Here is a 115,343-nt window from a genome sequence, read left to right as displayed (position 1 = left end):
TGGTAGCTGAATTATAATAAACGCCCGTGGGAGATTTGGCATTCAGGGCAGCCAGTTCAGCCGCCGAAGAGATGACGCCATCTATCTGGTAACCGTAGAAGGAAGCAATGGGATCACCTACCCGCGACATGGTAACGGCGCCAAGAGGCGTATACTCACCATGCCAGTAGCTACCGGCACGGATGATCTGGTCCTGCGCGCCTTTGCCCAGGCTGATCCTTTTCACTTCGTTCTTGTTGAAGCTACCGTTTACACTCACATTGAAAGAGACGTTCTTCGAAATATTGGTGCGGTAACCGATCATCGCTTCCAGACCGGTATTCAATACATCACCCGCGTTGTACAGCATGTCGGCCTGGGCACCGTTGCCCGTAATGCCACTGTTGGGGAACAATACGGTGGTGAGCAGTCCTTTGCTGAACTTTCTGTACCAGTCGACGGTAACGGTCAGTTTATTCTCGAGGAAGGCGAGGTCGAGGCCGATATCGGTTTGGTCGGTTGTTTCCCAGACCACCGGACCTACGATATTCCTGATCGTAGCGGCAGAGCCGTTGTTGGGATCTTCGGTATTGCCAAAAGGATAGCTCAGGCTGCCGGTAGGGTTGGCGCCGTTCCAGACGGTCACGATGCCGGTCGTTTGCGGTACGGCGTTGTTACCGGTACGGCCCCAACTGGCTTTCACGCGGCCATCGGAGAGGAATGTAAAGCGTTTCAGGAAATTCTCTTCCGAAAAACGCCAGGCCACCTGGGCAGCCGGGAAATTGGCCCAGCGGCGACGGGGATCGAGGTTGGAGGCACCGTCTCTTCTCAAGCTGGCGCTCACAATGTACTTTTCATCATACACATAGTTCACCCGGCCAAAATAAGAGATCAGCGCAGCGCCGATCACGTAAGTAGAAGCGTCGACCGTTTTGGTAGGCGCTACATAGGCGTTGGTGATGTTGTCATTGAGGTAACCGGTACCCCGCACGTTCTCGGAAGTACCACGTCCCTGGTTGATATAGGAGTTACCGGCCGTGAGCGAGAGGCTGTGTACGCCGGCAATGGTCTTGTTGTAGCTGAAATAATTCTCGATGGTGTATTTACCGCCTTCCGATACTGAGGCGCCGCCTTCACGGGCTACATCGATGTTGTTGCCATTCTTATAGGGCTTCTGGAAGTATTCGCTTTTGGCGTAAATGAGCTGTGCATTGAACTGTGAGCGGAAGCGCAGGCCCGGTAATAATCTTACTTCGGCATAGAGCTGGGGCAACAATACAAGGCTTCTGGAGCTGGCAGAGCGCAGTTCCAGGGCAGCAAGGGGATTGCCCACGCTGGTGTAGTCGGCAGCACTGCTCAGGGCCGAATAACCGCCGGGAATAGCGGCATCTTTGATCGGCTGGTAATTGGGATAATAGAGGTACTCACGCAGCGGAACGGTTAAACCTGATCCCCAATCCTGGCGGGCGAGGATGCTCTCACCAAAGGAGAAGCGCCCGGCCGTTTGGGTGAGCACGATGCGGTTGGTCCATCTTTTCAGGCGGCTGCTACCGGTTATTGCTTCCTGGTCTACATAGCCACTGAAGAAGTGGTAGGTCGATTTATCGTTGCCACCGCTGATCGATACGTTGGCATCGTAGATATTGCCTTTGTGGAAGATCAGGTCGTTCCACACGGTATTGTCGAGTTTGGATTTATCGGCATCCGGACCGGTAAAGCGGGTAGGCAGTACATTGCTTTTTGCAGAGGCGGCAAAATCGGTCAGCAGATCGAAATACTGCGACGCGTTCATCATGTCCATTTCCTTCCAGGCGTTGGCGATGCCATACTGTGCGTTCAAAGTTATTTTGGGGGTTCCGCTGCGGCCTTTCTTGGTGGTGATGATCACGACACCATTGGCGCCATTGGAACCATAGATGGCCGTGCTACCGGCGTCTTTGAGGATGGTGATGTCTTCGATGTCCTGCGGGGGGATCGCTGCGAACATATCGCGGGTAGACTGGATACCATCAATAACGTAAAGGGGATCAACGCGGGTAAAGGAACCTGTACCACGAATGATGATCTGCGGGGTGGAACCGGGTGAACCGTTGCCTTGCAATACCTGTACACCGGCTGCTTTACCGATGATGAGGGCAGCAGGGTTGATGGCGGTGTTGGCACCGGCCGTGGTAGGGTTGACGGAAACGACGGCGCCGGCGACTTCTTTTCGCTTGGCCGTACCATAACCGATCACCACTACATCATTGAGGTCGGTGGCGACCTGTGACATCGACACTTCAATCACCGACTGGTTGCCGACGGGGTATTCGCGGGCTGCATAACCGGCATACGTGATGACGAGCACCTGGTTGTTGTTGTCGACAGTGATGGTGAATTTACCGGCTTCGTCGGTGGTGGTGCCGCGGGTGAGGCCTTTGACCGATACGCTGGCGTTGTGAAGGGGTTCTCCCTTCGTACCGGTTACGGTACCGGTAACCGTTTTCGTTTGGGCATAGAGATTGGATGACAAGCTGAGCGTTAGCCAGCAGAGAATCCAATGGAGAGCGCTGGATCTTTTCATAAACAGTTTTTAATAATTAGAGGGAAAAACCACAGACCATCCCTCGCCCGGGATGGTCTATGGTTGGAAAACGAATCGTTATTGTTTCACAATCTTTAAAGTTTTGGTGGTACCGTTTTGTTGTACGGTCAATTGATAGATACCTGCTGTCAGTTTTTCACCAAGAGTATAGGATTTCCCGGCATATACCGAGGCCGTATGAACGCGGCGACCTGTAATATCGGTCACAGTGAGCAATACCGGTGTGGCAGACGAGGAAGAAATCTTTATATTGAAACCGCTCACACTCGGATTGGGGAACACATCGGCCTTTAGTTGCAACACCGCCCTTTCGGTAGTGCCTGCCACAGTGGTCGTACTGGTGGATCCTCCAGCGAGCAGACTTTCTTCCGGAATGGTGCGCACTTCGAGCGCAGACAGCGTAGCGCTGTACGGATCGTAGGTGCCCGTCTTGGGATAGAAGAAAACCGTGATCAGTCCATTGGCGTCCGACGTAGCCCGGATGGTGCGGATCACCACCTTATTGAGCACATTACCGGCTGCCTGGTAAGGGTTGAAGTTGACCAGGCTATCGCCGTTGGACGCTTTGACGGTGAATATCCGGTTCAGCTTGTCCGTATTGCTGTGCTCGAGGAAATGCAGGCGGATATCGTAGGCCGTATTGGGCGTCAGGTTGCGGATGTATTCGCGCAGCGGTGTCACGTTCACTTTTGAAATACGCATGAACTCATACACTTCGCGGGGAGCCGGGTCGGTAACACCCGATACATCTACGGTAGCAGCGGTGCGTTCGATCCAGGTGTACCCTGCATGCCATTTGTTGCTGGTTCCGGTGGGGCCTTCCGGCTGGTATTGGGCAAACGTGAGGGTTTGCTGCCAGGTAGGCGGTTGTGTGGTGGTGTAATTCTGGAAATTGCCCACATTCACGCCATACACGGCGAGTTTGCTGGTGGTGATGATGTCTACACAGAAATCATCGAGCCATACGGTGCCGGGGCCGAGCTTGGCACACCAGAAAGTAAGGCCGGTAGCGTCAGCAGGTACTTCGAGCGTATCCCTGATCTCTACCCACTGGTTCTGGTAGGCGGGTACTACACTTAACTGTACCTGTTTGCCGGTACCGACAGCAGCGCCCAGGTTATTGACAAAGCCCACACCATAGCCAGACCAATGGGGATACTGACCGCCGCCGGCTTCTACTTTCACCCATTTGCGGAATACGATGATGCCGCCACCGGGTACTGGTATGGAATCTTTGATGTTCAAGCCAGATTTCACCCCGCTGGGGTCAAAGCCCATAGAAACGGCCTTGTCGCCCGTGTGGCCTTTACCGGCAACAGTAAAGACAGCGCCTACGAATGGCTGATCATCTTTAAAGGTGACCCATTCGAGCAGGTCGCTTTCAAATCCGGGGTTTTTGATGCCGCCGCAGGTATCGAAAGGCACCACAGTGACAGGCAGGGTTGCTGTAACACCGGAGGCATCTTGCGTAGTAGCAGTTACGGTAGCAGCACCCGCTTTGATGGCCGAGATGATACCGGCCGCATTCACTTTCGCAATCGTCGTATCGGAACTGCTCCAGGAAAGCGTCTTAATAGATGTATTGGCAGGAACGAAACTGTACTTCATCAGCAAGGTATCCCTTTCACCGATGATCGCAGTCGCTGGGTTGAGCGCGACCGAAGTCGCCAGTACGTTGGCCACCTGGATATTCGCCTGGGCATATTTCGTAGGGTCGTCACTGGCCGTAGCACGGATGATGACATTGCCTTCTTTTACACCGATCACCCGTCCGGCTGTGGTGACCTTGGCCAGCGTGGTATCGGTCGATGACCAGGTCAGCGCTTTGTTGCTGGCTTTGGCCGGATTGACCGTAGCGGTCAGGTTGAGCGTATCGCCCACATTTACATTACCGGATGACAGGTTCAGTGTCACGGAACTTACAGGCGTATAAACAACTGTATATGACTTGGTGGCTGTGTAACCACCTTCGATCGACGTAGCCGTAATCGTAGCGGTGCCAGCTCCGCGGCCAGTCACGATACCATCTACATTGACAGTAGCGACAGCCGCATTGGAGGTGGCGTATACCACATTGCGGTTGGTGGCATTGACAGGGTTCGTGGTAATCTTCAGCGTATCGGTATGGTTGACGGAGATGGTATCGAGGTTACCGCTCATGCTGATGCTTTGCAGTGGTATGATGCGCGCCTCTACTGCCGAGATGATGGCACTGTGCGGATCGTTGGCAGCTACCTTGGGATAGAACCAAACCTCCACCACGCCCGATGCGTTGGCTTTCGCCTGCAGGGTGCGCGTCACCACTTTGTTCAGGACATTGCCGGCAGCGCTGTAGGGATTGAAGTTAACCAGGCTATCGCCACCGGCGCGCACCGTAAAGATCCGGTTGGTTTTATCCGTATTGCTGGGTTCGATGAAATGAAGCCTTACCGCATAATTACCATTGGGGATGAGTCCGCGCAGATAGTAACGCATATTCGTTACATTGTTCCTGGACCAGCGCATGCTTTGGTACACCGCGAGGGGCGCTGGCTCAGTTACACCACTGGTATCTATAGTGCCGGCAATAGCACTGGCGCCGGTGTAACCAGCATGCCAGCGTTTATCGGTTTGACTGGGACCTTCTGCGATATACTGTCCATAGTTGGTAGTGCCGCTGCCCGAACCGGCATTCGTAGCCGTTACGATCAGGGATATTTTCAACTGAACGGTCCGTGTAGCCCCGCCATCTGCAGCAGTGACCGTCAGCGTGGTGAGGCCCACCTGCTTTCCGGTTACCACACCATTGCTGGTGACAGTAGCAATGGCCGTATTGCCCACACTATAAAGGAGTGTTTTGTTGGTTGTATTGGCCGGGGCCAGCGATATGAACAATTGAACCGGCGTTTGCAGGGTGCCATAGGCGACGCTGTCCATGATAATGCCTGTAGATATGGTAGGTGGAATGACGATGATGGGATGCGTATCCGTCTTGGCGCCATCCACAGTAGTGAGGGTAATCGTGGTTGTACCGGGACTAGCCGCTGTTACATTACCGTAAGCGTCGACTTTCGCCACGGCTGTATCGGAAGAGCTCCAGGTGACGGCCGGATTGGTAGGATAGGCGGGCGTTAGTTTCGCCGTCAACCGGATGGTGAATCCTTGTACGAGTGTATCGGAAGCAGTATTCAGTATCTGGACCGATTGTACCGGGCCACCTTGCGGTTTGCCAAACCAGATACCGTTACCGGCAGCGCCGGTAAAAAAGGTACCCCGGTTATCGGCAGCGATACCAGGCGATGTGCCAGGCAACCGGTCAACGATGGTGGTCCAGGTACGGCCGGTATCATCTGACCGGAAGGCACCGAAGTGTACATTGTTGATGGCAAAGGCAGCGCTGGTCACATACAATACGGCGTGTGCACTGGGTGTGGTATCCGATAGTGCCGTAGCGATCCATTTCGGCTTGAAATTGGGACCTCCTACTTTGGTAAAGGTCTTACCGGTATCGACGGTATGGTACAAGGCGCTGAACTCAGGATACTGTTCGTTGTAAAAAGCGAGGTATACATCACCCGTTCTGCCAGGCATCGCCTCGATGTTGGAGTGCGTGGCATAAGCAGTGTTGGTAGAAGGATTATGGCCATTGTTGGCGGTGAGTCCTTCGGCGGCGGTTTTTGTAAACGAAACGCCATTGTCGGAGCTTACGTAAAAATTACCACGGTCCCAGATATAAAAGAAATTACCATCGACCTTATCGGCGATCAGGTGATTGACGCCGGGCTGGATGACCCATTGGTTACCAGCGGCCAGGACGCCAGCAGGCGCTCCGGTGGATTTGGTCCAGGAAGTGCCGAGGTTGGTAGTGCGCCACACGTTACCGATACCTGAGCCGGTATTATCTTTTTGCGTGAGCCACAGGATAGTTTGTGAATTAGCGGCTACGGCCACACGGCCGCGCATGCCCGGTGAAGTAGGAAAGCGGGTATAGGTATCACCACCATCGAGGGAGTAGCCCGAGCGATCAAGGGTGGCTGTATTGTCATACCCCCAACCATCGGAAGCGATGCGGGCAACAAAGTTGGGGTTGGTTTGCTGGTAAGCGACACCTTGTGAGTTCATCCCCTGGTTAATGTTCCAGAAAAGGCTGGTGTAACTGACAGCACCTGACCACAGCGGTTCGGTCAAAGAGCGGTGGGAAGCTCCCCCGACGTCTGCCGTGGAACTAAGCAACAGGTTCTTACCGCTGGGAGGGGCAACCATGGGGCCCGTGATCATGATCTCTTCGAGACCTACGATTCGGATCTTCCAGTCTTGCTGGGCACTCAGGATATTGTTGGTCTGGAGCACATCGAACAGGTCAGTGAGCCACACCCGGGTCGGGTAGAAGGGATCCCACACATACCCAAAGGTGCTGTGGCCGGGCGAGTTGTACGACGCCATGTCGTTCGCTGAATGGGGCGCTTCCGTCCTGTCGCGGGTCATATTACCCTGCGTGTAGTTGTTGCCGCCGGTGGTAGAAACAAAATAAACATCTGTTGCCCAGCCACCATAGGTACCGACAACAATCTCATTGGAGTTTTTGGGATTTACCGCGACTCCCCCAAAGATCTTGTTGTCGCTGATGGGAATAAAGGTGGGCGAGATATCCTGCCATACACCATTGCGGTACTTGTAGACGGCTTTTTTCACCTGCCAGTGATTGGAAGCGATGTAGAGCGTGCCATCTGCATGGATGGTAGCACGCGTAGAACCGGCCGGACTATTGGGCATCAGCGTAAAGCTCTGTCCGCCGTCATTGGAAACGAAGACTCCGGAAGGCCGGCCCAGGTAGATCCTTTTGGCGACGGTCTTTCCGTTGAAAGTGGTTGTGCCGGCGCTGGAATCATACACGATAAAAGTGCAGATCTTTTCGGTGTTCATGGATACGCTGGTCATCTTGGTCCAGTTGGCACCTGCATCTTCCGTGCGGAAAGCGCCTGTCGTATCGGAGACTGCCCATACGATATTGCTATTGTACGGGTCGACCTGTACGCGGTTCACGTAGGTCTTTTGATCATTGGGGTGGGAGGTGATGGGTACGTTCAGGTCGGTCCAGGAGTCACCGCGGTCGGTGCTTTTCATAATAGTCCCTTTGTAAAGATTGCCCTGGCCCGGATTGGCTCCTGGTCCCTGTTCGACGATCGCATACAGGATATTTCCTGTAGCGTCGTTGGGGTCAACGGCAATACTACCGCAACGCTGGTTGTACTCCCAGCGCCAGTAGTTAACGGGAATGGTCTTGAACAACATGATCGGTTCCCACTTCTGGAGATTTTTGTTCCACCGGTAGGGAGAGCCTACATCGGTGGTCACGAAATACAGGTCGGGAACTTTCGGGTGTGCTACAAAAGAGGGGATGGCACCCGATCCACCGATGCGTACCTGATTTAAGGTATACGCCTGGCCATGCGCTACCGACAGGGCAGCGAGGCAAACAATCGCGAGCAACAATACGTGTAGTTGCTTCTTCATGATGATTAGGTTTATGGCAGCAATTTTGTTGGCTCTCAAAATTATTTAGACCCACCATCAAATCTTAGTATTCTTTTATCGGACACGCGTAATATTTATGCAAGAAAATATTGGCATAAATCGTATCGACGGCAGTTAATTTTTCATTGGTAAAACTTACGCAATCGATTACGTACTACCTAACGCAAACGTTTACGTAACCACGGGAACGTTCCCGATACGTGGATGTATATAATAATAAAAATAAGTGTCGTGCTGGGTTAGGTTGGATAGATATCGGATGGTGATAACGATCGTGCCCCAGCCTCCAGACTGCGTACCCCACATCAAAAAGCCCCCGACTGAATCGGGAGCTTTCTATGATGTGACGGGTGAATATTATCGCCAGCCTAATCCGGGTGCTACATGCTCCAGGATCGACGACAGCACGTGAATATTATAGTCAACCCCCAGGGTGTTGGGGATCGTCAAAAGAAGGGTATCTGCTTCCTGGATGGCTTCATCCTGGGCCAGCTCTTTGATGAGTTGATCCGGTTCGCCGGCATAACTTCTTCCAAAAACGGCGCGTGTGTCGGCCTCGATCATGCCAAACTTATCCGTACTCCTGGCATCGCGGCCAAAGTACAGCCTGTCCTGGTCATTCATCAGCGCGAAAATAGAGCGGCTTACCGATACCCTCGGCTCGCGGGTATGTCCGGCTTTTTTCCAGGCCTCTTTGTACAGCCTGATCTGTTCTGCCTGTTGTATGTGGAAGGGCTTGCCGCTTTCGTCAAACTTCAGGGTGGAGCTTTGCAGGTGCATGCCATTTTCAGCTGCCCAGATAGCGGTAGCATTGGTGGCAGCGCCCCACCAGATACGTTCCCGCAGCCCTTCGGAATAGGGCTCCAGGCGCAACAGGCCCGGCGGATTGGGAAACATCGGGTAGGGGTTGGGCAGTGCAAAACCTACGCCTTTTAACTTATCTAAAAACTGCAGGGCTTTCTTTCGTCCCATATCGGCGTCGGTTTCACCGGCAGCCGGTTCGTATCCAAAGTAACGCCATCCTTCAATGACCTGTTCGGGCGACCCACGGCTGATGCCCAGCTGTAATCGTCCACGGGAAATCAGGTCGGCTGCACCGGCATCTTCCACCATATAGAGTGGATTTTCATACCGCATGTCGATGACACCGGTTCCGATCTCGATGCTGTTGGTTTTGGCACCAATGGCAGACAGTAAAGGAAAGGGAGAGGCCAACTGGGCGGCAAAATGGTGTACCCGGAAGTAAGCACCATCCAATCCGATAGCCTCCGCAGCAACGGCCAGGTCAATAGACTGGAGCAAGGTATCGCTGGCTGTGCGGGCCTGGTAGGCCGGATGATTGGACCAATGTCCGAATGATAAAAAACCTATTTTCTTCATGAGTTTCTTTTCGTCTGCCAATATAAACAAACGCCAGACGTAAAAGTTTATGGGGTCAATTTACCCTTGTTAGAGCTGGTTAACGCTTGGTTTCGTTCTCCATATCCAGGTTTTCGTCAAAAGGGCTTTTGGTGAAAGGGTACACCAGCTGGTTCACATAGCCTTTGGGGAAATGGGTTTCCCGCAGTCCCGTGCCTTCTGGCCATACATCGCCGGGCAGGTAGTAGGTGCCGAAGATCTTATCGATAAAGGGGAATATCGTGGCAAAGTTCTTCCCGTAGTATTTCGGGTCTTCGCAGTGGTGCCAGTGGTGGTATTGAGGTGTTGCAAAGATGTATTTCAGGAACCCGAAATTGATACGGGTGTTGGCATGGATCAGTACCGCATGGATCGCCATAAAAATGATGTAGGTATTGAAGGTGATCTCCGAAAAGCCAAATACATACAGGGGAATAAAGGTCATGGAGCGGGTAACGAAGATATCGACGAAGTGGGTCCTCGATCCGGCCAGCCAATCCATGTTTTTGGTGGAATGGTGCACCGAATGGAAGCGCCACAGGTAGGTGTGGGAATGGAAAAAACGGTGAGCGGCGTATTGAAACAGGTCGGTAATGAGGAAAGCGAAGAACAACTCGATCAGGTAGGGAAGTTGCTGCACCCAAAGCTGCAATTCCGACAATCCGATCCAGCCAAAGAACAGCTTGGCGGGCTTTTGGGTGATCACACCAAAAAACTGGATAAACAGGTGACTGATGACAAAGTACAGCAGGTCGGTTCTCCATTCTTCGTGAAACTTGCTTTGTTGCTTGTTTTTGGGGAACACTATTTCAATGGGCACGAAGATCACGGCCATCAGCAGGAGGTCGAGTAATAACCAATCGACACCGAGGGACCAGCTGGTCTTCTCCACGGACCGGCCCTGCACGGTCAACCCACCGAATACGATGGCCAGGGTGCAGATCAACAAGCCCGTCAAAGCCCATTTCTTTTGTTTGCTGAGCATAAAGCTAACCAGCGCAAACAGAAAAGAGGCAATGATGGTCGACGTCAGCACGATCTTCATCGACTCACCTGTATATACTTCCCGGAACTGCGGCGTGGTGAGCCATTCGGGGTATTTAAAACAGATGACGCCGATCAGGGACAATAATCCCAGGAAGATCGACGAATAGCCGCTGATTTTTCCTTCACCCACTTTAAGGCGTTGAACAGGTGTGCTCATAGTAAAGATTGCGTATGTAAACTCCCGGAGACGGTTTTTATTGCTGCAATGTATGCCTGCCAGGGCCCGGCAGGAAGTTTCTGTGAACGAATGGTCAGTTTTTTCCAGTGAATGGGGTTCGTTGCCGGATGGAGTGCATGATTACAACCTGAGCTTATTCATGTCCAACGCTATGGCAGCTGGCGTATAGCCTCGTATTTTAAACACCTGCCTGTTGGCGGGTAGATTATTAGCTTCGCCACCCCTACGGGTATAAACAGCAATCCCAGCGCCACCGCCAGGAGCGCCGAAAAAGGGCGGGGGATAAGCTTTCACAATGGCAATGTCTGGCATGGGTATATTGGCTATTTGTTGAGCAGACACCCTTACCTCATCCAGAAAGAAGATGACCGGGCCGCCACGCCAGGATGGGGCACCTGTTGGTGCAATTTGCAGGCCAGCCACCCTGCCTTGCAGGTAGTTAAAAACATTGTTAAAGCCAATCGCGCTGGGATCATCCATGATAGCGATCAATCGCTCGTCTCCCGACCGGAACAGGCCGCTGACATGTTCTTCATTAAATTGCTGTGACCGGGTCTTGGCGGTTCTTCTGACGATGACTGCCGGGAGCATCGTACCGCGATCTGCAAAAAGCGCTTCCGTGGTTTCTACAGGCTTGTTCAGGCCTGGCCGCACTGCTGCCGGCGGATTGCCTATGTAAAAGGTCCTGCCTCCAACGGCCAGCGGGTCATAGGTGGAATCAAGTTGACTACTGATGCTGATATCCAGCAACTGGTTATTGTCTTTGGTTCGACTGAAAGCCAGCAAGGCATTGTCTTCAAACAGCCAGTTACGGATAGCGAAGGTGCCGTCCGGCGCCACCGTCACTTTTTGCTCGTCCCAATCGCCGGTTTTGGTGAGCAGCATCGCTTGTATACTTCCCAGGTTGCTGGCGTTTTTTACCTGGCCAATCACTTCGAAAAATCGTTGCTGCAAGCCAGCCAGCAAGGTGTATTTACCGAGGGTCATTGAATCGGCTAAGAATATGGTACCGGAAGCCCGACCATCGATCACCGGCCAGCGGAGGCGGGTACGCCGTCCCGCTTCGTTTTCAATCACCAGTTCCAGTGTTGCGAGGGATTGGTGCAGTTGTTGACCACCGCCGGCTTCGTAATCCACTGTCACCTGTAATGAATCGCCGGGTTTGAGGATGTTTTTGTCGAGTTTTATAGCTAATCGGCCTGTGGGCTGCTGCGCCTGAGCAGACGCCGACAGCAGCAAGGCGATAAGTGGTAATAAAAGGAAACTTTTCATACTACTCTCCAATCAAAATTGAAGCCAGCACATACTAAAATAAAGATAAAATTGACAAGGCCTGAGCGCCCCATTTGATGCTGGAGATTACTTACTTGGCAGGTTCCCACCGGACATGACGATGGCTATTAATTCAACGAAGGGTCATTAAACGTATCTCCCTGTTTGAGGTCGCCCGTTTCATAGCCTTTTTTAAACCAATACATCCTTTGTTGTGAAGTACCATGCGTGAAAGCATCCGGCACCACCCGGCCAGTTGCCTGTTTTTGCAACCTGTCATCACCAATAGCATTCGCTGCTGTTAAAGCTTCTTCAATATCATCCGGGTCTAAAATACCCTTTGTCTTTTGAGCATGATGTGCCCAAACCCCGGCTAAAAAATCCGCCTGCAATTCCATCATCACTGAATAGCGGTTGTATTCGGCTTCACTGAGGCGCTGACGGAGCCGGTTTACCTTGTCGGCTGTTCCATGTAACTTTTGAATGTGATGCCCGATCTCATGAGCCACCACATAGGCCATTGGGAAGTCTCCCGGCGCGTTCAACCTGTTTTGTAGCTCTTCATAAAATGACAGGTCAATATACAATTTCGAATCGCCGGGGCAATAGAATGGTCCGGAAGCTGCACTGGCAAATCCGCAGGCAGATTCTACCTCGTCACGATACAAGACCAATACCGGCTCTTCATATTTTAGCCCTTGCTGTTGGAATAACTTGTTCCATACGTCTTCTGTTTCCGCTAATACCACCTTCACGAACTTTGCCCGCTCATTATCAGCGGCCTGTTGGTCAGGCGTCAATTCGGTCACTTGCCCAGGTTGGCCGGGCAATGGTTGGTCCCCTCCTTGCGAGGGATCAGCGTTACCGCCACCCAAAAACATATAAAGCAGGTAAATGATAACGCCTGCCAGGCCTCCCCCGACGGCAATACGTCCGCCTGTAGAGCTACGGCGGTCCTCGACATTAGAGCTTTCCCGTTTACCGATCCATTTCATATTTATGATAATTACTGATCTCATGTATGAATAAAAAATTGTGCCACCATCCTTTAGCGGTATCTATCAGACTAATGAGAGAAGCTATTAAACACGTGATTGGTTGGATGGAGGCCTCGGGACCGTCAACCCTATTTTAGGAGCAAATCTTATCATATGACAAACTGGTTATAATTACTGTCTACCATGCAATTGTTACTACAGATCATTAGATGCCCCAAGCAATGAGGTGATACCTAAATAACTGAGTTGTTATGGCCAAATGGATGATCAGTGAGCGCACATGCGGCCAGGTACGCTGATAGGATAACATTAGCTGGACTTTTTTAGAAAACGGTTGACCTCGAGCCAATACATGAAAGCATCAAACCAGCGGTTACTCGTTTTGTTGGGATTCCCAAGGCCAAAACCATGACCACCATTCTGGTAAAGGTGAAATTCAACCGGTCTGCCCGCTTTGAACCAGGATTGTATCAAACCTGTTTGGCCCCCAAAAAGAAAGTCGTCGGAAGCAATAACATTGAACATTGGAGGAGCATTTTTGGGCACCTCTACCGGACCCATTCCTCCATAAATTGGTCCGATGAAAGCCAGTTTCATTGTCTTTGAATGAAGTGTTGAATGCATCGTAAGGCCAGCTCCGGCTGAAAAACCTATCATGCCAATTCTGCTGGTATCTACGCCCCATTCTTTAGAACGCTTCAGGATCATTGCGTACGCAGCCTCTGCGTCTGCTAACTGATTAGACAGATCCATTTGCATCGGAGCGGGCGTTGTTTCTTTTTTTGAGGTATCGGATGATGCTGGAGCAGCCGTGCGGGGTCTATTCATCCAGGCTTTGAAATCATCGAGCGCCGGTGGCGTAGGGAAAAGCCTGTATTTCAGCACAAAGGCGGCAATGCCCTTGTCTGCCAATGCCTGCGCCACTTCCCAACCTTCATTGCCCAATGACAGCCATCGATAGCCGCCGCCGGGTGCAACGATCACCGCAGCGCCATTTCCCGTTCCAGGTTTAGGCAAAAAGGGGGTCAGTGTCGCTACCGTAATATTGCGCGCCATCGGATCGCCCCACTGGCGAAACCAGGATTCGGAGGCTGGCTGATTATCCACACCTCCAGTGCCGAGCCGAATGGCATTGGGCTCTGAAGGAGTTGCCAAAGGGTAAATAGTACCGTCTTGTGCCTGAACGGCTGCAGATAAAATGAATAGCGTACACGCTACAATGGATGGCTTAACACATGCAGTTAAAAATGGAGTCATAATGAGTGGTTATACCTTGACAGGAAGATTAATAAAATGGATATGCTGAAAATGGTAACTATTAGTAACCCTCATCTAATCTAGGAAGTTCCCGACAAAACTCTACTAACAACCGTTGTGCTATTTGTCTCAATTTTTTTGTCCCGCATGACCAGCATCATGTCAGAACGATCGCCCGCTTTTAGGAGGAGGCATCGCCAGGCAAATCGTTGTCGATGGAACATGCCTGGCTGCGTGCTAACAATACCTGAAAGGTCTCCTGTTATGCGGTTGGTAACATCGTCCTCTACAGGTAGTAGAGGTGGGGGAGAGAAAGGGATTGCCTGCGGCGATCCCGGGTGGGAGGCTTGAATCAAGTAATGGTGCCGCGCTGTGCGCGTTATTTTTCATGGCGGTTCGCGCCAGCAAGCGAGCTTGCCAGACCGCTTGGGATTGCCTGCGGCGATCCTGGGTGGGGGCGTCAAAACAAAACAAGTGCTGGCGCTACGCGCCGTGCATTTTACATTTGTCCGGTCTGGCAAGCGAGCTTGCCACCTTCCCAAATGAAAAATGCTCCCTTTCGGGAGCACTTGTTTTGTTTTGCGGAGAGAGAGGGATTCGAACCCCCGGTGCAGTTACCCACACTTCGCATTTCGAGTGCGACCCATTCAACCAGCTCTGGCATCTCTCCTGGAAGCCATTTTCAGGCTACCGGGGCGCGAATATAGGAAAAAAAAACATTTCTGCCCGCCAGGCCTACTTTCTTTTCCGCCGTACCAGGATCACCGCGCCCACCAGCAATATCAATCCCGGCATCATATACACATCCAGGTATCACAGCCCTTTAGCGCCCTTTTCACTGATGGTAAGCATTTTGTCCTGCGCCTGTTTCAGGATCGTGTATCCACCAGCCCGGTTTCATCGGCATAGATGCCCCGCACCTGGCTATTCACCTCTGCCGAATGTTGGAGAAAGCCCTGGTTATCGGTCAACCCACAAAACACTTCGTGGGAAGCTAGTCCATCTTCCGGCGACAAAAACAGCACACAACCGGAATATGGCAGGCCGCGTATTCGATGTACGGGTGCTGCAAGCAAAGTAGTCACACCACCTCAATCATCAGTCGACGCTACCTGGTCGGCTCCATCAACCCAGGCTCCCGGGCAATTGCTGCAGTTTCTCCTTCACGATTGCCCGGTGTGCTTTGGATAGCGGGATCTTCGATTGATCAGTCAGCAACAAAGTGCCGCCATCTTCTTTCAGAAAGCTTTTGACAAATCGGCTGTTCACCAGGTGCGATTGGTGGGTGCGGATAAAACCATAAGGTTCCAGCATACCGGCAAACTCCTTCAGCGTACGGCATACCAGTAGCTTTTCACCACTTTCCAGCAATACATAGCTATAGTTATTGGAAGACTCCAGACGTACAATGGAAACAATGGTCTCATAGCGTACCTGGTCTTGTAGGGGCAGGGCTAGTTTCTGTTGTTCCTGGCTATTGGTCGCTAAAAACGACAGTAGGTGATCCAACTTGCGGTCCTTCTGCTTTTGTTGCAAGCGAACGACAGCTTTGCCCACCGCCTCCTGCAGATCGCTCGCCGTAACAGGTTTCAGCAGGTAATCCAGGGCAGCAAATTTGATAGCGCGTACACCGTACTGATCAAAGGCCGTCACAAAGATCACCTCGGGGGCCAACCCAGCCAATTGCGACAACAAGTCAAACCCGGTTTCCTGTTTCAGTTGTACGTCGAGCAGCAACAGGTCGGGCTGATGAAGGCGGATCGCCACCAATGCCTCTGGTACGGTCGATGCTACGGCTGCCACCAGCAGCTGCGGTGTGTGTGCGGCAATCAGCCGGTGCAGGTGTTCTGCATTGTGTGGTTCGTCTTCTACAAGGATGGTGCGGATCGTCATGCGTTGATCGTGTTTTTATCTAGCCAGTGCTTTAATTGTACTGTTACGTGGGTGCCCTTTTCGCTGCTGCGGATATCGGTATGGATCAGCGCTGCCCCATATCCTTCATTGAGCAGGTCGATCCGCCGGTTAACGATCGACAGCCCCATGCCCGTAGAGCCATTGCGCGGCCGGGCATCCTGCATACCGCTTCCATTGTCCGATACGGTAAACAGCAGGGTATCGGATTGCCGGCTGACCTGGACAGTGATCACCCCCTCATCGCGGCCACTTACACCGTGTTTGACGGCATTCTCCACATAAGGTTGTAACAGCATACCAGGGATCTCCGTATTGGTGGCATCGATGCCATCGGCCAGTTCGATGGTAAAAGAAAAAGGCGTACGCAGTTGCTCCATTTCCAGGTAGGCCTGCAACATGGACAGTTCGTCTTCCAGCGGAATGAGTTCATGGCCACTGGTCTCGAGCACGGTGCGCGTGAGTGAAGAAAAGCGGTCGAGGTAACGACCTGCCGACTGCACATCGTTTCGGCCAATCAGGTTTTGAATGGCGCCCAGCGCATTGAACAGAAAATGAGGGTTGAGCTGGTGTTGCAGGCTGCGCAATTGCCACTGACGCAGCTGTTGTGCGTGTTCCAGCCTGCGTATACGGCGGGCATTGCGTCGGTAATATAGGAAGATGGCCAATGCCAGCAACAACAGTCCGCCAACAATGTAAGGCAGTAATTGCAGCAGCGACCACTTCCTGGCAAAGGCAGGCGTCGGCAACACCTCGAAAGGGATGGTCAGCAGCCAATGCCGATACGCAGGATTGAAGAAGAAATAGGTATTGCCTACCACTAACCGGTAATTACCTGGCTGATCAAAAAACTCAGGCTTCAAACGAAGGTAAGTATCATTGAAGTAAAGATCGATTTCGACACTATCCGTCACCCCTCGTCGTTCCCGGTATAAAACAGCCCTATACGGAAAGGTGGGGGAAACATTCTTCAGGTCAAAGATCATGGATACATATACTTTGTCGCCGGGTAACCGAAGCCCTTGCAAAACACCGGTGTTCGGGTCTTTGTGGGTGGCATTTTTTTGATGGAGAAGTGTCGCCTCCAGGTATCCATTCATACCTCGTTCATTGTCCTCCTGGAAAAAGACGCGGGTGCCCGACACAGCCAACACAGGTTTCGCGGGCCAATTGACCACTACACTCCCTGCATCGAGCCTTGATTGGCGGTTCCTGGTCTCGATCAATACATATTGACCCGGCCAGCAAAGACGACCCATGTCGGCATATTCGTAGCCGGTAGCAGGCACCTTTTTGAACTTGGTGAAAGGGCTCCAGTCTTTCGCCACCACGCTATCGTTCAGCACCAGTCGATACTCATACTCATTGGCATTGCCCGGATGAATGCCCAATGCAATGACAGAGACACCAGAAGCGTCGAAAACATTGTAGGAGGTATAGGTCTTGCTCAACGCACGAACGGGAAATCCGAAGGCACCGGCAAAGTCTCCTTTTTCCAGGCTGACGCCAAGTCCTGTAGCCGTATTTAAACGGCCGGTTGGCGGATATTCACCGATGGGCACCCCCACTGCATGAAACTCCCTTTTAACAGGCTCGTAGTAATTGAAATACTTTTCAGCGGTATTGAAACTGTTTTCCCAATCGGGGCGATCGCCTTCGCCGTAATACAAAACAGTAAACCGGTAATCGTGCGCATAGGAGGCAGCATCTTGCGCCTGCGAAATCTTAGAAGCAAGCATAAAAATCAGGCCGCAGAAGGCAGCGCGGCAGGTAGGCGGTAGCACGAATAACATAGTGGTAAATTAAGGTTTATTTTGAGCAGTGAGTTGCTTTTGTAACACAGACAGGATACCTCCTTTGCCATAACCAGACCAGGACTGTACAATTTTGCCTTGGGGGTCGAGCAAAACGAAGGTCGGATAGCCGGTGGCACCGTACTTCATCACCGTTTCACTCGCCGGTCCTTTGCCATCCGATACGGCAGGCCAGGCAGGATGATCGCGCCGCACACCTTTGAGCCAGGTTTCGCGCGAAGCGTCGGCATTGAAGGTGATCAACTGCAGTTCCTGGCGGTACGTGCTGTCTGCGGTCTTCAATTCCTCTTTCGATTGCATACAGGGGCTACAGTAGGTAGTAGAGAAATTGAGGAGCACATATTTACCCCGGTAGGCAGACAGTTGATAGGGCTTGCCCAGGCTGTCATGGGCGATAAAGTCGCGCGATGGATCACCTTTCTTCAGGGTAGCGCCAACACGAAGAAAAGTGGCCACCGTTTGGGCGTACCGGTGATCCCGAAACTCGGGACGCAGTTGGTCCAGCAACGACTGAATGCGGGAGGAGTCCATTTTGCTTTTCCGGTAATTCAGCCAACGGATGCCGGCGTACGAGTTGATATGCCCGCTGATAAAACGCTGCGTGATGTGCTCTACGCTGTCGTCGATCACCCGGATCAGTTTCCACAGGCTGTCTTGCCGGGATGGTTGCTCACCTTTCATCATCAGGGGCATGGCCAGTTGCACCAGGCTGTCCCGGCTGGCGTTGTACGGTGCTGTTTGGAGGTCGAGCAGGGTTTCCGTTGCCTGGATGCAGGAGCCAGTTATCCTGACATTATAGGGCATGTCTTTCTTATCGGCTTGTACCAACAATTTTTCATTGCCCATAAACAGGTTGCAATAATAAAACTGTTGGGGGGAGGAATGGTACAACCACAGACCACGTGGGCCGTCTTCAAAAGTACCGGTGAAGAAAATACGTCCCTGCTGCAGGGCGGCGCTGTCCAGCACCTGGTCGGCATCGATGTCTTTCAGGTAGAAAACAGTGCCATCAGGGAAGCCGGTCAGGTGGGCATCGATCTGGTACTGAGCTTGTGAGCTGGCCACAGCCAGGTGAAGGAGTAATAAGCAGATCAGTTTGTTCATTTTTTTGCTGTAAAAATGGGGCGGGGAAGGACTGGGCGCAACAGCCAGGTAGAATTTGGACCGCTCTACTGAGAATTGCAACCTGATTACCGGGTCGCCGAGGTGCACTATTCCGTAGTTGCGGTTTACTTGTTATATTGCTACACAGACACTATTATGAATACACGAGACCAAGCAGCGGTAGCGTTTTACGAAGCTTACAGGGCCGCGGCCCGCCGGCTGGACATTTTTCACCTGCATGAGTCGATAGGCAACCTGATTAAGCATTACAAGCGGCTGGCAGTTCAATGCCTGGAAGAAGGTTATGGAGATTATCTCAGCGAATTCGACCATGACATATTGATCAGGGGCATGATCGAAAAGGTGCTGACCGCTCCGGAGTTGCAGGGCTTCGACGCATTTAAGGACTTTCAGCAAAACATCGCCGACATAGACGGCCTCTTACAGGAATCATTCATTCCTGGCTTCACGTCTCCAATAGAAGGCCCGTGGTGGCAACGAGGCGTCGTACGCAAAGGCTACCTTGATTACGCCGAGGATGTGAAAACCCACTTCGGAATTGATCTGGCGAATTACCAATAGAAGAACTACCCCAATGGCTTCAGGATTTATCATATTGTCAGACGGACGGTGCCTGGCGCGCCGGTGGACTTTTTATGATCTGATTTTTGAATTGGTCATAGAAGTATTGAGTGCCGATCAAGACCAGGATGAACTCAAAATTGCTTTTTGTAATTGGCTGCGTACCCAAATACCCAGTTCAGAAGATATAGAATGCGGGTATTGTTTTATAAGGCCAGATGGAGAAAATGTTGTTCGTCATTTCGATTTGCGGGAGTTGACACCGGGTAACCAGGAAATATTCTGGAAGGCCATCCAAAGAATCCTAATCCGCGATATTCTACAGCCGGAAAAAGACGAATACGACCTGATCAGAATTAAGGTCTTCAAAATTTTCCTCCGGATGAAAAAGCTGGCAGACCGGCTCGATCATCCGGACAACCTGTCCGATTGGCGGAAAGGATATACAGAACCGCCTTCAGGTGAAAGGGTAGGCCCTGGGTGGTAAATGGTAGATGGCTATCGTTTCGTCTTCACTGACATAGTAATCCGCGTGCCATCTGGCAGGTCTTTGATCTGCTCGTGAAACTGACCGGTAATATCAAAATGCGTGTACACATTTTTAGCTTCGATGTTATCCGGACTATAAGCGCCACCCATCACAGGCGGGGTGATATAGCTGTAAACTTCTCCCTGCGCAAGGTTTTTTCCAGTCAACAGCAGTTCTTGCACAAAGCCAGGTAGGAAAAATTCATCAGCAAATTCCTCATCTTGCAAAAGGGCTTGGAATTGTTGCACAGAATCAGCGATCCGCACCAGGTAGCCCGAATCGGTCTGCAGCCTGCCAACCGCATCATCGCTATCGACAAAAAACAGGTCACCCAAACACGAGATGATGGCAATCTGTTTTACTGACGGTAGTTTCCATCTCCAGGCGGAGAGTAGCCGTCCAAAATCCAACCCTTCTAAATCTATCGTTACGTTTAATTCCATGTGTGCGCAAAGATACCGCATACCGGCCACTCACCCCAACGCTACAGACCAAAGCGCATGATATTAGGCACCTGCCTGCACCTTCTTGCCCAATTTGCACGACAGGTGCACCAAAACGATCCAGGTTCGCTTTGAGCCAGTAATACCAGGTTCAGGTCCTAAACGGGGTCGATAATCGCGCAAAGCTGGTCGGTTCATCTCAACAGCGGGTTTTGCCCCCGTTGGCCCACAAAAATCCCGTACATTTAGCTACCCGGCCCGCCCATTGCTCATCACTTAAATTTGTTTGCTATGCCATCCCAATCACGAAGAGACGCGCTCAAAAAGATCGCCACCGCCAGCGGTATCATCCTCTTGTCTCCCGCAGCGCTCATCGCCGCACCGCCCAAACGCAAAGACCGGCTCGGCATCGCCCTCGTCGGCCTCGGCTATTACAGTACCGACCTGCTGGCACCCGCCCTCCAGCAAACCAAACACTGCTACCTCGCCGGCATCGTCACCGGCACACCCGCCAAAGCAGAAGCCTGGAAAAAGAAATACAATATTCCCGATAAGAATATCTACAACTACGACACCTTCGACAGTATCGCCAACAATTCCGACATCGACGTCATTTACGTGGTACTACCACCTTCCATGCACCGCGAATACGTAATCCGCGCCGCCAACGCAGGCAAACACGTCTGGTGCGAAAAACCCATGGCCATGAACGTCAAAGAATGCCAGGACATGATCGATGCCTGCCGCAAGAACAAACGCTCCCTCGCCATCGGCTACCGGTTGCAGCATGAACCCAATACGCAGGAGTGGCGCAGCATCGTACAAAAACAATCCCTCGGCAAAGTAAAAAAGGTAACCTGCGCCGCCGGCTACCGTGATAACCGCACCGATCACTGGAAACAAAAGAAAGAAATGGGCGGAGGCGTACTATACGATATGGGTGTATATGCCATCCAGGGCGCAAGGCTCGGCACCGCCATGGAGCCCATCGCCGTCGTTTCGGCTACTACCTCCACCACACGCCCCGAGATCTATAAGAACGGGCTCGACGAAACCACTGTCGCCACCCTCGAATTTCCCGGAGGCGTACTGGCAGATATCAAAACCAGCTTTGGGGAAAACATCAATTTCCTCGACATCACCTGCGAAAAAGGCGATATTAAAGTAGAACCTTATTCCGCTTACAACGGACAAAAAGCCAATAGCCCCCTGGGCCAGATCCAACATCCCTACCAGGTACCCTACCAACAGGCCAAACAAATGGACGACGATGCACAAACGATCATGGCCGGCAAACCCATGCCCGTACCCGGCGAAGAAGGGCTGCGCGACATCAAAGTGGTAGAAGCGATCTATCGGTCAGCCGCCACCAAACAACGCGTCAGTATTTAATTTTTGTAACTTACTTGTGTAATCGATCAGCCCATCGCATCCTGTCAGCAAACAACCTAATTGATGAAAAAGATACTTTGTTCTCTGCTGATGATCAGCGCTATCAGCACCCAGGCCCAGCAACCGCCAGCGGCCAAAGCTGATACTATTTATGTATACGAGGCCGTTTCCTCCGCTTTCCCCCACAGCAAAGAGGCGCCGGCTATTTACGTCGATGGGAAATTAGTGCACAGCTCCATAATGGCAGGCCTAAAGCCAGAGGGTATCGACAGCCTTACCGTAGACAAAGGCTACCGGGAGATCTACGGAAAAAAATACGACGGGGCACTGTACATCTACTTAAAGAAGGACTATATACCCGATCTCATCTCCCTCAATGAGATCAAAAAGAAGTATACCAAACTGGGCAATCAAACCGTCCTGTTCATGATCGACGGCAAAGCTATACAAGACGATTATGACCAATACCAACTCGACAAAAGCCGGATCATTTCACTCACCATCGAGCCCATCAAAAACACTACGGCCAAGCTCGACCTGACCTTGCTGAAACTGGTCACCAATACACCAATGATACTCAAGGGCGAAGGCGGGTTCCGCATCCGGGGTAACGAATCGCCGCTAATCGGCACCGAATAGATTCCCCTACACAATATCCATTCCTTCGAACCGACAGGTGCTGCTAGGGTTTTACCATCCCAACAGCCTTCGTATTGTCGTCAGTTTTCAGATCGATGAGCAGGTAACGCGGATCGATCCCCGCCCATACAGGCTTACGGGGAACGGTGACAACCACCTGCTGCGAACCGGAATGGATACGGTGCCGCTGCAGGTACAGATACGGTGCCCCTTTCTCCACCGGGCGTTCTCCATCAAACGCGCCCAGTTCGATCCAGTCATTCATCGGCACATCGGTTTCCTTACCCGATGGGTCGATCACAAATTTACGCGCCTTCACTGCGAGGGATAGCTGCCATTGGCCATCGGGCAGCGATTTGGCATCCACCTGCTCTGTCTTCAGTTCCCAAAAAGAATTCGCAGCAAACAGATCGTGCAACAGATACTGCAAAGAATCAGGCGTTACGGCCTGCAACTCCCGGTAGAGGTCGAGCGTAGTAGCCAACGGCGGCTTACCCCCGGCATGCTTTTGCAGTAGCTGTCGCAGGGCAGTACTTACCGCCGGACGGCCAATGTACTCCTGCAAGGCGTAGAAGGCGAAAGGTCCTTTCCGGTACGCCTGCCAGGGGTCCATGGCCTGCAGCAAGGGCACCCCCATTTTGATGGGTGGGAAAGGGTAGGGCTGCCGCATAAACCGCCGCAACGACCACAACGCTTCAGACCCTTTCGTAGCCTCTACCACACCCATTGCCGAATACCAGGCCAAACCTTCCGACAACACGGGAGCCCCCTGTACCGAAGCATACGGCAACTGACCGCCCCACCACTGATGCCCCATTTCATGGGCCACCACCGCATAAGGCAGATCCATTCCCCGGTTGTCCATGCCAGGATTGAATAAAGTAAATCCTTCCGAACTGGTGACCAGGCCCGACTCGCTGTGCATACCGATGCCCAGGCCCGGATGCTCCAATACCTTCAGTACCTTGTAAGGATAAGGGCCAAACTGCTCACTGTACTCCTGCAGCGAAGCCTGTGCACTTAGAAGGATACGCTCTACATTGATAGTATGACCAGGATGATAGTATAACTGAATGGCAATACCCTGCCACATTTTTTCCTTCATGGCATAGCGGGCTGAATAGAAAGCCAGGCTGTTGGGAATGGGCGATTCGGTAACATAATGATAAAATTCCCGGTTGCCCTTGGTCCAGTGTTTCTGCAGTTCGCCCTTGGTGACGGCCACTTGTCCGGCCACCGTACTCAGGGTGGCATCTACCTGCACCTTTTGGATGCCTTCCTGGTATGGAGCAGCTTCATAGCCCTCCAGGGAAGGGATTACCGGCCTTTCCGGCAGTCCGTACCGGCGACGCTCACCCGGCGCCAGCAATTCCGGCTTCGACTGATACCCGATCGCCGGCAACAGCTCATCGGTCAGCATAGTACCATTTCCGGTCACCAATTGACTCACCCCGTTGTTGGTAAACCCATTTACCCAATGCTGCGACACAAACTCCAGCTGCATGGTGTCACCGGGCTGCAAAGGCTTTTCCAATACGTAGATCGAGTAGGGGAACCTGCCATCCCAGACTGCGTACCTGCGTTTGATACTGGTGTTCAGTCGCCGCCTGTCCACCTGGGGCGGCACAAACAGGTGCAAACTGTCGATAGCAACGCTGGTCTGGTTGACCAGCTGATATACACCATGCACCTCGGCTGAATGTTGCTCAGGAAACAGGTCCACCTGTAGCTTCATCGCCGTTAAAGTAGGTCGTGGCTTGTTGGCAAAATGGCTGAATTTATTTTCATAATCCGCCCGGCGTTGCAGGTCGTCGTTTTTAGACGCATATTGATTCACGATAACCGTCTCGAAGAACAGGTACCCCCCCATCGCTAGCATAAAGCCGGCGGCCATGATCAGTGCAGGCCCCGTATTACCGGAAAGTCGTTGCCACACCATCCGCCAGCGCGTACGCCAACGCTGGTCTTTACCCCGCACCCACAACAGCCGCGCGGCAATAGACAGCACCAGGGCCCAACTGGCCCAGTAAATAGTGAACCATACCCACGGCTTGAGACTACCGCCATAACCGCGCATCTGCGAGTAATTCCACGCAGGACTCGTGCCGTATAACAGCAAATGATGTTCGATACCAAATATAGACGAGAAGGCAATGATCGAATATGCCAGCAAAGAACAGAGCAGGCCAATATATTTCTGGTTGACCACCACCTGGATCACCAATATCAGTACACCAAACAACAGGTACTCCACCAACCGCAGCCCCAGGAAAGCCTGTATCAACAACCCAATCTCGAATGCGTGATAGCCATTGAACAATTGTACCAGTATAGCAGCCACCACCATCAAGGACATCAGTACGGCCAACACCAAAGCCAGCGCCAGGCATTTACTGGCAAACAACAACCACTCGGGCAGGGGAGCAGTGTCGACCAGTTCGCTAATACCCGCTTCCCGTTCACGCCACACCAGTTCAGCCGCATAATAGATAATCAGCAAGGGCAATAGTATCCAAGGCGAATAGGGATTGGTGAGGGGAGCAGCATAATGCAATACCAGGTAATCCGTTCGTGGGATCAACGGAACGCCGTCGAGGTCCAGGTTGATCAGGGTGATCGATACCGTCAGGAACAAGATAGCACCCCATACGATCCAGCCGGCACGGCTTTTGGCCAATGATAAAAACGCATCGAAGGATAATCCCCACAACTGCCGTAACCGGTCCCTGGTACCAAAAGCAGGTGCTATTGCAGGTCGTGAAATTGGTGAAGTCAGTACAGACACTGGCGCGTCGGCCAAAGCTTCTTTGGCTGCAGGAAACAGCCAGCGGTGCCACCAGCGGCGGGCAGGCACCCGGTGGGCAAAACGAAACCGCCAGTGCGTGATCACCAGCAGTAACACACCGATACCGGTCCACAGTAAACGATTCCACAACAGGATGCCAGACACATCCATCAGCCGTGTGCTTTTCTCTGCCGGCGTCCAGCCAAACGTGATGCTGCTCACAATAATGACTACACCAACGGGATCGACCAGCTTACCCAGCTCCGGTTGCCCCAAGGGGAAAGACACCAGGATGCTGATGATATAGGCAAAAAAGAAGAGGATCAAACTACCGGCATAACTGGCCCGGGTACGGCCCGCCAGGGCCGATAAGGAGAACTGCAGTGCCGTAGCGATAAACGCATTGGGCAGACAGACCACACCATAGGCGTGCCAATAAGCAACAGCACGGAACGGTCCGATCGCTTTCGCATCCACTCCTGGCAGGTATACGGCCAGCATAATGCCCGCCAGAACACCCAACAGGATGATCGCGTTGGTCAAAAAAGCAGCGATAAACCGGCCCACCAGGTATTGCCCCTTGCTGATCGGCAGGGTATAAATGAGCGCATACATGCCCGTTTGCACATCGCGGGCAGCTGCTTCACCGGCAATCGGCGCGGCGGCCAGCAACCAGATCAAACAACCAAACACCGAGATAACGGCAATCACAAAAGGGGCATTGAGGTAGAAATCGTCGTACATGGCATCGGCGAGGAAATTCTCCCGGGCCAGCAGGAAACACACCACACCTACCACGGCAAAAAACAACCAGGTAGCCAGTCGCTTAAGCTGGTAAGCCATTTCAAAACGTATGATAGCGGCTAATTTCATGGCTTCACCTCCCTACTTGCCCGCTTGGGGCCTTTACCGATATGACCAGCCATGGTACTGAAATAAACATCTTCCAGATTGGGCTCTACAGGTTCAAAATCTGCCCCTGGGGGAACCTCACTGTACACCTGCACTACCGTGCGGCCTGCCAGCAATTTGGTAGAAATAACGGCATACATACGTTCAATCTCGGGCAAGGCTTCTTTGGGAATAATGCGCTTCCAGATACGGCCACGCAAATCCCGCATGGCCCGTAAGGGCTCCGCTTCGAGCAGGATAGACCCCTTATCGATGATTGCCATACGCGTACACAGCTCGCTCACATCTTCCACGATATGGGTAGAAAGTATGACCACACTTTGTTCGCCCAGTTCACTCAGCAGGTTCAGAAAACGCACCCGTTCGGCGGGGTCCAACCCTGCCGTAGGTTCGTCGACGATCATCAGCCTGGGGTTGCCCAACAAGGCAACCGCCACGCCAAAGCGTTGTTTCATGCCACCCGAAAAGCCACCCAGCTTTTGCTGCCGCACCTCCCATAGGTTGGTTTGCCGCAACAAGGCCTCCACCACCTGCTTACGTTCTGTACGCCGGGTAAAACCCTTCAACAGGGCAAAATGATCCAACAGGTCGATGGCCTTCGCCTTTGGATAAACGCCAAACTCCTGCGGCAGGTAGCCGATGGTCTTACGCACCTCATCCTTTTGCTTCAGTACATCGATGTCACCCAGTCGTACGGAGCCATGATCCGGTTCCTGCAAGGTCGCAAGGATACGCATGAGCGTGGACTTACCGGCACCATTGGGGCCCAGCAGGCCATACATACCAGGGGGTATTTGCAGGTTGATGTCATTCAACGCCTGTACGCCATTGGCGTAGGTCTTGGAGATATTACTGATGTCGAGGTTCATGCAGATAGCTTATAGTAATGAAGGTAGCAGGGCAGATTGCGATACTGTCTACCGGGCATACCACACCATTCCGCAGGGGCGCCCATATGCCGGGTTAACCGCATAGTTGCTCCTGTCAGCCAAACTGACCAGTAAGGAATGGGAAAGAAAGCCGGGACAGCAAATGCCTATGCAGCGGGCATTCTACAGGGGTACTGCAGCAATCGCACTGCTATTAAAAGCACTTTGCACTTCAAAGTTAGTAAATAAACCAGTACCAGCAAGTCTTCCCAAAAAAACTTTACAGGCGGTCAATGGTATCTACGGGATGTTCTGTAGATACGTCCCTCAAAGGCCGTAGCTGGCTGCGAGATGATCGATGCCCGGAAGCTTATTCGCCTGCACGTGCATCACCTCGTATCTCCAGGTAGAGTGGGTGCGCAGGGTCTGGTCATCGGCTGGTATGGCCATGCATATCAGGGGTAGATATTTAGTGAGGGTATATGGGAGTTTATTATATAAGGAACCCGGCAAAGCTACACGAGAAGTCAGACAAGATAAAAGGGTCCGTTACGAAGCTGAACACAACTTCATAACGGACCCTGGACTATAACTGCGGGCTTTACACCGTTAATTTCCCTTCAATGGAATCATCCAGTGTTTTGCCCATGACGGCACCGGCTACCATCTTCACGAATGCCACTGCATTACCATGTTTGTTATCCCAGTAGTAACCGCTGGCGGCTGCCACTTTGATCACGGTAATACGTGGATCATCTTTTCCCTCTGTAAACCAGGTCTTCAACAAAGGCTTCCAGTATTTTTCGATCCTGGCTTTATCCGTACTGACGGACGCTTTGCCATATAGTGTCAGGAAATCAGAATGAGAGGAGCCCTGAAAGAATAATTGCACAGAGCTGTCATTTTGGATCTCTGCATTCGTATGGCTATCGCTGGCACTCAGGAACCAAAGATTGCCTTCTTCATCCACCTCCTGCACTGTCATAGGTCTTGTCTTGACGGCCACGCCTTGTGAGATGGCTGTACAAAAGAAACAGGTGTCAATCTTTTCTGCCAGTTCTTTGATCTTGTCGACGGCGGCATCCCCAGCCAGCGACTCGTAATTGTCTTCTGGCTGGTTCTTATTAATGCTGTTCATATGAGTTTTTTACAGAGACTGTAAAAAAATGATGCCTGCCGATAAACTGCATTCGTTGAACGGAACACCGCAACCTTGCCCAACTTATTGAAACCAAATGACCCCGCTATGGGCGTCTATTCCCCGTATTGCCCCAGGTATGAGCCAGCAGTAGATAGCTGGACCTTGCCACCATTTCGTCTGCAGGCATTTAAAGATCTATGGCCTGGTGTAAGGTATCTTGATCCGGCTGGTCAGTACAGGACTGCTGTGCAGGGTAGCTTTGATCAATCGCGGTCCCTGGGTGGTTTCCCGGCTCACGACACCGCCAAATCCATAGTTCCTTTCAAATCCCGGCGAGTTGACACTTTCGAAGGTCATCCGCAGTTTATTTCCTTTTGGGATCTTCTTGATGTACAAAAAAACATCATCAAACCGGTGCAGGGCAACCGTGCCAGGCTTCAGCAACCTGCCCTTGTCTCCCCCCAACCGGTAGCGGCTACGCAGGATCGTATTGGTCAGCATATAACTTTTACCCTCCGTATCGATCTCGTAGATATTGACCTGGAAATCGGCATCCGGTACATTGAGCGATAAATAGAGGTCGGCTACCATCTTTCCGGTTACGATGATATCCTGCTCCATAGGCTTGCTGTCAAATACCAGGTTATAAGGCGAGGCCATGTACAGCGAATCATCAAACGGCTTGGACCGTGCATAGAGAAAGGCTGAATCGATCACCTGAGCAATATCATGCGTATAAGTTAACGAAGTCCCTTTTACGGGGCGTTGGGTTTGTAAACCGTACACGCCGGAACGTTTGCCGCTGGCTACAGGTTGCGTAGACAAATAAAGTGAAAGCGTATCTGTGGTAAGCTGTTGCAGGGTGGAGGCCGATTTCCATTGGCCCGTGCCCGTTACAAAATAGTTGACCTGGTCTTGCAGAAAAGCAGGGCGCGCCTTGCCCTTCAACACCCAATCGTACCACCAGATCACGTACTTGTAAATGGGTATCTGGGCTTCCCGCTCGATGTCGAAACCCAACTGAACAGGCGAAGGCTGCCATTGCGCGCCACCATGATCATATGGACCGATCAACAGGTAGTGCTGGTTGGCAGCTTTGGCAGGCGCATATTTTTTGTGCTGGTCGTAGTAATAAAAGGCACCCAGTTGGTCGGCATCATAATATCCTGTGATGGTAAGCACCGGGATATCCAGGCTCGTATAGTCTGCCTTATTGGGCAATATGGACGTCCAGTAACTATCGAGATCTGGATGGCTAACCCATTTCTGAAAAAAGGGATTGGGCATGCCGGCTACTGAATCAAGTTTCGCAAAAGGAAGGCGGTTTTTGTACAGCGCATAATTAACCTTGTTCCAGAACTGCTCATCGCCAAACAAGGCATCGTTGAGATCGCGGCCGCTCACGTAGGCAGCCCATTGCAGTATATAGGAATAGAACTGGTTGGCGAAGCGGGGAAAGTCGATCCCAAAACCTACCGAAACCATCGGGTTGATGGCTTTAAGCGCAGGATGCCGGTAAGGCTTGCGGATGGCCTGCCACTGGGCAAAACCGAGGTAAGATCCACCAGAGGTCACAACGTCACCATTACACCACGGCTGTTTGCTCACCCAATCGATGATATCATAATAGTCACGCGCATCGTCTTCATACGGAAAGAAGTTGCCCTCACTTTTCCGGCGTCCCCGGCTGTCGACGTATACATATACATACCCGTTGGTCGCAAATACATTACCGCGTGTGGATTCATAACCGCTGGGGTAGGGACTGAGCGATACGATGGCGGGCACCCGTACGGTACTGGCCGTATCACGGTATACCAGGCCACTCAACCTTACCTGGTCACGCATGGGGATCATGACTGCGGCTTCCACCACCCGGGCCGGACTGATCACGTACAATTGAGCTTCGATAGCTGGCTGATAGGCCTTGCGGATATAATACCGAAAATAGCTGTCCAGTAACGTGTAGGCAGTACCGAAGTTCACCTTGAGGCCCGGCGACTGGTTGGCCTGCCGGATGATATTATTCAGATCCTTCTGTACGGCGTTGATGGAGTTGACGGAATAGAGCCCTTTCTGCGCGTTGACGATATCGCTGCTGAAAGAGGGGTCCAGTTGCCCGACCACCGCGGCCAGTTCCTGCTTCAACTGGTTGGAGAAGGCAGCGCTGTTGTCATCAGCCTGTTTCAAGCCGGCACGGGCATAGGCTTCCTGCATAAAACCGAAGGGAGCGCGATAGGGAGGCGCAGGTTTCAGAGCGCGGCTGCGTTGCAGGGTATTGATCGCCAGATCATGTTTACCGACCAGCACGGCAGGCGTCAGGTAGGCGGTAAGCACATCGTATAACACCAATGAATCGATGGTATAGCTCTTTTCGCCCTGTACCATAAAATCAAGAAAGGCGGCGGCCACGTTACCAATCTCACGACGCAAAGCCGCTTCGTCCCTGGTCCGGAGCGAATCGGAAAGCTGGTAATGGAATTGATCGAAATATTCAGCTGGCAGAGAGGGTTTCTGTTGGGAAAAAACGGTGAGGGGCCCTATAAGCAGGTAGCATACAGCCAGGAAAGTTCTCATGCAGTAGTGTTTGGTTACTTTACTTAAATATATGGAATTTTATCATCGGGTCCGCAGCAGTCAGCAACAGCCCAACCCCGGCCGCTTTTTTGTTGTAATTTCCAGTATGAAACAGCCTACGGAAAACGCGGCCGTGCGCCGGGACTGGCGGGATAAGATACACGAGATCATCTATGAGTCGGAGAAGCCGGAAGGAAAGGCCTTCGACATCGTCCTGTTATTTTGTATCCTGACCAGCATCATGGTCGTCATGCTGGATAGCGTAGACCGGCTGCATGTGCGATATGGCAAAACGTTTCAGATACTGGAGTGGATATTTACCATCATATTCACCCTCGAATACGCTTTGCGGCTGATCAGTATCCGCAAACCATTCCGGTATGTATTTAGCGCCTTTGGCATCATCGACCTGCTGGCCATTGTGCCCAGTTACCTGAGTATCCTTTATCCCGGCGCTCAGTCGCTGCTGGTACTTCGTGCGCTGCGGCTCTTACGCGTATTCAGGATCTTTAGAATGGTGCATTTCATTTCCGAAATGCGGTTTCTGTCTACAGCCATCCTCAACAGTCTACGCAAGATCAGCATATTCATCCTCTTTGTACTGACCCTGGTGATCATCCTGGGCTCCATCATCTACCTCGTGGAGGGGCCCGAACATGGCTTTACCAGCATTCCTCAATCCATTTATTGGGCCATCGTGACCATCACCACCGTCGGGTATGGAGATGTTGCCCCGGCAACACCACTCGGCAAAACGATCGCCAGCTTTATCATGTTGTTGGGCTATGGTATCCTGGCCGTGCCGACCGGTATCGTCACCACCGAAATGGCACTGGCCGCCCGCACGCACAAGCAAGACAATCGGGCATGCCCTACCTGCGGCAAAGAAGGGCATGACCGGGATGCTAAATTCTGTAAGTTTTGCGGCGCTCCCTTGTAAACCTTTAGAAGAGTTGCTAAGGCCCAGGGCGATTTTACAAACATTTACAAAGTTTGCAGGTTAATTTACAATCCTGATGTTTCAAGCAGCAAGGATCAAACTAGTTTCGCGGTCTCAAGCATAATACGATATGAAAAATAAAGGAACCGCTTTGATCAGCCTGTTCATCCTACTGGCAGCGCTCATGCACACTCCTGGCCAGGCGCAGCAGACCGTACCCAAACCTAATGACAGGAGGCATCAGTCAGGATTATTCGAGTCTCAACTCAAAGAGGCCGCCGCTTCGAAGGTGCCAATGAGTATGGTTCGGAATATAAGGCAGGCAAAAAACGGGGACATTTTAATTGCTTCTTATATAGGTGTATATCGATACGACGGAACCTCATTTACCAACATGACAAGCACCATAGCGTGGCCGACCTTCTGGGATGTGCTGGAAGATAAAAAAGGAAACATTTGGTTGGCTTCCCAGGATTCGGGTGTTTACCTGCAGCCTGCCGGACAGACAGGCTTTAAGCTTTTTAAAGCAAAGGATGGCACTGGCATTGGTTCAGCGCTCCATATTTATGAAGACAGAGCCGGCAATATCTGGTTCGGAGCAAGCCGCTACGATGGGAACTCTTTCCGGACCTTTACCACAAAAGATGGATTTCCCACGAACAATATTCGTTTACTGCTGGAAGACAAAACCGGTAAGCTTTGGTTTGGGGGACAGGGAGAAAATATACTCGTGTATGATGCCCGCCTGCATGGCGATATCGGGCAGGGAAAACCATTTACCATTCTAAAAAACAACGATGGCAAAGTCTTTAACAACGTTTGGTCAATCATCGAAGATAAAAAAGGAAACATTTGGTTCGGTGAAGATGGTCTTTGGCGCTACGATGGCAAAACGGTTACGAAGAAGTCACAGACAGGGGCTTATGCCATCATCGAAGATAAAAAAGGGAATATCTGGACTAGTTTAGGGAGTAGCATTTTCTGTTATGATGAACAGTCCCTGTCCACTATAAACCCATCTGTAAAAGAAGTTAAAGTGTCAGTAGAAAATGTTGTCTTATTGGGGATATTAGCCGCTAAGGATGGAAGTATTTGGGTGGGCGCGCGCGGGCCTGCGAGTACAGTGTTTCGCTATGATGGAAAGACGATCACGGGCTTTTAAAATAAAGACCGTCAGCAATAATATGTATGGCTGAGGGCCAGCACTTTTGCCATCCTGGACAAATTAGAATACATTGCGGACCCAACCCCACCCCCCATGACCAACATTGAAATACTTCAGGCCCTGTCGACCATCGTTTACAAGATTGATGAAGAGGACGAAGACGAAGATGCTTTTCAACTGACCTTATTGCCTCCGGCAACTGAGACCGAACTACAGCAACTGGCTGATCACTTTCCCAAAGGACAACTACCGGCAGAACTGGAGGACCTATTACGCTTTTCCAAAGGTTGGAAAGATCCATACGAAGAATTGGTGCACCTGAATGGCTTCGGTGAATTTGGCTACGAAGCACTCATGCCGTTGGCCATTAACCTGCAAAACGACGGACTCGGCAACTGCTGGCTATTGGAGGTTAAGCCCGATGGCAGCCTCGGTAAAGTATTCTTTGCCTGTCACGACCCCGCCGTATTGGTCATCACGGCCAATTCCCTAAATGAATACCTGCAACAGCAGCTGCTCCATTTCCAAAACCCCGACAAACACCCAATCGGGGTAGATCACCCTTCCACCGGCACGGTCTATTTATCGGCGCCAAACATGTCAGACATGGCCGTATTCAAGGCAAGCAACCCATCATTGACCGAATGGCTATTGCCCTTTACCGAAGAAGAGCATGTCGTAGCTGACCTCCGCCAGGCGACAGCGGGAGATGGCTTCTATTGGGGTAAATGCCAAGTACTCGAGACCAGGAAGCATCCCACCGTATATGTCTGGATATTGCAAAAAAAGAAGAAAGGTTGGCTCGCCCGCCTCTTTGGGAAATAAGGCTTCCGATAAATGCCTTATTTTGTCTGCGTGAAAAAACTCTTTTACGCAACGATGCTACTCCTTGCGATAGGCAGCAAGAGTTGCACCACCGGCCGTATGCACCACCAGCCAGCCGCCCCCTACATCGCCTGGGATTCCACCACGCGCGTAAAGATCTCCTCCGCAGGTGCCCGCTACAACGGTTACGCCCGCATGGTGCAATTGCCGGGCAAAACGCTGCTGACCATTTACGACAGGAGGGGAGTGTAGTGGCCACCCACAGCAACGACGGCCACACCTGGACCACCGCTCCGGAGATCGCCTGCTTTCGACCAGGCCACCGTGACGGTATGCCGGTTCCGATACTGCTCAAAGACCAACACAGCATCGTCTTCGCGATAGAAGACAATGCAGGCGCTAACTTCAAACCCTACATCATCCACAACAGCATTCCGGAGAATTGGCAGCAAACAATAGGCGCCGATGACCCGCATCGTCAGTATGCCCTGGCCGAAAAAGTGGAGGAAGTCACCTATGCGGGTGCACCTTACCTCCGGCAACTCAGTACCGGAGAAACCATTCTATCTTACCAGGGTACCGAGGGCCGCACCCACAAAATGGAAAACGCCGAGATGAAAGTCGTGATCGGTAATGCAGCAGCCGGGCAGTTTACCAGCAAGTCTTCGCCCTTTCCCATACCACCCAACAAGAATGGCTTGTGGAATAGCCTCTGTATACTGGACGATGATACCATCATTGCGCTGACCAGTACCAATGCGTATGGCCCGCGTACAGAAGTCTGGATGATCAAAGGCAGGCTGCAACGTGGCGGGAAAAGCCACTGAGACGATTTGTGGAAGTATTGAGACAAAGCGCACCCCGTACCGTCCTGCCAGCACCTACATTCACGACGCAAACGCCCATTGACAAGTAAAACACACAAACTCAACCATGCCATCGACGAAAAAGCTATCCTTCCCCAAACTGGCAGCGATCGTGCTGTTCGCCACCAGTACGGCCACCGCTCAGCTGCGGCCCAATCCGTACCACGAAATACCCCTCGGCGCCATCAAACCACAAGGCTGGCTACGCGAAATGCTGGTCACACAGCAGAAAGGGGCTACCGGCCAGCTGGACCAATTGTACCCATTGGTCATGGGACCGCGAAATGGCTGGTTGGGCGGTGATGGCGACCAGTGGGAGCGTGGCCCTTACTGGGTCGATGGCCTGTTGCCACTGGCTTATATCCTCGACGACAAAGCCCTGATCGCAAAAGTGAAACCCTGGGTAGAATGGGCGATCAAAAGTCAAACACCCGACGGACATTTTGGCCCGACCAAAGACTATCCCGGCGAGCGCGGCATCCAGCGCGACAACGCCCGCGATTGGTGGCCCAAGATGGTGATGCTGAAGATCCTCAAACAGTATTATTCTGCCACCAATGACCCACGCGTCATCAAACTGATGACCAATTACTTTCGCTACCAGCTGAAAGAGTTACCACAAACACCGCTCGATCACTGGACCTTCTGGGCACGCTACCGCGGTGGCGACAACCTGCAAATCGTTTATTGGCTATACAATATTACCAAAGATGGTTTCCTGTTGAAACTCGGCGACCTGCTGCACAAACAGACCTTCGATTTCACCAAAGGGTTTCTGCAAACCGATATGTTGTCGCGCCTCAATACCATCCATTGTGTGAACCTGGCACAGGGCATTAAAACGCCGATCGTCTATTACCAGCACCATCCGGAGCAACAATACCTCGATGCGATGAAGAAAGGTTTTGCCGACCTGCGCCAGTACAACGGCATGGCGCATGGCCTGTACGGCGGTGACGAAGGACTGCATGGCAACAACCCCACACAAGGTTCTGAACTATGCAGCGCCGTTGAAATGATGTACTCTCTCGAAACGGCGCTGGAGATCACCGGCGACGTAGACTATGCCGACAAGCTGGAGAAGATCGCCTTCAATGCGTTGCCCACGCAGATCTCCGACGACTTCCAGACCCACCAATACTTTCAACAGGCCAACCAGGTAATGCTGACCCGCCAGATGCGCAACTTTTGCGAGAACCATGGCGGTACGGATGTCACCTTTGGTTTGCTCATCGGTTATCCCTGCTGCACGTCCAATATGCACCAGGGTTGGCCAAAGTTTACACAGAATCTTTGGTACACGACCGCCGACAAAGGCATTGCAGCCCTGGTATATGCCCCCAGTGAAGTGACCACGAAGGTGGCCGATGGTACTACCGTCAGCTGGAAAGAAGAAACAGGTTATCCCTTTGGCGAAAGCATCCGCTTTACGGTGCAGGGCAAACAAACCGCCACCTATCCTTTGCACCTCCGCATACCTGCCTGGTGCAAACTGGCCACGGTGAAGATCAATGGGCAGACAGACCGGGAAGCGAAAGGCAACCAGGTAATCAAGATCACCCGTACCTGGAAGCCAGGCGATGTAGTAGAACTCGTGTTACCCATGCATATCTTCCGCAACCGGTGGTACGAGCAGTCGATGTCCATCGAGCGGGGGCCGATTACGTATGCCTTGAAGATGGGAGAGGAGTGGCGCAAGGTGACGAATACCAAAGACCCGCAAGAGTACGGCGAATCGTATTATGAAGTGCATCCTACCACGCCCTGGAATTATGGTCTGTTCGATATGCCGAATGAAAAACTGGACCAGTACTTCAAAGTGGAAACAACCGGCAAGCAAACGAACTATCCCTGGAACCTGGACAACAACCCAATCCAGATCAGGACCAAAGCCAAACGTATACCTTCCTGGCAATTGTACAATGGTATGACGGGTCAGTTACCTTACAGTCCCATTTACCTGCTGGAAGCTGCGCAGGAAGAAGAAGACATCATCCTGGTGCCTTACGGTGCCACGACACTGAGAATATCACAGTTCCCGTTGGTGGGAAGGAAATAAATACAACAAGGGTCTGCCTCCGTCTGGAGGCAGGCCCTTGTTATTATACGCAATGATCAATTTCCGCTATTCATCTGCCGGCGGATTGCCGTAGTAATTGGACTCCCCGCCATCTACCGCAATGGTTTGCCCGTTCACATACGAGCAATCTTCACTGAGCAGGAAAGCAACGAGCTTGGCAACTTCTTCAGGTTGCCCCAGGCGTTTGGTGGGATTGTGTTTGGCATATTCCTTTTCCGCCGCCTTGGGATCGGAAGGATTCACTTGCTTGAAAGCCTCCGCCACCATGGGCGTCAGAATGGCGCCGGGGGCAATGGCATTGGTAATGATATTGTCTTTGGCATACTCCAGGGCGGCGTTCTTGGTGAGCCCCGACACGGCGTGCTTGCTCGCCACGTAGGCCGTCTGGTTCAGCACACCACGAATACCACCTACAGAGGCAACATTGACGATGCGTCCAAATTGTTGTCGCTGCATGACGGGGATCACATAACGCATACCAAAGTATACACCCAGGATATTGATGTCGATGACTTTCTTAAAAACAGCCAGATCATAAGCGATCATGGGTGCCTGTTTGCCCTCGATGCCGGCGTTGTTGTAGAGCCCGTCGATGCGCCCTGTTGCCTGCACGGTTTGATCCACATAACCTTTCACGGCCTGCTCATCCGACACATCGGCCACCACGGTCAACAAATTGGCTTCGGGTGAACTCCGGATAATATCAGCTTTGGCATCATCCAGACTTTTCTTGTTGTAATCTACAAGTGTTACTACCGCTCCCTGCTGAGCAAGGTATTTAGCAGCGGCGAAGCCCAGTCCCATGGCCGCACCGGTAACGATGATGGTCTTGTTTTCAAATGGTTTCATAGATAGTCCAGTATTTAATTCTGTACATTAAGCATTCCCCGTCAATGCTGATCCATTTGTAAAACATAATACCACCACGAAATCCAGAAGCTGAAACAACAAGGCCCTTCCACAAAAGGGAAGGGCCTGTTGTTATAAATTCGGGCAACCTACTCAAAAAACGGCACGCCCGGAATGGCATACTTCTTCATGCCGGCTTCATTGATCTCCACACCGATACCGGGTTTCTCAGAGACGGTAATAAAGCTATCCTTCACCCATTCTCCATCGTAGGTCACAATCTCCTTGAACATTGGGTCGGTATGGAAGTAAGACTGCCATTCCATGATCATGAAATTGGGCACCGACGCACACACATGTGCGCAAGCCATCGCCCCTAAGTACGAAGCCACCATATGCGGGGCAAACGGCACATAATAGAGGTTGGCCAGGTTGGCGATGCGTTGGCCTTCACCCAGGCCACCACATTTCTGCAGATCGGGCATCACGATGTCGACAGCGCCGATCTCCAACATGCGTCGAAAGCCATAGGCCAGGTAATGATTTTCACCGGCACAGATCGGCGTGCTGGTCGATTCAGTGATCAACTTATAAGCCTCCACATTCTCGGCAGGTATTGGTTCTTCCAGCCACATCAGGTTCAACGGCTCTACGCGTTTGGCGATCGCCTGTCCGGTCACCGCATCATAACGGCCGTGCATGTCTGCACAGATATCGATCTCCGGACCTACGGCTTCACGGGCCGCCGCCAGTTGATCATACATCCGTTGCAACTCGGCCGGACTGGCCGTCCAGTTGTAGTAATCGTACTTCTTGGGATCATTGCCCTGGTCGAGGTCAAACTTGATGGCATTAAAGCCCATTTGCTTCGCTTTCTTCGCAGCGTCTGCAAAGTCGGAAGGTTTGGGCAGGTTGCGCTGATACAACGCCGTATCACAATAGACACGAACCTTGTCGCGGAACTTACCACCCAGCAATTGATAGACCGGTAACTTCAGTGCCTTACCCGCCAGGTCCCACAACGCCGCCTCGATGGCCGACAATACAGCCACATACATGCCCGACTGCGCGCCCTGGAAGAATCCAGACTTCCGGATATCTTCAAACAAGCGATGCACATTCAGCGGATTCTTACCCTTGATCCTGGCCCCGAAATTCTTCACCAGGTGATAAGTGCCGGGAACAGCATCCACGCCTTCACCACATCCCCAGATATCCTGGTTGCTGTAGATCTTGACAAACAAGCTACCCTTTATATAACCGCATTTCACGTCGGTGATCTTGAGGTCGGAGGGGGGAGACGTCTTGTCGATCTGATCTATGGCTGTTTCATACTCCCGCCCAAAGGCAGATAAGCCTGCCAGTGGTGTCATGGCTGCTGCGATGGCTGCCTTGCTTAAAAACGATCTTCTGGTATTGTTGTGTGACATGGATAGTAGTTATTGGTGTTTTAGTTGGTAAATGGGTTGCTCCTCTATGACCGGTTGCCTTCATGGCTCGCTGCCTGTATTCTGCCTCTCCTCGTTGCCTCGGTGCCTTGTTGCCTGGTTGCCTTCCTTACCACGTCCTCCCTTTCAGGATTTCCTGGATCTGGCTCCTGGGCACTGGTAAGTCATTGATGTGTTCATTGAGCCATTGCGAGAAATCCTTTTCAATATCGTCGCTCCAGCGGGTATCGATTTGTCCGGGTGTATACTTGCCTTCCCGCAACCGTTGGTGGCCAAACATATCCCGCAGGCGTACGACCTCCGAAGTCTTGATCACCTTCTCCGCAAGATGTGGCGGAATAAAGATCACACCGCCATCACGGCCCAGCACGATATCGCCCGGCATCACGGTCGCCTTACCGATACGGGTGGGCTGGTTGATACCAACCAGGGTGGTATTCAGTTCTCCTGCCGGATTATTGAGGTGGTGGGAGGGATGGTAACTGCGGAAGTAAGAAGTAAAGCCGCCAATCTCTTTCAACCCCTTCACATCGCGCACAGCACCATCGTACACGATGCCATTGCCCGTCTTGGCATAAATGGAATTGCCCAGGTTATCGCCGATGGTCGGCCCGTCTTCGTAGGCATCAAACTGATCGACGACATACACATCGCGTTTCACCAACAGATCGATGGGCCAGGAGTTCTGTGACTTCACCCGTTTATCGCGTACCCCAAACTGATCGATGACCCGATGTATATCCGGTCTGCCCGGCATAAAGATGGCCGTCACTGCGCGCCCCACCAGTACACTATCCGGGTTGATGGTCTTCCAGTCACCATCGTACTGATGTTTATAGTTTTCATTGCGCAATACTGCCCAGGCTTCTTCGAGTGTTACCAGCTTCATTCGATCCAACAGGCTGTCAGACACTTTAGGACGACCGTCCTTGAATCGTTCGCCCTTCCACTCGGGTGTGAGCGCGATCAACTGATCACGCGAGATCTGCTGGCTGTATGCGCTGCCTGCACAGTGCATCACGCAACACAGTAGTATGATTTTATTTATTTGCATAGATCATGTTTTTGTAATGGACATTTTTTTACCTGCTTGTTCCGCTGATTGCCGGATTTCCCGGATCCCTTCATGCCTGGCTTATAACTCATTGCCTATCTTACTCGTTGCCTAGGTGCCTTTTTGCCTCGATGCCTATTTCACTCGTTGCCTCTGTGCCCTGCTGCCTGGTTGCCTCATCCCCCTCCGGCGGATGATTGTGCCACCAGCTGGCCAGCGACGAACCGGTAATATTCATGACCGGGCCGAAGATGGCAGGTGCCAATCCAGCCGTCGTCAGTTTGCCCATGGCCAGGGCCAACCCGGAAGCCAGACCCGCGTTTTGCATGCCCACCTCCAGCGCAATGGTGCGGCAATCCCGCTCATGAAAGCGCATGAGCCGGGCCGACCAGTAGCCCATGATATATCCCAGTACATTGTGCAAGATGGTAGCGATGAGCAAGAGCGCCCCGACCTTCACCAGGTTATCACGCCCGGCGGCTGTGATGATTGTCAGGATCACCGCAATGCCGCCCATCGAGACCAACGGCATCGCCTTATCGAGCCATTTGAATTTGCCATGTACGAGGTAGTGAAAAGCCAGACCAGCCGCCGTAGGAATGATCACGATCTTGGTAATGTCCCAGACCATCCCCCAGAAATCGATGTCGACAAAACTGCCACCCAGCAACCGCATGAGCAAGGGCGTCAGGAACGGTGCCACCATCGTCGAGATGGTCGTAACAGACACCGACAACGCCAGGTTGCCCTTCGCCAGGTAACACATCACATTGGAGGCAAGGCCACTGGGGCAACATCCCACCAGGATGATACCTGCAGCGATTTCCGGCGGGAAGTTGAATGCTTTGGCCAGCGAGAAGCCCACACCGGGCATGATCACATAGTGACAAACAACGCCCACTATGATGCCCTTCGGCATCCTTAGCACATTGGCAAAATCTTTCAGACTAAGCTCCGTGCCCATGCCAAACATGATGATCTGCAATAGAGGAATGATGAGGCCCGATAGCTTAAAGTCGCCCACCGTCTTGAAATGCCAGGGATAATACATGGCCAGACTCACCACAGCCATCACCATCAGCGTATAGGATAAACCCTTCAACAGCTTGTGTTGCCGGAAAGCCATGGCCAGACTCACGAAGAAGAGCAGCAGTATCCAGCCACCCCACTCGTGCCGTTGCTGTAGGGCCAATACTATATAAATGATCAGAAATAGGGCCGACAGACCATAGAACAAAGTCGATCGCTTCATGAGAAAGTAGGTTTGTAATTGAAATGGTTGTGTACATACCGGCAACCAACGCGACCCGGCACGCTCAGTTCTCATCATCCACCGCCATTCTACTGCCTTGGTGCCTGGTTGCCGGAGCCTGTGCCGACGTCCCGCAGGATTGCGGGAGGATTGCCTTGCCTCCCTAACTCCAGATCCGGTCATGCGAACGCACATCATTCCACTGCGGCGTAGGGGCGAAGTACGATTTATCGCTGGCATGCAGGTGTTGCTTCACCACCTCGTCATTCAGTTCAATGCCCAATCCCGGGGCCGTCAATGGCAGGTTGGCAAATCCCTTGGTAATCAGTTTCCGTCCATCGGTTGTTTTCACGAGGTCTTCCCACCAGGGCAGGTCGATGGAGTGGTGCTCCAGTGAAAGGAAGTTTTGCGTAGCCGCCGCGCAATGTACGCTCGCCATAAAAGAGATGGGCGTACCGGCCTGGTGCATCGCCATGGCAATGCCATTTTCCTCCGCATAATCACCAATGCGTTTGGTCTCCAGCAAGCCACCCGAAGAGGCCAGGTCGGGATGTACGATATCGACGGCGCGCTTGTCAATCAATGGTTTGAAGTACTTCAGCAGATAAATATCTTCGCCGGTAAGACAAGGAGTTTCCAGGGCATCGCTCAGGGTGCGCCATTGATCGGTCAGTTCCCAGGATACGATGTCTTCCAGCCAGGCCAGGCGGTATTTCTCCAGCGCACGCCCCAGCCGTATCCCGTTATTCAGGTCGAAGTGACCGTAGTGATCGGAAGAGATCGGCGTGTCATAGCCTACCATGCTGCGTACATTCTCGACTACCGCCGCCAGTTCGGCCAGCCCCTTGTCCGTGATCTGTATCTGCGTCATTGGATGCAGGGTATTGGCGTACGACATGGAATTCCTCATGTCGCCCCATTGTGCCAGGTTGCCCTGCGCATTGCGCCATTGATCGGCATTGACCAGGGTACCTGGCTTATCCTTGAGTTCGTTGATCGACACATCCATTTTCAACCAGGTATAGCCTTGTTCTTTCAACCGGTATTGGATCAGTTTTTTTTGCTCCTCCGGCGAACCCGCTTCGGGCGTATCGGCATACAACCTGATCTTGTCGCGGTAGCGGCCTCCCAGCAATTGCCAGGCTGGCACATTGTACGCTTTGCCACACAGATCCCACAGCGCCATTTCTACGCCGCAAACACCGCCGGCTTGCCGTGATTGTCCGCCAAACTGCCGGATCTTCTTGAACAGCATTTCTACATTGCAGGGATTCTCGCCCAGCAGGCGGCTTTTGAGCATGAGCGCGTACCGCTCATCGGCGCCGTCACGGACTTCCCCCAAACCGTAGATCCCCTGGTTGGTATCGATACGGATGATGGCCGTCCGCCCCAATACAGTGGTCACACAATAACGCAGGTCGGTTATTTTCAGGTCAGAAGGGTTGGAGAAACGGTTGACCTTCTGCGTACTCTGGGCCACAATATCCTCGATGGGCAATAAGGCAGTCGCCGCCCCCAAGGCAATTCCCCCCAGGGTAGAATGCCTGAGAAAGTTTCTGCGACTGTTGTTGAAATTGTCCGAAGCTACAGCAGCAGCTGCAGGTTCAATATGTTCAATGGGCGCAGGATCGGTAAGCCCCAGTTTTTGGAGATACTGTTGTGATGGTGTCATAGCAGATAATTTAAGTTGGTTTAAATGTTTGGTACCACAGGCGATCGCCTGTCTCATTACCAGGTACGTTGTTTCATGAACTGATCCAGTTCCTGCCTGGTCATCGGAAGTTTATCGGGATTGGCATCCAGCCATTGCAAAAAGTCTTTTTTGATCTCGTCGGTCCATTGCGTGTCGATCTGTCCGGGCGTATATTTTCCTTCCCGCAACCGCTGATGACCAAACGCATCCCGCAGGGAGATAAATTCGGCATTGAGTACCACTTCCTCCAGCAGGTGTGCCGGAATAAACACCACACCGCCTTTCTTGGCCAGTATGGCATCGCCCGGCAATACCGTGGCACGCCCCATGCGAATGGGCAGATTGATGCCGCTCAACATCATTTGTTGTATATAGGAAGGATCGTATCCTTTGATCCATCCATTGAAACCTTTGATCTCTTCGAGCCCTTCCACATCACGTACAGAGCCATAGAAGATGACGCCACGGGCCGACTTGGCATAGATCGCATTGCCCAGGTTATCGCCGATGAGTGTACCATCCACGATCTTACCATAACTATCGGCTACATAGATATCACCGTTCTTCAGCACATCGATGGGCCAGCTATTGGGGGCACCGATCCGTCCTTCTGCCTTGCCCTTGTCTTTGATCAGTTTATCGGCATCAGGCCGAAGGGGCATGTACTGAGCGGTCACCGCCCTGCCCGTCATCACCGAGTCGGGATGAATGACCATCCAGTCACCTTCAAACTGGTTCATGTATCCCTTGTTCCGCAAGATGCCCCAGGCTTCTTCGAGGTGGATGCCCTTGAGGCGTTCGAGTAGTTTATCGGATACGCGTGGCCGCCCATCCGCGCTGCGCTCGCCTTTCCACTCCGGCGTAAGGGCCTTGATCTGATCGGCAGTAGGCGTTATCTGTTGTGCCCGCAACACGAGGCAGGAAAGCAACAATCCCCAGGTGACAATGTGTTTTTTCATATCGCAGGTTTGTTTTAATAAACAGGCAAATCGTCGTTCATGATCAGGCATCCGCCTATAACTTGATCTTCTGTTTCACCGGCATTTCCATCACAGCATGCTTTTGTTGCAGTTTGCCGATCGCTTCAAATTCGTCAAACAGTTTATGGCTGAGCTTTTCAAAGATGCCGAAGTAGTCTGCATACACGGCATGACGTTTCTTATCTGGCTTGTACACATCGGGCAACTCCACCGTACGGGCGGCGACATCCAGCGACGGATACAGCCCCATCTCCGTGGCACTCAGCAACCAGGCGCCATAACTCACACTGTGTGATTGCTGCCGCAGGCGTACCGGCCGGTTAAACATATCAGCTATCATTTGCGTACAAAAGGGCAGGGTACCAAAGCTGCCGTTCACCGACAAACTTTTGATATTCCGTTGCTCGGCCAGCGACCGGCCGATGCTATAGATCTCGTACAGGATCCCTTCAATGGTGGCACGCACTACATGCCGCCGCTCATGCTTGATATGGAGTCCGAAATAGGCACCCCGCGCATTCGCATTCCAGATAGGCGCTCTTTCGCCCAACAGGTAGGGTAGGAACAGCAGCCCATCCGAACCTGCGGGCACCTTGGCCGCTTCCTCGATCAGTTGCTGCATGCTGTGCTCGATATCGAAGGGATTGGAAAACTCTCCAAACTGCCGGGCAAACCAGTCGAAGATATTGCCGCCATTGTTGGTGGGTCCACCAGACACATAACAACCCTCTGTCAGCAGGTAATTGAAGAAGCGCATCTGATCGTCCTGTAATACGGTTGGCCCCATCACCCGCACAGCTCCGCTATCTTCGATGGTGATCGTCGCATTGCCTTCTTTCACACCATCGCCCAGGGTGGCCAGGCAACCATCACTGGAGCCGATCAATACTTTGGTATCAGCAGCGAGTCCCAACGACTGCTGGTAGGCTTTTTTCAACTTGCCAGCCGTCGCCAACACCGGCGCCAGACCGGGCAATTTGGCGGATGTAATTCCCGCATATTTCAAGGCATCGGCCTCCCAGGTCACCGTATGGATATTCAATAGACCGGTAGCCGAGGCAATACTGTAATCCATGAGGTATTCGCCGGTCAACTGATGAATGATATAACTCTTGATCGACAGGAATTTGCTGGTCAATTTGAAGCGCTCTGCATCACGGCTCCTGATCCACGCGATCTTCAGCAAAGGACTCATCGGATGGATGGGTGTGCCGGTAGCCGCATACAACTTCTTACCCAACGCAGAAGCACGCAGGTCCAGGGCTTCCTGCTTGGCACGGTTATCACTCCAGGTAATGGCATTACCCAGCGGATTACCATTCTTATCCACCGCCAGCAAACTGTGCATCGCTGCACTAAAGCAAATACAATATACCTTCAGCTTCTTGGGATGAATATGTTCATTGAGCAGGTTCTTCAATACATACAGGGTGGTAATAAAGATCTGTTCAGGATCCTGCTCACTGTGGTCGGGTTCAGCATGAAATGTAGGATAGAAGCCTTTCATCGACGCAATGACACGGCCTTGCAGGTCAAAGGCAAATACCCTGATCCCGTTGGTTCCTAATTCTATAGTAATTACGCATTTCATGTCTATGGGATTATTTGGTGCGCAAATGGTTTTTTCTGAACTCACTGGGCTGGAAGCCGGTAAGTTTCTTGAATGTGGTGGAAAAATGCTGTGATGAATAGAAGCCGGTGTCGAGTGCGATATCGGTGACGCTGATGTCGGGCCGCTTCAATAATTTAATGGCTTCCGAAATTCTAATATTGATCAGGTAGTTGATAGGGGAGAAGCCCGAGAAACTTTTTACCCGTTCGGTAAACAGGGTGGTGCCCATGCCCACCAACGCAGCCATCTCCTCCACGGTCCATTGGTGCGACAGGTTTTCCCGTAGTACTTCTTCCAGCCGCATGAATGTTTTGGGAAAGTCGCGCCCCGGGTGGCTTTGTTTCGTCATATGCCGCGTCACCTGTATCAGCAGCTCATCGACCTGGTGGTTGATGCGTGCCTGGTAGCCGATCTCGTGCCCAAACAATTCTGCGTGTATTCCTTTCAGTATTTTACCCGCGTCGGTAAAGCCTGTGCACACGGGTGAGCTGTTGAGCGAAAGGATCTTACCGATGGCCGCACCCTCATTCTCCGACAAGCCGCTCCACTTGCCTGGCAATATGTGTCCATTTTCCAATTGCTGAATACCCAGGTGGATCCAGGTAAAGGATCCGATCTCCAATACACCGTTATCGCTTCCAAAGGAAATGCCGGGCATCACCACCGCTACGTCGCCGGGATAAAACAGGTAAGGTTGCTGATCGATACGCCATTCATATTTACCGTCTATGATATAATAAAGGCGAAGTGCTTCGGTCTTGGTCGCGGAAAAGGTATTGAGCTGAATGGCGCCATTCTTCCGGATACCCACTTCCAGCAGGTGCGGGAACAACCGCAACTCGGGGGACTTTCCTTGCTGGAGTACAAACTGGTTCATATGGCGTTAGTAGTTGGCTGAAATCAATCGTTATCCGGGAACCATGATAAAGAAAGGAAATTTATTTGGGAGCGATGTACAAAATTCAACGGAGTTTTATTTTGGAAGTTTTTGACCAGAATAGCCGATAATTTGGCACCTTAACGATTAACTCACCAAAACAACTTGCCGGTATGAAAAAGTACTCCAGCGGCAGGCCCTACCGCTTTGCGGGACTGTGGCTGCTTTTCGCACTTTTCTTCTTTCTATCCGCCGCCCACGCTCAAACCATTTCTGGTACCGTGTCTGATGAAAAAGGTACAAAACTTTTCAATGCCTCCGTTGTCATAAAAGGCACCTCACAGGGAACCACCACCGATAGTGCCGGTAAATACACCATCCCTGCCGATGGCAATACCACCCTGGTGTTTAGTTCAGTAGGCTACCGGCCTTTGGAAATTGCTGCTGCCGGCCGTCGTGTAGTCAATGCCACCCTCGTGGCCGAACAGGTAGACCTGGGAGAAGTGGTAGTAACAGCGCTCGGTATCAAAAAGCAATCGAGAGCCCTGGGCTATTCTGCCACCAGTGTAAAACCGGAGGAACTGAGTGTGAACCGTACCAGCAATGTGATGAACTCCTTGCAAGGTAAAGTCGCCGGTGTCAATATTTCCTCACTCGGCACTGGCCCCGGCGGCAGCTCCAAGATCCGCATACGTGGCCAATCTTCGTTATCCGGACAAAACAATCCGCTTATCGTTGTCAATGGCGTGCCGGTCGACAATACCAACTTTAACGAGAACACCAACGGTGTTAAAGGAGGTGGGATCACGTCCGATGGCGGTGATGGGCTCGCCAGCATCAACCCGGATGATATCGAGAGTATGACCATCTTAAAAGGTGCACCGGCATCTGCCTTGTATGGTTCGCGTGCCAAAGATGGCGTCATCATGATCACCACAAAAACCAGGGGTAAGACCAAAGGTATTGGCGTAACCTACAACCTCAACTATACCAACGATACACCACTTGACTTCACCGATTACCAAAACCAATATGGTCAAGGGGAGAATGGGGCGCGTCCAACAGCCGCCAACCCCACATCGGGTCAATGGTCGTTTGGCGAGAAGTTTGCCCCCGGCATGACTCATATCTTGTTCAATAACCTATCCGTGCCCTACGAAGCGCAAGGCAGCCGCATCAAGGAATTCTACCGTAATGGACAAAACATCGCCAACACGGTTGCCTTCGAGGCCAGCGGCGACAAGGGCGGTTTGCGTCTTTCGCTGAACAATACCCAGAATACCGGCATCATGCCCAACAACTCCTTCAACCGGAAGAGCATGAACCTGGGATTTAGTTATAACCTGACCGAAGACTTTGTTGTTACAGGTAACGTCAACTATTCCCGCGAGGTCAATAAGAACCCGCCTAATATCGCCAACCAGGACAACTCCATACCCACTACCCTAATGGCTATGTCCACATCGATGCCCCTGTCGGTACTCGATGCCAACCAGGTCAATGCAGCCGGTAATGAATATCCCTGGTCACGTTTCACCAACCGTACCAATCCATTTTGGGTACTCGATCATCAATTCCACAATATCAAACGTGACCGCATCTTCGGCAACGTCGCGTTGAAGTACAATATCCTGAAATGGTTGAGTGTGCAGGGAAGATTTGGACAGGATTACTGGTCACGCGATGAAGACGTTAATAATTTCCCCACCGGTCAGGCATCACGCGCTGCCGCACCTCCGGGATTCGTGAATGGTATATTCACCCAGGAGTCACGGCGCTTCCGCGAAACCAACCTCGACTTCCTCGTCAATGCGAATAAAGAATTTGGCGACCTCGGCGTCAATGTTACTGCCGGTGGTAACCGCATGCGCAAACGTTCGGACATCAACAATGTGCAAGTCACCGACTTCATCATCCGCGACCTGTATACCGTACAAAATGGGCGCGGCAAAGACCCTGTGTACACCCTGATCGAGCAAGGCGTTAACTCTCTCTATGGATCGTTGGAGTTCAACTGGCAGCAGACCTTCTACCTGACAGGTACGGCCCGCAACGACTGGTTCTCGACTCTATCGAAGGCCAACCGGAGCATTTTGTATCCCTCCGTGTCTGCGAGCTATGTATTCTCAGAGCACCTGCCTACTTTGTCCTGGCTGAATTTTGGTAAGCTCCGCCTGGGTTACGCAGAAGTGGGCAGTGATGGAGATGTGGCTCCCTATGCCGACCAGCTGTTCTATACCCCGAATGCCAACTTCATCAACAACCCCAATGGTGTTCCCGTTCCCGTAGGCACCAGCAATATCAGCAATGGCGCCAGTGGTACTACCTTACCCAATCCCAACCTGCGCCCCGCCCGTGTAGCAGAAACGGAGATTGGCCTGGAACTGCGCATGTTCAATAATCGCGTTAACCTCGATGTAGCCGCTTATCGCAAGATCACCAGTGACCAGATCGTATCCGTGCAGATCTCCGATGCTTCCGGTTATTTCAATACGCCCATCAACAGTGGCAAAAGCCGTAACTATGGTTTTGAAGCCATGCTGAACCTGGTACCGGTGAAGAACCGCTTTTTCACCTGGGAATTCACAGCGAATACCTCCTACAACATTACCAAGGTACTCAGCATCATTTCCGATAAACCCGGAGAGCGCATCACCACCGGCACGCACGTTTTCAATGGCGAAACACGCCAGGTAGTCGGTGAAGAGATCGGACAGCTTGCAGGCTTCGCGTATGCGCGCGATGCCAAAGGACAACGCATATTCCAGTCGAACGGTTTGCCACTGCGCACAGGCGACTTTGTACTTTATGGTAGTGCGCTCCCCAAATGGGTAGGTGGCTTCCTGAACACCGTCAACTTCAAAGGCATTCACCTGGCCGTATTCATCGACTACAAACTGGGCAACAAAATGCTGTCTGGCACCAACTTCAATGCAGTACGTCATGGCCTGCACCAATGGACCCTGGAAGGCCGGGAAGGTGGCGTGAAAGGCAATGGGGTTGATGTGAATGGTAATCCCAATAACGCTGTATCACCCGTACAAACTTACTGGGAGCACCTGCGTACGCAACAGATCATAGAATCGGTGATCTACGACGGCGGATACTGGAAACTGCGTCAATTGTCACTGGGTTATGATTTCACCAAATTCATCCCTGCCAAATGGCCCATCAAAGGCCTCAAGCTAGACTTTGTGGCCAACAATGTATTGGTGTTGAAGAAATGGGTGGATAATATCGATCCCGAAACCTTTGGTTTTGGTTCCGACAACCAGGTAGGTCTTGAATCACCCGGATTGCCTACCACCCGCAGCCTTGGCCTCAACCTGAATGTTAAATTCTAACAATTACGACCATGAACAAGCTACTCAATTATAGCATTGCCTTCAGCCTGTTGCTGACCACCGTGGCCTGTGAAAAAGGGCTATCGGACCTCAACGTCAACAAAACCAGTCCGACCTCACTCGATCCGGCTTTATTGCTTAACCAGGCTATCATCAACACATCGTTTCCGGTAAAATCACTCGTATTCGATGTGGGCATTGTGCAACAAATGGTAACCCCCAATGGTGGTGTACTCGCCGGCGCCAACTATAACCAGGACAGCCGGGATGTGACGACACAACCTATGTGGACCGCCTATTACCAGAGTGTGATCAAGAATACCTACGATGCAATGACGCGCGCCAAGGATAACACGGCACGCAGTAATATGTACCATATGGCGCGTATCTACCAGGCCTATGTATTTATGGTCCTGACGGATCAATATGGCGATATTCCTTATACTGAGGGGGGAGCTGGTTATGTTACCCAGAAATTGTTCCCTAAATACGACAAGCAGCAAGACATCTATCCCAAACTGATACAAGAACTGACGGAAGCGGGCGCCGCACTAAATGCCGCAGGTGTTATCGAAGGCGGGGATGTTTTATACGCCGGAGACGTCGCTAAATGGAAGAAGTTTGCGAATTCGCTGTTGTTACGCGCGGGTATGCGCCTGTCGAAGATCGATCCGGGCAAAGCACAAACGATCGTGCAGGCCGCAGTAGCCGGTGGGGTCATCACCACCAACGCAGATAATGCTTATATTCGGCATGATGCGAACTTTACACAACCGATCGGAGGTACACTCAATGGCCCCGAGGCGGCAAACTTTTATCTTGCTAAACCATTTGTTGACCAGTTGAAAAACACAAGCGACCCACGCCTGCAGGCCATCGCCATTCGATATGTGGGAGCGGCCAGCGGCGCCGGCCAAACGGTAGCTGTCGGCAGCACGGATCCTGCCAAACAGATCGGTATGCCCATCGGTAAAGACAATGGCACGATCGGCGCTGCCGCAACAGCAGACGGACTCACCAGCTTTTACGATTACAGCCAGGTAGACCGCCGTCGCATGGTGAAGATCACCTCGCCTGTGTTTCTGGTGACGGCAGCACAAACCAACCTGTTGCTGGCAGAAGCCCGCTTCCGTGGCTGGATCACAACCGGTACCGCCGCGCAGTATTTTGCCGATGGCATCCGGGCACATATGGACCAGATGGCCCTCTACGATCCAGGATCTGCAGTTGCCGGTACGGCCCGCGACACGTATATTGCTGCCAATCCACTCAATACCGGCACCGAGCTGCAACAGATCAACACGCAGTATTGGATCGCTTCGTTCCTGAACGGCCCCGAGGCCTTCGCCAATTTTCGGAGGAGCGGCTATCCTGCATTGGCACCCAATCCCTACGGACAACCAACCAATCCCGATGTACCCAATGGCACTTTTATCCGTCGCCTGACTTACCCCACCTCCGAGTTGAGCGTGAACACCGACAACGTGAATACCGCCATCTCCAATATGGGGCCAGACAAACTAAGCACAAGGGTATGGTGGGATAAACAATAGACTTATGACACAAAAATTGCGCAGCCACGATTGGTTTGGCAGAAAAGACAAAGACGGCATCATCTACCGCAGCTGGATGAAGAACCAGGGCATGCCCAATGATCAGTTCGATGGCAGGCCGGTGATTGGCATCTGCAATACCTTCAGCGAACTAACGCCCTGCAATGCCCATTTCCGCGAACATGCGGAAATGGTGAAGCGGGGTGTGCTGGAAGCAGGTGGCTTTCCGGTGGAATTCCCCATCATGAGCCTGGGAGAAACCTTGCTGAAGCCAACCGCCATGTTGTTTCGCAACCTGGCCAGCATGGATACCGAAGAAAGCATCCGCGGCAATCCCATCGATGGGGTAGTGCTGCTCACCGGGTGCGACAAGACCACCCCTTCTACCGTGATGGGCGCTGCCAGCGTAGGCTTGCCGACTATAGTAGTACCGGGCGGGCCCATGCTGAATGGCAAATACAAGGGGCAGGAGATCGGATCAGGCACGCACGTCTGGAAATTCGATGAAGACATGAAGACCGGGAAGATGACGCAGGAAGACTGTGAGTTTGCCGAAAGCTGTATGAGCCGCAGTATCGGCCATTGTATGACTATGGGCACCGCCAGCACAATGGCCTGTATGGTCGAGTCGCTGGGATTAACACTGAGTGGCGCTGCTGCTATACCGGCAGCCGACAGCCGTAAAAAACAAATGGCCCAACTCAGTGGACGCCGCATTGTCGACATGGTGCGGGAGAACCTGACCATCGACAAAATACTGACCCGGCAGGCCTTTGAGAATGCCATCCTCGTCAATGCAGCGGTGGGCGGATCCAGTAATTTCCTCATCCACCTGCTGGCCATCGCCGGCAGGATCGGCGTACCGCTGGAGCTGGATGATTTTGACCGGCTGGGCAGCAAGATCCCGCTATTGCTCAACCTGATGCCCTCCGGCAAATACCTGATGGAAGATTTTTTCTATGCAGGCGGTTTGCCCGTCATCCTGCACGAACTGCGCGAATTGTTGCACAAAGACGTTATAACCGTTAGTGGCAAGAACCACCATGACAATATCAAACAGGATACCAGTTGCTACAATACCGATGTGATCGGTTCATTGGCCACACCGTTTCAACCCGAAGCCGGTTGTGTAGTACTGAAAGGTAACCTGGCATTGAATGGCGCCGTGATGAAACCATCGGCAGCTACACCTGCCCTGATGCAACACAAAGGAAGGGCCGTGGTGTTTGAAAGTATTGAAGACTACCATGCCCGCATCGACGATCCGCAACTGGATATCGACGGTAGTTGTGTGATGGTGCTGAAATATGTGGGCCCCGTTGGTTATCCCGGTATGCCGGAGGTGGGTAATATGGCCCTGCCCAAAAAGTTGTTGCAGCAAGGCGTGACCGATATGGTGCGCATCTCGGATGGCCGCATGAGTGGCACCGCCTACGGCACGGTCGTACTGCATGTATCGCCGGAGAGCGCCATCGGCGGCAACCTGGCACTCGTGCAAAACGGCGACCTGATCGAACTGGATGTAGCGGCCCGCCGCCTGCACCTCGATGTACCGGAAGCCGTACTCGCCGAACGCAAAGCCAACTGGACGGCTCCCAAGCCAGCCGCCACCCGGGGGTATGTAAGTCTGTATATCCAACACGTGTTGGGAGCAGATAAAGGGGCCGACCTGGATTTCCTGCAGGGGAACTCAGGTTCTGCCGTCACCAGGGATTCACATTAATTGTAAGCGTACATTGACATACCATCAACTCGATCCATGAAATTATTCAACACGACGAAAGGTCCGGCCATAGAACAGGAAGGTTATTGCTACCTGATCGATGAGGCCTGGGAAGATTTAGTAAACGACGACAACCTGTATGAAAAGCTACACCGGCTGGCATTGAAACTGCCACCGGCAGACAAAGCCATCCTGCAACAACTGTTACCCACAATCAGCCCCCGCCAGGAGCTATGGGCCTGTGGCGTCACGTACCTGCGCAGCAAGATCGGCCGGCAGGAAGAAAGCAAGGATGCCGGCGGCGCCGACTTCTATGCGAAAGTCTATGAAGCCGAACGTCCCGAGGTCTTTTTCAAAGCTACCCATCACCGTATCGTAGGGCACGAGGGCAAGGTGCGCATCCGGCAAGACAGTACCTGGGATGTTCCTGAACCTGAACTGACCCTGGTGGTATCCAGCTCGGGCAAGATCATTGGGTATACGATCGGCAATGACATGAGCAGCCGGAGCATCGAGGGAGAAAACCCCTTGTACCTGCCGCAAGCCAAAACCTATGATGCCTGTGCTGCGCTGGGGCCTTGTGTGTATGTGGTACGCGATCCGTTGCCGGCCGATACACAGATACAACTGACCATCACCCGTGGAGGCAATACCGTCTTTACGGGGGCTATTACCATCGACCAGATGAAAAGGAGCGTGGAAGAGTTGGTGTCGTTTGTGTACAAGGAATGTAGTTTCCCGTATGGCTGCCTCATCATGACGGGTACGGGCATCGTACCCGGTCACAATTTCACGTTGCTCAGCGGCGATGTGATCAGTATTACCATCGATGCTATTGGTACACTCGTCAATACCGTACAATAACGCATGACCATCCTCATCATTTTACTGGCCATCGCGTTGCAGATATTCCTGTCGGCAAAAAAGGTAAGCCCCTTCCTGTCGTTGCTGATCGTGGCGATCGGAACGGGGCTCAGCCTTGGCATGCCGGCAACACAACTGTTGCTATCCATTGAAAAAGGAGTAGGCAGCACGTTGGGTGGCCTGGCGCTAATCATTTGCCTGGGCGCCTTCCTGGGAAAGATCCTGGAAGTAACCGGCGCGGCCGAGCAGATCGTCACGACCCTGATCCGGGTGTTTGGACTGCGCAATATTCAATGGGCGGTGATGCTGACCGGATTCCTGATTGGGATTCCACTCTATTACAATGCAGGTTTCGTGATCCTGGTACCGTTGGTGATCACGCTGACCCGAAAGACCGGTCTACCTTTGCTGTATGTGGTGATACCCATGGCTGCGGCCCTGAGTACCACCCATTGTTTTTTGCCACCCCATCCAGGTCCGGTGGTACTGGTGAAAGCTTTCAAGGCCGATATGGGTAAGGTGCTGCTGTATGGCATTGCCCTCGCCGTCCCCGCCGTCATCGTGGCAGGGCCGCTGTTCGGTAAACTATTAAAAGGATTGACGACGCCTGAGCAAGACCGGGCGCTGACGTCCGCCAGCCACGTCGAGACCACACTTCCCTCCATCGCTGCCAGCTTGCTGTTCGCCCTGCTGCCCGTGGCACTGATCACCGTGGCGGTGATCGTAGGCTACCTGTTACCAGCCGATCATGCACTCAGCACGGTGATACAATTTATCGGCGATCCCGTCATCGCTTTACTCATCACGGTGCTGCTGGCCATTTACCAATTGGGGCTACGGGCGGGGCGTACAGTAACTGCCATGATGAAGATGCTGACGGATTCGATCACAGGCATAGCCATGATCCTGTTGATCATCACGGCAGGGGGCGTGTTCAAACAGGTATTGATCGACAGTGGTACGGGCGATTATATTGCCGGCTTCAGCCAGCAATGGCAAATGCCACCGTTGTTGTTTGCCTGGGTCATCACAGCTTTTTTACGTGTGATGATCGGCTCTGCCACCGTGGCTGGCATCACGGCCGCCGGTGTGGTAGCGCCACTGCTCGCGACCACCGGTACTTCTCCGGAACTGATGGTGCTGGCGGTAGGTGCCGGCAGTGTGTTTGGTTCGCACATCAACGACTCCGGCTTCTGGATGTTCAAAGAATTCTTTCAACTCTCGCTTCCCCAAACGCTGCGGTCCTGGACGGTCATGGAAACCATCATCTCTGTGATGGGGCTCGCAGGCGTATTATTGCTGGATGCAGTATTGTAGTAACTCCGCCATCTTTTGAATATTTCCGACATTCCGTAGAACTGCGTACGGCGTATTTCTGCATTGGTGTATCTTGCGCAACCATGTTGTGTAACCAACAACGTGCGTGCGCACACGACATACTCATCCTTACATTAATCCAAATTGTAATCTATTTATGAAGCAAGTTTTTCGTTCACTGCCATTGCTGGCAGTGGTAACAAGCCTTATCCTGATTTCCTGTGGTAAAGATGGCGAGCCCGGTCCTGCCGGACCAGCAGGGGCCAATGGCGCCAACGGAGCTACGGGCCCTGCCGGCCCGGCGGGTCCCCAGGGTCCTGCCGGATCCGGATCCAGCAACGTCATTTATTCAGCCTGGCTGGATGTCGCTTACATGCCTGACACCGTTCACACCGCGGGTGGCAAGATCGACACCGTCGGCTATTATGCTACCATCGACGCTCCAAAACTGACGTTGACGCATATCAACCAGGGAGAAGTGAAAGTTTACATCAACCGCAACACGGCTGCATCACCGGAAATAATCCCTTTGCCATACGCGGGATTAAATGGCCTCAATATCGGTATTACGGCCTATGAGAAAGGAATTGACCTCTATTCCAATGGTGTGGTCGGCACTTTCACAGACAGGAATGGTGTCAAATATCAACAGTACCGCTACATCATCATACCCGGCGGTACGGCAGCGCGCTCGGCGAATGCCACCATCGACTGGAACAATTACGCGGCGGTGAAAGCCTACCTGGGACTACAAGATTAAATTGACCTCCCATATTTGGAAAGTCCTGCTCCCCGGAGCGGGACTTCTTTTTTCGGGCATATTCCCGGTAAATTTTCGGCACCCAGCCAACCCATTAATCAATTAATCAGTATATATTACAGAACAAACAAAACCATTCGCGTTTTGTCCGATATCCCCGCAACATTCGCTACTTAGAAATTTGCTATTCAAAATCCCATTCTGCGCAGATCCGTTGGCCGGTCGCGGCCTCCAGGACCTTCCAGCAACCCACCCGTGAAAAGCCACCCGGTGTAGCCAGTCACAATATTCCGGTCTATGAAGCGAACGCTCCTCATTCGGATCAGCCTATGCTGTCTGCTTCTAAGCTGTACAGCAGGCCAACTTACGGCCCAGTCACAGGCATGCCCCATCAACATCAATTTCGCCAATGGCGACCTCTCCAACTGGTCAGCGGCCACCGGCCTCGTCGGCCGGACCGGCATCGATTATCCTTTTCCCAATGCCGGCGTGTCCACCATTCCCGAATACACCCTGGGCATCACCGGCATCCAGGTGATCACGACGCCCGGTACAGATCCTTTCGGCAGCTTCATCACCATCCCAACGATCAACGGTTATTCGTACGGCTATTCGATCAAACTGGGCTCTACCGCCACTTCCTACGAGCTCAATGCCGGCCGCGCACCGGGCGGATTTGTGCGCTCCGTTTCCTATAATATTCTGGTACCAGCCGGTCCGGCGTCCGAGCCCTATACCATGACCTACGCCTATGCCATGGTATTGGAAAACGGCACCCACAATTCGCATGAACAGCCCTTGTTCAAAGCCACGCTCAGTACGCCCGACAGCATCGTTACCTGTGCATCCCCCGAATATTACCTGCCAACTTTCAACAATGCCGGTAGTGGGGGCGGGGGAGGAGCAGGTACTGGTGCCACCCTCGATTCGGCCACAGCGATCGCCAACGGCTTCACCAACAGTCCCACTCCTTTTCTGTCGCACAGCGGGGGCGGAGGTGGTGGTGGCGGAGGAGGTGGCGAAGGCCAATACCTCTACGATGTATGGACCAAGGGATGGACAGAAGTAACCTTTGACCTGTCTGCCTATCGTGGCCGCCAGGTGACCCTGACTTTTACGGCAGAGAACTGTAATCCCGGGGCACATTTTGCTTATGCCTACGTAGCCGTACGCAACAGTTGCGCCGGCCTGGAGATCAGCGGTCCGCAAACAGCCTGTGCCAATATGCCGTTTACCTATTCCATTCCCGCCTTGGCCAATGCCACCTACAACTGGCAAGTGCCTTCAGGCTGGACCATCCAATCCGGGGGCAATACCAATTCCATTGTCGTTAAAGCGGGCAGTACCACCGGCTATATCATTGCCCGCGAGCTCAATGGCTGCGCCGACCTGCGCGACACTATCCTCGTCACTAGTAAGGCCCCCACGATCGCCGGTAATGTGACCGGCGATAACCAGGTATGCACGGGCATCAACGTTTCGCCACTCACGCTTGGTCCACACCAGGGCGATATCCTGCAATGGCTGTCTTCGACAGATGGCATCTCCTGGACACCGGTGCCCAATACCAGCAATACCTTCAATGCCCAAAACCTGACTGCTACCACACACTATGCCGCTATTGTGCAAAACGGCAATACCTGCAGTGCCGATACCAGTACCGCAGCGCTGATCATCGTCGACCCAAAAAGCGTAGGCGGCAGGATCGATCCTGCCAATAGCAGTTTTTGTATTGGTCAGCCCGCCAATGCTTTACTCACACTGCATAATCAAACAGGCGCCGTACAGGCCTGGCAGCTATCGACCGATGCCCGTACCTGGGCGCCTTCGGCACCGGCCATTACGGCCAGCACTTATACTGCCGGCAGCATCACCCAGGATAGCTGGTACCGCGCTGTCGTGAAGAGTGGCGTTTGTCCGGCCGACACCAGCGCCATGGCCGTCATCCGGTATGTCAATGTACCGTTCCCCGCCGCCATCCACAATCCGGAAGACGCCGTGGTCTGCTATGGCGATTCCATCCTACTCAATGCCATGGTGAGCATTGGTACCAACTATTCGTGGAAACCATTATCTACCCTGAGCAATATGGGCAATGGTCGACTGACGACCTTACCGGCCGCTATCCAGGCAACCGCAAAGCCACAACGCAATACCGACTATGTACTGACAATCCTCAACCAGGGATGCCCCAATGCCCTGAACGATACCTTCCGCATTGCTGTGGCAGACAGAATCATTGTCAATGCGGGTAGCGACACGTCGGTCGTGATCGGACAACCCCTCCAATTGCAGGCCACGGCCAATGATCCACGGGCCAGTACTTTCTCGTGGACGCCCGGTACCTGGCTCAACCATCCCGATATCGCCAACCCCATAGCCCTGTTCAATGGCGAACGGGCGCAATCCATCACCTATACGGTGAAGGCCACCAGGAATGATGGTTGCTCCGCCACCGACAACATCAACGTGAAACTGTTTTATACCAATCCGGAAATATTCGTACCCAATGCTTTTACGCCCAACGGAGATGGCAACAACGATGTGATACGCCCCATTTGTGTAGGCATTTCACAGCTCCGTTTCTTCCGCATCTACAACCGGTTTGGGCAAATGGTGTATGCCACCACAGAGATCAACAAAGGCTGGGATGGCATGCTGGGTGGACAGCGGCAATCGTCCGGCACCTTCGCTTACCTGGTGCAGGGAACGGATTATACCGGCCGCGTGATCACCAAACGGGGTACGGTGCAGTTGTTACGGTAGACCAGTGGGCAAAGTAAATACGGGAAAAACACCTGTTTATACCTGTCGTACATCCTGTAATCTCGCATAACTGATCAAACCTTTAAAATACGCACATGATTAACAAGATTTCCGTAATCGGAGAGGGGCAGGCCCTTCTTTCCAGTACGACAGCCACCGACGATATGCTTGTCATGGAGGAATCGTACCGGGTAGGCAGCAGCATCCGGGGCGCCATCGACAGCCACACCGTCGACCTCAGTGGCGGTAGGATCGTAGAGCTCATCTTCGAAGACAATACCACCTGGCTGGCCAATGCCGATACGCTGGAAGAGATATTTCCGGAAGCAGCTGGGCAAAGCCGTGCAGCGGGTGATGCCTTTGTGATCCCCTTCACCATCAAATCCAACACCACCGAACGCGGTATCGCCAGCGATATCGCCCTCCGCATCCTGAATGTTTTCAAACCCAAGGTGGTCGATAACAAGGTGCGGGAACTGGCAGAAAAGCTGGAGAAGAAACAACTGGAGACTGATCCCGGCATTTACCGCATCGACCCCAATTTTCAGTTACAGAAATTTGTGCCCGAGCAATCCGACAAGCCCTGGTTATTGTTCCTCCATGGAACTAACTCGTCGACCATTGGTTCTTTTGGCGAGTTGAACGATACCAGCAACTGGACCAATATCAAAAAACAATACGGCAGTAATATACTCGGCTATCAACACCTGTCATTGACCCAAAGTCCCCTGCAAAACGTATTGGAGCTTGTTCAGCAGCTACCTAAGTTTATTACCCTCGACCTGGTAAGTCACTCGCGGGGTGGTCTCGTCGGCGATATCCTGGCCCGCTTCTGTACCAGCAATGACCAGCTCAACGGCTTTTCCGAGGAAGAGATCCAATACCTCCGTGACGAAGGTCGTGAGGAGGATGTGCAAAACATCAATGATATTGGCAAGGCCCTCAAAAGCAAGAAGATCGTGATTCGGAAGTTTGTGCGGGTTGCCTGTCCGGCCAGCGGTACCACGCTTGCTTCCAAGCGGCTCGACAATTTCTTCAACATTACCTTCAACCTGATCGGTGTGGGCACCGGGCTCGCGACTACGCCGGTATACATCGCTTTCAAGAACCTGATCGCGGCGGTGATCAGTACCAAGAACAATGTGGAGGTATTACCAGGCGTGGAAGCCATGAATCCGCAGTCACCCTTCATCAAGGTACTCAACAACCCCAACGCGACGATATTGCCCGACCAGCCCCTGATCATTTTATCAGGCAACTGCAAGGCAAAGTTCAACCTCAAAGGATTGCTCATCATTGCCAGCAAGCTGTTCTATGCGCACCGCAACGACCTGGTGGTGAATACTGCTTCCATGTACCGGGGTGCCAAAAGAAGAACGGAATCGACCAATCCCAAAAGAGTGGCCGTGCAATACTTCTTTGATGAAGGTACCGATGTAGATCACTTCCATTATTTCGAGAACGAACAAACGAGAACCTTGCTGGAACGCGCGCTTGAAGCAACCGGCGATACGCTGATTCCCGGTTTCCGCGATTGGCGGGATGCCACCGCGGAAGAGCTGGACCGCAACGCCCTGCTGAAGCTCGACGGTGGTAAGATCTTTATGGATAAGGTCACGGGTTTACGTCCCATTCTAGTCATCATGCCAGGCATCATGGGATCGAACCTCGATGTAGACAACGATACCATCTGGATCAACTACGGCCGGTTCCTGACGGGAGGTCTTCGCAAACTGGACATGAAGGCAGAGAATGTCAAAGCCAATTCCATTGTGGCGACTTCCTACGCCCGTATTGCCAAACATTTTTCCGAGAGCTACGATGTGGTCACCTTCGCCTTCGACTGGCGCCGGCAACTCAACCAATGTGCGAAAGACTTTGCTGCCAAAGTAGAAGAGCTGCTGAAGTTCAACCAGCCGATCCACATCATCGGCCACTCGATGGGCGGTGTACTGGTGCGCGACTTCATCATTACCCAACCCGATGTCTGGAAACAACTCAATGCTTCGCCGGGCTTCCGCCTCATCTTCCTGGGCAGTCCGCTGGGCGGCTCTTTCCGGATACCGGCCGTATTGATGGGTAAAGACGGAATCATCGACAAGCTCAGCAAGATCGACCTGCGCCACAACAAACCTTCCTTACTGAAGATATTCTATGGTTTTCCCGGCCTGGCCAGTTTGTTGCCCCTGTCTGTAGACGATAGCAACAATTTCGCAGACCCGAAGACCTGGAACAATATGCGCACGGCACTCAACGACGAGCGCTGGCCCAAAATAGAGAATTCCCTGCTCACCGAGTTCCGCCAATACCGCGATCAAATCCTCGCCAGCATGGATGACATCGATTATTCCAACATCACGTATATAGCCGGTAAAGACAAAGCCACAGTCTGCGGTTACCGGATCGACCAGACCAGCCATGGGCAGGAACTGGTGTTCCTCAGCACGGCGGAAGGGGACCAGAGTGTAACCTGGGAGTCGGGCATCCCCAAGAAGATGATCCGCAACAACTCCGTGTATTATGTAGATGTATCGCACGGAGCCCTGGCCAACGAGCCCTCCATCTTCAAGGGATTTGCCGAGATATTGAAAACAGGCAATACCAACCTGCTGAGCAGGACCCGGCCGGTGGTGCGCGGGGAAGAAAAACGTTTTGTAGCGCCGGTAGAAGAAGATTTCGACACCTCGCCGGCTGGTGTCGAGATGACCTTGTTGGGCATATCCGCCTCTGAAAAAGTAGAGACCACCGAAATGCCGATCAATGTACGGGTATCACAAGGGCATTTGCGTTATGCAGAATATCCGCTGATTGCCGGCCACTTCGCTGGTGATGGCATTTTGTATGCAGAAAGAGCGATCAATGGCTTACTCATGGGCGCCTTGCAGCAGCGCCATCAACTGGGCCTGTACCCTGGTGAGGTGGGGACGGCCGAAGTACTCGTCACCGGGCAACCCGACTTCAAGGGCGCCATCATTGTGGGGCTCGGCAAGCCGGGAGAGCTGACAGCCTATCGCCTTACGCTCACTACCGAACAGGGGGTATCCAAATACCTCATCAATGTCAACAGCAAGTTGCCTTTTAAAAACTATGAAGCGCAAACGCAACCCAATGGTATCTCTTCGCTGGCTATCGGCTGTGGTTATGGTGGCTTATCCGTTGCCAACTCGCTACGTGCTATCATACAGGGGGTCAGCAATGCCAACCAGAAAGTAAAGGAGCTGTTTGGCACCGAAGCGCGTACCATTGACCAGCTGGAGTTTGTAGAACAGTATGAGGACCGGGCGCTGAATTGTTATTATGCCCTGAAACGCATAGAAATGGAAGAGAGTGGCTCTGTGAAAATACTAACCGACAATAAGATCCAGACCTTACCCGGCTCGCGCAAAAAGATGGTTCAGGAAGCGGCAGACGAGTGGTGGATCCGGATCACGATCACCTACGTACCGAAAGACGAAAGGAAAACTGGTGATATCAGCCGCTTTGTATTCAGTGCCTCTACCGGCGCAGCCCGGGAAGAGCAAAGGGAATTGTACGTCAACAGTCCCGTCATCCAGGAGCTGATCGCCGATATCTCCACCAATAATCAGTGGTCGCCACAGCTGGCCAAAACGATCTTCGAGTTGCTAATTCCCAACGATTTTAAAGAGCAACTCAAGCGACAGAGTAATATCAACTGGATATTGGATAAGACGACAGCCGGTTACCCCTGGGAGCTGTTGCAGGATACCACCGAGAACGCGAAGCCGCTTTGCGTCAACGCGGGTATGATCCGGCAACTGACAACCACCAATTACCGGTTGAAAATAAATGCTGTGATGAAAGATTCGGCCCTGGTGATCGGCGACCCCGATCTGAAAGGGTTCCTGAATCAACTCCCTGGCGCCCTGGCAGAAGCCCTATCGGTGAAAGAAAAGCTGGAGGAAAGCCGGTTTACTACTACCTCCGTGCTGAAAGGATCGGGGAGGGAGATCATCGAAGCGCTGTTCCGGGATGACTACAAGATCATTCACCTGGCGGGCCATGGTCTGTTCGATGAAACATCACCGGCCAGTTCGGGTATGGTAATCGGCAACAAGGTGTTCCTGACACCGGTGGAGATCTGTCAAATGAGCTCGGTGCCGGAGCTGGTCTTCATCAATTGCTGCTTCCTGGGCAAAACGGATGGTGCTGCCGAAGAGTACTACCGCAACCGGTTCAAAATGGCGGCCAATATCGGTACGCAGCTGATCGAGAATGGCGTCAAGGCCGTAGTTGCAGCAGGCTGGGCAATCGACGATGCTGCGGCCAAGGACTTTACAGAAGTATTTTACGACCGCATGCTGGCCGGCGAGAATTTTGGCGATGCGGTGCACACGGCCCGGGAACACATCTACGCGAAATACAAGAACCGCAACAACACCTGGGGGGCCTACCAGTGTTATGGTGATCCCTTCTACACCTTGCGGATTGTAAACACCAACCGCCAGGCAAAGTACCGCTTCATTATAGCCGAAGAAGCGGAACTCGAACTGTACAACCTGCGCAACGAACTGCAAATGGGCAACTATCCGCATGCCGACTACCTCGACCGGGTGGCCGCCATTTCGAAAGCGGTAGACGATGCCGGCATCCGCAATGTGGCCATCACCGAAAGCGAAGCCATTATTTACGCCGACCTGTACGAGTACGACCTCGCAATGATCAAATATGAAACGCTTTCGCAGATAGAGAACGCCACCTACACGTTCGCCGCCATGGAGAAATACTGTAGTGTGCGGTCGGCCAAGTGTATCATAGATTTTGCCGCCAACCACAGCCGCGCCACAGAGTTGTTGCTGAAAATGGAAGATGCCATCGGCGATTTGCAGAGTTTACTGAAATTGGGGCCAACGGCAGAACGGTACAACCTGTTGGGAACCATTCACCAGCAAAAAGCGATACTCGCCACTACCAAAACCAAAAAGGTAGAAGCCTACAAACAGGCGGCGGGATATTATTACCTGGCGAGCGCGCTTAAAAGTAATATCAGCAAAACCCTCACCTTCACCAACTGGATCACCCTGTCGAGTATCCTGGTGCAATTGAAGGCCCAGCAATGGGGCGCCACCGTAAAATCGGAGGTGCTGAGCTATGCATTGCCCGAGAAGGCTAAAAGTGCCATGGCCGAATTGGACGAACTGAAGAAAAACCTGCAGTCGGGTGATGCTTCTCACTTCGATCACCAACGGTTACTGGAGCTGGCCCACGTGGACCTGACCATCGCGTGGTTACAGGAGACAGGTCCCAAACAAAAAGCAGGGGTCGAAGAGTCCTTACTGGCTTACAGCAATGCCTTTGCCCGTATCGGTTCCAAAGGAAAGAAAATGGCGGAGATCGAATACATCAGCTTCCTGCTCGATGCATTGAAGATCATCAAACCGGCCACGCAGGTATTGACAAAGGCGCTGGAACAATTGAAACAGCAATTGGAGCGAATGATCTGATACGCCCCAATGCATGAAGCATACGAACCCAACAGGGAGACAGACCGTCCCTGTTGGGTTCTTTTTTAAGGCACGTTCGGCAGCGGCGGCCTGTGATTGTTTAGCACACTATAATATTCTCTTAACACGGGCGTTCAGGAAAACCAAAATAGTATTAATTTACTGGCTTTAACGCTTTGCTAACCCATGACTAAAGAACGTACCGACCTCCAGCATCTCCTGAGTATCCCTGTGATCGTAGCGGCCCTTGGCTATTTTGTAGACATTTACGACCTCCTTTTATTTGGCATTGTACGACTCGAAAGCCTGACCGATCTGGGCCTTAGTGAGGAAGAGCTCTCGGCCACCGGCGCTTCTATCCTCAATTGGCAGATGACGGGATTGCTGCTGGGCGGTATCCTGTGGGGTATTGTAGGCGATAAAAAGGGTCGGCTATCGGTATTGTTCGGCTCCATTCTTACGTATTCACTGGCGAATATTGCCTGCGGATTTGTGCAGGACCCTACCCATTATAAAATATTGCGGTTTGTAGCAGGTATTGGACTGGCCGGAGAATTGGGCGCTGGTATTACCCTGGTATCGGAAATACTTCCTAAAAGACTCCGCGCAATTGGTACCTCGCTGGTAGCCGGTATCGGTTTGTTTGGCGCCGTCGTAGGCTATTTTACCGTGAAGTTATTTGCCTGGCGCCATGCTTATTTCATTGGCGGCGGTATGGGCATCTGTTTGTTGTTGCTCCGCCTGGGTGTTTTTGAATCCGGCATGTACAAGAACCTCAAAACGGAAGCGCATATACAAAAAGGGAACTTCTTTGCTTTCTTCACCGACAAACGCCGTTTCCTGCTGTATATAAAATGTATTGCACTGGGATTGCCTACCTGGTTTGTGATCGGCATCCTGGCTACCTTCTCCAACGAATTTGGCAAAGCCCTGGGCATTACCGAGCCCATACAACCCGGATTGGCGATCATGTGGTGTTATGTAGGTCTGGCCATCGGCGACCTGTCGAGCGGTTTTATCAGCCATGCCCTGCATTCGCGTAAAAAGGCCGTAGCATATATGATGCTCTTCACTTTGATTGGCAGTGCCGTGTACCTGTTTGCCGGTCTGTCGAGTTCCACCGCCATGTATGGACTTTGTTTGTGGATGGGACTGGGCATTGGCTACTGGGCCATGTTTGTGACCATTGGCGCGGAACAGTTTGGCACCAACCTGCGCGCCACTGCGGCCACTACCATTCCCAACATGGTAAGGGGCATGGTCGTTTTGATGACCACCCTGTATGGCTTTGCCAAGCCTTCTATCGGCGTTTTGCTGGCTGGCGCACTGGTAGGCCTGCTTTGCTTTGCCGCCGGTTTCTATGCTACGCTGACCATCCCCGAAACACATAACCGTGACCTGAATTTCCTGGAGCAATAAAAACATTGGCGTCCTGGCTGACCCTGGCGGGGCCATAAAATATAATAGCCGCAAAAAACAACTCACCTGTCAAAGGCCGCAGGAATGGCCCGCCAGCTATCAATATATCGGCGCGGATGATCAGGCTGGTCCCAACTATACGGGTCAACCTGTCGTCAACTCCTATTATTCCCCAGCAACAGATACAACAAAATCCTCATAAGCTAATGGTGCGATAAAAGTGGCCGGGGCCTACGTTTTTACAGGTTGTACGGAGTAACTTTAGCAGACCTACTACCGATCAAAACTTTTATCAATATGAGAACTATTCTCCTAGCTGTTTCGATACTTGTTGCAACTTCCCTGCAAGCTCAACAAGCCACTTCTGCCAAGCCAGACGCACATGCTGCGCAGGCGCCGACAGATGAGGGTTATGTCTTAAAAGTCAATGACAAAGCAGCTGATTTCACGGTAGACAGACTAGAAGGCAATCCGCTCCAATTATCCAGCCTCAAGGGAAAGGTCGTTTTGCTCAACTTCTGGGCTACCTGGTGTGGCCCCTGCATGCAGGAATTCAACGAAATGCCGGGCAAGATCCTGCAACCGTTCAAAGACAAGGATTTTGTCTTCCTGCCGATATCCCGGGGCGAAGCCAAAGAACTGGTGGCGAAAAAGAATGCGGAACTCGCTGCCAAAGGCATCGTCTTCAATCCAGGCCTCGATCCCGACAAGAGGATCTGGAACCAATATGCCACGGTGTATATTCCCAAGAACTACCTGATCGACAAGAACGGCGTGATCCGTTATGTTTCTACCGGCTACAACTCGGATGCGATAGAAAAGCTGGTGAAAGAGATAAAGAAGCTCCTGGCGGAGTGATGTTAATCATGGCAGTTATTTAAAATGCAATCTCTTATAGAGGCCCGAATACCTTCCTGCTTTGCCACCCAGGCAGCATCGGCGCTACGAATACAGTCGTCGAATGCTTCTCTACAAAGATTGTAACATTCAGTACGTGGCATTCCTGGTGGGTACGGAAAACATTGTGTACAACAATTAAAATACTCGTCATCGCAATCGTCCACAGATTCCCAGTATTCAATATCGGCAAGCTGGTATTCATAATCTTTTGAATAATTACAAGAATCCTCACATGCCGGGTCGGTATCCAATGTGGTAATCTCAGCCACTGACTGTCTTAAACGGTCTTGAAAAGAACTCATGGCAAGAAGGTAGACCTTCCCGCGGTCGGAGCCTGACAATTGTTTAAGTTGCGCATATTGCTGTTTTATAGCCATTCGACGCTGCCGAAAGATGGCAAACAAACTACTGGCGGCAAATTGCTTCGCGGCTGACAGGCTTTCACGCCTGGTAAGCGCCTCCAAACGATTACTTTTTTGGGCCAGGATGGCATCCTGAATAGCCATGCGCTCGCGCCTCAGCTTCGGAAATAGTAGAACCATTTCTTTAAAATCGTCGTTTTGTGCCAGCTGCTTCGACAAGTTGGTCAAGGGGGTATCGATAGTGACTGTCGATACATTTTCTCTTTTACAATAACTAATGGTAAATACCAGGCAAAAGCAGAGTAGGAGAGAAGTAAGAAAATTCTTTCTCATACGGCAAATTGTTTTGGTTAGGAAAAGGTTTATTGTCAAATATACACTTTTCGGCTATCCATCACAATAAGCGTAAGCCCTTATTGAATTGTGGTCATGATTGGCCGCCAACGTCTTTCATCGCAACCATCATCATCACGCACTCATGAGTTCATCGATCTCGAATTTCTTCATCTTCATATAGGCCTGCAATACGCGAGGCGCACGCTCCGGATCGCTTAAGAGCTCAGGCAGGATCGCGGGCACTACCTGCCAGGATAGTCCAAACTTATCTTTCAGCCAACCGCAACTTCCTTCCTGGCCGCCGTCAGCTGTGAGTTCACTCCAGTAGTGATCAATTTCGGCCTGGTCCTGGCATTCAATGACAAAGGAGAGTGCTTCGTTGAAAACGAACTGCGGTCCGCCATTCAACCCCATAAACCGTGTACCATTAAGATCGAAAGTTACCACCATCTGATTGTCGGCTGTAATGGTCGAATTGGGAAATACCGAACAATAGAATTTGGCAGCTTCCTGTGCTTTTCCGTCAAACCAAAGGCAGGGATAGATTTGTTTTTTCATTGCTGTAGTATTATGATTAGGCCGTAAAACTACCGCACCGGAGAGGTGGAAAATAGAACAAAAGTGACAAAACGGAATCAGCGACGAGGACCCATGAGCTTTTCGTAGTCTTTGGGCGTTATGGTAGTAAATTCCTTGAAAGCCCGTATAAAGTGACTTTGATCCGCATACCCGTGCGCAAAGGCGATGTCCGATAATTTGTCGAAGCGCCGGGACTGGAGCTGACGAAAAGCAGCATCAAACTGTACAATCCGCCGGTATTGATTGGGTAAAATGCCTACCTGCTTTTCAAACAATCGCATAAAGGTGCGTTTGGTAAGGTGCAAATCCTGCGCAGCCATGTCTTCCACTCCCCGTAGAGGATCACGTGCAATGGCTGCCGTAGCAAACCGGACCAGGGCAATATCGGTTTTGATGCGCACGGTGAGGCCCTGCACGAAATCATCGATCAGGTCAATCATCGCCACAGTCGTCGAGGCATTCAACAATTGCTCCTGCAAAGCCTTTGCTTTGACAGCAGTGATCAGTTGCAGGTCAACAGGATTGTCTGTCAACTCCTGGGGAGAAAGACCAAACAACGAATACAGGGCATAAGGATGAAAGAAATAGGCGATGAGGGTGAAGTTGTCAGAAAGCGTCAAGGCTTCCGGAAATACCGTTTGTCCAAATAAAGTGAGGTGATTGGATTGTCCGCCAATTTTTCCCTTGCAGGTTTGAAACAATAGGGTTGGGGTACCATTGGCGTATAGCGGTAACGTAAAAGGTGCAGTGACCGAGGCGTGTTCGATCACCAATATACGTTGTACATATTCACTGACCCGCTCTGATGGTGTTGGGCTCCAACCTGTCATGTAGACCTGGGCTTAGTTAATATTACAAATATACGGTATCCGCTTTGGAAGAAGTGACCGTCTTCGTCAGGCAGCTATCGGCTCCTTTAGCGGTATTTCCGACCTGCTAAATTGGCCAGCATACTTGTGCTTTTTTTCAGTAGATTCGTTGCAAAATCGGTATAGTTAAACCACTGCCATTGCATTATGAATAATCTGAAACGCTATTGCTGTCAATTGATCCCGGCATTCCTGCTGACTGCCACCACTGCCCTGGGCCAAACCAAGCCCGGTGTTTCCCAATACGTTAACACCTTTATCGGCACGGCGCCGATGAATGATCCCAAGATACTGGGCTATGAACTGCCGCAAGGCTGGCGCTCCTGGGCCGGACTTACCTTTCCCGGTAGTTCGCTTCCCAATGCCATGGTACAGCTGAGCCCGATGACCGAGTATGGGTCGGGCGCCGGTTATGAATACGAGGACTCCGTCATCCTCGGTTTTACCCATACCAATAAAGGCCATTGGAACCTGTGTAATATTCCCATCCTGCCCTTATCCAACGAAACCTACCCGTATGGTTCGCGGTTCTCGCACAAAAAGGAAAGTGCTGCCCCCGGATACTACCAGGTGTACCTCGACGACTACCAGGTGGATGTAAAGCTCACTTCCACCTTACGGTGCGGCTTTCATCAATATACTTTTAAGAACAACCAGGGCCGTAAACTCCTGTTCGATATGGGCAAAGCCAATAGCCGCGTAAATACCTGGCGCATTGAACAGGCAGGCACCAACGCGGTGCAGGGCTTTCAGGGAGGCGAGAATGTATATTTCTACGCCATCCTTAATACCAATATCGACAAGTTGGAAAGAAAAGATGAGGGTCAGCGGAGCGGTTACGCCATCGCAACCCTGGCCGACAACAATGAAAGCCCGGTAGAGATCAGGATCGGCCTGTCGTTCGTGAGCATGGACAATGCCCGGCGCAACCTGGAACAGGAGATCGGTAACCAGTCATTTGCAGCCATTCGTACAGCCGCTCAGCAAACCTGGGAAAATACACTTTCGGTGATTCAGCTAAAAGGCGGCACCGACAAGCAAAAAGAAATGCTCTATTCCTCTCTGTACCGCTCGCTCTTGTGGCCGGCACTGCGTAGTGACCTGAACGGAGAATTTACCGATGCCAAAAGGAATGTCGTAAAAGCCGATTTCAATTACTATACGGAACCGTCCTTATGGGACACCTATCGCAATAAAGACGTTTTACTGGGACTGATATCGCCCCAGGTAGCCGTGGATGTGATCAAATCGATGAAGGACGTAGGGGAGAAGACAGGCTTTATTCCTACCTTCTTTCACGGAGACCATGGCGCTTCCTCCATTGCCGGTACCTACCTGCGCGGACTGGACAATTTCGATATTCAGGCTACCTACCAGTTGCTGTTGCGCAATGCCAATGTGGAAGGACGTGCCCGTCCTTACCTGAAGGATTACCTGACACTGGGTTATATTCCCGATCCCAATATTGCTAACCCTCATGTAGAAACCAAGGCTGCAGCAGGAGTATCCAAAACCCTGGAGTATTCGTACGATGACTATTCGCTGGCACAGATTGCGAAGAAGCTCAACGATACAGCCAACTACCGGTTGTTGATGGCCCGTTCGAAGAATTACCGCAATATGTTTGATCCATCTACCCGGTTTATGCGCGGTCGCCTCGCCAACGGAACATGGATAACGCCGTTTAATCCCCAATATCCCTACTACGAATACATGTACCGGGAAGCCAATGCCTGGCAGGTATCGTTCTTTGCACCACACGACATGAAGGGCCTGATCGATCTATACGGTGGCCCCAAAGGCTTCGAATCCAAACTGGACTCCTTGTTTACGATTCCCTGGAACCCCAAACATATTGCCCGCAACGTCGAGTCGATGATCGGTCAATATTGCCATGGCAATCAACCCGACCACGAGGCACCCTTTGCCTATTATTTCATCAACAAGCCGGCTAAATCTCAAAAGATCATCGATACCATCCTCAACACGTTGTATGGCATTGGCGATGACGGTCTGGCCCTTTGCGGTATGGACGACGCAGGCGAGATGTCTGCCTGGTATGTACTAACGGCGCTGGGGCTTTATACCTTCTCCGCTACAGACCCGGAATACCTCGTCACCGTTCCGTTGTTTGATGAAGTAAAATGGACCACCAGTACCGGAAAGCTACTAACCATCAACCGTGCCGGCAAGGGCAGGAACCTGCAATCCATACAGGTAAACGGCAAACCGATAAAAGGCTATTTCGTTCCCCATGAGCTGTTCAAAAAAGGAGGAAAGATAACGATCACTACGCGGCCTTCATAGCCGCGTTTTTGACGCCAAAACGCTGTTCCTGTACACGGTCATACTGCTTAACGTAGTCAGGATGTTCTGTGCCCATTAAACGGTCCCAGTACCGGAAATAAAGGCCGTAGTTGCCTTTGAACTGGCGGTGGTGCAGGTTGTGGTGTACGGAAGTATTCAGCACCTCAAACCACCAGGAGTTGCGGAAACGCCGCGGCATGATCTCATAGCCCAGGTGCCCGTAAGCATTCATGACAAAAGAAGCCAGGGAAAACCACAGGATAGACAAGCCATGCAAGGGCAGTACGAATACGAGTATCACTAAGATAAAACCTTCGGCAATGGCTTCGAGGAAATGAAAAGAATAGGCAGCCCAGGGTGAAGGATTGGTGGAGCGATGGTGCACAGCATGGGCATGCCGGAAGATCCGTTTGTCGTGTAGCCCCCGGTGCATCCAGTAAAAGTAAGTATCGTGTATTACGAGCGACAACAAAACGGACACGGGTAGCCACCAAACGGGATACGCATCGATCTCTTTGTACAACAAGGTGTATTGCCGGATAGGGGTTGCCGCCATCAGGAAACCGACGCCTGCCAATATAGCGCTGGAAATGGCCGAATGCCTGATCTCCCGCAGAAATTGCTGCGGCTTTGCATTTGCCGCTTGTATCTTTTGGTGTTTAAACCAGGCGCGCCCCAATACATAGAATGGGATAAAGAAGAGACCAGCCAGTACAAAGTAACGGGCAAAGGTCAGGAACGTCAGTTTGGCCAGCAATTCCCAGGGTGTTGGCATAGCTTGTTATTTATGTTCAAAGCTACCCGGTCGCACCGACCCCAGCATTAACAAAAGATAATTACCGTTTGGCACGTGCGATCCTGGAACGGATACGACTGAGGGAAACGGGCGTAATGCCCAACAGACTGGCCAGGTATTTGCCCGGAACCCGCTGCACCAGACCTGGCCGCTCGCGCACCCACTGCTGGTATCGCTCTTCGGGACTTAACAAGATAAATGACTCCAGTCGTTTTACGGAGGCGCCCAGCAGGTTCATGATGAAATAGTGCCGCAATACCTCGAAAGACGGATGTTTTGCCATCAACGACTCAATATCATCGTACGACATGACCAGCAGGGAGGTGGGCTCCATCGCCTGGTACATAAAACGGGACGGGTGTTTATAAAGGATATAATCGTGCGAAGCCACGACCGTATCTTCATAACTCAGACTGAGTGTCAGTTCTTCGCCTTGCTCATTGCAATGCCAGGTACGTATCAGACCTTCCAACACATACCCCAGCGAAGGGCTCGACTCGCCCTCGCGCATAAAGAATTCGCCGACCTCCAACTTGCGCGGTCGCGCCAGGGACAATAACTGAAACAAGTCATCACCAGAGAGGGTGGGGAATAATTGCAGGTAATGCTGGAGTTTTTCTGGATCGAGCATACCTGCAATATCCGTATTTTTCGCCGGGCATCAAACGAGGCCCGGCAATTGGTATATAACCATTAAGCGGGCTTGGGCGTGAGCAGTTCAGAAAATATCCATCCAATCGTTTTGATGCTGCGCGAAACGCCGCCTTTGGCAACCAGTACATCCTGCTTTTTATCGACCAGGTACACTTTGCTCCACTGACCATTCGTTTCAATGAGCCCCACTTCGTACCCCTTGGGTAGTTTCTTCAAAGAGGGGGTGGTGGTGGAAGCACCACTCCGCAGGTTGGTGCCCTCTGTATTGACGGTGTAGATGTTTCCAATGTTGTTCACCGCACCAAACACCTGCTTCTTGAATTCATTCCAGGGAAAGGCCGGGCCGGGATCAGGCTTACGTGCCGGTGAGATATCATCATGCCCCACGGCCGTCACCGGCTGGTACGTAGCAAACAGCACTTTACACAGTTTGTATAAAGCTTGCAATTGTTTGTCGGGAAAGGCAAACCAGAACTGATTGTCTTTCGCTGTCCAGAATTTGTGTTTGTGTTTTGCTTTGACAATATTAGCGGCTTCGGATGCCGGATAGGTTTTATTGCCCCGGCGGAAACTACCGTTGGGAAGTTTCTCCAGGAAACCGGCATTGACGATCTCTATGCCAATAGAGTGGCTGTTAAAGCTGTCCACGCCATCCCAGGTACTGGTCCCGGCATGATTGGCCTTCTGGTTGAAGGGAACCAATTGCGTGATCGTTCCGTCTTTATCGAGCACAATATGGGCGGCAATACGATCGGGGTTGCTGCTGGTGTTCATGAACCAGTTGACGGCAGAACCCGCATCATCGGTAGCCGTGTAATGGATCACGACAAAATCGGGATCGATGAGGTCACCCGCATTCTTTGTTTTGGAGATAACGATCTTTTCATTGCCCTCGGCTTCGAGCCAGTGATTTTTGATTTTCATGCTTGTTGAATATAAAGGATGAATAGAAACCTGGATTCAGAGAGGTACAGGCGAGAGTCAGTCATTCAAAGGGTGGGCAGTATTATCCGTGAGAACGATCAAACGTAGGAGTTTTATCTGAGCTGGCAAAATAGGGATAGACCTTATGCGCCTTTGGGGCGCATAATGATCCACATAAGCAATTTATTGAGCGATGGTCTACCCAATTCAGGTCAGTTTTACCCATTCACCGTCTGCCGGCAACTGACAACGATCGAGTAGGTTGGCCGTTTTAAGGGCGTCCTTCAGCAAGGGGCGCTTCAGGTAACAATGGTTGACCGTATCCATGTGCACACAAATAAGATTCCTGGAGGTAGTATGTTGTGCTACCTGCACCACATCTTCGGCCGTCATGGTGATCGGATCTCCCATATCGAAACGGGCGGCACCTGTATTGAGCACGATGATATCCGGCTGGTGTTTTTCGAGGGCCTGCAATACTTCAGGACACCAGATCGTATCGCCCGCAATATAGACCGATGACTTACCATCCTGCAGCACGTAACCCGACACAGGTGCCATTTTTTGCCCGATCTCTCCGGTACCATGTTGTCCACCGGTTCGGTGGATCGTAATGCCCTGCCAGGAATATTGATCTTTGATGGCGACTACGTTCGTAAAACCCTGTTGCCGGAATTTTGCTTCGTCTTCGACCTGCCCTGCGATCAGCTGGTCTTTGGGAATCATTTGCTGGGCAGTTACATCCCAGTGATCATTGTGGGTATGGGTTACCAATACGAGATCGCTTTCCTGGATCAGTTGCCGCAACGCATCTTCACCAAATGGCAGGTCTACCATCGGATTGCGCAAGCCATTGCTGGTCCAGATGATGGGATCATAGCTGTCTTTGGGAGCAAGGAACGGATCCACGAGTATCTTCTGGTCATTGATGACGACCTGCAGCGTAGCGTGTCTTATCAGGCGGATCTTGATCATGGCGAACAGGTTTTATGGTTACAAAAATAAGCCTGTGCGAGCATTGGCCAGATTTATTCCCGGGAATTGGCGGTTCTATGCCCCGTATCGGACTGCTACGGGCAATTGGAAATGGATTATCTTTATTACCCATTTCATACACTATGCATAGTCCACTGCTTAACCAGTTGCTATCGGCCATTACGGTCGATCCACAGTCGGGTAGCCCGTTATACCTGCAGGCAGCTGAGGGGTTGATCAGGCTGATCCGGCAAGGAAAACTCAAGTCTGGCCAGAAGCTTCCCGGATCCCGGGAACTGGCCCTGGTATGGCAGCTCAACCGTGTTACCGTCAACAAAGCCATCGAAGAGCTACAGACACAAGGCTGGCTGGAGAGCTTTGTTGGCAAAGGTACTTTTGTAGCCAGCTACCTGCCCGAAAACAATCCGGTGGCGCTGGCCAATGCTTCGGAACACCAGGGGCGAACAACAGCGGGCTTCACCATCGACACACCCGCCTACCTCGATCCGATCCCCACGGGTATTGATCTGGCGTTTCGTCTCGACGATGGCTTTCCCGATCCCCGCCTGGCGCCTATACAGGAATTATACAGAGCTTACCGCAGCCAACTACAAAAGACCACCCTGTATAATCGGTTTGGCAGCTACAACACGCCTGAAGGGCCTGTGTATTATCGGACAGCTTTGTCGCGCTACCTTAACGAAACCCGTGGACTAAACACAACAGCACGGCAGCTACTATCCATCCGGGGAACAGTGATGGGGATCAACCTCGTTTGCCAGGGACTGATCGCAATGGGAGATGTTGTCGTTTCGGGTATTCCGGGCTGGGGCAGGGCAGAGCGTAATTTTCTGCATGCGGGAGCGCGCCACATAGGCATTCCCGTTGACGCGCATGGCCTTGTTGTCGACGAGTTGCGCAAGATCTGTCGCAAAAGACGTGTAAGGATGGTGTATGTGACGCCCCATCACCATTATCCCACGACAGTATCGATGCGACTGGACCGCCGACTGGAGCTGTTGCAATTGGCCCACGAGTACGGCTTTATCCTATTCGAAGATGATTACGACTATGATTTTCACTATAAGAACCGGCCTTTGCAACCACTGGCCAGTGAAGACACCAACGGAATGGTCATCTATTGCGGTTCGTTCAGCAAAAACTTCTCGCCAGCCTTCCGCATGGGTTATTTGTCGGCCCCGGAGAATGTGATCGAACACCTGGCCCGTCACCGCCTATTGCTCGACCGGCAGGGAGATCATGTATTGGACAATGCCATGGGTGAATTGCTGAATGAAGGAACGATACAGCGCTACCTGCGCAAGGCCTTGCACACCTATCATGCAAGGCGGGACCATTTCTGTCAGCTGCTTACAACAAAACTCGGGCAGGCGGTTGAATTTGATATTCCTGAAGGCGGGCTATCCGTGTGGGCACGTTTTGATCCGGCCATCCCGGTCGACAAACTGGCGGAGCGGGCCCGACGCAAAGGCTTATTTATTTCGAACGGGTTGGCTCATCATTACCCGGGTTATTCGCCCAATGCCATCAGGCTCGGCTTTGCCTCATCGACAGAAAGCGAGCTGACCCAAAACATCGATATATTGGCGAGAGCTATCAGGTAGGCCTTGTCTGGATTATTATTCCGTTCTTTCATCCGCAGATTATGGCAGTTCACCACAGCGCACTGACCAGCGCCCCCTTGGCGAACGTAGTATTGTACATAAATCTATAGCTATGTACAACAAACTCCTTTTATCGCTGGCGCTGTTTAGCGCGATGGGTATCACAGGTTGCCAGAAAGACGATGTCGATCCACCGCCTCCGGTGGACAATCCACCCGCTCTGCAGTTTCTCGTCAAATCCATGGAATTTGATATTGGTACTGTAGCCCATGTACGCTACAATCCAGACAGTACGATCCATGATATTTTCTACAACAATCAATCTGCGGCCGGTCAGCTGGATTTTACCTGGTCGGGCAAGCAGGCATTGGCACTGTCATACGACGGCTCGCTGTACAGGGACACCTTTGTGTACGTAAATGGAAGATTGACTTCGTTAACCAACGGCTGGAAAAGGGGCACCAGTCCGACCTCCTATAAACTGGACTATGCCTATAATAGCAATGGAAGCCTGGCGGAGCTCAATTATTACCAAACGAATGAAGCTGGTACCAAACTCATTTATTCGACCACCTACGCGTATCATTCAAACGGCGACCTGGCATCGATCACGTCTACTCAAAAAAGCAATCAATATAAGATTAAGCTGACGATCGACAGTTGGTCTGCCGACTGTGAGATCAACCCCTGGCTATTCATCGGCCCCGGCCCGAATGAGTGGTATACGTTGTACAATTATCCGCTTCTCAGCACCTTTAAAAAGTTACCAGGCAAGATCACCAAAACGGTGCAACAGGCTGGGCAGGCCGCGGAAACAGAGCAGATCACCGTGAACACTTATACCATCACCAATAAGCGATTGGATAAGACCGCCACCGCACTCAGTTACCCCAAACACCCCAACCTGGATCAGTCGCACAGCGTTATCTACAAATACTAGCTTTTCGCCTTTCTACAGTTTATGGCCTGCTGCGAAGCGGGCTTTTTTTTGATTGTAGGCCTACGCAAGCCAGATCTTGCATGGAATCTACAGCGCCTTGATGCTGGCAATGGAAATACCAGCAAAGCAATCGTCCTGACAACCTTTGGGTACATAGCCTGCATTGGAGATCAGTCCGTTGTTCCTGGCTTCAAAATAGGTATCTGCATCGGAGCGCTTCTGCAGCCACTCTTCTTTTGCTTTCCGGTAAATATCGTCCAGTGTCAAAGTTGCAAAACCAGCTTCATGTGTATTTAGGGAATTCTCATCTTCTGTCCACTGTCCCAAAATCGTCATGGGCGTATTCGGTTGATTGGGATGTTGTTTGGCGACAAAACTCCGGCCCACCACTTTGCCTGCACGAACTGTAATGGTAGTCTCTGTACCATAACCAGTCCAGGAGCCAAAGTTCACGACGTACTGGTAGGAGTTTTGGGAACTGGCTTTAAAATCGAGCCACGCGAGGTAACTGTTGTTGTAATCGGAGGAGTAGGCAATCGTATCTTTTTTGCAGGAAGCAACGGTCAACAATAGCAGCAAGCTCAACAGGGAGTAGATAGTTTTCATAATTGGTTAGTTTGTCACACCCTGATCGCTGGGTAACCAGATTCGTTGCAGCATTAAATGCAATTAATTTGGGAGAGCAGCCAATAAACGGCCAATCCTAAGCAGGCTGCCATCACTTATAAAAGGATTCAATAGCTAATCCTCACTCTGCAAATTGTTTAGCATAAGTCTGCCTTTTCCTATTTCACCTTCCCATACCGCAGGTGCTGCACGCGACCTGCATTGACTTCAAAAGCAATGATCTTATTACGTTTATCCCTAATAAAACGTATATGACTCATCCACCAATGCGGACCTGTAAATTGATCCGGTGCGATATAGGTAAGATCGGCGTTAGCAAACTTCCGGTGTCCCAGCGTCAACTTGCCCGCATTGAACCCAATGGTATAATAGGCTTCCGTTTCTTCATTGTAGTATCGTCCGGTAAATTCTTCCGTGACGGGCTGTGCCACTGCGGGCTGGCGTTGGAAAGACAATACTCCATTCGCCGTCTCTACCTGCCAGTGTAGCAACGAATCGCCCTGCCAGGATTGTTTTCCGGCAATGATCACGCCGCCGGTTGCCATCTTATAGCGGTCATTGCCCTTATCAGCCAATTGAACCACAGCCTCCGGGCTACGCCTGTACAGCTTACCTTCTTTGAAGAACAATTCTAGGCGATCGCCTCGCTCGCCGTAATACTTCCCGACAAATCTCTTTAAGGCAACACTATCGGTGATATAGACCTCTTCGTCTTTCGGCTCGGGCTTCGATGCCCCCAACAAGAGATCAGCAATCTGATTGGTAAACCCGACAGGATTGGCCATGCCGTAATTACTGAACACGACGATCTCCCAGCCCTGCTCGGGAAAACGACAGGCGTACGTTCGGTATCCGGCATCTGAACCACCGTGGCCAATTTGCTGCCAGCCTTTGTATTTACCTAGATTCAACGCAAACGCATAATTAAGTTTGCGCCCATCGTTCAATACTCCGGGTTGCAGCATTTTTTCTACCAGGTCTTTACCGCCCACCGTACCGGTATTGAGGTTGTTGACCCATTTAAGTTCATCCAGTACCGTGGTAAAAAGGCTGGTGGCACCCACGATGCTGTAGCTCAACACCGCATGCTGGTACTTGCCATCACCCCGGAGATTGTACGAGTAAGAGCGGCCCGGTACGATCTCGGTATAATTATCATGGAAATGCGTGTCTTTCATGCCCAATGGCTCGAAGATGTTCTTTTGGGTGTAATCCCGTAAACTAAGACCACTTACTTTTTTTACGATCTCCGCCATCAGCGTGTAACCGGTATTGCAATACATCCACTCGTCCCCGGGCGTAAAGTTCAAAGCCTGCTGTTTCGCAATCAGTTTGATCACATGCTCCTGGGTGATCACATCATCCAATTGCCAGCCCGCGTTGGCCAGCAATTGCCATTGATCGCGTAGTCCGCTGGTATGGTAGATGAGGTGGCGGATGGTGATCTTCTTGCCAAAATCGGGCACATACTCTAGGTATTTCCGGATATCGTCATCCAGCGAAAGCTTGCCTTCTTTTTCCAATAGCAACATACAAAATGCCACATACTGCTTCGACTCCGAAGCTATGTGAAAGATGGTATTGGCGGTATTGGGAATATTGTATTCCAGATTGGCCAGGCCATACCCTTTGCTGAAGACAACCTGCCCATGCCGGGCAATGGCCACGGCACAGCCCGGCCGGTTGCCGGCGGCAAAAAAGCTGAAAATACCATTGATCTTATTGACAGTGGAGTCGGGGAGGCTTTGCGCCAGCAAGCCCAGCGGAGTCAGCAGTAAAAGAAGCAGTTTTTTCATATGTTGATGATAAGAAATATCGTATTCTTCCCACTGAGAAAGCCATCTGTGCCTCCTCTGCCTGCAGATAATGAGCATGGATGCTTAGCAATAGCATTGAATGGAAAGTAGCTCAGATTTCACGATGCCTGATCCGTATCTTCCTGGCAGTAGCAAGCCTGTTCTGCACTTGTTCCACATCTCTGATATAAATCGTATTATGCATCCCATAAGTTGTCAGGGAGATCAGTTGCCGCTTCATTGGGTCATATTCAAACGGCTTGAATCCAAAACCAAGCAGCTTTGCATGAATCAGCTGTTCGTCGTACCCATAACGTTCGCCAGAACCGTTGAGCTCTATAATGATGGCCTTCAAATCGCCATTCTCCAAGGTTCTATTTGCCCCGTTAAGGACTTCAGTTTCAAAACCCTCAACATCTATTTTAATCACAAACGGAACCTTATCAATAACATTATCCAGTTTATCGACCTGCACATCGACCGTATCCGTCTCATTGGCCGTAGCCACATGATTTACGGTATCGTGCGATCGGGTAAATTTGATAACGCTGCGTTCCTTGCCCAATCCAATATTCAGGGCATTTACTTTATCACCAATATTATTGATCCGAATATTACCAGTGAGATGCTGAAAAGTTGAAGGAATAGGTTCAATAGCTGTGGTTTTTGCGCCAATTTCACCTGCAGCCAAAATTGTGTAAGCGCCCACATTAGCCCCAATATCGACAAAGGCATCATCCGGCCTCAAAACATGCAGCAGGAATGCCATGTCGCCAAACTCCAGTAACCCGCAATACAAATTACCGGTAGCACCCGACAGTCCTTTCCAGATCAGGAAGCGGGTATGTTCGGTGTAAGGGTATACTACAGGATAAGGATTCAACCGGGTACCTATCTGCCACTTTATAAAACGGGCGATCGCACCGAGCTTATTATCGTCATTGAAAGGATGATTGTAAATAAACTTTAATGTATCAAGGATCATCAGAACTGTTTTGGTTATTCGTAAGCCAGGGTAATTTAATCGAAGATATCCAATTAATTGAAAACCATAACAGCCCGTTCAAGCCTGGCAATGCAACTGATACAACAAGGGATGTCGCTGACTCAGTAGCTTTCTCGGTTTGGCGGCGGGTAATTGAAAAGCAGATGGCATGAATTGTCGCAGTCACCAGGTTTGACAACTGGTGATGACGAAGTCAAATATAGCAAGCAGTTCCTACAACATGTCGGGCTTCGCCACAAAACCTGGCAAAAACAGGCCTATTTAACTACCGCAGCCGACTAACCGACCCAATCATACATAACTAAATAATAATCAACCACTCAGCATCACAACCTAGCCCCATGCCCGGGAAACTGTCTGTTACCCCTCTTCATATCCTCTTCACATGCTCTTCACATCCTCTGAATCCTCTCTGGTAGGTAGAGCTTATTCAGAAGGGGTGCAGACAATGTGTAGACAATATCCCGACAATGTGGCCCGAATCAAGCAGCCAGTTGAGTTCCACCCCACAAACACGTTTGCTAAACGCATTTAAAAACCGCAGGAATCGCCGCAAACCAGCCTCGCAACATCGGACTTCAAACAATAGCCCCAGGCGCTTAAAACGCCTTAAAATCAGCCGCGAAAAAACACCCGAAAAATTGCCCAAAAACAGCCCATCCTGACTGCCGCGAATTACGCGCCAGATTTCGTGGCGGAATGGGTCAGGCAAACCAGTCGTCCAAACGGACGCGCAACCCCTAATGGGATAAAGAGGCGCAACACTGTATCGATCGTCTACCCGCAAAGCAAAACAAGTATGGCCCGCCAAAGCGAGCCATACTTGTTTTCAGCACATCGAAAACCTGCATTGAATCCTTTATTAAATGACTGGTTCCTTTATCGCTTAAAGAACGGTTTGACGGCCAATACCGACTTGTTGCTTTCCACCGTCAGGAAGTACTGTCCCTGCATCAGCGACACCACGTTCATTAACAGTGTACGGCCGTTACTCAGGCGATAATCCTTCACTGCAACCACACGCCCGCGGGCATCCGTAATACGGATCAACAGCTGATTTGCCTGTATCGTACCATCAAATTGCAGGCGCAACTCTTTATCAACCGGATTAGGCAACAGCTGGATGGAGGTATTACCCACATCATCCAGGATCGCCGTTTTGGTATCGGAATAACGATATCTTTCATCCAGATCGATCTGCCTCAACCGGTAGTAATACCGGATACCACCGGTGACCGTACGGTCTGTGATTTCGTAATTGCCACCAGCCGATCCTTTTCCGGGCAGAAAAGCAATCCGCTTGAAGTTGTTCGGATCCTGCTGCTCGGCACGCTCCACATCGAATCCCTTTACATTTTCTTCGAGGTCGGTCGCCCATTGCACCAAAATGGTGTTCTGACGGCTAGCCACCTCAAAGCGCGTGAGATTGACGGGCAGCGCCACCAACGTAGCACTGGCTGCTACCAGGGGCGTGAGGTCGGTGAGGCTAACCCCGAAATTAGGTTCAGTTGTGCCATCAAACCCCACCTCCGTTACTTCGAAGGTGCCCGTACCGATTCCGGTCATCGTATTGCGAACCGACAGTATTTCCACCCAGGTGTTCAGGGTCCAGTTGGCCGGAAACACAAATGGGGTGTTGGCGGCAGAAAAAGCCTGATAATGAAACGTGCCCTTCGTTTGACGTCCCGCTGATTTTACAATGCCATAGCTGGTGGTAATATTGTTTTCGAGATCAACATTGTAGCTGGCCAGCCATTTAAGGCCAAATACCAGGTCGGTGATGTAGTCGCTCGTCGTGGGCGGCGTGCCCGCCACGATCCGCATCTCCACACCCACCACGCCAGCACCTTTATTGACAGCCCTGATCTCATAGCTCTGCGCGTGCAGCACGGTAGCCGACAACAACAGAAAGATCAGAAGTAGGAGTTTATTACTCATTGTGCGCTATTTGTCGGTTAAGGTAATTGTTGTGTTATGGTCCGGTTGGGAGTAGGCAATCCTACCACACCCAGTACGGCATTCTTATCATTGATCGCCCCATTGTACTTCACGACACCATCCATGTTCACATCGGCCCGGTTATAAATGACCAGGATATTATTGCTGGTCGTCATACCTACCTGGCCAAGGATCGCATTCTTGTCGTTGTTAGCGCCGTTGTAGCTCACGACACCGTCACCATTCGCATCACCCGACCACAGCGTCATCACGCCGCCCACATTATTGCGGGCATCGGTACCCCAGGTCATGGTTGCCGGTGAACTGAAGTCGATCACTGTTGGCATAGAACTATTCAGGGCTACCGGTGCTGCCGTCATTACCCCCAGGTGGTTCCGGTGGCGGATCGCGATGTAGTAGGAACCGTCTGCCAGGTTCGGGAAATACACCGGCCTGTCATTGCCCAGTTCAACGATCGATCCGTTCTTGCGCAACAATGCCGCGCGGCCAGCCACTACCTGTGCAGGATTGCTACTGCTCCGCAGTTCAAGCCATATCCAATCAACAATGGCTGTATCGCCTGTTGTCGTCAAATGTACTGGACTGATGGTTGCCGCTGGTCCACTTGCTGTACCGAAGCCAAGGGCAGGGTAAGGATCGATCGTGGGGATCAGTCCTTTCTTCCGCAAGCTATCCGTCATATTGCCGGTTGCCGCCACATACGGGCCGTGCAGGAAGGCTTTGGCCGAAACGATCAGGCCCGTAGGCGCTCCATCGATCTTCACCTCCACCACATCAGTCGAAATCAGGTTACCATCACTGACCACCAGCAGCAGCGAATACGTTTTACCGCGGTGGGCTGCCGTTGCTATAAAGGAAGGCTTAGCCAGTGTGGAATCATCGAGCTCGATGCCTTCCGGCGCCACCCAGGTATAGGTCAGTACATCTCCATCAGGATCTGAGGAAGCCGAACCGTCCAGCGCGACCACCGTACCCTCGTTGACGACCACATCCGTACCCGCGTTGGCCACCGGTGCCCGGTTGGTAGATACGACCGTCCAGTTGACGGCTACCAGTCCATCGCCCGGTTTACCACTCGTGTATTTACTAAATGGAGCTGCATTGATGACCAGTTTGTAAGCGCCCGGTGCTGTACTTCCGCTGCGCAAACCACTCACCGTATATACCGTGTCATTGAGTGCGCGCACCGCCAGACCGGCCACCGTGACCGCCACGCCATTGCGGGTCAGTTTCAGGGCTGTGTCCACCTGGGCATTGCTCAGCAGTTTCGCACCAAACTTCAGCATCACCGTATCCATCTGCCGTGCCATACTCGTATCATTCTTCAACAACCAGGAGGCTGTCAGCGGAGCATCATCCACGAACAATTGCACGTCGGCCGTATCGATGCCACCATTGGCGCCGCTAGCCATCACCCGGATACCTGTATTACCACCTTTGAAGAGGGTAACCGGTATCGACGTATTGCCCGCCACCACATTTTGTACCGTATTCAACACCGTTTCACCACTCAGGTCGGTTTGTGACACCGTCACTTGTGTGGCGGCCGCACTCAGGCTAAACTGTACCTGCAGGTGCTGACCATTGGTGATGTTATCGTTGTCGCTGTAACCGGCATCGGGCGCCACCTTCAGGTTGCTGATCGTGATCAGCGCAGAACGGTTGACCGTCCAGCTAACCGTTTGTGTACCTGTACCCGCATTGCCCAGCGCATCTTTTACCAGGCTCAGATCGATCGTGAACACATACTCGCCGTCGGGATAAGTCAGCATACCGAAGTTGCCGGCTGTCCAGTGTTGCAGGTCGGTATTCGACAACATATCGAAAGTGATCGGTACCACCTGACCATTCCACCGGAGACTGAGCGCGGCGGTGTTAAAGCCGACCGCAGGCTCCGTAAACTCGATCTTCACGAATGGTATATGCTGCGCATCCAGGCCACCGGTGGCCGATGTTTCCAGCTTCACGATCGCTGGTCCTGCATTGTCGACCGTCAGGGTAACCGACTGTTGTGCCATACCCGCTACCTGGCCCGTTGTTTTGATCGTCGGGAGGTCTACGGTGAACACATAGTTACCCGGTGTCGTCAGTATATTGCCCAGACCCGACAGGTAGAACAACTTATTATCTGCCCGTACCGAATCGATGACTACTGAGCCGCTTTGCGTTACACCGTCTTTGGTGATGATGAACTTAGCTGGCGTCACCGTGGTGCGATCGATCGGCAGGTTAAACAATACCTGGATCGTATCGAAGTTGACCGCTGTTTTGCTGGCAGGAATAGCCAGGAAAGCTTCGACCGTCGGAATAGTCAGGAATTGTGACCAGGTCACATTCTTACCTTCCTCTCCCTTGTTGCCAAACAGGTCGGCTACTTCGGTAGCCTGTACGGTAAAGTTGTAGAAGCCATTGCCGGTGGTGAGGTTGGACAGGTCCACCTTGAAGGTGGCCGAGTCCATCCGCGTGATCACCACGGAATTATCGATCAGGTTGGCGCCTCCCTGGAAGGTCAGCGTCATGTCTTCTTTCGTAAAGGTAGCCGCGTCGATGCCTTTATTGAATACGACGGTCAGCTCTTTGACTTGCGTGGCCGATACCTGCGTCGGAGCTCCGTTGATGCTCACAATGGCCGGCACCGTTTGTGGTTTCGCTTTCCAGACTACCGTATACGTGGTCGCTGCCTGGGTAGAGAAGGTATCCACGAAGTGGAACTTGTTCTCGTAAACCGGCGGACGGCTTACCGGCAGGGTCACGAAGGTGAGCCATGCGTTGTCGAGCGGTATTGCCTGACCATCGCTGCGGGTTACGCTCTCGATCTCGAACTCGTTATTGCCCGGATCGGTGAGCTTGATATAGTTCCAGCCCACTACCGAAGGAGTTACCGTCAGCGTGGTACTAAAGGCTGGTGCTGTCGGCGCACCGGAGAAGTTACCCGCCGTAGCAGGACTGACCTTTGCCGTTTTATTGCCTTGTGAGAAATAGATGATATCTGGCTGGTCGTTCACATCGAACAGATCATTGACCAGGAAGTCGGTAATACCATCATCCAGCGCTCCATAAGCTTTGATGCTCTTCGTCAGTTCATGCAGTTTAACACCCTTCACGAGACTGAGGTCCGGGTTACCGAAGCTGTTGGCATGCACCACATTCGCTTCGTAGCTCACGAACTTACCGAGCAACGAACTGGTGAAATACCATTGGCCGATGCGGGTGCTCAGCGCCGGGATCGTACCGAAATTGATATCAGTAACACCCAGGTTCCGGGGTTGTCCCTGCAGGTTGGAACCGATCAGGTTGAAATTGATGGCCAGGCCTTTCTCGTTCTCGATGATCTTCGGCTGTGCAGAAGAGATCATCATATTCACGGCAGGACCATAACCCTGGTTCTCGACCATGACCGCCAGTTCGGCAGGCACAGAAGGCTCGATCTTCGGAGAGGTAAGGGCATCATCACCCAGGATATTGCGCTGCATGAAGTAGTGCAACATCAGGTTCGGACTAGGATTGACCGTCAACGGCACTTTCGAGAGCGGCATGTTCACCATGGCTTTCGCGTATGGATCCCAATACCGTACGAATCCGCTGAAGTTGTACACCTTCGGAACCTGTGGTGCAGCACCGATTTCCGGTATGAAGAGGAACTTGACCATACCCCTTTGCTGGGCATTGATGATACCTGTGCCGGTTACATTGGCGAGATTGGTCAGGCTCTTGGTCTGGATCTCGAAGAGACCATTGCTCGGCACACCATTTTCATCGGTGATCTGCAAGGTCACAGACAAGCTATCCATCTTATCCGTGGGGTGACCGTTGAAGATATCCAGTGTACCCTCGAATGCTTCACGGGTCATGGTCAGCTTTTGACTGAACTGTACCGTTACCGAAGCACACACTGCCTGCTGGCTTTGTTGTTCGAGCGCCACATCGAGATCTTTACGGGTCTTCATGTACATATCGTTCAGACCTGTATAACCCCTGTCGATCGATGTATTGTGGTAGTAGATGATGGAATCGGAATACATCTTCACATTGTTCCAGTTGATGATATTCGGATACTGTGCATTGGGCGCATAGATCGCCTGACTGCGGGCATATACCGATGTATTCCAGCGGGTAAAGAAGGCCTGCAACACGGATGGTTGAATATCATACCCCGTCATAGCTGCCAGTATAGCGGCTTGCTTGTCCGGCTTGATCGAATCAACATTCGACAGCTGCGTGGCCATCATGGGCTTCAGATCGCTCCAGGCTGCATTGTCGATGATATTGCCCATGTATTCGCGCGACCATTTGTCATGCAGCGAGTAGGCGTTCAGTACAAATTGTATATCGTCTCGAAGCTGGAGGAATACAGCGCCCAGTTCACCGGCGGCTGTCTTCGCATTGTTTTGCGCCATGCGGCCCGAGCTTCCTACCGCTGTGTTGGAACAGGTATTGATCGCATCGATGATTGACATCGGGCACTTGATCCATGGTGGCGTAAAGTCGGGAAGGAAACACTTGACGTAATCCACCCAGTTACCGTTATCCAGTTTAACACCCGTGATACATTGTATGGTACCACCCACACCACCATCCGGTACGCCGCAATCGAAAGCAGCGCCGATGAGGTCGTTGATACACTGCATACAGCTCTTCTTCTCTTCAGTGTAGGCCGGTGTTTCACCGCGGGGACCTGCACCCGGCAATACGCAGAATGCACAGGGTATGTTGAAATAGATGCCATTGCCTCCATATGGGAAGCTGCCACCACCAATCAGGATACCGTCGCTGGTACTGGGTCCGCCGACACAAGAGCGACCGCTGTAATTGATGAGTGTGCCTACTTTCTGCCAGAGGCCCGTTGCCAGTTCACACTTGTACATATACAGTACGAAGGTGTAGTCCTGGCAGGTATACCCACCAGAGCTCGAGCGCATCGCCAGTTCGGGCGACAGGCTGGCCAGGGAGATGCCCATCCGGCCACCGGCCAATGGTGTTGTTCGACGCCGCATGATCACCGGTACCTGGATGCTGGATTGGGCGTTCAGGTTGGCGGATACATAGTTCGTCACGAATTCATATTCCGGATCCTCTTTGGGCAGGTTCAGCTCTACATTTTCAGCTGCGATCAGACCGTGGTTGGTCAGGGTCACATTGAAGGCAAAGGTCTCGGAGCCCGATAACTGCGGCATGTCTTTCGGCATGTCGATGGTCACCACCGGCATGGGCACATGCGTTTCGAACTTGGTCGTCAGGGTGATGTCATACTGATCCTGTATGGCCGTCGGCACGACCGTCCAGCTGAACGTGATCGCCTGGTAGTTGATAAAGGCACTGATGTTGGTGGTTTCGCCTGGGTTCACCATGACCGTACCGTCGTAAGGCAGGTGTTTTTCTTTTTCCACCACCACACGGTGCTTGCCTTGCGGTATATTGGTAGCGTTGAAGAAGCCAGAAGCATCTGTATTGCCTTCTGCATATACTTCACCCGTAAAGTAGTTCTTGATCACCACATGGGCACCGGCTACTTTGGGTTGTCCTTCCGAATAATAAGTGAACTGGTTGACCACCGCCACTTTCACGGCACCATTCGATTCGGCCTTCTTTTCGAAGGTGAACGGTATGCTGAAGTTGTTGCCGTTCTGTGCGGCAATATTGATGCTGCCATTGATCGGATAGTTAAAGGGCACTTCTTCCAGTGCTTCAAACTTGAGCACCACGAGGGTCGTGTCGCCGGTATTGATACCGCCCAGCGTGAGCGGTGTAACACTGCTCAGCCATTTAACCTGTGGCAGAGTGACGGTAATGTTACCAGTATTGCCCGCACCACGGTTGATCAGCATGGCTGTTACCACGCGCTGGCCTGCCGTTTGCGAAGCCCGTACCTCGATCTTTGTAAGATCCGATACGAGGTAAGCCCGCTCTGCCTGGCAGAAGTAGAACATATTCGTAGTTTGAATAGTTCCTTCTGTAGCGAGTGCCTGCAGTGACACGCTTTCGAAGAAGTTTCCGGTAGACAATACGGTTCCTTTGATACTATATCCAAGCTGTATCGTGCTGTTACCCGCCAGGTTGGCCACGGTATCGAACTTGATGGTTGCTCCATTGGGCAAGGCCACCGGCTTCAGCGTGAACTGAGCCAGGCTCTTGTTGCTGACATTCTGCACCGGAATGGTACCCGTCAGGGTTTGGTTGAGCGTCACCTTAGCCTGCAGCGGCGTATTGTTGTTGATGACTACACCGAGGATGTCGAAATTATCCTGCTCTGCCGTCGCCTTGAGTCCTGGGAAGCTGGCACCTACTGTGTAGTGGCCCGCCTCATTGGCCAACGGCTCAAACTGCACGGAATACTGTCCACTGGCGTTGGTTGTCGCGGTCAATTCCCGGCGCAAGCCATTGGTAAGGACGTATACCTCCACTTTCGCATTGGCAGCAGGGGTGCCGTTGGACTTGGTGGCAACACCTGTCACCGGAATGGCTGCGCCCTTCAGGAACCAGGTGGCATTCACGATGGCTGTGGCGGTATAATCAGGGTTGATAAAGATGCTGAGCGGATTGGAAGTATTGTTCGTCGTGAGCAATTCTTCCATCGTCAGATCGGGATTCACTTCATAGATCAGGTTGTACTGACCAGGCAGGTTAGGCATCTGCACGGCATTAACAACCTGTGCACTTTGACCTGCCGGGATCGATGTATTGATCACATCCGATGAGATCAGTGAATCAGCCAGGTCAAATACATTGTCTTTCGACAAATAACCTCTTACCACTACACCGGCTGGCGCTGTGGAGAAGCCTGTATTGGTGACTGTCACCTGGTAGCTGAAGGTGCTCATGGCCTGGATGGTGTTGCTGTTGAGCTTCACCAGCGGCACCTGCAGATCGGGCTTGTTGCGATCGGAAACGATCACCCAGATAGAGCCGGTAGAGAATCCGGCAGACGTTGCCTGGAAGTAGACCTGCTTGTCGCCATCGGCCACGTTGTCGTTGATGGTCGTTACCGGCACATCGACATAAGCGGCACCGGCCGGGATCACAACAGATGGTGGGAGGGTGGCTTCATTCGTGTTGGAAGACGAAAGTGTCACGATCATACCAGCCGTAGTGGCCGAGTTGCGGGTGATGCGGATCGTACCTGCATTGGCGAGGCCTTCCGGCAGCGTCAGTACAGGCGCTGTGATCGTCAGTGCCTGACCATCGTTGTCGGTGATGGTGAGGTTGGCGGTTACCGAACCGACCGTTGACGGTGGCGCACTACATCCGCAAGCGTTGACGAATACGGAGGCTGTCAGGCTGACCACCCGCTGACCATCGGCCAGGGAGTTGTCGACCACCCCTACATTAAACGTCTTTTCATTTTCTCCTGCCGCCAGTGAAATGGAAGCTGGAATAATGAGTGTATTGGGCAGGTTTGCCGTCAGGTTGGCGGTAAAGGCTGCATTGCTGCTGTTGGCCGCACGCTTCAGCGTCGCCTTGGTAGCAAAGGCACCCGCGCCTTCGGAAACCAGGTTGGTTTCGAAAACCAATTCGAGGCCAGGGATATCATCGTCGTTGACATTGATAACGCCCGTAGCCGGATTATGATTGGCAGCCCCCGCATTGATGGTGACGGCGACGGCTATTTGAGGAATATTGTCCTGCACCAGTGTTACGGGAACGTCCACGAACAGCGCGCCCGCCGGGATCGTCACGGATGCCGGTACCGGGAAGCGGGTGGTGCTGGTGGATGTGAGGAACACGGTGAGGGCCGTAGATGATGCCAGGTTGGTATTGATCCGGAAGTTCACCGAGCCCCCTTCTGTTATGTCGGCAGGCAGGTTGGTGATCGTCAGGGAAGCCTGGTCATTGTCCAGCACCTGGATCCTTACTTTACCCGATCCATAACCGGTAGCAATAGCGATCACGCTATCTGCCAGGGTGGCATCGAGCGTTGCATTATCGGGTGCAGCGATGGTGAAAGTGGTACCGGCCTGTCCGGCAGGAATGGTCACGGTAACGGGTACCGTGATCCTGGACGGATTGGATACCGACAGGTTCACCGTCAGGGGAGCCGCGTAGGAACCAGTTCTTTTCACGGCGCCATTGACCGCTGGTGCTCCTTCCGTGAGTTGGGTGGCAGCCAGCTCAATGGTCAGCAGTTTGCTGGCCGACCAGGCTGTAGCCTGTACGCCCGTATTATTAGCCTGTGTACCGGGTGCTTCTTTCACTGTAGTACCAGGCAATAGTTCCACTACAAATACGCCCTGATCACCAATATCGAACAAGGCCGGAATGGTAACGGTTGCTGATCTATTGACAAAACCATTGGTCGATAAAGCGCTGGCATTGGAATAGGTCACCGTTTGGATCAGCGTGCGGTTTTGACCGGCAGCAGACTGCATATAGAGGCGTTCCGTCCAGTCGCCGTTGGCTGCCCCTGTACCAATATTGGTCACCCGCCAGTTAATGGTTACGACATCATTAGGCCCAACCGAAGTGGCAGGAGCGGTAACGTTGGAGACCGTCAAGTCGGGCGTCTGTACGACCAGGAAGGTGTCTGTCACCTCGGTAGCAGCCAGGTAATTGGCGTTGCCCGCCTGGTTGGCTTTCACCACGACGGTACCGGCACCGGAGATACTGATGGTATCGGTAGACAAAACCGCAATACCGGCCGGTGTGGTTACCAGTGAAAGCGCTACCGGCAAGCCAGAGCTGGCATTCACCGTTACCTTGAACGGATCGCTGCCGACTACTTTGTCGGGTATCGCGCCCAGGTTGATGGTCTGGGCAGCTTTTTGTATCGTAAAGCTGGCGGTATCCGCTCCGGTATAGTTGCTGGTATTGATGGTAGCGATGACCTCATAGGTTCCTGCATTCACCGGAACAGCGGCAGTACCGTTGTACGTAATGCTGACCGGTAGTCCGGCGGGAACTGTTGTCACGGTGGGCACCCTGCCGGCACCATTGTACACCAGCGACAGGTTATTAAGCGTTACCGTACCAGCTATCGGCTTCACCACCACATTGATCTCGGTAGTGGCCTCATTGTAAGTTTCGTTACCGGCCTGGAAGGCACGGATGCGGATGGTACCGGCACCCAGTATTACCAGGGTATCATTCCTCAGTTGACCTGGCCCGCTGAGGATGGTATAGGTGATGGGCAGGCCCGACGTAGTAGTCGCGGCCAGCTTGACCTCGCCGCCACCGTAGATTTGATCCGGTACAGCCGGGAAAGTGATCGTTTGTGGCTGGCGATCGCCCACGAAGGTGGTCGCATCAGACTGTGGACCTTCTCCACAAGTATTCTTGTAAGCCGCTGTAAAGCTACCATCACCAACCGCACTATAGCTCGAACCCGTTGCTCCGGAAATGGCGACACCGTTCTTGTACCACTGGTAACCATTGGCACTATCCGTTGCCACATAACCGGGAATACTCAGGTTGCGGCCACTGACCGTCAGCACTGGTTTCTTTTGTGGCACACGCGTATACACGAATACAGTGAAGGTCACCGTCGTACTGCCACAATCATTCGTCACTTTCAGGGTAACGATGTGTTGGCCGCCGCCGGTCCAGGTAATAATGTTCGTGCCCGCTGTTGTATCCATGGTGCCACCGCCATCGATGGACCATTCAAATTTATAGTTACCGATGACCAGGTTGGTCGCGGTGTAAGTCTGGTTGCCGATACAAGTTGTATTGGCGCCCGTGATCCAGAAGTTCTCGGGCTTGCGAAGTATTCGCAAAGCAGGACTATTACCACTCGTGTCATTGGGCGAGCTGCCGATGACCCGGATGCGGTAGTTGCTGCTGGCTCCAAAATGCGCAGGTATGGTGGCATCGATGGTATCCGATTCGCGCCCGGTGAGCGTACCAATATTGGTGGGATTACCAAAATTGCCATTCCCATCCGATAACTGAGCCGTGAAGATATTGTTGGATCCGAAAGGCGCATTGACGCTGAAAGGCACTGTTACTGGTGCACCTGCACACAATACACCATTGATCGTACCCAGGGATATGATCAATTCGGAAGGAGGATCGACTTTGAAGGCACCCAGGTTGGTAAGGCTCCAGCGACCTTTGTCATCGAGGGCCCTTACATACAAGGTATGATTACCGATCGACACATTGTCCATATTCAGGGCAAAGGTGATGTTGTTGAGATCGGTGCCGGGTGTTACGGGTACATTGGTACCGTTACCGAACCCAGGATCGGTGTCAATATAATATTCCAGCTTTACAACATTGGCTGGCGTGTTGTTAACGGTAAGCAGGGCGTCTTTGTAGAAAGTGCGGTTGTTGGTGGTCGCCCATTGACCACTGGCATCTTTAAAACGAAGGTAGAGGCGGTGGAAGCCCTCTGTAAGACTTGTCACGTCGGCCGTAAAGGCGATGTTGGCGATATCCGTTCCCGGGGTTAACGGGATATTGATGCCCGCCCCAAAACCCGGGTCCGTATCGAAATAATATTCACCTTTCACCACATTCGGTACCGTACCGTTGCTGGCAGAAAGATCTTCTTTATAAAAAGTACGACTGTTAGTGTGGCCCCATACGCCATCGGCATTCTTAAAACGAATATACAGCCGGTGAAATCCCGCGCTGTAGCTATTGATATTAAAGGCAAAAATGACACTGGTAAGATCCTGGCCCGGTGTTAACGGAATACCGGTTCCTTTTCCAATGCCAGGATCGGCGTCCACAAAATATTCGCCCGCAACAACATTAGAAACAGGACTATTGATCGTGGTAAAGTCTTCTTTGTAAATTGACCGGCTACTGGTATGTGACCAGCCACCCTTGGTAACCGGACTACCGTTTTCAGTAACCTGGTAGGGAGGTATATATCCCCTGGTGTACAGCCGATGAAATCCCGCGGTCAAGGCAGTCAGGTTGACCTGAAAACTGGCCGTCACATCCGTACCCGGGGTCACCGATACCGTGGTGCCGTTGCCAATACCGGGGTCGGTATCGACGAAATACTCCACCTTGGTGATCGATTGAGCTATACTGTCAGCACATACCGACAGTAGCAATACGACAACAGCCAAGGTATATTTATACGCCTGTTGTAAAAAGGTTCGCATAATAGATGAAGATTGGAAAGCACCCGCTTGCGCAGGCAGTCAAAAAGATGGCAGGAACACCCGCAGGGTATCCCCATCCGTTTACTCAATCTGCAGCAGGAATGTTTTAATTCCCTGCCGACCTCACTTTCACTTTTACATCGATGGGGTCGGTGTTACTGCCGATGGGCTGCACTTCAAACGAGTATACAGCAGGCATAGGAGGCATACCGGCGATGATGTATGGATTTTGTCCGCTGTATATGCCGCAGTCGATGGGATTCTGGGCAGTACTGCCGTAGCCCGCGTTCAAGGCAGGAGAGCCAGCTTTCAGTTTCCACTGACCTTCTGTGGTAACACCGGTACCAACGCCTACAAATACCGTAGACATAGCTACGCCTGACTTGTTGCCATTGGCAGTACCAAACTGCGCATCGTTACCGATGTTGTTGGAGTAGAGATTGCCCGGACCTTCAAATTGGCCAAACATCATGATATTGTTGGTGAAGTTGCTGTTGGAGGCACCGACCTTACCACGACGGAAGATATTGTTCTGTACAAGGATAATCGCATTGGCATGAGCAAAAAGGCAGAAGCCAGTAGAGGCATCGCCTGTATAGCCGTTGTCACCGATCACGTTGTTGGTGATCAGAATGCCCGTTGAAGGATTGTTAACGGAAACACGAACGCCATAGTTTTGAGAGATAATGACGTTGTTGACGGGAATGTTGCTGTTCTCATTGTGATAATACGCAGCAACATAGCCGGTATAATAATCTTCAGTGGTTCCTGCAAATGAGGAGAATTTATTGCGGCGGATGATGATATTGTCCGTGTAAATATTAATGCCAGTAGCCGGGAATTCGAGGCCCATGAACACCGTTCCCTGTGCGCCATTGTAACAGTTTGTATGACCAATTTTGGAAGACTGTTGTAGCGCCTGGAAACCAGTATTCTCGTCGAGGAAATAGCCAGCACCCAGGATGGTTAGCTTCTTACCAACATTCAAGTTACCATATCCGAAAGGAGATCCTTCCACATGGATGGTATCCCCGTTGGCCGCTCCGTCATGAGCTGCCTGAACACTATTAAAATCAGCGGCTACGCCTGGATTGTTGTTCACCCGCCATATCTTGGCTAAGGAGGTTTGGCTATTCAATACTAAGCAGGTAATGGCCAAAAGAGTAATTGCTCTTTTCATGGTGAAAAAAGTGGATGGTTAATAATAAGGTGTTTACAAAAAATTGGGCTTAAACCAATGGTACTTTAATAGGAGAGGACTCTAACGTATGGTTGGGAACAAAAAACAGCGTTTGAAGAATCGGGGTAATTGGGTAGCGTCGTAAATACTCAATTCCCCCGCACACAATACTCAAATCTACAGACTGCAAGATAAGTCGACCAGGGCCGGGTTCATATCCTACTTTTAGGGGATTTTTTTATCGTACAACTCCCTAAACCGGTCATTTATGGGCACCACCTGTAAGGCTCCCTCCCAATCTACCGGAAACCTCCCCATTGGGGAAGCCTGCCGCCGAAACCCGTCCATCCGGACTTTGTCGTGCAATATGGGAAGTTTCTTTGCCAGTGTGGGATATTCCTGTATGAATTGACGAAAAATTCACATGAATTGTAAACAGCCTGTCAGCCTGTTGGTCCATTTTGGTGCTATCGCTAAATAAAAAAAAGCCACCTCACCAGGATGCGATCGTTTTCCGCATGCGGTAAGATATGGCTTACAATGATCCTGCCTGATGATACCAGGCCGCTGATCATCGATCGGTAATGGTCCTGCTGCGACGCTATTCCGGAATACGATACATTTTACAAACTTGGGCATAGGTCAACTGCGCAACCCTGGCATCTTTCTTTCCTCCTGGCAACACAATGTAGCGGAACTGATGTTGCGTGGCGATGACATTGTATTCGTTGGTATTGTTGACAAACCTGATCCGCAGGTTACCGGGCGTTGCGAGACCACTCCAGGTGTCAGTCTGGGTTTTGCCACTTTGCAGGTAGGTGATCAAAATCGGCAGCTGCGCAACCTGGGTGGTGGGCCATACAGCCGGATTATATCCCAGCAGTTTTCCATACACCAGTACCACCCCGGAATCAAGTACAGGTTGTGTAATCGCTGGCACTGGTTTATTGTATTTGAACCCCCATATGCCAAACACCGTGTCTTTTATCCAGGGCGTAGCTGTGAACCACTCCGAATAGATCACATTGGGCGTACCAACGGGGCCTTGCGGACCTTGTGGACCTGCGGGACCTTGTGGGCCGGTATCGCCCTTCTTACACTGCGTCATCACCAGCACGAGCATCAGGGAAGACAATAGGATAACGATTCGTTGTTTCATGGTTCTGCGTTTAATAGTTAGTGATCAAACCGCAAAACTATCCAGCCTACAAAGTCCAACCTATCGCTCAAATGGATGAAAGGCCATCCCCCAATTGGGGGATTTGTGGATTGACCCTGGAGGCAAAAAAAAGATCACCGGCTGTGGCCGGTGATCTGCTCAATAAAGAAAACCAATTATTATAAGAAGAAACTGCTCAATTGCTGGCGACTTTGTTTGAACCAGCTTTGTGATGGTTTCGCGACACCGCCTGTTACCTCATACGCACGGATCTTTACGCTAACAGCTACGAGATTGCTGGTATCCTCACCGGCACCTGACAACGCTTCTATTTTCGAAGCATTGTCAACGATCATCGCAGTGCCCCTTACTTTTACATAGAAAGACTGACCCTTCTTGAAAAAATCCAGCTTGGCAGGCAATTCCTGATCAAACTCAGTCAGCTCCTGTGTTGGCCGCTGAATCAAGAACCATATACGATTTTGCTCATCGATCTGTACGTTGTTGATCACGTGTACAGGCAATTTCAGCAAGGATTCATTTTCTGTAAAGAACAAAGCCGATCCTAGTGTCATAATCTGTTCTTTGATCATTTCCGCAGATTCCAGTGATTCGGGTTGTGTGAAAATTTTAGTGGTCATCATGTCCTTTGTCTTTTTAACTGTCCAGGTTAATGTTTGAAAGCTCGTGATTGAGAACGTGCCAATCAATTCAAGGCGCGTACCAAAACGCCAACTACTGGTTTTCAATAAATTAGGAATTGGCACCCGATTGATCTATTCCCATTTCAGGACCGGAATTCCAAAAAAAGCCGTTTGGGGAAGACCCCAGGGGGGTAAAGGCCACTTTTCCCGGCTAACAGACCAGGCTCGGCCGCAAACCTTCGGGGTATTGCGTTGTTCTGGTAACAAATCCTTTCTTTGTAGCATGAGCTTACTGCACAAAGCCCTCAAACGGGGCGGTAAATTTCAGAACCCGGTACCTACGCAGGTGATGTCGCAGGGCAATATGGGCAGCCTATTTGGTGCCTACCTGACCAATAAGAACGAGGTCATTCCCCGGCACTTACCCGGACCTTTCCATACAGATACCTCTATATATAGGATACCGCCGGCAACGGGTCTCCGCATTACGTGGATTGGTCATTCGAGCCTGTTGATCGAGATCGACGGCAAACGGATACTGACCGACCCGGTTTGGAGCAAGCGGGCCTCCTTTTCGGCTTTTGTAGGCCCCAGGCGTTTTTTTGCGCCGCCCATTGCCCTGGCCGACCTGCCGTCGCTGGATGCCGTGATCATATCGCACGATCACTATGATCACCTCGATGCGCCCACCATCCGGTGGTTTGCCGGCCAACAGGTGCCCTTTTATTGCTCCCTCAACGTGGGCCGTTATTTGCGCGAATTTGGTATCCAGGAAAACCGCATTACCGAAATGGACTGGACCGACCAGGTTTCCCTGGGTGAAGGCTTTACGCTGACCGCCCTCCCTGCCCGCCATTTCTCCGGCAGGGGACTGTTTAACCGGTTCACCACCCTGTGGTCGTCGTTTGCCATTCGAAGCCGCGCGCATAATATTTACTTTGGTGCCGATTCCGGTATGTATGCCGGTTTTGCGGAAATAGGGGCCAGTTATGGTCCATTTGACCTTACCATGCTTGAGATCGGTGCTTCCAACCCTTATTGGGCCGATATTCATATGGGGCCGGTTCATGCTGCCGAGGCTCATCTGGCGCTTCGCGGTACGTTGATGATGCCGATCCACTGGGGAACCTTCAACCTGGCCCTTCATGCGTGGAAAGAACCCATTCAGACATTACTCAAAACGGCTGCAGCAAAACAAATAGCTTTATTTGCGCCACAGCCCGGCGAACCTGCCACGGTGTCGGGTAAACCCTATATTAATCCCTGGTGGGATCGATGAGCGTAAACCCTCATCACTTCGTATCTTAGCGGCCGTTTTTACAAAACTCATCCCATTGAAGCATCTTAAGGCGATCAATAAATATTTCTGGAAGTATAGGTGGAGACTGAGCCTGGGAATCGTGTTCATTATCGTATCCAACTACTTTGCCATCCTGGCACCTCAGGTTACGGGCTACGTATTTGAAGTCGTGCAACGTTACCTCGGTAAAACCGGCCCTGCTAAAAATCATCCTGAATACGACTGGCTGGTAAACTGGTTCATCGGTTTTGCGCAGCAATACCAGGGCATGTCGGTAGTAGCCCTTTGCGGTATTGTGATCCTGATACTCGCCCTGATCCGGGGCATCTTTATGTTCTTTATGCGCCAAACCATCATCGTGATGAGCCGGCATATCGAGTACGATCAAAAGAACGAAGTGTTTCAGCATTACCTGAAGCTCGATACAAACTTTTACAAGACGCACAATACCGGCGACCTCATGAGCCGTATCTCTGAAGATGTAAGCCGTGTGCGCATGTTTACCGGTCCGGCCATCATGTACCTCATCAACCTGATCACCCTGATAGGTCTTGCGTTGTATTACATGATCAAAAAAGATGGAGAGCTCACTTTGTATGTGCTGGCGCCGTTGCCCATTCTCGCCATAACGATATACATGGTCAACAACGTCATCCACAAAAGAAGTGAACATATACAATCACTGCTGTCAGACCTCACCACCAATGCACAGCAATCCTATTCAGGAATTCGGGTGATCAAATCGTTTGTACAGGAGGAAGCCATGTATGGCTTCTTCGATAGGAACAGCGAGGAGTATAAGAAAAACGCGATTGGTCTGGCCAAGATGGAGGCGATCTATTTTCCTTCCATGACACTCATCATTGGTCTCAGTACACTTTGTACCATCCTGATCGGCGGTATTTATGCCATCAAGGGAAACCACGGCGAGAATTATGTAAGCACGATTGCCGAGTTTGTCATGTATATCAACATGCTCACGTTCCCCGTGAGTGCCATTGGCTGGACGGCCAGTATGATCCAGCGGGCTTCGGCCTCCCAAAAAAGGCTCAATGAATTCCTGGATACCGAGCCCGTCATCGTCAACCCAGCCCAACCACAGGCAACCGAATTGAAGGGCCATATCGTATTCGATCATGTCGACTTCGTGTATCCCAATACGGGTATCCATGCCCTGAAGCAGTTTAACCTGACGATCTCGAAAGGGCAGAAGGTAGCGATCATCGGACATACCGGTTCAGGAAAAACGACCCTTGCTCAGTTGCTCTTGCGCATGTACGATCCCACTTCCGGAAAGATCAGTATCGATGGGGTAGGGCTCGCGACCATGGACCTCCAGCAATTACGCCGGCAAATGACGTATGTACCGCAGGATGTATTTCTATTCAGTGATACCATTGCCAACAACATCAGTTTCGGCTTAAACGAAACGCCTCCACCCGCACGGGTAGAACAGGCAGCCCGTTTTGCCAGCGTAGAAAAAGAGATACAGGGCTTTCACGGCGGTTATGCTACCATGGTGGGAGAACGTGGCGTAACGCTGAGCGGCGGGCAGAAGCAACGGATATCTATTGCGCGTGCGTTGGTGAAAGATCCTCAGATCGTACTCTTCGACGATTGTCTCAGTGCCGTCGATGCCAAAACGGAAAAAGAGATACTCGGTAATCTGGGCCTCTTCCTCAAAGACAAGACGGCAATCATCATCACCCATCGGATTTTTACCTTATTTGATTTCGACCTCATCGTTGTGATAGAGGATGGTGCCATCAAAGAGATGGGAACACATAATGATTTACTATCACGTAATGGATATTATACATATTTGTACGAGCAACAACAGCAGGAACGTGAAGAAACGACAGAAGAAGACTGATCATACAAATTATTTCATGTCATTTAGTAATTAACCGCCCGGAAATTTTGTCGGTTCCAAAACAATATTATATTTGTGCCTGCCTTTTTTGTAGAAATGCCAATTATTAAACTGCAAAATTAAAATGACTGTGGCGTACGAAAACAATGACAAAAGAATGGAAAGCGTTTATAGCAAACGCATCAGGGCCGGGAAAAGAAGAACCTATTTCTTCGATGTGAGAGCTACCCGCGGTAACGATTATTACATCACCATCACCGAAAGTCGCAAGAAGTTCAACGAGAACGGTTATGACAGGCACAAGATCTTCCTGTACAAGGAAGATTTCAACAAGTTCCTGAAAGCGCTGACTGAGGCGGTGGATTATGTAAAGACCGACCTGATGCCAAACTTTGATTTCGACGCTTACAACCATGACCAGCTGGAAGGCGGTGAAGACATTGGCGGTGACGCAGAGGGCGTAGAAGCTGCAGAAGAAGTCATTATTGCAGTGAGCAGCACACCAGCTCCGGTAGCAGCAAGTGCACCAGTAGCCGACGGTGGCGAAGAAGTAGACAAATGGTAATTCCCCCATCATAACATACTTGAAAGCTCCTGAACGGGAGCTTTTTTTATGCCGCTACGGACCCCGTACACAACAAAAAAGGATAGACCGGTCTATAGCCGGTCTATCCTTTTGTATTTGCTAACTCGTTGAATTACTGTTTAGTCTTGTTATCCGCTTCCGGAATAATGGGCTCATTGAGTGCCCGTTTGGGATCTTCCACAAACAACTGTCGTTTATTCGGCATCGGTGCCACTAAATTCCGGTCAGGCACCAGGCAGGGCATATTATCCGGTGTCAGGTTATAAACCTTACCCCTTGGGGTAGTATGCGAATAAGTGGCCATGACACCTCCTTGTTTCCATCGCCGGTCAACTTGTTGTCGGTACAGGTTGGCTTTTATCGAATCCTGGCTTGGAATAACCATCACAGTACCCAACTGAGGCGAAGGGATATATAGCCTCCCAGACTTCAATGGCTTAGGATCCAGCGACATAGGCTGCTGCTGAGCCGCAACTACCAGGCTAACCGGCAACGATAACAAGAAAATGATACAAGGTTTCATACACCAGCTTTAGGGCAGGATGCACCCAAGGCAGTAATTACACAACCCTTATTTCATTTTTTTCCAGGCATTGATCAACCCGTTGGTAGAAGCATCGTGCCCTGTTACCGGATCATCGTTCTGCAGTTCCGGTAAAATCTTGTTAGCCAGTTGCTTACCCAGCTCTACGCCCCATTGGTCGAAGCTGAAGATATTCCAGATAACTCCTTGTACAAATATCTTGTGTTCGTACAAAGCGGTCAGCTGACCCAGGGTGTAGGGGGTGATCTGCTTCACCAGGAAGGAGTTGGTCGGCCTGTTGCCTTCAAAAGCCTTGAACGGTGACAGGGCTTCAATTTCCTCCTCCGTTTTACCCGCTTTTTCCAGCTCGGCTTCCACTTCTTTTTCTGTCTTCCCATTCATCAACGCTTCTGTTTGGGCGAAGAAGTTGGACAGCAATTTGGGATGATGGTCGGCGATCGGGTTATGGCTGATGGCGGGCGCTATAAAATCACAGGGAATGAGCACCGTGCCCTGGTGGATCAACTGGTAAAAAGCGTGTTGGCCGTTGGTTCCCGGCTCACCCCAGATAACGGGGCCAGTGGAATAACTGACAGCCTTCCCCTTGCGGTCTACACTTTTACCATTGCTTTCCATATTACCCTGTTGGAAATACGCCGCAAAGCGATGCAGGTATTGGTCGTAGGGAAGGATGGCTTCTGTCTGGGATCCAAAGAAGTTGGTATACCACAAACCTACCAGGGCCATGATGACCGGTATATTCTTGTCAAAAGACGTTGTACGGAAATGGTTGTCTGTTGCGTACGCTCCCTTCAGGAGTTGTTCGAAATTATCGTACCCGATCGTGAGGGCAATCGACAGACCAATGGAGCTCCACAGGGAATAACGACCGCCGACCCAATCCCAGAAGCCAAACATATTGGCCTTATCGATACCAAACTTCGTTACTTCTTTTTCATTGGTGGAGAGTGCCACAAAATGTTTGGCAACATGTGCTTCGTCATGGGCAGTCTGCAGGAACCAGCTACGTGCCGTATGGGCATTGGTCATGGTTTCCTGGGTCGTAAAGGTCTTGGAGGCAATGAGAAACAACGTTTCCTCCGCATTGATCTTTTTGAACGTCTCCGCGATATGGGTAGCGTCTACATTGGACACGAAATATACCTGCATGCCGTCGACCCAGTAAGGCTTGAGCGCTTCTGTGACCATAAAAGGCCCCAGGTCGCTGCCACCAATACCGATGTTGACGATATAGCGGATCTTTTTACCGGAGAAACCGGTCCAGCTGCCGGAATGGACACGTTCGCAGAACTGTCGCATTTGCTGCCATACCGCTTGTATGTCGGGCATGACGTCTTTACCATCGACCAGCACCGGCTGTCCGGAGAAATTGCGGAGCGCAGTATGCAATACGGCACGACCTTCCGTTTGGTTGATCGCGTCGCCACTAAACATGGCGGTAATGGCTTTGTCGAGCTCGCATTCTTCGGCCAGGTCCAGCAAATGCTGCAGGGTCTTCTCCGTGATGCGGTTCTTTGAATAGTCGAACAGAATGTCTTCCAGTTGCAGGGAAAACTTATTGAAACGCTCTTCATCTTCCGCAAACAACTCGCGGAGATGCGTACGGCTAACTTTCTTGTAATGCTCTTCCAGCTTGCCCCAGGCCTTCGTACGATGCGGTTTAATAGTTGGTAACATATCTCGTTATATTGATTTCAAATTGGTTAATAGCGACCTTCCATAGTAGTCTTTACTGCCCGGTAAGTGCTAACCCGTATTATTACAAAATACCCCAGTCAACTGTTGTCCGGCAGTATTATTATTACGTACTTCAATGTACGCCCTGATCTTATCAAAGGTTTCCGGCTCGCCTGCTCCCTTCACCGGGACTTTCTATTGATACCAAGTTTTTACAGGTGTAATTGTTATAATAAGCTCTTTATGTTTAGTAGCATTGGGTGGCCTTACAGGCCGCCCTTTTTTATGCTGACAACTGTCCGATCACTTGGGTAACATGAGCTGCCATGGCAGCCGATACATCCAGGTGCAATACAAAGCGGATCTGCGTGGCAGAAATGGCAATGGCCAGAATGCCTTGCTCCTTCAGTGCCGCCACGATTTCCGCAGCGGAACGGGGCCCCTTTACTTCAAAGATCACGATATTGGTTTCCACCGGCAGCAGATGGCCGGCGAATGATGCGCCAGACAGTGCCCGGGCGATGGATTGTGCATGCTGGTGATCTTCCGCCAACCGGGTAATATGATTTTCCAACGCATAGATGCCTGCTGCCGCCATAAAACCGGCTTGTCGCATACCACCACCAAATACCTTTCTTACGCGCCTGGCCTTCCGGATAAATGCGGCCGGTCCTATCAGAATGCTACCGATCGGACAGCCCAATCCTTTATTGAGACAAATGGAAATACTGTGAAAAACCTCCCCAAAAGCAGTCGCAGGCTGTTGTTTGGCCACCAGGGCATTGAACAGCCGGGCGCCATCGAGGTGCAACGCCAACTGATGCTGGTCGCACACTTCTCTGATTGCACGGATGGTATCGAGCTCGTAGCAGCTACCACCGGCACGATTTGCCGTGTTTTCCAGGCTCACAAGTGAGGTGCGGGCTTTATGAACATCGTCGGGGTTGATAGATTGCAGTACCTGGGCAGCATCGATCCTGCCCCGATCGCCATCGATCAGCCGCACCTGGGCACCGGCATTGAACGCAATGCCTCCACCTTCATACTGGTATACATGCGATAGTTTTTCACAGATCACTTCATCTCCGGGCTGTGTGTGCACTTTGATGGCAATCTGGTTCGACATGGTGCCGGTAGGGCAATACAAGGCAGCCTCCTTTCCAAACAGCGAGGCAGCCATCGATTCCAGCTTGTTGACGGAAGGGTCTTCTCCAAAAACATCGTCGCCCACGGGCGCCTGCATCATGGCTTCGAGCATGGCAGGCGTAGGACGGGTAATCGTATCTGATCTGAGATCAACTATCATAGCTTGTAAGTTCCCTGCGAATGTACAGGAGATTGCCCTAAAATGGCAACCGTTCCGGTGAAATTCCGGAACGGTTGTACAAATTACAGTAGATGTCGTCTATATCGATACACCTTATTTTTTAAGCATCCTGAAAGCGTATCTTTCACCGTTCATGACAACGTGCAGGGTGTACCAGCCGGTACCGGTACCTGGCACATTGACGGGCAGGTTGTGCACGCCTTTGGCAAAGTTACGATGGCCGGTGAGGCCAGGCACATCGACACGCCGTCCGACCATATCATACAGACTGATCTCACCCATGCCGCTTTGTGGCAATTGTAGCGTCAGCAATGATTCACGCGTGGTTGGATTGGTAGAGAACCGGACAGCCTTCGAATTGCAACCTGCAACTGCCACAATGGTCGAATAGCGGATAGCTCCCTGCTCATTGACTGCCTTCAACCTGTAATAGCCATTACCAGCCAACGGCGAGCGATCGGTCCAGCCATAAGATCCGGTGACATTTTTCTGCACCGTACCTACCGCGGTGAATGTAGTTCTATCCGCGCTGCGCTCAACTATAATATCATTTGGAACCTCGCCGGCGATCGTCCATTTCAACTGAGCTTCTTCATCCCGGCACACCCCTGTAAAGGATAATATCTCCAATGGTAATATGGTGTTATTCGAGACGGAAGCAAGTGTAAAATAGGGTCTTGTACTGAAGACCGAGACCGGCACGGTCACGGTAGCTACACTGGCCGCAGCAGTGATGGTGACGGTAGGAGTATTTAAAATAGTGGCATTGCTGAATTCGGCGTTGTCATCTACCAATAAGCGAAGATCGCCAGCATTCATGGGTATGGTGCCGGGCGTGATGGCTGTAAAATCGAATACGAGGGTAACAGTAGTATTCGTGAAATTGGTCCTTTGCACCAGCCATTCCCGCTCCAGCCTGCAACAAATACCAGCCGGTTTATCAGAACTGCCCAGGTTAAGCGGAACACCAATATTGGCGCCCACCATAAAAAATGATAGATCGGATGCTGTAAAGCTCCCTGAATTGTTCGCCTGGTTGGCAGAGAGCGAAGGGCCGATATGTATACGCAGGATGTCTGCAGCACCTGTTGTGCTTTTGGATTGCTTCTGCATCAGGTTACTGGTATTATCCCGCGCAATACCAATGATGTTATTATTGAAATTGGCATCCTGCGCAATGTTCCAAAACCTTGTGCCTTCCGACGCAAGGTAGTTGTGGCTTAGCGTAATGCCGTACTTGGTAGCCAGGTAAGATTCAACCTTATGGCGTTTGGTTGTACTGTGTGCTGTATTGGCGTAGGTAATGATCTCAGCAATGCTTCCATCATAAAATTCAATACCACCTGTTCGCTGATAAGCCAGTGCATTGTTATCGATACTGGAGGTTCTTTCGGCCCCGGCACGTGTTCCGATGGAAGTGCCGGCTTTAAAGGATTCCCGTATCTGATAGTTGTAATCGAAGGTTAACATCAGCGGCTTGTTAGCCTGCCACGTATTCGCAACGATCAGGTCATTCATATTCCAGCTGTCATTGATAGCACCGGATGCCCGGATATCAAAAGAATTAAAATTATTGGATCCGGCTTCTCCGGAAAACAGGAATTTACCCGGGGTAGAACTATTACCTGAACCAGGCAGTAATACAGCATATACTTCATAAGGATTGCTGTTGGGCGACAACATACCGGATGTATTGATATCCATGAAGTCTGCATCGTCTTCGTCCTGACCGGCAGCATTGAAGTTGACGATCGGGTTGTAGTTCAGGTTATTCGTCGCATTGTCGTAATACATTGGTTGGTTATCGGTTGTACCATTGGTCGCATGGCGGCTATTGCCCGACTGATCGTTCCATGAATTGATGCGCGTATTATTGGTAGTACTGGAAGTGCCGGCATTGCCTTTTACCCAAAAACTGGACTCCGTAATACCACCAGGCGCAGTAAAACAATTGACCAGGTTGCGCGAACCGGCAGGGTTTGTCACTGAAGGCGTGGTATTGGTACCGCTATGGGTAAAACGGCTGCACTGTGCATCCAGCGCACCATTAGCCGGATTGCCGATCAGATCGTACACAACCCAGAAATAGTTGCTACCGGAAGCCAGCGTCTGTGAGCCACTAACACTAAAAGTGCTGCTCGAAACCGTTAAAGAGCCACTGGAAAACTCATTGATCGCAGAGAACCCGGAAGAATTACCCGTATAATAGATATGCGCATCGGCAATGTTGCCCAGGCTGCCGGTACCACTCATGTTCATGCGTATCTCTGTAACAGTGCGGGCCGACTCACATCCCCTGGTATCTACCTTGAGGCAAATGATCGGGATCTGCTGGGTATTGCACCGCGACACATCGCCGGTAACCTGGGTCACTGTAGAGCTGATATAGATCTGATTCGCAGGCGTGAAACGATACAAGGTATTTGTAGCAGGTTTTGTATTGATGTTGCTGGTCTGTGTACCATAGGTCGCCACGGTGGTACCATTGATACCAGAAACGGAATAAAAATCGCTGGCTACACGATCACCACTGATACCGATGGAAGCAGAACCGCTATTGACATTCGTACCGCTGGGCGTGTAGCAGAACTCAATCACATTCGTTCCTTCATACAACTTCGCCTGAAAGGAGATAACCCAACCGCCTGCGTTGCGGTTCCACCTCAACGTCCGCCATTCCACCGTCAACACCCGGCTGCCGGCAGAGCCGCTTACCAGATAGGTGACGCCAGCGGTGCCGGTTTGCAGATCATCCCACAGCGGTGCGATGATCGGTCCGTTTCCGGTAATGGACAGGTCATTGGTAGCAAACGAATTGGTAGTACTATTGCCCAGACTTATAAAGCCGTTGGAGCTGGCGCGAAACTGGGTGTACGTAACGCAATTGAATTCGAAGTCGAAACCAATATTGGTAGCATTGGACATTGAATTGTCTGCATTCTCATCAACGATCTTGGTGCCATTGATCTGATTGTACGTACGGGTTGTAGACGTAAAACTGTAATTTATCTGACTTTGACCGACAGTTGTACATAAGCAGCATAGCATGGTTAGGTGAAAAGCAAGCCTTTTCCACCTGGGTAGAGTTCTTTGCATGTGAATTGGGATTTAGGGTTTCCGGTAACGTAGAGGGTCGGCTACATTAGGATGTCATTAAAACGCAGGCACCCCAAACAGATTGTCCGGGTATGTTGAAAATAATCATCAAGTGTAACAGGAGAAGGAGTTACCGGCAAGTAACAGAATGGGTTAGCCGTTTTGTCCATTTTAAATTTCGCATATACATCATCAGGTTATTGACCCTGATCAAACCCTCTACCAGCCTGGAATTGAGCGGGCGAGTAAATTACCAGTAGAACTACCTGAAACGATTATCGTATAGTTGTGACCGCTACCGTAAAGACCCCGGGGTTCTATTTGAACTTGTACTTCGTAGAAGAAGTTGTTTTTATCCGACAGATGACGAGGATCAAGAAAACGACCGGTTATTTTTTCAGCAGGCCGGTGATCTTAAGCAGTAGATAGATATTATAACCAGGGATCAGAGAGGCCCAGCCGGGCTGGCCTGCCTTCTCAAAAATGCTCCAAAGCAAGGAGATAAAAAATACGACAACAAAAACCTGGAGGGTTAAAGTAAGTAACATAGTGTACGGATTTATTGACTCCAAAATAAAATCCGTCACGTTTGGATGCAAGTATTACCTGTCGTTTAATTTATTGTGCCCTGTTCATACAATTCGAGTGGTAGTCCATCCGGATCTGCAAAAAATGTGAATTGCCTTCCGGTGTATTCATCTACACGAATGGGTTCTGTAGCGACCTGCTGGCTGTTCAGCCATGCAACGGCGGCCCCGATATCGGCTACCCCAAATGCCAGGTGACGCAATCCGCAGGACTCGGGACGACTTGGGCGGGGTGGGGGAGCAGGAAAGGAAAACAACTCAATAGTGTATTGGCCATTCAGGCTGAGGTCGAGTTTATAAGATTGCCGGGCGGCGCGATACACTTCCTGTTCGACAGTAAAGCCGAGTATGTGGGTATAAAAATGCTTGGAACGCTCATAATCGGAGCAAATGATGGCGATATGGTGAATGCGCTGAAGAGATAACATGTCGCAAAGATAACCAACGGATACTGTTTGACCATGGTCGGATAAATGGTAGCTGTTACAGCGGTTCGCCGGCTACAGCCTCCACGATCGAACTGCCCTCCGCCAGTACCTCCTGAATGCTGTCCCACCGATATGCCGGCAATTCTCTTTCTGCACTGTGAAAAAAACAGGCAAAAACGGTGGATACGGAAGTCCTTTCAATCAAACGCAGCCAATCGATGATCTCGGCATTGTTCATGCCACGGATCGCCCATTTGCTGAGTGTGGCCAGGTCGCGGGCAGTCATCTTCACGACAATCTCCCGTTCCAGCGCCTGTAGTTCCGTGTCGGCATACAGGCGCCACAACACGCTGTTGAGCAAATTATCCTCCCTGCTCATGCTATCCAGGTGATTGACCAGGAAGATCGTGAACGCGCGGGCAATGGATTTACCCGCAGCGCTTCGTTCTTCTTCATTGACGGCATGTCCATATACTGTCATCACACCACGCAGCCGTTGCGCCTGCACCAGGTTCGACTGGTATTGTTGTCTGAAAATACCGATAAGGCCAGGATTGTGGTCTACGATGAAGGGAAACAGAAATCGCTCGACGTATAAGGCATGCTGACCAAAGTAATACAAGACTTCAGCGATGGTATGCAACATTTTTTCCGCCTCTTCCTGTTTTGGAAAATCCGTTTGCTGTACAGCCAGGGCTGTTTCATAGAGATAAGCCCTTAACCCTTTGTGCACCTGATTGAAAATATTATACCGTTCCAATATAAACCGTTTTGCTACTGGTTCAAATATCGAACAACCTAATCAGTGGGGCTATCTCAAATGGTATGAATTGTAATAGGTTGGCCATGATCTGATTCAAAATATCCCTGACACACAATAAAAGAACAGGCCCCTCCCGGGGCCTGTCTGCACACGATCAAAGCAACGGTTTCCTTAGGATGCCGTACGTTGAACAAAATCTTCGAGAATGATATCGGTCACCCCGTCATGGCGCTTCACACGCATCTTCGTGGGATAATAACCCGTACGTCCATATTTCACCGGCTGCGGAATAGCACGGCTAAAATTCGTAGTCGTATCGATAAACGCTTTGGTAATCATTGGTTCCATAAAAGTCACCTTACTATCATAGGTACCGTAGATGAAGGTCTGCGTGAAAGTTTTGCCACCACCCAATTCAGGCGACGTAGGGTCGAGCCAGTGCATGCCCATCTTGGGTACACCCGGGGCAGGGGCGATATGACCGGCCGGGAGGTAAGCGGCATCCGGAAACTTATTCATCTTTGCTTCGTCGGTGGTAGCGTCTACTTCCTGCGGCGTCACGAAATAATAATGAAAATCGAAATGCGGCAGCATGTACATCGGTCCTTCGTGCCCTACGGAATTCCAATCGAGCATCACGTGGTTGAACGGACTGCCGTGCTGGGGATGCAGCGGTACCACCACATGGCTGCTGTGGTCCGGATGTTGGGAATTGACCGGTGCGCTATTGAGCGCGGCATCATTGATGGTGATAGCCAGTTTGTCTGGAGCTCCATCGGCTTTCAATTGCACCCAGGTCCACGCCTTTCCGCTGAACAACTGTACAACTTCTCCTCTTTTAACGCTGTCGTCTTCTTTATCTTTTTTGCAAGACATGGCCAGTGCCGCCACTGCAAGGCAGCTCAAAAACACTTTTTTCATTTGATCAAATAATTTTCACAAAACTGCAACGCTGGCGCTCCTAAGCAAATGGCAGAGCGAATGAAATGAGGACAGCCGTACATGAGTTGCTGATTATTTTAGCCGGCCCCCGCTTCGTATAGCCTTTACGGACTATATTTGACCCGTATTTAACCCTCAATCGTTGTACAGGTATTTTTATCTTCTCGTAGCACTCGTATTGGGTTGCCAGCCTATTTGGGCGCGGCAGATCATTGCTAAAAAAGGCAAAGATCCCATGTTTCTCGTAGCCCCCTCCACAGCTACCCCCAATGCCCGGCAATATATCTTCACCCGCTTTAGTACCTTCAACGGGCTTGCTGCCAACCTGATCAATAACCTGGTACAGGATCGTAAAGGGTATATCTGGCTGGCGACCCCCAATGGCCTGCAGCGATTCGATGGCAACAAATTCACCACTTTTAAGCACCAGCATAGTAATCCGCACACCATGCCCGACGACAATGTCGCCCTGGTATATTTCGACAAATCGGATCGTCTATGGGTGTTTACTGCCGACAACAAGGTCGGCATTTTCGATACGGAACGATTTACTTATTCCGAGGTAAAAATGGAATGGGGCATTGAAAAACCCACCATCTACCACCCCAAAAAGATCCTCGAAACCCGACAAGGTAAAGTGCTGGTCTTTACACCCGGCTACGAAACCTTTCAATTTCTGCCGGATTCGAATAAACTGGTGATAGACCGGGAACATTTCAAACGCCCGTCCAAATGGCATTGCCACAACGTATTTCTCGATACACTGACAGGCCGCGAGTGGTCGACCAGCGATTCGGGTATTGCAATGTATGACCCCGCGACCAAACATATCAACTATTATCGCAATAATCCGGACAAAGACAAAGCCATTGAAGCTTTTGGCAATGTTGGTAACGGTTTACATGCTTACGCCGATGCCCAAGGCCGGCATATGGTCGTAACCTGGACCAAGTGGCATGGTGGTCCTCGCGTCCATTATTTCAATAGCCAAACCGGAGAACGAAAAACATACGACGTCGCCGAAGAACTCTTTGATGGTGGCTACCATGAACTCAATGGGATCTTACAACAGCGTAATGGAAAATTGTGGATTTATGGATTGCCGATCATCGCGGAATTTGTGGGAGGTGCCCAACCATTTCAGGGACTACAAAATGAATACAAAGACGAACAGAGCCTTAAATTCGATGTGGCCTATTATATGTACGAAGACCGCTCGGGCAACCTGTGGGTAACTACTACCAACGGCTTGTACCTCTTCAATCCCGATGCGCAAAAGTTCAATGCCTACCGGCTGCTGCGGCCCAACGGCACCGGCGTCATGGATGGACCTACCAAGTCGGTGTTGGAACTGGACAGTAACACCATTTGGATCGGCACCTGGGGTGTAGGGCTATATGCGTATGACCGGCACTTTAATCCCAAAAACCTGCCGGCCAGTATGAAGGGTTATGAACAGGGGGCGGCCATCTGGTGTATGGAACGGCACCGCAAAAGCGGCCTGGTGTTCATGGGCATGCAGGACGGCGCCATGTCGATCTACGATCAAAAAACACAGCACGAACAACAATACCTGTTCGATGTCTTTGAGCGCCGTACGATCCGGCAATGTGTACAGGATAACAATGGCAATCTTTGGTTTGGTACCCAACAGGGCAAACTGGTAAAATGGGTCTGGCAGCCAGGCCGGGAGTATAAGGATGGATTTACCGAAGTATTGAAGGCGGGCGCTCTCATTCATAAATTGTTCATCGACAAAAAAGGGTATTTATGGGTGGGTACCGTCGGCAGAGGATTGCTAAAGATCAATCCCAACACCAACCAGGTGCTCGAAACCTACCGTGCAAAGGGTCCCAAAGGTAAAAGGCTCTGGAACGATAGCCCCACCGATATCGTACAGGTCGACGACAGTACTTTACTCGTGGCCTGCTATGGCCTGTCGCTCGTAAACATGAATACCGGGCAGGTAAGTTATATCAGTACCGACGATGGCCTGCCTTCCAATAATGTGATGTGCCTGGCCCGCGACAAACATGGCATCATCTGGTTAGGCATGATGAGTGGTATATGCCGGATGAACATCACCAAAAAAGTGTTCACCCGCTATGACCGGCGGGATGGTATGCCTGCCGACTATTTTGAAGGCGACGACGCACATCACCTGAGCGATGGTCGTGTGCTGTTCACCAGCCAACATAATTTTGTCGTAATCGATCCTGAAAAAATGGTCAGGACCGAACCGCCTGCCGATGCTCAGATCACCGATATCCGGGTAGCCAACCAATCGCTGTCTGTGGATTCTGTGAGCAAGGAATTTGCCATCAACCTGCAACACGATAAAAGCTCCATTGCCATTGAATTTGGCAGCTTCAATTTTATCCGCCAGGAAAAGATCGACTACTATTACCAGTTGATGGGGGTAGACAAAGATTGGGTATATGCCGAAGACCGGCGGCAGGCCATCTATACACACCTTAGTCCGGGCAGCTATGTGTTTAAAGTAAAAAGCGAAAATGCCGATGGGGTAGAGAGCAAGGGCATTACCACTTTACGGATCAGCGTAAAACCTCCCTTCTGGCGTACGGGATGGTTCTATGGCAGTCTGGTGCTGCTGGCTGTCGTTATCCTGTACCGGATCGACCGCGAACGTATGCGGCGCATCCGCGAATTGCAGGCGATGAGAACACAGATCGCCGGCAACCTGCACAACGATGTCAATACTACCCTGAACAATATCAACCTGCTCAGTGAAATGGCCAAGATCAAGGCCGACAAAGACCTGACGCGCTCGAAAGAGTACATTGACCAGATCAGTGAAAAAAGCCACAATATGATCATCGCCATGGATGATATGTTGTGGAGCATCGATCCGCAGAACGACAGCATGGAGAAAACCCTGTTGCGGATGCTGGAGTTTGTAGATGCCCTTATCAACCGCCACGGCGCCAATATCGACATCCTGGTCGACGAGCATGTACGCACCTTGCGGCTGGATATGAAGGCGCGTCATGAAATGCTGCTGATCTTCAAAGAAGTGTTACGGGCGATGGTGCAGGAATCGAACCAACACCATATTCTGATCAATATCGACCTGGTAAAGTCGAAACTATCGGTCAAACTACAGGACGACGGCAACTACAACACCGAAAACGACCTGTTCACCACACCGACCCTCAATGTATTGACACAACGCACGAGCGCCATTCGTGCCGAACTGGATATACAGGCCGACAGGAATGGCGCTTCCGTGATATTACTGGTACCGGTAAACTGATCTATTTACCCATCCACTTCTTGAAATCGCTGACCTTTTCGCGGCTCACGATGGCTTCCTTGTCCACAGCAGGCTTGAGGTGCAACAGCAAGCGGTTGCCAAAATAGTCATGGATCTGATCTACGCTGTCAACGGCGATGTAGAAAGCGCGGCTGATGCGGAAGTAACGATCGGGGTCGAGCATTTCCTCCAGTTCATCCATCGTATAATCAACTACAAACTTGCGGTTATCGTAGGTCTTGAAGAAGTTGAGGCGACCGTCGCTGAAAAAGTAGGCAATCTCTTCCACTTCAATCGATACCAGCTTCTGTGCATGCTTCACGAGAAAACGCTTCCGGAATTCTTTGGGTTGCAGTTTTTGGCGCAGCTCTTTCACCAGGCTTTCTACATTGAGGTCCGTGTGGGCACTGCTGCCTGCAGCATACAGGTCTTTCATCTGCCGGTATTTGTTCAGCGCCGTCTCGAGGTCCTCCTTCTGAATGGGCTTCAGCAGGTAGTCGATGCTGTTGACCTTAAAAGCTTTCAGCGCATATTCATCGTACGAGGTGGTGAATACCACGGCGCTTTTTACAGCAGTACGGCTGAAGATCTCAAAACTTTGCCCATCGCTCAGCTCGATATCCATCAGGATGAGGTCGGGTGAAGGATTGTCTTCCAGCCAGTCGACAGTGCTCTTGATGCTATCCGTAACACCGACCACTTCGGCCTGTGCATCAACGCCGGCAAGCGTTTTCTGCAGCTTCTTCACGGCCAGTTCTTCGTCTTCTACGATTAGAATTTTCATATAATAACCTTTTATGCGTTTTAAGAATGAGGATGTATTTGTTTTTGTACGACGCTGATCTTCTTTTCATAACCACTGTCCCAGATCAGCGGTAGTATCACGGTGAAATTGCGGGTATCGGACATCACCTGAAAGCCGGGATGATCGAGCAATTCATATTTCAGGCGGATATTGGCAAGGCCGATCTTATTCGATAACTCCTTGATCGTTTTAGCCTGCAGGTTGTTGTTCACAGCCAGTTGATTGCCGGCCATGGTGAAAATATCGATCACCAGCGGCTGTTGCCTGGACACGACATTGTGCTTGACGGCATTCTCTACCAGCAGTTGCAGGCTTAAAGAGGGCAGGAGGTAGTTGTCATAGCGCTTGTCGACCTCCATCTGTATCTGTATGGCATCGCCATGCCGGGTTTTCAGCAATTTGTAATACGATTGTATAAAACGCAATTCATTTTGCAGGGTCGACAGGCCATCTTCATTGTTGCGCAGCAGGTAGCGGTACACCTTACTCAATTCATCCAGAAAACTTTCGGCCTGCCGTGGATCTTCCGATATCAGCGACGACAGTGTATTGAAACAATTGAACAGGAAATGCGGGTTGACCTGGTTTTTCAGGCTTTCAAATTCATATTGGATGGCTAGTTGCTGCACTTCTTCTTTCTCGGCCAGGCTCGCTTTCCATTTGATGATCACATATTCTGCCTCCCAGGAGGTCGTGGCGATCAGCGTCAGGGCAACGGCCAGCAGGAGGGAGGTACGGAATTGGGCAATATCCAGCTGATAACCGAGAAAATGGAAATAGTCGAACCCATAAAACAAACCGGCAAACGTGGCGCTCGTCAGGAATACATGGGTTACTGCCAGAATACTCAACCGCATCACCGTTTCATGGAGCCCCGGCAGCCGGATACGCAGCCAGTGCATACTTACGATATGCAGGTACCAGGATACAAATCCCTGCACATAGATCAGGGGAATGGAATAAAACCAGACGGAACGGTCGTGCCAAAGGCGGTCGCCAAACAGCAGGTGGTTGAGCAACGCGCTCAGCACCGGCATCAGCGTAAAAAAGGTGATCCATTCCACCCGGGTCGGTTTCATCCATGCTCTACTCATACGCCAGGGTTTCTTCCCCGTCGATCAAAGGGATGTGAATGACACGCTGCTTTTCGGTCTGCCTGATCGTGACAGCCTGGCCCGACAGCAACCGGTACTTATTGACGACATTTTCCAGTCCCAGGTCTTCACCTTCCTGTATACCAATGCGGATCTTGGGTTGTACGTTGTGCTGGATCTGCATCCATTGCTCGCCCAATGAACTGATCGTAATGACCAGGGGGCTTTCCTTGCTGATGGTATTGTTGGTAAAAGTATTCTCCACCAGTAGCTGCAGGGTCAGGGGAGGCATCATGAGCTTGCGCTGAGCGGCCGTGATATGGCGGTTGATGTGGATCCCGTCACCATACCGGACCTTCAGCAGGAACGAATAGCTGTCCAGGAACTGTAATTCAGTATCGAGGGTAACGAATTTATCGTCGCTACGCAACAGGTAGCGGTACACCTTACTCATCTCATCGAGAAACTTCTCCGCCGCCTGGGTATCCTCGCCGATCAGGCTCGATAAGGAGTTCAGGCTATTGAACAGGAAATGCGGATTCATCTGGCTTTTGAGCCCCAGTAGCCGGCTCTGCAGGTACTCT

The 115,343-nt window shown here is 51.4% G+C and carries 78 protein-coding genes and 1 tRNA gene (2 of these 79 cut by a window edge); 27 read left to right on the top strand and 52 right to left on the bottom strand.

The window, feature by feature from the left end:
- From P2W70_RS16170 to P2W70_RS16115, 12 genes are all read right to left on the bottom strand, one after another.
- Window positions 1-2,542, bottom strand: the 5' portion of a protein-coding gene (locus tag P2W70_RS16170) for a SusC/RagA family TonB-linked outer membrane protein (protein ID WP_276482531.1). The gene continues 602 nt to the left of window position 1, outside the view; the window shows 2,542 of its 3,144 coding nt (coding positions 1-2,542); it begins with the start codon at window positions 2,540-2,542; the stop codon falls past the left edge of the window.
- Window positions 2,543-2,620: 78 nt separating this feature from the next.
- Window positions 2,621-8,056: an Ig-like domain-containing protein gene (locus P2W70_RS16165; RefSeq protein WP_276482530.1), complete on the bottom strand. Its 5,436-nt coding sequence runs from the start codon at window positions 8,054-8,056 to the stop codon at window positions 2,621-2,623.
- Window positions 8,057-8,434: 378 nt separating this feature from the next.
- A complete protein-coding gene (locus tag P2W70_RS16160; protein WP_276482529.1) occupies window positions 8,435-9,457 on the bottom strand; it encodes an LLM class flavin-dependent oxidoreductase in 1,023 nt (340 codons plus the stop codon).
- A 79-nt stretch (window positions 9,458-9,536) separates the two neighbouring features.
- Window positions 9,537-10,679, bottom strand: a complete 1,143-nt coding sequence (locus tag P2W70_RS16155; RefSeq protein WP_276482528.1) for a sterol desaturase family protein — start codon at window positions 10,677-10,679, stop codon at window positions 9,537-9,539.
- A gap of 141 nt (window positions 10,680-10,820) precedes the next feature.
- Entirely contained in the window at window positions 10,821-11,972 is a 1,152-nt protein-coding gene (locus P2W70_RS16150) for a hypothetical protein (protein WP_276482527.1), read from the bottom strand.
- A gap of 128 nt (window positions 11,973-12,100) precedes the next feature.
- Window positions 12,101-12,967 (bottom strand): KPN_02809 family neutral zinc metallopeptidase, encoded by an 867-nt coding sequence (gene ypfJ, locus P2W70_RS16145; protein WP_276482526.1) that lies wholly within the window; start codon window positions 12,965-12,967, stop codon window positions 12,101-12,103.
- 312 nt (window positions 12,968-13,279) lie between these two features.
- On the bottom strand, window positions 13,280-14,227 hold the full coding sequence (locus P2W70_RS16140; RefSeq protein ID WP_276482525.1) for an alpha/beta hydrolase: 948 nt from the start codon (window positions 14,225-14,227) through the stop codon (window positions 13,280-13,282).
- Window positions 14,228-14,809: 582 nt separating this feature from the next.
- Window positions 14,810-14,897 (bottom strand) — tRNA-Ser (locus tag P2W70_RS16135).
- 199 nt (window positions 14,898-15,096) lie between these two features.
- Window positions 15,097-15,252 (bottom strand): hypothetical protein, encoded by a 156-nt coding sequence (locus tag P2W70_RS16130; protein WP_276482524.1) that lies wholly within the window; start codon window positions 15,250-15,252, stop codon window positions 15,097-15,099.
- Window positions 15,253-15,352: 100 nt separating this feature from the next.
- Window positions 15,353-16,120 carry a LytR/AlgR family response regulator transcription factor gene (locus tag P2W70_RS16125; RefSeq protein WP_276482523.1) on the bottom strand — a complete coding sequence of 256 codons (768 nt, stop codon included), beginning with the start codon at window positions 16,118-16,120 and terminating at the stop codon, window positions 15,353-15,355.
- Window positions 16,117-17,931, bottom strand: coding sequence for a sensor histidine kinase (locus P2W70_RS16120; protein WP_276482522.1), 1,815 nt, complete (start codon window positions 17,929-17,931; stop codon window positions 16,117-16,119). Before P2W70_RS16120 ends, P2W70_RS16125 begins: the two co-directional genes overlap by 4 nt.
- Window positions 17,932-17,940: 9 nt before the next feature.
- Window positions 17,941-19,056: a TlpA disulfide reductase family protein gene (locus P2W70_RS16115; protein ID WP_276482521.1), complete on the bottom strand. Its 1,116-nt coding sequence runs from the start codon at window positions 19,054-19,056 to the stop codon at window positions 17,941-17,943.
- Window positions 19,057-19,212: 156 nt separating this feature from the next.
- Between P2W70_RS16115 and P2W70_RS16110 the strand changes: the two genes are divergently transcribed.
- The gene (locus P2W70_RS16110) at window positions 19,213-19,638 is read left to right on the top strand and encodes a hypothetical protein (protein ID WP_276482520.1); all 426 of its coding nucleotides are present in this window, start codon (window positions 19,213-19,215) and stop codon (window positions 19,636-19,638) included.
- 13 nt (window positions 19,639-19,651) lie between these two features.
- Complete coding sequence (locus P2W70_RS16105) at window positions 19,652-20,125, top strand: hypothetical protein (protein WP_276482519.1); 474 nt, start codon at window positions 19,652-19,654, stop codon at window positions 20,123-20,125.
- 11 nt (window positions 20,126-20,136) lie between these two features.
- Here the strand turns inward: P2W70_RS16105 and P2W70_RS16100 are convergent, their stop codons facing one another.
- Window positions 20,137-20,610 (bottom strand): T6SS immunity protein Tdi1 domain-containing protein, encoded by a 474-nt coding sequence (locus P2W70_RS16100; RefSeq protein ID WP_276482518.1) that lies wholly within the window; start codon window positions 20,608-20,610, stop codon window positions 20,137-20,139.
- Window positions 20,611-20,901: 291 nt separating this feature from the next.
- Here P2W70_RS16100 and P2W70_RS16095 point away from each other — a divergent pair, with 291 nt between their 5' ends.
- Window positions 20,902-22,002, top strand: coding sequence for a Gfo/Idh/MocA family protein (locus P2W70_RS16095; protein WP_276482517.1), 1,101 nt, complete (start codon window positions 20,902-20,904; stop codon window positions 22,000-22,002).
- A 63-nt stretch (window positions 22,003-22,065) separates the two neighbouring features.
- Window positions 22,066-22,641: a hypothetical protein gene (locus tag P2W70_RS16090; RefSeq protein ID WP_276482516.1), complete on the top strand. Its 576-nt coding sequence runs from the start codon at window positions 22,066-22,068 to the stop codon at window positions 22,639-22,641.
- A gap of 43 nt (window positions 22,642-22,684) precedes the next feature.
- On the opposite strand, the gene P2W70_RS16085 is transcribed toward P2W70_RS16090, so the two are convergent.
- From P2W70_RS16085 to P2W70_RS16065, 5 genes are all read right to left on the bottom strand, one after another.
- Window positions 22,685-26,299 carry an ABC transporter permease/M1 family aminopeptidase gene (locus P2W70_RS16085; protein ID WP_276482515.1) on the bottom strand — a complete coding sequence of 1,205 codons (3,615 nt, stop codon included), beginning with the start codon at window positions 26,297-26,299 and terminating at the stop codon, window positions 22,685-22,687.
- Complete coding sequence (locus P2W70_RS16080; protein ID WP_276482514.1) at window positions 26,296-27,207, bottom strand: ABC transporter ATP-binding protein; 912 nt, start codon at window positions 27,205-27,207, stop codon at window positions 26,296-26,298. The genes P2W70_RS16085 and P2W70_RS16080 overlap by 4 nt, the downstream gene beginning before the upstream one ends.
- A 327-nt stretch (window positions 27,208-27,534) precedes the next feature.
- Entirely contained in the window at window positions 27,535-27,657 is a 123-nt protein-coding gene (locus P2W70_RS16075; protein WP_276482513.1) for a hypothetical protein, read from the bottom strand.
- 151 nt (window positions 27,658-27,808) lie between these two features.
- Window positions 27,809-28,345 carry a pyridoxamine 5'-phosphate oxidase family protein gene (locus tag P2W70_RS16070; RefSeq protein ID WP_276482512.1) on the bottom strand — a complete coding sequence of 179 codons (537 nt, stop codon included), beginning with the start codon at window positions 28,343-28,345 and terminating at the stop codon, window positions 27,809-27,811.
- Between the two features lie 198 nt (window positions 28,346-28,543).
- Complete coding sequence (locus tag P2W70_RS16065; protein ID WP_276482511.1) at window positions 28,544-30,925, bottom strand: CocE/NonD family hydrolase; 2,382 nt, start codon at window positions 30,923-30,925, stop codon at window positions 28,544-28,546.
- A gap of 106 nt (window positions 30,926-31,031) precedes the next feature.
- Here P2W70_RS16065 and P2W70_RS16060 point away from each other — a divergent pair, with 106 nt between their 5' ends.
- The 6 genes from P2W70_RS16060 (at window position 31,032) to P2W70_RS16035 (ending at window position 36,780) form a co-directional block, all read left to right on the top strand.
- Window positions 31,032-31,865, top strand: coding sequence for an ion transporter (locus tag P2W70_RS16060; protein WP_276482510.1), 834 nt, complete (start codon window positions 31,032-31,034; stop codon window positions 31,863-31,865).
- 130 nt (window positions 31,866-31,995) lie between these two features.
- Entirely contained in the window at window positions 31,996-33,027 is a 1,032-nt protein-coding gene (locus tag P2W70_RS16055) for a ligand-binding sensor domain-containing protein (RefSeq protein ID WP_276482509.1), read from the top strand.
- A gap of 96 nt (window positions 33,028-33,123) precedes the next feature.
- Window positions 33,124-33,855 carry an SMI1/KNR4 family protein gene (locus P2W70_RS16050; RefSeq protein ID WP_276482508.1) on the top strand — a complete coding sequence of 244 codons (732 nt, stop codon included), beginning with the start codon at window positions 33,124-33,126 and terminating at the stop codon, window positions 33,853-33,855.
- Window positions 33,856-33,885: 30 nt separating this feature from the next.
- On the top strand, window positions 33,886-34,107 hold the full coding sequence (locus P2W70_RS16045) for a hypothetical protein (protein ID WP_276482507.1): 222 nt from the start codon (window positions 33,886-33,888) through the stop codon (window positions 34,105-34,107).
- 80 nt (window positions 34,108-34,187) lie between these two features.
- Complete coding sequence (locus tag P2W70_RS16040) at window positions 34,188-34,682, top strand: hypothetical protein (protein ID WP_276482506.1); 495 nt, start codon at window positions 34,188-34,190, stop codon at window positions 34,680-34,682.
- Between the two features lie 106 nt (window positions 34,683-34,788).
- Window positions 34,789-36,780 carry a beta-L-arabinofuranosidase domain-containing protein gene (locus P2W70_RS16035; protein WP_276482505.1) on the top strand — a complete coding sequence of 664 codons (1,992 nt, stop codon included), beginning with the start codon at window positions 34,789-34,791 and terminating at the stop codon, window positions 36,778-36,780.
- 66 nt (window positions 36,781-36,846) lie between these two features.
- Here P2W70_RS16035 and P2W70_RS16030 read toward each other — a convergent pair whose 3' ends face one another.
- The 8 genes from P2W70_RS16030 to P2W70_RS15995 form a co-directional block, all read right to left on the bottom strand.
- Window positions 36,847-37,650, bottom strand: a complete 804-nt coding sequence (locus P2W70_RS16030) for a glucose 1-dehydrogenase (protein WP_276482504.1) — start codon at window positions 37,648-37,650, stop codon at window positions 36,847-36,849.
- 149 nt (window positions 37,651-37,799) lie between these two features.
- The gene (locus P2W70_RS16025) at window positions 37,800-39,080 is read right to left on the bottom strand and encodes a mandelate racemase/muconate lactonizing enzyme family protein (RefSeq protein WP_276482503.1); all 1,281 of its coding nucleotides are present in this window, start codon (window positions 39,078-39,080) and stop codon (window positions 37,800-37,802) included.
- Window positions 39,081-39,207: 127 nt separating this feature from the next.
- Window positions 39,208-40,152 (bottom strand): RraA family protein, encoded by a 945-nt coding sequence (locus P2W70_RS16020; protein ID WP_276482502.1) that lies wholly within the window; start codon window positions 40,150-40,152, stop codon window positions 39,208-39,210.
- Window positions 40,153-40,252: 100 nt separating this feature from the next.
- The gene (locus tag P2W70_RS16015; protein WP_276482501.1) at window positions 40,253-41,404 is read right to left on the bottom strand and encodes a bile acid:sodium symporter family protein; all 1,152 of its coding nucleotides are present in this window, start codon (window positions 41,402-41,404) and stop codon (window positions 40,253-40,255) included.
- A gap of 163 nt (window positions 41,405-41,567) precedes the next feature.
- Window positions 41,568-43,076: a mandelate racemase/muconate lactonizing enzyme family protein gene (locus P2W70_RS16010; protein ID WP_276482500.1), complete on the bottom strand. Its 1,509-nt coding sequence runs from the start codon at window positions 43,074-43,076 to the stop codon at window positions 41,568-41,570.
- A 56-nt stretch (window positions 43,077-43,132) separates the two neighbouring features.
- Window positions 43,133-44,056, bottom strand: coding sequence for an RraA family protein (locus tag P2W70_RS16005; protein ID WP_276482499.1), 924 nt, complete (start codon window positions 44,054-44,056; stop codon window positions 43,133-43,135).
- Window positions 44,057-44,111: 55 nt separating this feature from the next.
- On the bottom strand, window positions 44,112-45,668 hold the full coding sequence (locus tag P2W70_RS16000) for a gluconokinase (RefSeq protein WP_276482498.1): 1,557 nt from the start codon (window positions 45,666-45,668) through the stop codon (window positions 44,112-44,114).
- 10 nt (window positions 45,669-45,678) lie between these two features.
- Window positions 45,679-46,566, bottom strand: a complete 888-nt coding sequence (locus tag P2W70_RS15995; RefSeq protein WP_276482497.1) for a helix-turn-helix transcriptional regulator — start codon at window positions 46,564-46,566, stop codon at window positions 45,679-45,681.
- A 173-nt stretch (window positions 46,567-46,739) separates the two neighbouring features.
- On the opposite strand from P2W70_RS15995, the gene P2W70_RS15990 reads away from it, so the two are divergent.
- From P2W70_RS15990 to P2W70_RS15945, 10 genes are all read left to right on the top strand, one after another.
- Window positions 46,740-49,910, top strand: coding sequence for a SusC/RagA family TonB-linked outer membrane protein (locus P2W70_RS15990; protein ID WP_276482496.1), 3,171 nt, complete (start codon window positions 46,740-46,742; stop codon window positions 49,908-49,910).
- Window positions 49,911-49,921: 11 nt separating this feature from the next.
- Window positions 49,922-51,463 carry a SusD/RagB family nutrient-binding outer membrane lipoprotein gene (locus P2W70_RS15985; RefSeq protein WP_276482495.1) on the top strand — a complete coding sequence of 514 codons (1,542 nt, stop codon included), beginning with the start codon at window positions 49,922-49,924 and terminating at the stop codon, window positions 51,461-51,463.
- A 4-nt stretch (window positions 51,464-51,467) separates the two neighbouring features.
- Window positions 51,468-53,186: an IlvD/Edd family dehydratase gene (locus P2W70_RS15980; RefSeq protein WP_276482494.1), complete on the top strand. Its 1,719-nt coding sequence runs from the start codon at window positions 51,468-51,470 to the stop codon at window positions 53,184-53,186.
- Window positions 53,187-53,222: 36 nt separating this feature from the next.
- The gene (locus P2W70_RS15975) at window positions 53,223-54,050 is read left to right on the top strand and encodes a fumarylacetoacetate hydrolase family protein (RefSeq protein ID WP_276482493.1); all 828 of its coding nucleotides are present in this window, start codon (window positions 53,223-53,225) and stop codon (window positions 54,048-54,050) included.
- 3 nt (window positions 54,051-54,053) lie between these two features.
- Window positions 54,054-55,367 carry a gluconate:H+ symporter gene (locus P2W70_RS15970; RefSeq protein WP_276482492.1) on the top strand — a complete coding sequence of 438 codons (1,314 nt, stop codon included), beginning with the start codon at window positions 54,054-54,056 and terminating at the stop codon, window positions 55,365-55,367.
- A gap of 157 nt (window positions 55,368-55,524) precedes the next feature.
- Window positions 55,525-56,127: a hypothetical protein gene (locus tag P2W70_RS15965; protein WP_276482491.1), complete on the top strand. Its 603-nt coding sequence runs from the start codon at window positions 55,525-55,527 to the stop codon at window positions 56,125-56,127.
- A gap of 297 nt (window positions 56,128-56,424) precedes the next feature.
- On the top strand, window positions 56,425-58,893 hold the full coding sequence (locus P2W70_RS15960; RefSeq protein ID WP_276482490.1) for a T9SS type B sorting domain-containing protein: 2,469 nt from the start codon (window positions 56,425-56,427) through the stop codon (window positions 58,891-58,893).
- 95 nt (window positions 58,894-58,988) lie between these two features.
- On the top strand, window positions 58,989-64,355 hold the full coding sequence (locus P2W70_RS15955) for a DUF7379 domain-containing protein (RefSeq protein WP_276482489.1): 5,367 nt from the start codon (window positions 58,989-58,991) through the stop codon (window positions 64,353-64,355).
- 186 nt (window positions 64,356-64,541) lie between these two features.
- Window positions 64,542-65,774, top strand: coding sequence for an MFS transporter (locus P2W70_RS15950; RefSeq protein ID WP_276482488.1), 1,233 nt, complete (start codon window positions 64,542-64,544; stop codon window positions 65,772-65,774).
- A gap of 297 nt (window positions 65,775-66,071) precedes the next feature.
- Complete coding sequence (locus P2W70_RS15945; protein ID WP_276482487.1) at window positions 66,072-66,632, top strand: TlpA family protein disulfide reductase; 561 nt, start codon at window positions 66,072-66,074, stop codon at window positions 66,630-66,632.
- A gap of 2 nt (window positions 66,633-66,634) precedes the next feature.
- Here the strand turns inward: P2W70_RS15945 and P2W70_RS15940 are convergent, their stop codons facing one another.
- The 3 genes from P2W70_RS15940 to P2W70_RS15930 all read right to left on the bottom strand — a co-directional run bounded on the left by P2W70_RS15940 (window position 66,635) and on the right by P2W70_RS15930 (window position 68,781).
- Window positions 66,635-67,369: a hypothetical protein gene (locus P2W70_RS15940; protein ID WP_276482486.1), complete on the bottom strand. Its 735-nt coding sequence runs from the start codon at window positions 67,367-67,369 to the stop codon at window positions 66,635-66,637.
- A gap of 135 nt (window positions 67,370-67,504) precedes the next feature.
- The gene (locus P2W70_RS15935) at window positions 67,505-67,930 is read right to left on the bottom strand and encodes a VOC family protein (protein ID WP_276482485.1); all 426 of its coding nucleotides are present in this window, start codon (window positions 67,928-67,930) and stop codon (window positions 67,505-67,507) included.
- 77 nt (window positions 67,931-68,007) lie between these two features.
- Entirely contained in the window at window positions 68,008-68,781 is a 774-nt protein-coding gene (locus tag P2W70_RS15930; protein WP_276482484.1) for a helix-turn-helix domain-containing protein, read from the bottom strand.
- 186 nt (window positions 68,782-68,967) lie between these two features.
- Here P2W70_RS15930 and P2W70_RS15925 point away from each other — a divergent pair, with 186 nt between their 5' ends.
- A complete protein-coding gene (locus P2W70_RS15925; RefSeq protein WP_276482483.1) occupies window positions 68,968-71,127 on the top strand; it encodes a GH92 family glycosyl hydrolase in 2,160 nt (719 codons plus the stop codon).
- Here the strand turns inward: P2W70_RS15925 and P2W70_RS15920 are convergent.
- The 4 genes from P2W70_RS15920 to P2W70_RS15905 form a co-directional block, all read right to left on the bottom strand.
- Window positions 71,111-71,902: a sterol desaturase family protein gene (locus tag P2W70_RS15920; protein ID WP_276482482.1), complete on the bottom strand. Its 792-nt coding sequence runs from the start codon at window positions 71,900-71,902 to the stop codon at window positions 71,111-71,113. The genes P2W70_RS15925 and P2W70_RS15920 overlap by 17 nt on opposite strands.
- A gap of 61 nt (window positions 71,903-71,963) precedes the next feature.
- On the bottom strand, window positions 71,964-72,554 hold the full coding sequence (locus tag P2W70_RS15915; RefSeq protein WP_276482481.1) for a Crp/Fnr family transcriptional regulator: 591 nt from the start codon (window positions 72,552-72,554) through the stop codon (window positions 71,964-71,966).
- Between the two features lie 62 nt (window positions 72,555-72,616).
- Window positions 72,617-73,501, bottom strand: a complete 885-nt coding sequence (locus tag P2W70_RS15910) for an N-acetylmuramoyl-L-alanine amidase (protein WP_276482480.1) — start codon at window positions 73,499-73,501, stop codon at window positions 72,617-72,619.
- A gap of 207 nt (window positions 73,502-73,708) precedes the next feature.
- The gene (locus tag P2W70_RS15905; protein ID WP_276482479.1) at window positions 73,709-74,476 is read right to left on the bottom strand and encodes an MBL fold metallo-hydrolase; all 768 of its coding nucleotides are present in this window, start codon (window positions 74,474-74,476) and stop codon (window positions 73,709-73,711) included.
- Between the two features lie 143 nt (window positions 74,477-74,619).
- Here P2W70_RS15905 and P2W70_RS15900 point away from each other — a divergent pair, with 143 nt between their 5' ends.
- Both P2W70_RS15900 and P2W70_RS15895 read left to right on the top strand, forming a co-directional pair.
- Window positions 74,620-76,101, top strand: coding sequence for an aminotransferase-like domain-containing protein (locus tag P2W70_RS15900; protein WP_276482478.1), 1,482 nt, complete (start codon window positions 74,620-74,622; stop codon window positions 76,099-76,101).
- Window positions 76,102-76,213: 112 nt separating this feature from the next.
- On the top strand, window positions 76,214-77,041 hold the full coding sequence (locus tag P2W70_RS15895) for a hypothetical protein (protein WP_276482477.1): 828 nt from the start codon (window positions 76,214-76,216) through the stop codon (window positions 77,039-77,041).
- 87 nt (window positions 77,042-77,128) lie between these two features.
- Here the strand turns inward: P2W70_RS15895 and P2W70_RS15890 are convergent, their stop codons facing one another.
- The 8 genes from P2W70_RS15890 to P2W70_RS15855 all read right to left on the bottom strand — a co-directional run bounded on the left by P2W70_RS15890 (window position 77,129) and on the right by P2W70_RS15855 (window position 96,463).
- Window positions 77,129-77,647 carry a hypothetical protein gene (locus P2W70_RS15890; RefSeq protein ID WP_276482476.1) on the bottom strand — a complete coding sequence of 173 codons (519 nt, stop codon included), beginning with the start codon at window positions 77,645-77,647 and terminating at the stop codon, window positions 77,129-77,131.
- A gap of 179 nt (window positions 77,648-77,826) precedes the next feature.
- Window positions 77,827-79,464, bottom strand: a complete 1,638-nt coding sequence (locus P2W70_RS15885; RefSeq protein ID WP_276482475.1) for a serine hydrolase domain-containing protein — start codon at window positions 79,462-79,464, stop codon at window positions 77,827-77,829.
- 112 nt (window positions 79,465-79,576) lie between these two features.
- Window positions 79,577-80,449 carry an FkbM family methyltransferase gene (locus P2W70_RS15880; RefSeq protein WP_276482474.1) on the bottom strand — a complete coding sequence of 291 codons (873 nt, stop codon included), beginning with the start codon at window positions 80,447-80,449 and terminating at the stop codon, window positions 79,577-79,579.
- Window positions 80,450-81,349: 900 nt separating this feature from the next.
- Complete coding sequence (locus P2W70_RS15875; RefSeq protein ID WP_276482473.1) at window positions 81,350-82,408, bottom strand: T9SS type A sorting domain-containing protein; 1,059 nt, start codon at window positions 82,406-82,408, stop codon at window positions 81,350-81,352.
- 17 nt (window positions 82,409-82,425) lie between these two features.
- On the bottom strand, window positions 82,426-93,480 hold the full coding sequence (locus P2W70_RS15870; RefSeq protein WP_276482472.1) for an MBG domain-containing protein: 11,055 nt from the start codon (window positions 93,478-93,480) through the stop codon (window positions 82,426-82,428).
- 106 nt (window positions 93,481-93,586) lie between these two features.
- On the bottom strand, window positions 93,587-94,660 hold the full coding sequence (locus tag P2W70_RS15865) for a right-handed parallel beta-helix repeat-containing protein (protein ID WP_276482471.1): 1,074 nt from the start codon (window positions 94,658-94,660) through the stop codon (window positions 93,587-93,589).
- A gap of 601 nt (window positions 94,661-95,261) precedes the next feature.
- Window positions 95,262-95,819 carry a hypothetical protein gene (locus P2W70_RS15860; protein ID WP_276482470.1) on the bottom strand — a complete coding sequence of 186 codons (558 nt, stop codon included), beginning with the start codon at window positions 95,817-95,819 and terminating at the stop codon, window positions 95,262-95,264.
- A 179-nt stretch (window positions 95,820-95,998) separates the two neighbouring features.
- A complete protein-coding gene (locus tag P2W70_RS15855; RefSeq protein ID WP_276482469.1) occupies window positions 95,999-96,463 on the bottom strand; it encodes a pyridoxamine 5'-phosphate oxidase family protein in 465 nt (154 codons plus the stop codon).
- A 283-nt stretch (window positions 96,464-96,746) separates the two neighbouring features.
- Here P2W70_RS15855 and P2W70_RS15850 point away from each other — a divergent pair, with 283 nt between their 5' ends.
- The 3 genes from P2W70_RS15850 to P2W70_RS15840 all read left to right on the top strand — a co-directional run bounded on the left by P2W70_RS15850 (window position 96,747) and on the right by P2W70_RS15840 (window position 100,201).
- Entirely contained in the window at window positions 96,747-97,742 is a 996-nt protein-coding gene (locus P2W70_RS15850) for an MBL fold metallo-hydrolase (RefSeq protein WP_276482468.1), read from the top strand.
- Window positions 97,743-97,797: 55 nt separating this feature from the next.
- Window positions 97,798-99,636 carry an ABC transporter ATP-binding protein gene (locus tag P2W70_RS15845; protein ID WP_276482467.1) on the top strand — a complete coding sequence of 613 codons (1,839 nt, stop codon included), beginning with the start codon at window positions 97,798-97,800 and terminating at the stop codon, window positions 99,634-99,636.
- Window positions 99,637-99,793: 157 nt separating this feature from the next.
- Window positions 99,794-100,201 (top strand): DUF3276 family protein, encoded by a 408-nt coding sequence (locus P2W70_RS15840; RefSeq protein ID WP_276482466.1) that lies wholly within the window; start codon window positions 99,794-99,796, stop codon window positions 100,199-100,201.
- A gap of 133 nt (window positions 100,202-100,334) precedes the next feature.
- On the opposite strand, the gene P2W70_RS15835 is transcribed toward P2W70_RS15840, so the two are convergent.
- From P2W70_RS15835 to P2W70_RS15800, 8 genes are all read right to left on the bottom strand, one after another.
- Window positions 100,335-100,745: a hypothetical protein gene (locus P2W70_RS15835; protein ID WP_276482465.1), complete on the bottom strand. Its 411-nt coding sequence runs from the start codon at window positions 100,743-100,745 to the stop codon at window positions 100,335-100,337.
- Between the two features lie 48 nt (window positions 100,746-100,793).
- Complete coding sequence (gene pgi / locus P2W70_RS15830) at window positions 100,794-102,443, bottom strand: glucose-6-phosphate isomerase (protein WP_276482464.1); 1,650 nt, start codon at window positions 102,441-102,443, stop codon at window positions 100,794-100,796.
- Window positions 102,444-102,726: 283 nt separating this feature from the next.
- The gene (ltaE, locus tag P2W70_RS15825; RefSeq protein ID WP_276482463.1) at window positions 102,727-103,749 is read right to left on the bottom strand and encodes a low-specificity L-threonine aldolase; all 1,023 of its coding nucleotides are present in this window, start codon (window positions 103,747-103,749) and stop codon (window positions 102,727-102,729) included.
- Between the two features lie 114 nt (window positions 103,750-103,863).
- The gene (locus P2W70_RS15820; RefSeq protein WP_276482462.1) at window positions 103,864-106,866 is read right to left on the bottom strand and encodes a DUF8202 domain-containing protein; all 3,003 of its coding nucleotides are present in this window, start codon (window positions 106,864-106,866) and stop codon (window positions 103,864-103,866) included.
- Between the two features lie 389 nt (window positions 106,867-107,255).
- Window positions 107,256-107,414: a hypothetical protein gene (locus P2W70_RS15815; RefSeq protein WP_276482461.1), complete on the bottom strand. Its 159-nt coding sequence runs from the start codon at window positions 107,412-107,414 to the stop codon at window positions 107,256-107,258.
- A 65-nt stretch (window positions 107,415-107,479) separates the two neighbouring features.
- The gene (locus tag P2W70_RS15810) at window positions 107,480-107,881 is read right to left on the bottom strand and encodes a VOC family protein (RefSeq protein ID WP_276482460.1); all 402 of its coding nucleotides are present in this window, start codon (window positions 107,879-107,881) and stop codon (window positions 107,480-107,482) included.
- 55 nt (window positions 107,882-107,936) lie between these two features.
- Window positions 107,937-108,641, bottom strand: coding sequence for a hemerythrin domain-containing protein (locus P2W70_RS15805; protein ID WP_276482459.1), 705 nt, complete (start codon window positions 108,639-108,641; stop codon window positions 107,937-107,939).
- A gap of 174 nt (window positions 108,642-108,815) precedes the next feature.
- Window positions 108,816-109,565: a hypothetical protein gene (locus P2W70_RS15800; protein WP_276482458.1), complete on the bottom strand. Its 750-nt coding sequence runs from the start codon at window positions 109,563-109,565 to the stop codon at window positions 108,816-108,818.
- 163 nt (window positions 109,566-109,728) lie between these two features.
- Between P2W70_RS15800 and P2W70_RS15795 the strand changes: the two genes are divergently transcribed.
- Window positions 109,729-112,860, top strand: a complete 3,132-nt coding sequence (locus P2W70_RS15795; protein ID WP_276482457.1) for a ligand-binding sensor domain-containing protein — start codon at window positions 109,729-109,731, stop codon at window positions 112,858-112,860.
- 1 nt (window position 112,861) lies between these two features.
- Here the strand turns inward: P2W70_RS15795 and P2W70_RS15790 are convergent, their stop codons facing one another.
- The 3 genes in view from P2W70_RS15790 to P2W70_RS15780 are tightly spaced (at most 20 nt apart) and all read right to left on the bottom strand, a layout consistent with a single transcriptional unit that may run on beyond the window.
- Window positions 112,862-113,644, bottom strand: coding sequence for a LytR/AlgR family response regulator transcription factor (locus P2W70_RS15790; protein ID WP_276482456.1), 783 nt, complete (start codon window positions 113,642-113,644; stop codon window positions 112,862-112,864).
- Window positions 113,645-113,664: 20 nt separating this feature from the next.
- Window positions 113,665-114,759, bottom strand: coding sequence for a sensor histidine kinase (locus tag P2W70_RS15785; RefSeq protein WP_276482455.1), 1,095 nt, complete (start codon window positions 114,757-114,759; stop codon window positions 113,665-113,667).
- Window positions 114,752-115,343, bottom strand: the 3' portion of a protein-coding gene (locus tag P2W70_RS15780; protein WP_276482454.1) for a sensor histidine kinase. It continues 500 nt past the right edge of the window; the window shows 592 of its 1,092 coding nt (coding positions 501-1,092); its start codon lies beyond the right edge, outside the window; its stop codon occupies window positions 114,752-114,754. Before P2W70_RS15780 ends, P2W70_RS15785 begins: the two co-directional genes overlap by 8 nt.

This window comes from Paraflavitalea pollutisoli (assembly GCF_029360705.1).
Classification (GTDB): domain Bacteria; phylum Bacteroidota; class Bacteroidia; order Chitinophagales; family Chitinophagaceae; genus Paraflavitalea; species Paraflavitalea pollutisoli.
This window is presented reverse-complemented; position numbering and strand designations above follow the sequence as displayed.

Excerpts from the sequence above, each read along its gene's own strand:
- P2W70_RS16165 (WP_276482530.1), bottom strand. The coding sequence starts at position 8,056 with ATGAAGAAGCAACTACACGTATTGTTGCTCGCGATTGTTTGCCTCGCT.
- P2W70_RS16160 (WP_276482529.1), bottom strand. The coding sequence starts at position 9,457 with ATGAAGAAAATAGGTTTTTTATCATTCGGACATTGGTCCAATCATCCG.
- P2W70_RS16155 (WP_276482528.1), bottom strand. The coding sequence starts at position 10,679 with ATGAGCACACCTGTTCAACGCCTTAAAGTGGGTGAAGGAAAAATCAGC.
- P2W70_RS16150 (WP_276482527.1), bottom strand. The coding sequence starts at position 11,972 with ATGAAAAGTTTCCTTTTATTACCACTTATCGCCTTGCTGCTGTCGGCG.
- ypfJ (WP_276482526.1), bottom strand. The coding sequence starts at position 12,967 with ATGAAATGGATCGGTAAACGGGAAAGCTCTAATGTCGAGGACCGCCGT.
- P2W70_RS16140 (WP_276482525.1), bottom strand. The coding sequence starts at position 14,227 with ATGACTCCATTTTTAACTGCATGTGTTAAGCCATCCATTGTAGCGTGT.
- P2W70_RS16125 (WP_276482523.1), bottom strand. The coding sequence starts at position 16,120 with ATGACGATCCGCACCATCCTTGTAGAAGACGAACCACACAATGCAGAA.
- P2W70_RS16120 (WP_276482522.1), bottom strand. The coding sequence starts at position 17,931 with ATGTTATTCGTGCTACCGCCTACCTGCCGCGCTGCCTTCTGCGGCCTG.
- P2W70_RS16115 (WP_276482521.1), bottom strand. The coding sequence starts at position 19,056 with ATGAACAAACTGATCTGCTTATTACTCCTTCACCTGGCTGTGGCCAGC.
- P2W70_RS16110 (WP_276482520.1), top strand. The coding sequence starts at position 19,213 with ATGAATACACGAGACCAAGCAGCGGTAGCGTTTTACGAAGCTTACAGG.
- P2W70_RS16105 (WP_276482519.1), top strand. The coding sequence starts at position 19,652 with ATGGCTTCAGGATTTATCATATTGTCAGACGGACGGTGCCTGGCGCGC.
- P2W70_RS16100 (WP_276482518.1), bottom strand. The coding sequence starts at position 20,610 with ATGGAATTAAACGTAACGATAGATTTAGAAGGGTTGGATTTTGGACGG.
- P2W70_RS16095 (WP_276482517.1), top strand. The coding sequence starts at position 20,902 with ATGCCATCCCAATCACGAAGAGACGCGCTCAAAAAGATCGCCACCGCC.
- P2W70_RS16090 (WP_276482516.1), top strand. The coding sequence starts at position 22,066 with ATGAAAAAGATACTTTGTTCTCTGCTGATGATCAGCGCTATCAGCACC.
- P2W70_RS16085 (WP_276482515.1), bottom strand. The coding sequence starts at position 26,299 with ATGAAATTAGCCGCTATCATACGTTTTGAAATGGCTTACCAGCTTAAG.
- P2W70_RS16080 (WP_276482514.1), bottom strand. The coding sequence starts at position 27,207 with ATGAACCTCGACATCAGTAATATCTCCAAGACCTACGCCAATGGCGTA.
- P2W70_RS16075 (WP_276482513.1), bottom strand. The coding sequence starts at position 27,657 with ATGGCCATACCAGCCGATGACCAGACCCTGCGCACCCACTCTACCTGG.
- P2W70_RS16070 (WP_276482512.1), bottom strand. The coding sequence starts at position 28,345 with ATGAACAGCATTAATAAGAACCAGCCAGAAGACAATTACGAGTCGCTG.
- P2W70_RS16065 (WP_276482511.1), bottom strand. The coding sequence starts at position 30,925 with ATGAGAACTTTCCTGGCTGTATGCTACCTGCTTATAGGGCCCCTCACC.
- P2W70_RS16060 (WP_276482510.1), top strand. The coding sequence starts at position 31,032 with ATGAAACAGCCTACGGAAAACGCGGCCGTGCGCCGGGACTGGCGGGAT.
- P2W70_RS16055 (WP_276482509.1), top strand. The coding sequence starts at position 31,996 with ATGAAAAATAAAGGAACCGCTTTGATCAGCCTGTTCATCCTACTGGCA.
- P2W70_RS16050 (WP_276482508.1), top strand. The coding sequence starts at position 33,124 with ATGACCAACATTGAAATACTTCAGGCCCTGTCGACCATCGTTTACAAG.
- P2W70_RS16040 (WP_276482506.1), top strand. The coding sequence starts at position 34,188 with ATGCCGGTTCCGATACTGCTCAAAGACCAACACAGCATCGTCTTCGCG.
- P2W70_RS16035 (WP_276482505.1), top strand. The coding sequence starts at position 34,789 with ATGCCATCGACGAAAAAGCTATCCTTCCCCAAACTGGCAGCGATCGTG.
- P2W70_RS16030 (WP_276482504.1), bottom strand. The coding sequence starts at position 37,650 with ATGAAACCATTTGAAAACAAGACCATCATCGTTACCGGTGCGGCCATG.
- P2W70_RS16025 (WP_276482503.1), bottom strand. The coding sequence starts at position 39,080 with ATGTCACACAACAATACCAGAAGATCGTTTTTAAGCAAGGCAGCCATC.
- P2W70_RS16020 (WP_276482502.1), bottom strand. The coding sequence starts at position 40,152 with ATGCAAATAAATAAAATCATACTACTGTGTTGCGTGATGCACTGTGCA.
- P2W70_RS16015 (WP_276482501.1), bottom strand. The coding sequence starts at position 41,404 with ATGAAGCGATCGACTTTGTTCTATGGTCTGTCGGCCCTATTTCTGATC.
- P2W70_RS16010 (WP_276482500.1), bottom strand. The coding sequence starts at position 43,076 with ATGACACCATCACAACAGTATCTCCAAAAACTGGGGCTTACCGATCCT.
- P2W70_RS16005 (WP_276482499.1), bottom strand. The coding sequence starts at position 44,056 with ATGAAAAAACACATTGTCACCTGGGGATTGTTGCTTTCCTGCCTCGTG.
- P2W70_RS16000 (WP_276482498.1), bottom strand. The coding sequence starts at position 45,668 with ATGAAATGCGTAATTACTATAGAATTAGGAACCAACGGGATCAGGGTA.
- P2W70_RS15995 (WP_276482497.1), bottom strand. The coding sequence starts at position 46,566 with ATGAACCAGTTTGTACTCCAGCAAGGAAAGTCCCCCGAGTTGCGGTTG.
- P2W70_RS15990 (WP_276482496.1), top strand. The coding sequence starts at position 46,740 with ATGAAAAAGTACTCCAGCGGCAGGCCCTACCGCTTTGCGGGACTGTGG.
- P2W70_RS15985 (WP_276482495.1), top strand. The coding sequence starts at position 49,922 with ATGAACAAGCTACTCAATTATAGCATTGCCTTCAGCCTGTTGCTGACC.
- P2W70_RS15980 (WP_276482494.1), top strand. The coding sequence starts at position 51,468 with ATGACACAAAAATTGCGCAGCCACGATTGGTTTGGCAGAAAAGACAAA.
- P2W70_RS15975 (WP_276482493.1), top strand. The coding sequence starts at position 53,223 with ATGAAATTATTCAACACGACGAAAGGTCCGGCCATAGAACAGGAAGGT.
- P2W70_RS15970 (WP_276482492.1), top strand. The coding sequence starts at position 54,054 with ATGACCATCCTCATCATTTTACTGGCCATCGCGTTGCAGATATTCCTG.
- P2W70_RS15965 (WP_276482491.1), top strand. The coding sequence starts at position 55,525 with ATGAAGCAAGTTTTTCGTTCACTGCCATTGCTGGCAGTGGTAACAAGC.
- P2W70_RS15960 (WP_276482490.1), top strand. The coding sequence starts at position 56,425 with ATGAAGCGAACGCTCCTCATTCGGATCAGCCTATGCTGTCTGCTTCTA.
- P2W70_RS15955 (WP_276482489.1), top strand. The coding sequence starts at position 58,989 with ATGATTAACAAGATTTCCGTAATCGGAGAGGGGCAGGCCCTTCTTTCC.
- P2W70_RS15950 (WP_276482488.1), top strand. The coding sequence starts at position 64,542 with ATGACTAAAGAACGTACCGACCTCCAGCATCTCCTGAGTATCCCTGTG.
- P2W70_RS15945 (WP_276482487.1), top strand. The coding sequence starts at position 66,072 with ATGAGAACTATTCTCCTAGCTGTTTCGATACTTGTTGCAACTTCCCTG.
- P2W70_RS15940 (WP_276482486.1), bottom strand. The coding sequence starts at position 67,369 with ATGAGAAAGAATTTTCTTACTTCTCTCCTACTCTGCTTTTGCCTGGTA.
- P2W70_RS15935 (WP_276482485.1), bottom strand. The coding sequence starts at position 67,930 with ATGAAAAAACAAATCTATCCCTGCCTTTGGTTTGACGGAAAAGCACAG.
- P2W70_RS15930 (WP_276482484.1), bottom strand. The coding sequence starts at position 68,781 with ATGACAGGTTGGAGCCCAACACCATCAGAGCGGGTCAGTGAATATGTA.
- P2W70_RS15925 (WP_276482483.1), top strand. The coding sequence starts at position 68,968 with ATGAATAATCTGAAACGCTATTGCTGTCAATTGATCCCGGCATTCCTG.
- P2W70_RS15920 (WP_276482482.1), bottom strand. The coding sequence starts at position 71,902 with ATGCCAACACCCTGGGAATTGCTGGCCAAACTGACGTTCCTGACCTTT.
- P2W70_RS15915 (WP_276482481.1), bottom strand. The coding sequence starts at position 72,554 with ATGCTCGATCCAGAAAAACTCCAGCATTACCTGCAATTATTCCCCACC.
- P2W70_RS15910 (WP_276482480.1), bottom strand. The coding sequence starts at position 73,501 with ATGAAAATCAAAAATCACTGGCTCGAAGCCGAGGGCAATGAAAAGATC.
- P2W70_RS15905 (WP_276482479.1), bottom strand. The coding sequence starts at position 74,476 with ATGATCAAGATCCGCCTGATAAGACACGCTACGCTGCAGGTCGTCATC.
- P2W70_RS15900 (WP_276482478.1), top strand. The coding sequence starts at position 74,620 with ATGCATAGTCCACTGCTTAACCAGTTGCTATCGGCCATTACGGTCGAT.
- P2W70_RS15895 (WP_276482477.1), top strand. The coding sequence starts at position 76,214 with ATGTACAACAAACTCCTTTTATCGCTGGCGCTGTTTAGCGCGATGGGT.
- P2W70_RS15890 (WP_276482476.1), bottom strand. The coding sequence starts at position 77,647 with ATGAAAACTATCTACTCCCTGTTGAGCTTGCTGCTATTGTTGACCGTT.
- P2W70_RS15885 (WP_276482475.1), bottom strand. The coding sequence starts at position 79,464 with ATGAAAAAACTGCTTCTTTTACTGCTGACTCCGCTGGGCTTGCTGGCG.
- P2W70_RS15880 (WP_276482474.1), bottom strand. The coding sequence starts at position 80,449 with ATGATCCTTGATACATTAAAGTTTATTTACAATCATCCTTTCAATGAC.
- P2W70_RS15875 (WP_276482473.1), bottom strand. The coding sequence starts at position 82,408 with ATGAGTAATAAACTCCTACTTCTGATCTTTCTGTTGTTGTCGGCTACC.
- P2W70_RS15870 (WP_276482472.1), bottom strand. The coding sequence starts at position 93,480 with ATGCGAACCTTTTTACAACAGGCGTATAAATATACCTTGGCTGTTGTC.
- P2W70_RS15865 (WP_276482471.1), bottom strand. The coding sequence starts at position 94,660 with ATGAAAAGAGCAATTACTCTTTTGGCCATTACCTGCTTAGTATTGAAT.
- P2W70_RS15860 (WP_276482470.1), bottom strand. The coding sequence starts at position 95,819 with ATGAAACAACGAATCGTTATCCTATTGTCTTCCCTGATGCTCGTGCTG.
- P2W70_RS15855 (WP_276482469.1), bottom strand. The coding sequence starts at position 96,463 with ATGATGACCACTAAAATTTTCACACAACCCGAATCACTGGAATCTGCG.
- P2W70_RS15850 (WP_276482468.1), top strand. The coding sequence starts at position 96,747 with ATGAGCTTACTGCACAAAGCCCTCAAACGGGGCGGTAAATTTCAGAAC.
- P2W70_RS15840 (WP_276482466.1), top strand. The coding sequence starts at position 99,794 with ATGGAAAGCGTTTATAGCAAACGCATCAGGGCCGGGAAAAGAAGAACC.
- P2W70_RS15835 (WP_276482465.1), bottom strand. The coding sequence starts at position 100,745 with ATGAAACCTTGTATCATTTTCTTGTTATCGTTGCCGGTTAGCCTGGTA.
- pgi (WP_276482464.1), bottom strand. The coding sequence starts at position 102,443 with ATGTTACCAACTATTAAACCGCATCGTACGAAGGCCTGGGGCAAGCTG.
- ltaE (WP_276482463.1), bottom strand. The coding sequence starts at position 103,749 with ATGATAGTTGATCTCAGATCAGATACGATTACCCGTCCTACGCCTGCC.
- P2W70_RS15820 (WP_276482462.1), bottom strand. The coding sequence starts at position 106,866 with ATGCAAAGAACTCTACCCAGGTGGAAAAGGCTTGCTTTTCACCTAACC.
- P2W70_RS15815 (WP_276482461.1), bottom strand. The coding sequence starts at position 107,414 with ATGTTACTTACTTTAACCCTCCAGGTTTTTGTTGTCGTATTTTTTATC.
- P2W70_RS15810 (WP_276482460.1), bottom strand. The coding sequence starts at position 107,881 with ATGTTATCTCTTCAGCGCATTCACCATATCGCCATCATTTGCTCCGAT.
- P2W70_RS15800 (WP_276482458.1), bottom strand. The coding sequence starts at position 109,565 with ATGAAAAAAGTGTTTTTGAGCTGCCTTGCAGTGGCGGCACTGGCCATG.
- P2W70_RS15790 (WP_276482456.1), bottom strand. The coding sequence starts at position 113,644 with ATGAAAATTCTAATCGTAGAAGACGAAGAACTGGCCGTGAAGAAGCTG.
- P2W70_RS15785 (WP_276482455.1), bottom strand. The coding sequence starts at position 114,759 with ATGAGTAGAGCATGGATGAAACCGACCCGGGTGGAATGGATCACCTTT.